The organism is Colwellia sp. M166, from assembly GCF_024585285.1.
GTDB lineage: Bacteria > Pseudomonadota > Gammaproteobacteria > Enterobacterales > Alteromonadaceae > Cognaticolwellia.
This window is the reverse complement of record NZ_CP040755.1, coordinates 1499456-1614798: the sequence shown is the minus strand read 5'-3', so window position 1 is coordinate 1614798 and position 115343 is coordinate 1499456. Positions and strand designations below refer to the sequence as shown.

The following is a 115343-nucleotide window of genomic DNA, read 5'->3' as shown; positions in this document are numbered from 1 at the left end:
CCGCTTTCTTGACAAATATTTGTTGGTGGCGTTAAAGGGGGATTTTCTTTTCTGTCGTCAGAGATCAGCTCTGGCTTCGACACTATATAAGGGTTTTTATTGGGTAGAGATAATTCAGTTAAATAGGGCGCTTGTTGCCATTGCTCAATTTTTGCTTGTTTGATATCAGTGATTGAGTAAGGTACTTGATACCATTTGCTCGTGTTTTTATGTGATTCTTCTTGAATGTTTTTACCTATAACAATAATGCGAACATTGGTTGCCACCATATAACCTAGTAAAGTGTTGAACACTGATTCATCTAACCCTTGCATAACATAATCACCAAAGATGTAATCTTGTTGGGGATAATGTTGCATATTGATAACAAGTTGGCTGACAGAATCAAGGGGTGATAGTTTTTCTTGGTAAGAAAATGATAATTCTGCTAAGGCTTTTTTTTCTTGATAATATTGTTCATGAAGCGGATCTTGCTTCAATAAGTTTAGATATGAGAACACGATACTAATAATAGCGCTAATATTTTTCTTGCCTAGTTCAGAGAGGGAAATACTAATGTTGAAGTCTTTGAAATTAGAGCCGTTTATGCCTGAACCTGCGGTCAATGCTAAAGCCCATTGCTTGCTTTTTAATAACGATAATATGCTGCCGGGGCCTTCATGCCCGATTAAATAAGCAAGGATAGACTCAGGTTTTTGACGATAGAATTTATCAATACTAGGCATGGCAAAACTAATGATCAATTGTTGATCGTTTTTTACCGGCTGTACAGATATCCACTTTTGCTGGTGCTCTGGACGATAAAGTGGTTGGCTAATGGTTGTTTTAGCCACTCCGTCTGATTTTATTTTAGAGAAGTGGTTGTTTGCTAAAGCCTCTAATTTAGCGATGGTCTGTGGTCCCTCTAAAACTAAAGTCATAAAATGAGCTTGGTAGTTATTTTGAAAAAAATTGCATACCTCATCACGCAAATTATAACCGGTTTTATCCGCTAGCGTTTCACTGCTACCGACAGAAAACTTAGCAAAAGGGTGGGCTTGGTTAATGGTTTCTTTATGGACATCATAAAGACGTCGAATATCATCTTTAAGCTTGAGTTTAAACTCAGCATCAATGTTTTTACGCTCTTTGTTAACAAACTCTTCTGAAAGCAATGGCGCAGTAAAAAACTCGCCAAAACGCTCTATGGCTAAGCCAAAATGTTGGTATCCAATATCAAAGAAGAAGCAAGTATGTTCGGTTGCGGTCCAAGCATTATTACTACCACCATGTTCATTAATAAATTTTTGATATTCGCTGCCATCTGGAAAATTTTTGGTGCCAAGAAATAGCATATGCTCTAAAAAATGAGCCAGTCCTTGTCGGTGATTAGGATCATCGAAATGACCAACGTTGACTGCTAGTGCTGCAGCAGATTTATTAGATTCCGCATTGTGCACTAATAATACTCTTAAGCCATTGGCTAATGTTATGGTTTTATATTGCTTGGTGTCATTAGGGCTTTTTTTCACTTTTTCTCTCGCAGAATCTAGCTATAGCAAGGCCTAGCTATGGTCTAAGTGTTATTTTTATTATGCTATTAAATTACTTTAAGGAATAACATGAGTCTATTTTATTCTAAACAGCTGTTATAAAAGATAAACAATTCCTTTACTATAGCCGCAATTTTTAATTTTATAGCTAAATGGCATAAAATCCTATCGTGTGGTTTGGCTATGTCGCTAAAGCGTGTTGTACTACTTAATAAATTAATGTTATTCGCTAAGAGCTAAAAGCATTATTTTATTTGATATAATTAAGGTGTTTATGCAAATTTTTATTATGCGTCATGGCCAAGCCGATATGGTTGCTCCAACTGATGCACTCAGACCGTTAACCGCCAACGGTGTCACTGAAGCTAGCATGATCGGCCAGTGGTTATTAAAAAACGCCGCTACAATTGATGCTATTTTTATCAGCCCTTATTTACGAGCGCAGCAGACAGCTGATGCTGTGCTTACTGCGCTTGGTAATGTGGCTTACAAAGAAACAGTAAACTTTATAACGCCTGAAGATAATCCTAAAGATGTACATGATTATCTTGATGCTATTTGTAGTGATAAGCAATATCAAAAAGTGTTACTGGTTTCGCATATGCCTTTAGTCAGTTATTTAGTTGCTGAGTTAACCAGTGATAACGCTATGCCGATATTTCAAACCGCCTCTGTAGCACAAATTGACTACGATACCGAGCGGATGCAAGGTGAACTTGTCACTTTAGTGTCGCCTAATGATATTAATCTCGAATAAACTTATCTTTTAATTCCACTAAAACCAGTAAGGCGCCATTGCCACCCCATTCTAATGGTGCTTGATGAAATGCCATAACATCCGGGTGCTGTACTAGCCAGTGTGGTACTTTATTTTTTAATACTCGCCCGCCTAAACCATGAACAATACAAACACATTGGGCATGCTCTTTTTCACAAGCAGCCAGTAGTGCCGCTATTTCGCGTTTTGATTGCTGTTGATCAAGTCCGTGTAAGTCTAAAATTAAATCGGGGGCATATCGTCCTCGGCGTAAATTTTTCGCTTCAAAACTATCGACACCATCACGGACATATTTGACCGGTCCGTGATTATTTAGGTCAGGTTCAAATTCGTCGGAAAAATGAAACTCAGCTAGGGCTTTTTTATCTTTTTGTTTCGTTAAAGCGGTTTTCTGCTTGCCGGTTCTTTTTACCGGGTGTACTCTGTCCTGCACCATAGGTTTTATCTTACCTATGGCATCTTTAAATAACTTTTTTTCTTCCGCATTAAGTGCGTCTTTAAATTTCATTTGCGAAGTCTAAAAACATCGACGAACAATAACAAGTGAAAGTATAATAAAAAATAATATCTATAATTGAAGTTAAGCCAGAGGAAAGCGTGGAAATAATAAATTTTGCAGAGGTAAGTGAACAATTGCATAGCGTTAATGATTATGTGCGCTTTGGTGCTAGTCAGTTTAACCAGGCTGAGTTGTATTTTGGTCATGGGACAAATAATGCGTGGGATGAAGCGCTAACTTTGGTTATGCATCAATTGGCTTTACCGCTAGCTATGTCTGCTGAGCTGATGTCATGCCGCTTAGTTTCACAAGAGCGAGTCGCTATTTTACAATTGTTTGAACGTCGCATCGTTGATGGACTGCCAGCGGCTTACTTAACTAACCAAGCAATGTTTTGTGGTTTACCGTTTTATGTTGATGAGCGTGTGTTAGTGCCACGTTCACCCATTGGCGAATTAATTGATAATCACTTTGATGGTTTAATTGCTTATTCACCGCAACGAATTTTAGATTTATGCACCGGTAGTGGCTGCATCGCTATTGCTTGCGCGGTGGCCTTTCCTGAGGCTGAAGTTGATGCTTTAGATCTTTCTATTGATGCGCTGAATGTCGCAGAAATTAATATTGAAGGTCATGATTTATCAGCACAAGTTATTCCAATTCAATCTGATGTTTTTTCTGGGGTTGTTGGGCAAAGCTATGATTTAATAGTGACAAATCCACCATATGTCGATCAAGAAGATATTGACGCCTTACCGCAAGAATTTTTACATGAACCCGAAATGGGCTTAGGTAGCGGTTTTGATGGTTTAGACATTGTACGCCAGATTCTAGCGCAAGCGGCTAATCATCTAAATGAGCATGGCGTATTAATTTGTGAAGTGGGCAACTCACAAGTGCATTTAACCGCGGCTTTTCCTCGTGTACCGTTTCAATGGTTGGAATTTGAACGCGGTGGTCATGGCGTGTTCCGTTTAACGAAAGCACAATTAGAGCAATATCAGCAGGACTTTTCCGGTCACGAATAATTCAACCGTTGATGGAACATTTGACGGTTTAGCTAAATAATATTTACAGGTCAATATCACTATGTCAGGCAATACTTTTGGTAAGTTATTTACAGTTACTTCATTTGGTGAAAGCCACGGGCTAGGTTTAGGCGCAATTATTGATGGTTGCCCTCCTGGAGTTGAACTCAATGAAGCTGATTTGCAGCATGATCTTGACCGCCGTAGACCGGGTACTTCTCGCTTTACTACGGCACGTCGAGAAGCCGATGAAGTTAAAATAATGTCGGGCGTTTTTGAAGGCAAAACTACCGGTACACCCATTGGCTTATTGATTGAAAATACCGATCAACGTTCGCAAGACTACGGTGATATTGCCCAAACATTCCGTCCAGGTCATGCCGATTATACCTACTGGCAAAAATATGGCATTCGTGATTACCGTGGTGGTGGGCGCTCATCTGCGCGCGAGACCGCGATGCGCGTTGCTGCCGGCGCGGTCGCTAAAAAATATTTAAAGCAGAAGTTTGGCATCACTATTCAAGCCTGTGTTACGCAAATTGGTGAAGTCTGTGCAGAGAATATTGATTGGAATATTGTTGAACAGAACCCATTTTTCTTTCCTGATGCTAGCAAACTTGAACAATTAGATGAGTTATTGCGTGGCATTATGCGCGAAAAAGACTCTATTGGTGCTAAATTGATGGTTGTGGCCAATAATGTCCCTGTGGGGTTAGGCGAGCCTATTTTTGATCGTCTAGATGCCGAGATTGCTCATGCTTTAATGGGGATTAATGCCGTGAAAGCTGTGGAAGTTGGTGATGGTTTTGCTGTAGTGAATCAAAAAGGCTCTGAGCACAGAGACGAATTAACACCGGAAGGTTTTGCCTCAAATCATGCCGGTGGCGTGCTAGGTGGAATTTCTTCTGGCCAACCCATTGTTGCGTCTATTGCGCTAAAACCGACGTCTAGTATTGGTGTAAGTGGTAAAACGGTTGATCTTGCTGGCCAGGCTGCTGATATTGTGACGAAAGGTCGCCATGACCCATGTGTTGGTATTCGCGCTGTGCCTATTGCAGAAGCAATGTTAGCGCTGACTTTGATGGATCATTATTTAAGACATCGAGCGCAAAATGCTGATGTTGTTTGTCAAACTCCAGATATCGAGCGCTAACGTCAACGGATTGCTAACGCGTGGTTTCAAAACAATTCTTTCGTTTATCGACAAATTATTTTTGGTATTTTGGTATCTTAGGTTTAGTTGTGCCTTTTCTATCGGTTTTTCTCGATGGCAGAGGTTTTACTTCACTTGAAATTGGTGAGATTTTAGCGGTGATCACCGCAACAAAAATTGTCGCACCGTCATTGTGGGCGCAACTTGCTGACCGAACAGGTAAACAATTAACTATCGTAAAAGTAGGGGCTTTGTTGTCTCTTCTTTGTTTTAGTTTAATTATTTGGACAGTAAGTTATTGGCCATTAATGTTTAGTCTAGCGATGTTTAGTTTATTCTGGACGGCTATTTTACCGCAAATAGAGGTGATGACGCTTAACTCTATTCGCAGAAGTGCAAAAATATATGCTCGTATTCGTTTATGGGGCAGTATTGGTTTTATTATTGCTGCTATGGTCAGTGGCGAGTTAATTGAGCGTTACTCTACGGAAGCATTCAGTTACATTGGCATGGCCATATTGGCTGGGCTGTTTATTTCCACCTTATTAAGCAAGCAACCCCGAGTAGCTAATAAAGCGTTAGTTGATCATGTTTCTATTAAAGCGAAAGTGTTTAATGGTAATTTTTTGCTGTTTTTCTTTGCTGGCTTAATGTTACAGATGAGCTTTGGTCCGTATTATGTTTTTTTTGCTTTATACCTTAAAAGCTTAACTTACTCTGGTTTTCTGATCGGTATTTTTATTGCTATTGGCGTGGTCGCCGAAATCGGTATTTTTGTTTTTGCCGCTATTTTCTTCAAAAGCTTTTCATTAAAAACCTTGTTAAGCATTAGTATTTTATTTACGGCTTTTCGTTGGTTTTTGGTCGGGCATTATGCTGAGAGTAATATTGCCTTAGCAGCCTCGCAACTGATCCATGCGTTAAGTTTTGGTTTATACCATAGTGCCAGTATTGCTTTTATTCAAAAGCATTTTAATACTAACCAACAAAGTCGTGCACAAGCGATTTATATTGGTGGTGTTTATGGTGTTGGTGGTGCGGTTGGGGCATATGTCGCTGGGATACTGTGGCAAGATGGTCTAGGCGCTGTTGCTACCTTTGATTTTGCCGCGATCACCGCCTTGGTTGGTGGTATTTTAGCTTTATTTTTGCGCACTCAGTTTATTGAGCGAAAAGCAACGAGTTCAGGTTAACTAAGTTAAGATACTTCAATCAATATGGTTTTTAAGTACCCATCAAACGTTATTGTTACTCGTTATTCGCTTGTAAACGTGACTTCTGAGCAGTCAAATTTCTTTAGCCCGAGCTCAGGTTAAGCTGATTTTCGCTAATAAAAAAGCTAGCACTTTACGCTGCTAGCTTAGTATTTTTTACTGACAAGGCGATAACGAAAAGGTAGCGTTATTTCACTTCTTCACCAGCCGCTTGTTTATCAGCATGATAACTTGAGCGTACTAATGGACCACAAGCTGCATGATCAAAGCCCATTTTATCGGCTTCACGTTTAAACATATCAAAATCGTCTGGATGAACATAACGTTCAACAGGTAAGTGATGTTTACTCGGCTGTAAATACTGACCAATAGTTAACATAGTAACGCCATGAGCACGTAAGTCACGCATCACTTGGAGAATTTCTTCGTTAGTTTCACCTAAGCCAACCATAATGCCTGATTTAGTGGGTACGCTAGGATTTGCTTGACCAAATTTTTTCAGCAAATCTAATGACCATTGATAGTTAGCACCAGGACGAGCCTTAGTATATAAGCGTGGTGCTGTTTCAAGGTTATGGTTGAAAACATGTGGAGGATTTTGATTTAAAATTTCTAAAGCGCGATCCATACGACCACGAAAATCAGGTACTAAAATTTCAACTTTGGTATGCGGAGAATGTTGAGCAATTTCAGTAATACAATCAGCAAACTGTTGAGCACCACCATCGCGTAGATCATCACGATCAACGGAGGTGATCACCACGTACTTCAACTTCATATCTTTTAGCGTTAATGCTAATTTACGAGGTTCATCTTTATCTGCTTGCAGGGGACGACCATGACCCACATCACAAAATGGACAACGGCGAGTACAAATATCGCCTAAAATCATAAAGGTTGCCGTGCCGTGATTAAAACATTCCGATAAGTTTGGACATGATGCTTCTTCACAGACTGAATGTAAGTCATGCTTACGCAATGCTGCTTTGATATTATCAATACGCTCAGAACTTTTTGGTAACTTAATGCGTAACCAATTCGGCTTTCTCAGCATAGTCTCGCGCTCAGAAGTAACCACTTTGATAGGAATATGCGCCATTTTTTCGGCGTCACGTAATTTTGTACCTGGAGTAATGCGTGATGATTTAGTGGTCATGACCTGTTTCCAATCCCGTTTGATAAGATAAATGCTCAGTGTTTAGTAGTTTGCTTAGGTGTTTAACTAGTGATTCACCCGCTTGAACTACGGTGGCGGGGCCTTGCAAATCGATTGTTTGTACCATTTCTAAGCCTTGATAACCGCAGGGGTTAATGCGTAAAAATGGTGATAAATCCATATTGACGTTTAATGCTAAGCCGTGAAAAGAGCAGCCTTTACGTACTCGTAAACCTAAAGAGGCTATTTTTTTGTCGTCAACATAAACTCCTGGAGCATCTGGCTTGGCATTAGCATTGATGCCAAAGTCTGCCATTGATGCGACGATGCCATTTTCTATTAATGTCACTAATTCTCTAACGCCCATTTTTCTACGACGTAGATTGATCATAAAATAGATCACCTGTTGGCCAGGGCCGTGATAAGTAACCTGTCCTCCACGGTCAACTTTCACCACAGGAATATCGCCAGGCATAAGGAGATGCTCATCCTTGCCTGCTTGTCCTTGAGTAAATACCGGAGGATGCTCTACCAGCCACAGTTCGTCAGCCGTATTTTCATCTCGATTATCGGTGAAGTTTTGCATGGCATGCCAAACATCGACATAGTCGATAGTATTAAGTTGCCGAATAATCAATGTGTTTTTCAAAAATATATCTCTATAAATTTCGCTTAGCTAATTGTATCCGAATAATAATTTGAATACACCATGCAAAAAGTAAGGATTAAAGAACGTAACGCACTTCTTCTATAGCATTAAGCGTTTTATAGATGGTTTCTATATGATCTTTACTGATGACGGTAACGGCTATTGAAATTGAATGATAGTTACCCTTAGAACTTGCTTTCACTTTCGGTGCGTAATCACCCGGCGTATGTTTTTGCAACTCACCAACAACTAAATCAGGTAATTCGTCGCAAGCAACGCCCATAACTTTGAAGTTTAAAACGGTTGGGAATTCCAATAATTCATCAAACTTAGTATTCATTTATTTTCTCTTGATTGGTAAAGCACTAGTATTTTAAAGGCGCTTAATAATAGGTGTATTATTCGATTTAATCGCCAATAGACCAATCCATGTGGTAAAAATTAATGCGCTGAATATGTAAATCGTCGATATTTTAACACTATTTACAGTAAATGTGATCAGTCGCCGTTAATTTGCTTGTCGATATGAGCTATTAAATGAGGGGAATTTATCTAAAATCAATGTTTAAGTGTAACTTTATTTACTTATTTATCGATCTAAAATCAAAAATAAACTCAGCCAAGGCTGAGTTTATTAATAGCATGTTTTTTTGCTTAGATTAATTAGCAAACTGCAGTTTTATATAATCCAGTAATTTATTGAACATGCCGCCTTCTTGCACGGCTTGTAGTGTTACTAATGGATACTGGGCAATATCTTCACCATCAAGCTGTAAAAATAATTTACCAACCACTTCACCTTTTTGCAGTGGCGCTGTCAGTTGTTTGTCTAATTCAAAATTAGCTTGTAAATTTTTACGTTGACCACGTGGGATAGTAATTGGGGTATCAACCATGATACCTAAATCAACTTCCTTGCTGTCACCCATCCAAACGCGGTCACTAGCAAATTTCTCGCCCGCTTTGTAAGGTGTGTAAGTTTCGAAGAAACGGAAGCCATAGTTGAGTAACTTTTTGCTCTCGACTTTACGAGCACGCTCACTGTCTGCACCCATGACGACACTAACTAGACGCATATCGCCTTTAGTGGCAGAGGTGACTAGGCTATAACCTGCTTGTGAAGTGTGACCAGTTTTTAAACCGTCCACATTCATACTTTTATCCCATAATAAGCTATTGCGGTTATATTGTTTAATATTGTTGTAAGTAAAAGATTTTTGGCTATAAAGTTTATATTCTTCTGGTACATCACGGATCAAGGCAATGGCCAGTGTTGCCATATCACGAGCGGTAGTTTTGTGTTCTTGGCTATCTAAACCATGACTATTTTCAAAGAAACTACTGTGCATGCCTAATTGTTCAGCATGGGCATTCATTAATTGTGCAAAAGCATCTTCACTGCCGGCAATATGCTCAGCCATAGCGACACAGGCATCATTACCTGAGGCGACAATAATCCCTTGATTCAGTAAGCTAACAGGCACCTCTGTACCGACTTCGATAAACATTTTTGATGAATCAGGAAAGTTTTTTGCCCAAGCTTTCTCACTAATTTTAACCACATCATCATTGTTGATGTTTCCGATCACAAGCTCTTTACCTATGATATAACTCGTCATCATTTTAGTTAAGCTTGCTGGTGCAAGTAAGATATCTGCATTGCTTTCAGCAATAACCTTACCTGTAGAGTAATCAATGAGGATGTGACCTTTAGCATTTACCTCTGGAGCAGATGGGATAATCGTTTGTGCATGAGAGAGAGAGCAAACACTTAATAAAACAGAGCTTAAAAAAGTAATAAGCTTTATTGATTTCTTAGGAGATTGAATAACCTTGATTTGGGGCATAATTGTCCTGCAGCGCATTGATTAGTGGAAATTATAAAAACGGTATAAAACTTTATGCAGTATAACATTTTTCATTTTGAATTCTATTAGGCTCGATGATGAATTTGTTACTGTTGATGAATTTTGCTTCGTATTGATATTTTTCTCTTATAAAGGCTGTTATTTACCAGCAGTAATATCCATGTAATTGAACTAAATTGAGTCTAACACAGATAATAGCTACTTATTTTCGAACAAAAGCATTGGGGTAACCATCGCGCTTAATTGCAAGTAACAACTTAGTTATATTATCACTGCGCTCTATCGGACCCACTAGAACACGAAAAATTCCATTTATTTCTTCTAATTGGGTTTTTTGTTTATACTGTGCTGATAATGCCGTTAACAGTTTAGTTGCCTGAGTCTTGCTGCTGCTAGCAAATATTTGAATGTATTGTGCTTTATTTGAGTTATCTGATAACTGTGATTCTGTATCTCCAGCGATAGCTTTTGGAGCTTTTTTATCTGTGATAATGCTAACTACAGCTTTATTCTTAGTCTTGATAATAGCTGATTTTGTGCTAGATGTTGCAGTCGTTGGCTGAGCTAAAGGTGTAACCTTTGCTTGGCTTTCAGCTAAATAGCCATGATTAGTTTTAAGCTGGGCTAATGTTTTTGCGCTAAAATCAGTAATGGCTGAAATGGTGACATTTGCGGTACCTGTTTTTAACATATCAAGCTTATAGGCGGCACTATAGGATAAATCGATAATACGGTTTTGATGAAACGGCCCGCGATCATTAACCCGAACAATAACAGAACGGCCATTGTTATTATTAACCACTTTTAAATAGGTGGGTAAAGGTAGATTTTTGTGGGCGGCACTCATAGCGTACATGTCATATATCTCACCATTAGAGGTTAAGTGACCATGAAATTTTCGACCATACCATGAGGCAGTACCCGTTTGGCTAAAGTTCTCGGCACTTTTTAATACTTGGTAATGTTTACCGCGCACTTGATAGTGTTTATTGCCACCACGACTATGTGTTTCAGCTCTAGGTGTTGCATCATGTAGTTCGCTGACGCTAGGTAAGCGACTTGGTGTACTATCATGTTTGTGTTGGTAACGTCCATAGTTAGTACTACAAGCAGAGAGCAGTATCATAAGTAAAATAAAGCCATGCATACGCTGTACTTTTAATATCGCCATAAAATATCTGTTGTCTCTGTTAAAGGTAATGATTTGAGTATTGATGCTATTGGTCGCTAAACATGGAATCGTCGATGAGTACTAATTGCCATTAGAATGCCAAATCCTGCCATTAATGTCACCATAGAGGTTCCACCATAACTGACTAAAGGTAATGGTACGCCAACCACAGGTAATAAGCCGGAAACCATGCCGATATTGACAAAAATATAAACAAAAAATGTTAATGTTAAACTACCGGCTAAAAGCTTAGTAAAAGCATGTTGAGCATGAACTGCAATCCATAGTCCGCGCATCACAATGGCTAAATATACCGTCAGTAGTAAGCCAACACCAATTAAGCCGAACTCTTCACTAAATACCGCGAAAATAAAATCAGTATGGCGTTCAGGGAGAAATTCGAGTTGTGATTGTGTGCCTTGTAACCAACCTTTGCCGTGAATACCACCCGAGCCGATAGCAATTTTAGATTGGATAATGTGGTAGCCTGAGCCAAGCGGGTCTTGCTCAGGATTTAAAAAAGTTAATACCCGTTGTTTTTGGTAGGGCTTCATCAAAAACATCCACAATACGGGAGCAAATGCTGATGCTAAGCCAAGGCAAGTGCCGATAAGCTTCCAACTAGCACCGGCAAGAAATATCACAAAAACTCCTGAACTGGCAATGAGTAGAGCTGTACCTAAATCAGGTTGTTTGGCAATCAATAAGGTTGGCATTAACACCAAAATAAAGGCGATAATTATTTTTGATATTTTTGTCGGTAAGTCATATTGGCTAACGTACCATGCGATCATCATTGGCACGACAAGCTTCATTATCTCAGAAGGTTGAAACTTTGTCACACCAAGGTCGAGCCAACGTTGGGCGCCTTTACCAACGTGACCAAATAATAATACCGCGGCTAATAACATTAGACCTAAAATAAACATAGGTACCGCCCATTTTCGGTAAGATAATGGCGGAATTTGTGCAATTAAAAGCATGACAAATAGTGCTACACCAGCGCGTTTCGCATGACGTATTAATACAGCACTTTCTTGTCCACCAGCACTATAAACAACAAATAACCCTAGTATTAACAAAGCTAAAATACCACTTAATAAGGGTAAGTCGATATGCAAACGTTGCCATAGAGAACGCTGTCTTTGTTGATCATGTCTGGTATTACGCACTAAGGTTCACCTGCTATATTGGTAATGTTTTGCTGATAAACTTCATCATGGTGAGGATGTTTTAGTTTGTCGGTACTGATAATCTCTCTGTCACCAAAATATTGATCCATTATCTGACGTGCCACAGGCCCAGCATTGGTGCCACCACCACCTTTGGCGACGTTTTCAATGGCAACAGCAACAACAATCTCTGGATTTTCGTAAGGTGCAAAAGCAATAAACATGGCGTTGTCACGTTTGCTTTCTTGTACTTTTTTTGCATCATACTCTTCATCTTGAGCGATGTTAGCTGTTTGTGCAGAGCCGGTTTTACCAGCTGCATCATACTTACTACCTTTAAAAGCGGAATAGCCGGTAGCACCGAATTTTTGCACCGTATTATGTAAACCGTCTAAGACAAGATCCCAATAGGCTTGATTTTTTAGGGTGATAGGGCGTTTTTCGTCAACTACATATTCAGTAATCAGCGGCTGTTGCTGATCGGCATCCTCATCAATAACGGTTACTTCACTGGTGGCTTTTAAAAAGTGTGGAACTTTAATTCTACCCTTATTGACTAAAATGGAGATTGCTTGTGATAATTGTAATGGTGTCACAGACCAGTAACTTTGCCCTATGCCAACGGATAAGGTTTCACCGGTATACCAAGCTTTGTTGTAACGAGCTCGCTTCCATTCGATACTGGGCATAATAGCGCGGCTTTCTTCGTGAATATCTATACCGGTGTAATCACCAAAACCAAATTTTTCCATCATCTTACTAATCCGGGTAATACCCAGTCTATAGGCTAAGTCATAATAATAAACATTACAGGATTGCTCTAATGACTTAGTTAAATTGACTTTGCCGTGGCCCCATTTTTTCCAATCGCGTCGCTTGGTTTCTATGCCGGGTAATTGATAAAACCCTGGATCATAAATCTCAGTTTCTGGGGTGATTAATTCGGCTTCAAGCCCGGTAAGTGCTAATAAAGGCTTAATGGTTGATGCTGGTGGGTAACCTTGTACTGCACGGTTAAGTAACGGTTTATTACTTTCAGGTGCTAAGAGCTTCTTATATTTTTTACTACTGATACCATGGACAAAAAGGTTGCCATCAAAGCTTGGGTTTGAATACATGGCAAGCACACCACCATCTCTAGGGTCAATGGCGACTACCGCACCACGTTTACCTGAAAGTGCGCGCTTGGCGATCATTTGTAGCTCGATATCTAACGTTAGCGTTAGATCTTTACCCGGAATAGGAGGAGTAAAGTCTAAGGTACGAATGACTCGGCCTTGGTTATTAATTTCAACTTCTTGGTGACCAATGGTGCCATGTAAGATATCTTGATAATACTTTTCTAAGCCTAGCTTACCAATGTTACGGGTAGCCGCGTAGTTTTCAGCTAGGCCTTGCTTTTCTAGCGCTAGTGAATCTTTACGATTAATACGCGCAACATAGCCTAAGGAATGTGTCGTTAAGTCAGCAAAAGGGTAATAGCGTTTTAAGCGCGCGTCGATAAAAAACCCAGGGAACTTATGCTGGTTGACGGAAAATAATGCGACTTGCTGCTCACTTAAACGTGAATAAATTTCAATAGGTTTAAAGCGACGCTTACTTTTTAATTCTTTAAATAGTTTGTCTTGTTTTTCCTGACTAATATCTAATAATTCGCTTACTTCTGATAAGCGTTTTTTAATATCATCAACTTGTTCTGGGATCACCTCTAAGCTATACACTGGGGTGTTATCAGCCAGTAAAACACCATTTCGATCGTAAATTAAGCCTCTGTTTGGCGCAACCGGTAACAGTTTAATACGATTAGAGTTAGAGCGAGTTTGGTATTTTTGGTATGAGTTAACTTCAAGATTATAAATATTACTAAATAGCACTAAGGAAAGTATCAGGACAGCAATAAAAGTTATAAAGGTACGACGGGCAAATAAGTTTGCCTCTGCGCTATGGTTTCGAATGGCAACACGTTTTTTAGGCGCCATTATTTACTCTCGATGATAAGGATGATTGTTATTGATTGACCATGCTCGATAAAGGCTTTCAGCAACGACAATACGTACCATAGGATGCGGTAAGGTGAGTGGCGATAATGACCATTTTTGTTCGGACGCTTGAATACAAGCAGGCGCTAAACCTTCAGGGCCACCAACAAGCAGTGCAACATCACGACTATCAACATGCCAACGTTCTAGTTGTTTGGCAAGCTCAGGGGTTGTCCAAGGCTTTCCTTCCACCTCTAAGGTCACAATGCGATTACCCTTAGGAATAGCCGCTAACATTTGTTCGCCTTCTTTTTCTAGAATACGGGCAATATCGGCATTTTTGCCGCGCTTTCCAGGTGAAATTTCCACTAAATGGAAACTCATATCACGAGGGAATCTACGGCAATATTCGCTAAATCCTTGGCTGACCCATGCTGGCATTTTGTTACCAACAGCGTATAAGGTAATGCGCATTATACTTTAAACTATTCCCATAGTTGTTCTAGTTGGTAACGGTCACGAGTTTCATCAGTCATCACATGGACAACTACATCACCTAAATCAACTAAAGACCATTCGCCGACATCATTACCTTCAACACCTAAGGCTTCAATGCCAGCAGCGCGACATTCAATAGTAAGTGATTGGGCAATTGAAATAACGTGACGTTTTGAGTTACCAGAGCAAACTAACATGTAGTCAGCGAAACTCGACTTTTTAGATATCTCTAGTGTGACGATATCGCGGCCTTTCATATCTTCGATTTTTTCGGTAACAAAAGTAATTAGGTCTGAACTTTGCAAAGTGGGATCTCTATAATTAACAATAATCGGCGATAATAGCATTATTTTGTTTGTCCGTTAACAGTCTAATGCCATCAATCGCATGTTTTTTGCACAACAAGCGGTTTATTTTGCTCGCTCTATCGCTAAATCAAAGAAAATGGCACTTTTAGTATATAGTTATCAAATAGAAAAGCATAAATAATAGGATTATCGATAAAGCTTATTTTGCTCGATATAATCGTAAACTGGCTTAGGTAAATATTTGCTATAACTCGCCGAGCTTTTAATACGGGCTCTAATATTTGTCGAAGATATATCTAGCGGTGTGCTTTCATGTAATAAGATTTGCCCGACTTTTTCGCGCTGTAATTGTCTCAGGTTATAAAGCAAACGCTTTGTTAATTCTGGCGCAAGTGCCGCTTCTAGATCCGTGTGTGAATAGCCAGGGCGAATATTGACCACTAGATTGCATAAGGTGAGGATTTCTTGCCAATGTCGCCATTTTGTAAAGGTGAGTAGCGAGTCCATACCCATCATAAAATATAAAGCTGCCTTTGGTTGCGCTTTTGTTATTTCACGTAAACTATCGACTGTGTATGACGGGCTATCTCGATCAAGCTCGCGGCTATCGAGCAGCACACTTTTATTACTATCACACACCAAAGCGACCATCTCAGCACGTTGTTTTGCATTGGCATGGGTACCCGTTTTATGGGGAGGGATATGAGCCGGAATTAAATATAATTGTTCTGCGCCTAACCAGCAGGCAGTTTCTTGAGCCGGTAAAATATGACCAAGGTGGATAGGGTCGAAGGTACCGCCGAGTAGAGCGATAATCTTTGGTGCTATGCGCTTAGTTGTACTCATAATCTAAACTAAAGTTTTCACTTATTTTGTTATGAAATAAACTGATCAGTACGTCACTGAGTAAGATAAAAGCATTAAAATCGCTACTGGTTTTACTCAGTAGATCAACTTGCGCTAACCTTGCTAAAGCTTGTTCAACATTGCTTAACGTAATGTTATTCAAAGCATACTGATATACGGGTTTTTTCTTGTCCCAGATACGATATTGTTTAAAAATATTGTCGATGCTCGCCCCTTGTTCTAGTTGCGCGAGCATGGCATAAAGCTGACTGAGCTCTTTATGAATAAACCAAACTAACTGCCCTAATGCGCTGCCATCATGTTGCATTTGATCTAAAATAGCTAAGCACTTTTTTAAGTCGCCGATTAGTAAGGTATCAATCAGTTGAAAAGGGTTGAATTTAGCCTGCTTAATGACAAGTTGTTCTGCTTCTTCAAAACTAATCGTTTGTTGGCCAAACAATATTGCTAACTTTTGCAGCTCTTGTGCTAATGCTGGCAGGTTGCCTTCAAATAGCACGGCCATTAAATCAATCGCATCGCTATGTAAATTGAGCTGCAGTTGCCGTGCTTGACTATTTAGCCACTGCTTTAATTGCTTGCCTTCAACATCATATAAAGGTAGAAAACAGCCAGCAGCTTCTAATGATTTGAACCACTTGCGCTTTTGTGTTGCAGCGTCAAGTTTAGGACCATGAAATATCAGCTGTATATCTTGATGCAACAAGGTCAGTAATTGTGTTATGGCTTTTGCGCCATTATCACCAATTTTGCCATTGATAAACTCTATTTCAATAATGCGTAATGAGGAGAACAAGCTCATTGATTGGTATTCTTGAAAAAGCGTATGCCAATCAAACTTGTCGTCAATACTAAAACGGATAACTTCGTCGAAACCTTGTTTTTTAGCGGTACTTTTAATTTTTTCTAAGGCGTTATTTTTTTGCCAAGCTTCATCGCCAAACACTAACCATATCGGTTTAAAGCCTTGCTTGAGTGTATTGTCGAGTTGATTATGATAAATGCGCATTCGAATTGACTTACAGCTGAATACTAGCCATGTCACGGAGGATTTTATTAGCCGCTTCTTGACGCATTTCACGTAACATTAGCGACAGTTCACGGCTTTTTGCTAAGGCAATATCAGGATCATCTTGATAATCACGATTAAGTTCAAAGCTAAAGTTTTTCACATCTTGGCCAGGAATTAAAATTTGGTAACGTACGGTATAAATAAGCTCATATTCTGCGACTTGACCATTAGGAAAAACAGATAAAGTTCTTCGATCTAGGTTATCTTGCAAGATCCGCATTTGTGGTATGGACTTATCACTTTGTTGTACTAACTTAACATCATTAACGGTTAAGTGTTGTCTGACTAAGCGAGTGAGCTCACCATATTGGTCAACTGAGCTAAACTCCATGGTTTGCAATTCAGGTGCTAATAAATAATTGCCGCGTAGCTGAAAACCACAACCGTTTAACATCATTAATATGATGCTAAAAGATAATATTTTACTGATTTGGCGAATTATTAATGGCTTCATAACGTGTTCACTTTTTATAGGTAGAAATTCAATCAGTGCATCATTAATGCGTTTTGCACGGGTTAAGCTGCTAAGCCCTAATAAAGAGCTAAGCAGCTAAGGTCATTATTAGTTGGCAACAATATTTAGCAACTTACCAGGTACATAAATCACTTTACGTATGGTTTTTCCGTCAGTAAATTTACTGACACTTTCATCAGCAAAACCCATTGCTTCAACCGCTTCTTTTGTTGCATCGGCAGACACGGTAATTTTAGCGCGTAATTTACCATTAACTTGCACAATGATAAGTTTTTCATCTTCAACTAGCGCGCTGTCATCAACAATAGGCCAAGCCGTGTTTTCAACTGGTTTACCATCGCCAATTAAGCTCCATAAATGGTGACTCAAATGTGGCACGATAGGCGTCAGCATTAACACCAGTGCACGAATAGCTTCATGCATTACTACACGGTCTTCATTACTGTCGATACTTGCTTTAGTTAAATGGTTCATTAACTCCATAATTGCAGCAATAGCGGTATTGAAAGTATTGCGACGACCAATGTCATCACTGACTTTCGCAATGGTTTTATGCAATTCACGACGTAGTGTTTTTTGCGTTGAATTAAGTGTTAAGCCAGCAATGCTTGGCGCATCTTTTGATATTTCAGCTACCTGAGTGAAATCATAAACTAGTTTCCAGACACGTTTTAAGAATCTATGTGCGCCTTCAACACCCGAATCAGACCACTCTAACGTTTGCTCTGGTGGTGAGGTGAACATGATAAATAAACGTACAGTATCGGCGCCATAAAGCTCAATAACTTCTTGTGGATCAATACCGTTGTTTTTCGATTTTGACATTTTGCTCATACCAGCAGAGATTACTGGTAGGCCATCTAGCTTACAGGTAGCTTTAGTGACCTGGCCTTTTTCGTCGCGTTCAACATCGACATCGGTCGGCGCAATCCAATCTTGTCCGCCATTATCGGCTTCACGATAATAGGTATCAGCCAATACCATGCCTTGACATAGCAAGCTTTTAAACGGTTCATTAGACTCGACTAAGCCAACGTCACGTAATAATTTATGGAAAAAGCGTGCGTATAGTAAATGTAAAATAGCATGCTCGATACCACCAATATACTGATCAACCGGCAACCAATAATTGGCCTTCTCAGGATCAAGCATTTGTGTATCATCGTTTGGCGAACAGTAACGTGCGTAATACCACGATGATTCCATGAAAGTATCGAAAGTATCGGTTTCACGAAATGCTTCCTCGCCATTGTAAGTGGTTTTTGCCCATTCTGGGTTATCTTTGATCGGTGAAGTTACACCATCCATCACCACATCTTCAGGTAATTCAACCGGTAGTTGATCTGCAGGCACGGGTACCGATTCACCATTGGCTAAATGCATCATTGGAATAGGCGTACCCCAATAACGTTGGCGCGAAACACCCCAATCGCGTAAACGATAATTTACCGTTATTTTACCTTTACTTTCGCTGACTAATTTATCTGAAATCGCTTTAAAAGCATCGTCAAAATTTAAGCCATCGAATTCACCTGAATTGACTAACGTATTCTTTTCAATAATGGCGGCAACTGTTATATCGTCATTGTCACTGCCTGCAATTACTTGTTTAATTTCTAAACCGTATTTAGTGGCGAATTCCCAATCTCGTTGGTCATGACCAGGTACTGACATGACAGCGCCTGAGCCGTAATCCATTAAAACAAAGTTGGCTGCCCATACAGGCACCAATTCACCGCTGATTGGGTGTAGTGCTTTTAAACCGGTATCAACCCCTTCTTTTTCCATCGTTGCCATATCAGCTTCGGTAGATTTATTGGTTTTACATGCTTGGATAAAGGCGGCCAATGCGGGGTTGTTTTCAGCAGCAGCTAAAGCTAACGGATGTTGTGCAGCAAGGGCAACATAAGTCACACCCATTAAGGTATCTGGGCGAGTAGTATAAATATCAAAACTTTCAGCAGAATTGGCAACTTGGAAAGTCATCTCGACGCCTTCAGAGCGACCAATCCAGTTACGTTGCATAGTTTTAACTTGCTCAGGCCAACCGGCTAATTCGTCTAAATCGTTAATTAATTCTTCGGCATAATCAGTAATTTTAATAAACCACTGTGGAATTTCTTTACGCTCAACCAGTGCGCCTGAACGCCAACCTCTACCATCAATAACTTGTTCATTAGCTAAGACTGTTTGGTCAACCGGATCCCAATTTACGGTGGCGTTTTTCTTATACACTAAGCCTTTTTCATAAAGCTGAGTAAAGAACCATTGTTCCCAACGGTAATAATCTTTTTTACAGGTTGCTAATTCACGACTCCAGTCGTAACCAAATCCGAGTGATTTTAATTGAGTACGCATGTAGTCAATATTTTCATAAGTCCATTTAGCTGGCGCTGAATTGTTTTTTATCGCGGCATTTTCTGCTGGCAGGCCGAAAGCGTCCCAACCCATAGGTTGCATAACGTTTTTGCCCTGCATGCGTTGGTAACGAGAGATCACATCACCTAAGCTGTAATTGCGTACGTGGCCCATATGGAGACGGCCACTTGGGTATGGAAACATCGCCAAGCAATAAAACTTTTCTTTTCCAGGTTGCTCTTCAGCTTTGAAGGTATTGTTATCAGTCCAAAATTTCTGAACATCGGCTTCAATTGATTGGGGATTGTAGATGGATTCCATTAAGATTTCTCAAACACGCTAAAATAGGAGCTTAAACTGACTTAAACAACGAATTTTTACTGATAAAAGTTGTTATTTAAAGACGTAAGTCGAAGCGATAAAATAATCCCGATAGGATACCTTATCTCTTGCCACTGCGACAAGTTAAAGCAAGTTTATGCCGAATATTTTTCTTGCGAACGCTATTATCCTCGTTTACGTCAATAAATGTTCTGGCAACAGACCTTAAATAGTGGTTTTTATTACGCGATCAATTATGCTAAAACTAGTGGTATTAATTAAGGAGATATTATGAAAAAAGAACAATCTGACGTGCAAGGGGTTTATCAAAAGTTGCAAGATTGGTTAGAAAATACCAAAGATAATGAAGTGCGCTCAATCATCGAAGTTGTCGAACAAGCCAAAGCAATTTTACATGCTGCAGAACAAATTCCCGAGCAACAAGTGAAGCAGTTTATTGCTAACCTCAAATATGACTTGAGTGATTTTTATCAGCAGTATCAAGCCGACGTTAAGCATTCTGTTTACTTGGATGTACTAAATGAGAGCCTCTGGGCAAATTTAGCGCAAATCACCGATAAATCACAAGTTGAGTGGACTGAATTGATGGATGATTTTCAACATCAAGATGGCTACCATGTTGGTGACTATGTTGGCTTTGGTCAATTACAATGCCAAACGTGTCAACACTGTGTGACCTATAATCACGCTAATGTTGTCACTGAATGTATTTCTTGTGGAGGCAAAGACTTCCAACGTTTGAGTTTAACTCCTTAAAATAAATTTTTGTTATATTGTTTTTGCGGTTCGGGGTAATGTCGCTGTACACTATGATTAATGAAGCCTTATTTATTCTACTTGCTATTTAATCATAATATTAAGTTGCATTCCCGAGAGATTGTCTATGACAAATGTGTCAACAAATGTACGCCTTAAACCTTGCCAACTAACCGCAGATTTAACGGTTAAACAATTTGCCAATGCCACAGCTACAGCAGAAATAGCACAAGTATTTATTGGTCATGAAAGAGCTAAAGAAGCCTTAACCTTCGGCTTGTCGATGGAAGCGCCTGGCTTCAATGTTTATGCTATGGGTGAGCATGGTACTGGCCGTCAAAGTTTAATAAAACAAATGCTAGCTGCCACAGCAAGCCAAGAGCCAACGCCACAAGAGTGGTGTTATATCAATAACTTTGATGATCCAAACACACCACACAATATATATTTAAGTCCCGGTGATGGTAAGCAATTACTTACTCGCATGAATACTTTTATTGATGAACTCATGGATTTATTTCCTGAGATTTTCGATAACCCGGGTTACCAAAGACAAAAAGCGGCTATCGATCGTGATTTCAATAAAAAATATGATGAAGCGATCAGCGAGGTCGAAGCAACGGCATTAAAGCATGAAGTTGTGCTATATGAAGACGATGGTGAAATTGGTTTTTCGCCTCTAGTTGCCGGCAAGCCGCTTAACGATAAAGAATTTGCCGATTTAAATGAGCCAAAACGTGCCGAATTTTATACTTTATTAGCCAAGTTAGAAGAATTACTGTCTGAGAAGTTAATCGAATTACCACTATGGAAACGTATTTCTTCTGATAAATTACGTAAGTTAAAGCATGAAACTGCGGCGCAAAGCATTCAACCATTTTTACATGAATTAGAGCATGAATTTGCTAGCAATACTGGTGTGTTGAAATATCTCGAAAAAGTTAAGGCACATGTTGTTGATGCGGTGTTAGAGCTACTCGTTGATGAAAGTAGCGAAGCACCTAATGACAAAGATTTACGTAAATTAATGGTCGAGCGTTTTTTACCTAATTTATTAGTGACTCGCAAAATTGATGAAGGCGCGCCGGTTATTTATGAACAAAATCCGACCTTTCAAAATTTATTCGGTCATGTTGATTTTGGTAGTTTTCAAGGCAGTAGTTACACCAGTTATCGTTTGATCAGACCTGGGGCCTTACATAAAGCGAATGGCGGTTACATATTGCTTGAAGCGGATAAGTTATTAACTCAGCCGTTAGTGTGGGCGCGATTAAAGCTGGCGCTAAAATCACAACAAATAACTATTGAAAATCCGCATTCAGAATATGCCCAACCGGGCGCATTTAGCTTACAGCCAGAAAAAATCCCCTTGAACGTTAAAGTGATTTTGTTAGGTGATCCTGAAATTTACTATACCTTGCAAGATTATGATCAAGAATTTACTGAGCTATTTCGTGTTTTAGCTGACTTTGATCGTCACTTAGAAAAAAGCCAAAGTAACTTAAATGATTACGCTAATTTAATTCGCCAACGCGCTTACCGTAATCACTATCCTGAAGTTACTGATGAGGCGATACTGGAACTGGTTAAATACGCGCTTAGGCGTGCAGAGCATCAACATAAAATTTCAGCCAATATTGTACAAGTAAATGACTTATTAGATGAGGCCTACTACTTGTGGAAACAATCTGAAGGCAAAAATGGTTTGACTGGTAAGCATGTCACTATGGCATTGGCAGCAAAGCAACGTCGTACTGGTCGTATGAGTGAAGCTTGGTTGGAAGAAATTAAAGAGCGTCAATTATTGATTGATACTGAAGGCGGTCAGATAGGTAAAATTAACGGCCTGACAGTATTAGAGATTGGCGATAGTGTTTTCGGTACGCCTGCGCGCATATCTGCCACGGTATATGCCGGTAGCTTAGGGGTTACTGATATTGAACGTGAAGTCGATTTAGGTAAATCGATTCACTCGAAAGGCGTGTTGATTTTAACCGGTTATTTAGGTCATAAGTATGGTCAAAACTTTCCCTTAACTATCTCTGCTAATATCGCTATTGAGCAGTCATATGGTCATATCGATGGTGACAGTGCTTCGATGGCGGAGCTTTGTGCCTTAATATCTGCCATCGCTAAGTTACCCATTAACCAAGGTTTTGCGATAACAGGTTCGATGAATCAGCACGGTGAAGTGCAGTCTATCGGTGGCGTTAATGAAAAAATTGAAGGCTTTTATCGTTTATGTAAAGACAAAGGCTTAACGGGTCAACAAGGTGTTATTATCCCAAGAACTAATACCATTAATTTGATGTTAGCACCTGAGATAATACAAGCGGTAGCAGATGAGCAATTCGCTATTTATGCGGTTGATAATATTGATCAGGCGATAGAAATTTTGATGGGCCAAAGTGCCGGCGAAATTAGTCGAACCGGACGCTATCCAAGAAAATCAATTCATGGCTTAGTATTAGATAAGCTCTCCGCATTTTCAGAACTGATTAATGGCGCCGAGGAATAACCGTAAAAATTGCTTTGTTGGCAATTAATTGCACTTAAAAATAAACACGGCAAGCGCCGTGTTTATTGCTTTTCACCAAAAGTAGCATTTTAAAATGTTAATAATCGCTTAAAAAATAAGCATTATTTAAATTCTTTTCTATACTCTGCTTATCAACAATATTTTTCGTTATAACATTTTGCAACGCACACTAGCAAAAGTTGATGATGCGAATATTGATTGTTAATTTATAGGTGCTATCTCAGTAGAATTAATGAAGAGAGAAAGTTAGCGAAAGCGAAATAACAATAATAAGTAAATGCAGTGAGTTGATGTTGCCAGCAGGCAATAATGAACCCCCTATAAGGTCAGGAGTTTAACCTACCTATCAGACATTTTAATGATGTGTCTCATCTACTTAGTGATTGCTTTGCGGTGATTTTAGTAACACTGAAGTCCATTTCAGCTAACTTAGGTTTATTTTAATCGTTCAATGTTATAACCAAGACTATTGAAAACAGCTTGGCTTAGCATTGCGTGCTTGTATCGATAAGTTCGCTGTCTGTCGGTTTGTAGTTGTTTAACTATAAGTGAGGGCTTTGTGGAAACATCTGATCAAATAACCCAAGTTTGGCCAATTGCGGCTTACTTTATTATTTTGGCCGGTATGCTCATTTTTATGATGCTGCTATCACATTTTCTTGGCCCCAAAGGTAAACAACGCGCTAAAAACACCCCTTATGAGTCTGGGATAATTTCAGTTTCGGATAACAAAACCCGCTTTACCAACCACTTCTTTTTGTACGCTATTTTCTTTGTCATCTTTGATTTAGAAACTATCTATCTTTTTGCTTGGGTCATTGCCTTTGATGACGTCGGCTGGCCGGGTTTTATTGAAGCGAGTATTTTCATTACCGTATTGTTGGCGGCATTAGTTTACTTAATTCGTATTGGCGCTTTAGAGTTAACGCGTCGCCATCAACCGCATAGAGAAACTCAATTGCAGCGTATACGAGAAAGTGAAATGCAAGCTTTAGGTCAACGCCCTTATGAGCAAAATAAAGGACATCAATAATGGATTGGTCATTAACAAAAGCGAAATTAGATGACGCGATGAGTGAAATGAAGAGCGTTTCTGAAGCTGAATTAAAGCGTAATGTTTTTATGGCAAAGCTTGATGACATGGTGAATTGGGGTCGTAAAAATTCAATTTGGCCATTTAATTTTGGCTTAAGTTGCTGTTATGTCGAAATGGCAACCAGTTTTACTTCACGCCATGATATTGCGCGCTTTGGTGCCGAGGTTATACGAGCAACGCCAAGGCAAGCAGACTTAATGGTCATTTCCGGCACTTGTTTTCGCAAAATGGCACCGGTAATTCAGCACCTCTATGAGCAACTTTTAGAACCGCGTTGGATTATTTCAATGGGCTCCTGTGCTAACTCCGGAGGCATGTACGACATCTACAGTGTGGTGCAAGGCGTTGATAAGTTTATTCCTGTCGATGTTTACGTGCCAGGTTGTCCGCCGCGGCCAGAAGCGTTACTTGAAGCCCTGTTATTGTTGCAAACCAAAATAGAGCATCAGCCAAGGCCGTTAAGTTGGGTTGTCGGTGAGCAAAATGTTAGTGCGATTGGTAAACCGTCATTACGAGACATTAAGCATGGCGAACGCATTCAGGTGACGAACCTTGATTCGCCGGATCATATATAACAAACAACGGTCTTATTTGGTTGCGGCTAGCTAAATCTGGCTAACGAAGTGCGAAGAGAAATTAATACTAAAAGTGGCGAAAGTGAAGGGAAATTAATGGTGACTCAGGTAAATATTAATGCGAGTAACGATTGGCAGATGCTGCAAGCTGTACCTTTGCTTGATGAAATTACGGCCCTATCACCAACGCTTAATTTACAAGCTGTGAGCGCAGTCGAAAACATTGTTGATGATATACCTTCTTATTGGTTAGATAAAAGTCAGTTAATTAAGTTGATGCAAGTACTAAAGCATGACTTAGCTCAGCCGTTTGATATGTGTTTTGATATCACTGCCATTGATGAAAGCGAACGGCAACATCAATCGTCATTATCACAAGCTTTTACGGTCAGTTACCATTTACGCTCTTATCAACGTAATCAAGATATTCGCATTAAAGTTGCCCTCACAAGTACAGATAAACGTTTAGAGAGTGTTTGCCGATTTTGGTCAAATGCTAATTGGTATGAACGAGAAGTTTGGGACATGTTCGGTATTGTTTTTCAAAATCATCCTTATTTAACGCGTATTTTAATGCCGAATACTTGGCAAGGGCATCCGTTACTTAAAACTCATCCCGCACGTGCGACTGAAATGGACCCGTTTATATTACCACCTGACCAACAAGATAAAGAGCAAGCGGCGTTGCAGTTTAACCCTGAAGCGTGGGGCATGAAGCGCCAAAGCAAAGATAGCGACTTTATGTTCTTAAATCTTGGTCCTAATCATCCGAGTGTGCATGGTGCTTTTCGTATTGTTTTACAAATGGAGGGGGAAGAAATTGTTGATTGCGTACCCGATATTGGTTACCACCATCGCGGCGCAGAAAAAATGGGTGAGCGGCAATCATGGCATAGTTACATTCCTTATACCGACCGTATTGACTACCTTGGCGGCGTGATGAATAACTTTCCGTATGTGATGGCAGTTGAAAAACTTGCTGGCATTACGGTACCCGATCGAGCAAAAGTTATTCGTATTATGACCGCTGAAATGTTTCGCATTCTGAGTCATTTGTTATTTTACGGCACTTTTGCACAAGATATTGGCGCACTTTCACCTATTTTTTACATGTTTATCGACCGAGAAAAACTCTTTGGCATTATTGAAGCGTTTACGGGCGCTCGTATGCATCCGAGTTGGTTCCGTATTGGTGGTGTGGCACAAGACTTACCGAAAGGTTGGCAAGGGTTGGTACGTGATTATGTGAACTACCTACCTAAGCGTCTTGATGAATATGAAAAAATGGTTATGCAAAACTCAATTTTAAAGCAACGGACCGTCGGCATTGGTGCTTACTCAGCACAAGAGGCTATTGATTGGGGTATAACAGGTCCTGGATTACGAGCAACTGGTTATTCATGGGATTTACGTAAGCAACGTCCTTATGGTGGTTACGACCAATTTGATTTTGAAGTACCGCTTGGTCATAACGGTGATTGCTATGATCGCTGTCGGGTGCGGGTAGAAGAAATGCGTCAGAGTATTCGTATTATTGAGCAGTGCCTCAACAATATGCCTGAAGGACCCTATAAAGCCGATCATCCACAAACAACCCCACCGGTAAAAGACCGAACCATGCGCGATATTGATACCTTAATACCGCATTTTCTTAATGTTTCATGGGGGCCTGTGATACCGGCCGGTGAAGTCTCCGTCAGTGTCGAAGCAACGAAAGGCATAATGGCATATCACTTAATTAGCGATGGCAGCACCATGAGTTATCGTACCCGCATTCGCACCCCCAGTTTTGCGCACTTACAAATGCTGCCGTTAATTAGTAAAGGCCAAATGGTGGCTGATCTTATCGCAACTTTGGGCAGTGTTGATTATGTGATGGCGGATGTAGATCGGTAGTGATAGTAGCAATTCGCAATAGCGAACAATAAGGTTTAGTAGAAGAAAACGATTAATGTCAGACAATTTATCTTAATGGCTTATAGCAAATAAAGAGATAGTTATGGAATCAATCGATATTTTGACAATGGATTATCAACAGTATCTAACTGCAACTGAAATTGCTGCGATAGAGCATGAGGCCAGTATTATGGAAACACGTGAAGCGGCTGGCATTGAAGCACTTAAAGTTGTGCAAGAGCATCGCGGTTGGGTTAGTGATGAAAGTTTATTTGCCATTAGTGACTTGTTAGCCGTGCCAGTTGCTCAGCTTGAAGGTGTAGCGACTTTCTACAACTTAATTTACCGACAACCGGTTGGTCAACATGTTATCCATTTATGCGACAGTATTGCCTGTCACCTTACCGGGCTAGATGCTGTACTTAGCGCCATTAAGCAATATTTAAATATTGATTACGGCCAGACAACTAAAGATGGCAAGTTCACCTTACTGTCAAACGCCTGTTTGGGCAGTTGTGATAAAGCACCGGCAATGATGATAGGGACAGTACATTATCAGCATTTAACACCAGAAAGCGCCGTTGAGCTTTTACAGCAACTGGCATTGAAAGGAGAGCTTGATGACTGAACAGATAGCAAATAATAGCGTCAAGCCTTTAACCCAGTGGGTAAACTTGCAACAACCATTAGCATTTGCTGATTATTGTCAAGCGGGTGGTTATCAAGGTGCAAAAGTAGCGTTGCAACATTCGCCAAACGAGGTATTGGAAATTGTTAAAAACTCCGGTTTAAAAGGCCGAGGTGGCGCTGGTTTCCCCACCGGTATGAAGTGGAGCTTTGTACCTATGTTTGATGATGGTGATGAAGATGCACCCGACAATAAGTATTTAGTTGCTAATGCCGATGAAATGGAGCCGGGCACATTTAAAGACAGGTTATTACTCGAAGGGGCACCACATCAGTTAATTGAGGCAATGATTATCGCGGCCTACACCATAGGTGCGAATAAAGCCTATATTTTCCTGCGAGGTGAATATCATTTAGCAGCAAAACGTTTACAACAGGCTATTGATCAAGCCTTCCAAAATAATTGGCTAGGTGAAAAAATACAGGGTAGTGCATTTTCAATGGATTTATATGTCCATTGCAGTGCGGGTCGATATATTTGTGGCGAGGAAACCGCGTTAATCAATGCCTTGGAAGGCAAGCGTGCAACGCCTAGAGCGAAGCCGCCATTTCCACAAGTCAGTGGTTTATTTGGCAAACCTACCATCGTCAATAATGTTGAGACTTTGTGTAATTTACCGCACATCTTAAAAAATGGTATCGCATGGTTTCAAGGCATTGCGCCAAATAGCGATGCTGGCAGTAAAATTTATGGCGCTTGTGGACGTGTAAAGAATCCGGGTTTATGGGAATTACCGATGGGAGTAACGTTACGAGAAGTGCTCTATCAACATGCCGGCGGCATGCAAGATGGTTTGCAATTTAGAGGTTTGTTACCCGGTGGCGCGTCAACCGATTTTCTTGTGGCCGAGCATTTAGATACCCCGATGGATTATGACTCTATTGCCAAAGTGGGCAGCCGTTTAGGGACCGGTGGTTTGATTGTGCTGGATGATAAAAATTGTCCGGTCGCTATGGTACTTAATTTGCTGCGCTTTTTTGCTCAAGAATCATGTGGCTGGTGCACGCCATGTCGAGACGGCACGCCTTGGGCCGTTGAGGTGCTAGCGCGTATCGAACACGGGCAAGGAAAAATCGCAGATTTAGACACCTTAGCTAAGCTGTGTGACTTTATGTGGATAGGAAAAACTCATTGTGCATTAGCACCTGGCGCAGTAGAGCCATTAAGAAGTGCTTTAAAATATTTCCATGACGACTTTTTACAGCATATTGAACACGGGTGTTGCCATTATAATCCAGCCTCTTTAGCTAAACGTACACAGGTATCTGAAAGTAAAACTAAGCAAAGTGTCGCTGCTAACCCAACTATGGCGGGGCAGTAATATGAATGAAGATCAAGTCACCATTTTTATTGATGATGTGCCTTACAAAGTGAGCACAAAAGATAACTTGTTATCTGGCGTGTTATCACAAAAATTAAATTTGCCTTATTTTTGCTGGCATCCTTCTATGGGATCAGTTGGCGCCTGTCGGCAATGTGCCGTCATGCAATTTCAAGATGAAACTGATCAACGAGGTCGCATGGTAATGGCGTGTACTACACCGGTAACCGACGGTATGCGCATTAGTATTAAACATCCTGAAGCCAGTGAATTTCGTGAGCAAGTTATTGCTGCCATGATGACAAATCATCCGCACGATTGTCCGGTTTGCGCTGAAGGGGGCGAATGTCATTTACAAGATATGACGGTCATGACCGGCCATAGCGTACGTGAATATCAGGGCAGCAAACGCACTTTTACTAATCAATATTTAGGTGAGCTAGTCGGTCACGAAATGAACCGCTGTATCACCTGTTATCGTTGTACGCGTTTTTATAATGATTATGCCGGCGGTAAAGATTTTGGCGTTTATGGCTCAAAAAACCAAGTGTATTTCGGTCGCCAATCTGATGGTGCGTTAGAGAGTGAATTCAGTGGTAACTTAGTTGAAGTGTGCCCAACAGGGGTATTTACCCATAAGGTTTTTTCATCGCACTATACCCGAAAATGGGATCTGCAATCAGCACCTTCTATTTGTAGTCATTGCTCGGTGGGTTGTAATGTCAGTATTGGCGAACGTTATGGCTCAGTACGGCGAGTAATGAATCGATATGATGCTGATATTAATGGCTATTTTCTTTGCGATAGAGGACGCTTTGGTATTGGCTTTGTTAATGGTGAACAACGTATAAAGCAAGTCAAAGGTATTACACAACAGTCGCCATTGGCATTAAGCAAGTTAGATGTTGCTAAAGCCTTGTCGCACTTTAGAAAGAAACATTTTATTGGTATTGGTTCCGCTCGTGCGTCGTTAGAAGCGAATTTTTATTTAAAGAATATTGTCGGTGCTGAGCATTTCAGCCCCGGCTACCTTGACGATGAAATGAAAACGGTGGCACAGCATGCGCAACTATTGGCATCAAATGCAGCGCCAAGTTTAACGGAAATTGAAGGCAGTGATTTTATTTTTGTGATTGGCGAAGATATCACTCAAACCGCACCAAGAATGGCGCTATCGGTACGACAAGCACTGCGTAATGCTGCTAATGCAAAAGCCGCGAAAATTGGCATCCCCTCATGGCAAGACAGTGCGGTAAGAACCGCTGGCGGAAAGTTACTTTCACCGCTTTTTTTATTGCAAAGCACCACCACTAAGCTCGACGATGTTGCCGAGCAAACTTTACTATTATCGGTGGCAGAGATATCAAATTGTTTAGCCACACTGGTCAAGCTTATTAAATCTTGTGTTATAGAAAATGCTAGTGACGTTAAGCAACAGCTAACTGATTTAGCTCAGCAAGGTCAGCTCAGCTCTGTTGAGCAAAAATTTATTTTCTCAGTTTATCAAGGTTTACATAAAGCCAAACAGCCATTAATTATTTCTGGCACGAGTTTAGTTTGTGCTGAAATGTTGAGTCAAATTGATAGTCTGATGCAGGTATTTAAACAACAAAATAAGATGAAGCCTCCCGCGTTGATTATTATACCGCCAAGTAGTAATAGCGTTGGCTTACTGTCGATTTTAGATGAAAAATCATTATCGATAGAGCAAGTATTGTCACAATTGGCTGAGCAAAATAACCGCTATCAAGGGGTGATATTACTTGAACAAGCGCTGGAAAAACTGTCCGAAAATCAAGTTAGGCAATTGCGAGATTCAAGCAAAACATTGATTGTGCTTGATCACACCCAGCATCGACTCTCAATGCTTGCCGATATAGTGCTACCGGTTGCTGCGGTGAGTGAAGGTGATGGACATTATGTTAATTACCAAGGTCGAGCACAACAATTTTTTCAAGTGCATGCACCGGTATTGCCAATACAAGAAAGTTGGCGTTGGTTAGATATTATTGCTGATATTATTGGCATAAAACCCGTCAGTGCCGCGTCCGAAAATCAGACCCTTCATACGAATATAGTTGCTATTAAAAAAAGCTCCTGTGAATCATTAATGCAGGTGCAGCAGTTTTTTTCTGACCACTTTGCTCAATGGCCTAACCTTATAAAGGCAAAAAGTATTAATCCTGACGACAAGGCGATTGCAAGAATGCCTCACCGAGCTAGCGGGCGCACGGCTCAAATGGCGAATATCAGTGTACATGAAGCAAAAACTACCCAGAAGATTGATGATGATTATACTTTTTCGATGGAAGGCCAGTCGGTTAATAAAAGTGCTGACATGCCTTTTACGTGGGCACCAGGTTGGAATTCAAATCAGTCAATTGGGCAATTTCAAAGGCAAATTAATGGTGAGTTAATAGCGCAAAAATCAGCGCTGTTTATATCTATTTCCAGTGCGATAACCAACAACCTTTGTTGGCAATTGACTGAAGCAGATAGCCGTAATGTTAAAGACAGTCAATCACTCAGCTCTCTTACTTATGTACAACTAGAAAGTATCTATTTCAGTGAGTGGCAAGCAACCCAAACGCCTGAATTTCAAATGTTGCGGTCAAGTAATCAACTATCGATTAATACTGAAACTGCTGAGAAATTTGGCGTTAAAAAAGGCCAATGGTGCAAAGTCGTTTTTTCCGCAACTAATGACAAAAAGCAATTAACCAGTCAAAGCGTGATTAGCCAAATTCGTATCGTTAATCATTTACCTAGCACATTAGCTTTCGGTAACTTCTCGCTCTGTCAGTCCTTAAATCATCAATTAGAAATGACAATTTCTTTAGCGTGTGACCAAGAAGTCACGGATTATCTTGCGCTATATAACGAGCGCTTAATCGCTGCAAAAAATAGCAAGAATAAGGTTCTCGAGAGATTAAAGCTTAACGATCAAACCATTCCTATTCGGTTGATGTCTGGAGGGTTAGATGATGGTTGAAATGCTGTGGAAATTAGTTGAAATCACCATCATTATCGCGTTACTTATTCCGATTGCGGCGATGTTGGTATGGGTTGAACGGCGAGTAATAGGTATCTGGCAAGACCGCTGCGGCCCTAATAGAGTCGGCCCTTTTGGCGTTTTACAGTCATTGGCTGATTTGCTGAAAATTCTGGGTAAAGAGGATTGGATCCCACCATTTAGTGACCGTTTAGTTTTCGTTTTAGCGCCGGTTATTGGTGCTATGTGTGTGCTGATGAGTTTTGCGGTGGTGCCATTTTCGCCCAGTATTGGCGTTTCTGATTTAAATATCGGTTTGTTATTTTTTCTTGCTATGGCGTCCTTGGCTGTTTATAGCGTTGTGCTCGCCGGTTGGGCATCAAATTCTAAATATGCCTTATTAGGGGGTATGCGTGCGGCGGCACAAACGGTGAGTTATGAAGTCTTTATGGGCTTGTCAGTGATGGGTGTCGTGCTACTGACGGGCAGCTTTAACTTACGTGAAATTGTGTTAGCACAAGCCGATGGTTGGTTAATTCAATCACAATTTATTGGCTTCTTTATTTTCTTAGTTGCCGGTATTGCTGAAAGCCATCGGCTACCTTTTGATTTGCCGGAAGCTGAAACCGAGCTTACTGCTGGCTTTCATACTGAATATTCTGGGCTGAAATTTGCCTTATTCTTTTTAGGCGAGTATTTAGGCGTAACGCTTATTTCTGCAATGTCAGTGGTGCTATTTTTTGGCGGTTGGTTGATGCCTGAACCGCTAGCATCTTGGCTACCTCCTTTACTGTGGTTTATTATTAAAATTATGTTTTTTGTGCTGTTTTTTATTCTTTTAAGAACTTCACTTCCTCGGCCACGGTTTGACCAATTATTAAAATTTGGTTGGGTGGTGATGTTGCCGTTAGCATTATTGAATCTTTTGGTTACCGCGGTACTGCGTTTAACAGGGGTGTTATAACAATGAATCATTATCCGCTAGTTATTACTGAAAAAGTTAATGCCAACGGAGGCTCTGATGCTTAGTCAACTTCGTACTATGTGGTTGGTACTTAAACATACCTTTACTAAGGCTGATACGGTTCAATATCCAGAGCAAAAGCCTTATTTAGCGCCGAGATATCGAGGACGGATTGTACTGACTCGAGATCCTGATGGTCAAGAACGCTGCGTGGCGTGTAATCTTTGTGCTGTTGCTTGTCCGGTTGATTGTATTGCGTTGCAACAGATAGTTGATGACGATGGTCGCAAGCGTGCTGATTTTTTTCGTATTAACTTTTCACGTTGTATTTTATGTGGTTTTTGTGAGGAGGCTTGTCCTACCTACGCAATTCAATTAACGCCAGATGTGGAGTTAGCCGAATACGATAGACAAAATTTAGTTTATGAAAAACAACATTTACTCATCAATGGTCCCGGTAAATATCCTGATTATAGTTTTTACCAACAATCAGGTGTCGCCATTGCAGGTAAAGGCAAAGGGCAAGGGGAGCAAGAACGCCCGCCGATTGATATTAAAGGCTTAATGCCATGAACCTCGACATGATGACTTTAGGTAAAACTTCCACCAAGGAGAGCGCGAATGCTAGCTAATTTTGCTTCGATTGATAGCTTATTTTATCTTGCTGGCCTCGTTGCCGTTATTGCCAGTTTAAAGGTCGTTACCGGCAATAACACCGTGCACGCGCTGTTATATTTAGTGGTGTCATTATTGGCGGTTGCGATTTGTTTTTATTTAATGGGCGCACCGTTCGCCGCAGGATTAGAGGTGATCGTTTACGCGGGAGCCATTTTAGTCTTGTTTGTTTTTGCGGTGTTGATGTTTGGTTTAGGTGCAGATGAAACGGCCAATGCGCCACAAAATAAAAGTATCGCAAATATGTTTGGTGCGATGTTTTTGGCCTTTGCGCTGCTAATTGAAATCGTCATTATTATCAACAATGGTGATATGCAACAAAACTTACAAGCCAATGTTATTGACTCGAGAGCTGTTGGCATCATGTTATACGGTCCCTATTTACTTGCCGTTGAAATCGCCTCTTTTTTACTTCTCGCTGGCTTGTTAGCAGGCTACCACTATGCAAAACCTGATGTGACAGGGGGACCTCTATGACCAGTATCCCGTTATTTCATGTGCTTATCTTATCGAGTTTACTCTTTGTTATTGGTTTTATTGGTGTGGTAGCAAGGAAAAACACGCTATTTATCTTGATGAGTTTGGAAGTCATGCTTAATGCCGTTGGGGTTGCTTTTATCGGTGCCGGCAGTGTTTGGCAACAAGCTGACGGCCAAGTGATGTTTATTTTAATTTTAACGCTAGCGGCTGCTGAAGTGGCCGTTGGTTTAGCGTTATTAATTCGCATGCAAAAGAAATATCGCTCTTTAGATATTGATGTACTAAATCAGATGAAGGGGTAATGAACGTGTTATTAGCCAGTTTACCTTTCTACCCTTTCGTGAGCTTTTTACTGCTAATTGTTTTTGGTAAAAAACTGTCATGGCGGCTTGCTGCCACGATTAGTGTTAGTAGTATGGCGATTTCTGCATTGGTTAGCGCGATATTACTGTTTGAATTATCAGTGACTCAAAATCAAATTATGACGGTGAACCTTTGGCATTGGTTTGAGCTAACCAATGCCATGGGGAGTAGTGACGTTAATGTGCGCTTTTACCTTGATGGCTTGTCAGCGGTTATGATCAGTGTGGTTACCGGTGTAGGTTTTCTTATTCATTTATTTGCTGCGATTTACATGAAATCTGATGCGAATTTTTCACGCTTTATGGCTTATATGAATCTCTTTATCGTTGCCATGTTGATATTAGTATTAGCGGATAATTTAGTTTTGTTATATCTCGGTTGGGAAGGTGTTGGCTTATGTAGCTTTTTATTGATTGGTTTTTGGTATCAAGAACAGAGTAATGTTTTAGCCGCACGTAAAGCCTTTATTGTCACTCGTATTGGTGATACGTCGATGGCGATCGGTTTATTGTTACTGTTTAATAGCTTTGGCCAACTCAATATCGAAGCGGTAACACTGCTTGCGCAACAAGCAGATAGCCTAAGTGTAGGAGCTAACGCCGAAAGTGCGGATAATATTTATTGGATTGCTTTGTTATTGCTCGGTGGTGCTGTTGGCAAGTCGGCGCAATTACCCTTACAAACCTGGTTGCCTGATGCAATGGCAGGGCCTACGCCAGTCAGTGCGCTAATACATGCCGCAACTATGGTCACCGCGGGGGTCTATTTAATTGCTCGCATGCATGGCATTTTCTTATTGGCACCACAAGTGATGAATTATGTTGCTTGGCTTGGCGCACTAACGCTTTTACTCGCCGGGATTGCTGCCTTAGCGCAAACCGATATTAAGCGCGTTTTGGCGTATTCAACCATGAGCCAAATTGGCTATATGATGCTCGCGTTGGGCGCCGGTGCTTGGACTGCCGGTGTATTTCATTTAATGACGCATGCGTTTTTCAAAGCGCTACTGTTCTTAACGGCAGGGGCCGTTATTTATGCGCTACATCATCAGCAAAATCTATTTAAAATGGGCGGCTTGTTGAAGAAGCTACCTTTTGAAAGTAGCTTGTTTATTATTGGTTTAATTTGTTTGATGGCGCTGCCGGGTACTTCTGGGTTCTTTTCGAAAGAAGCTATTATTGCGCAGCTCTGGTCGTCAGATACCGCAGGACCGATGTTATGGTGGTGCGCGATTCTAGGAGCACTATTAACCAGTATCTATAGTTGTCGTTTGTTCTTTCTCGGCTTTCTTGGCAAAGCGCGATTTAATGAAAATGTCCAGTTAGAAAAAAGTACCTTGCTGCGCACATCATTAATCGTTTTGGCTTTGTTATCTTTATTTGGCGGATTGATCCCGCTTGATCTTACGTTAGTCTTTTCATCCGTTATTAACTTACCGTTAGCGCAACTGACAGAGCCCACTTGGCTGCATAGCGTTGCTATTGTAACGCCCTTTATTGGCATTGTGTTTTCATGGTTTTATTTTAAGTCTTATCGGATTTATCAGGTTACGGGTAAGGAGCATATTCTGCAGCCAAATAACGGGCGGTTTGTTGTGTTTTGTAGACAAGGCTTAGGTTTTGACGGCCTTTACAAAAAGCTGTTCATTATGCCTTATCAATGGCTAGCGCAGATAAATAAAAATGATATTTTCGACCAAATCATTATGCTAAATGCTTGGTATGTTGGCTTATGGCATGATGCATTGGTGCTTGTGCAAAATGGTAGCTTGCGTTGGTATCTAGCGGCCTTTGGATTAGCAATAATGCTGCTATTAGGAGTAAGTCTCTTATGACATTAACGTGCATTATGTTGGCTTTATTATTTGCTGGGGGATTAGCGTGGCGAGCTGAAAAATACTGGCAGGGTAGTGCCAAATGGTTAGCATTAATCGCCTTGGCTTTGCTAGCAACGGTTTTTGCGGTGTTTGTTATTAGTACGAATAACGACTTTGCACAGTTACAGGTGCTAAGCCGTGTCTCTTGGATTAAAAGCTTTAATATTCAATATAGCATTGCCCTTGATCAGTTAAGTATTGTCTTAATCGCGCTGACTTGGCTGCTCGCGATTATTTGTGTGCTCGTGTCATGGCATGAAATTCAAAGCAATGTGGGTTTTTATTATTTTAATTTACTATTAACCATTGCTGGCATCATTGGCGTTTTTATTGCGGTCGATATGTTTCTTTTCTTCTTCTTTTGGGAGGTCATGCTACTGCCCATGACCGCGATTATTGCAATTTGGGGCCATGAGAATCGTCAATTTGCCGCCTTAAAATTTTTCATCTTTACCCAGGTCAGTAGTTTAATGATGTTGGTTGCGATTATCGGCACAGGCTATTTTCATCTAATGCAAACGGGGCAATTGAGTTTTTATTATCCCGATTGGCTATTGCTCGACATACCACTGTCAATTAGTCAGTACTTAATGTTCGGATTTTTTATTGCCTTTGCGGTTAAGTTGCCGTCGGTACCTGTACATAGCTGGTTACCAGATGCTCACACTCAAGCACCCACAGCGGGTAGCGTGTTACTTGCGGGGGTGTTATTAAAAACGGGGGCATACGGTTTAATTCGTTTTGTTATTTTTTTATTCCCACAAGCTAGCCTGCAGTTTGCACCGATCGCCGCGACATTGGCGGTAGTGAGTATTGTTTATGGCGCGAAAATGGCTTTTGCACAACAAGACTTTAAACGCTTAGTCGCGTACAGCAGTATTAGTCATATGGGCTTTGTAATGTTGGCGCTATTTGCGTTTAATAGCACCGCTTATCAAGGCGCTATTGTTACTTTAGTTGCGCACGGTTTAAGCAGTGCTGCGCTATTTTCATTAGCAGGTATGATTTATCAGCGTATACATAGCCGAAATTTAACCGACATGGGCGGCTTTTGGCAAAGTGCGCCTCGCATGGGGGGCTTTGCTTTGGCTTTTGCTGGCGCCGCTTTTGGTTTACCGGGCTTAGCAAACTTCATTGGTGAATTCTTTAGCCTAGTTGGTGCATTTCAAGTGATGCCGGCATTTACCATTATTGCGGCTTTAGGCCTTATCGGTTCGGCTATTTACGGTATGGTGTTATTTCAAACAAGTTTCCAAGGCGCGCCAAAACAAGAAATTATTGATTTACAGCCCAGAGAATTGATTGTTTGTGGCTCACTATTGTTGATGCTGTTAGCTATTGGTTTATATCCAACGTTATTACTTAAATTTTCATTTGGGGTCTAGGCTGATGATGTCTATAGCGAGTAACGCACAGCCTTTATTAACCATGTCGATGGTAGCAGCAATTTTACCACAACTTATTGTTGCCTTTGGCGCCACGCTAGCATTGTTATTAGTGGCTTGGCGTCGTTCTCAGCGCACTATTGTCGTATTTACCAGTGTGGTACTCATAATGTCTTTGTTGGTTAATGTTAGTTTATTAACAATGCCGGCAATGCAAGTAACGCAATTGTTGAAAGTGGATGGTTACAGCAGTTTTGCTTTTAGTTTAATCCTTATTTCAGCCTTAGCCGCTTTACGTATGAGCCATAGTTTTCTTAAAGCACATACAGAAGTACACGATGAATATTATCTCTTGTTATTATTAATGGTGCTTGGTAGCGGGATTTTAGTCACTAGTGATCATTACGCGAGTTTGTTTTTAGGTTTTGAGCTATTGAGTATCAGCTTAGTTGGCCTAGTAGGCTACCATCGAGAAAGTGCTTACAGCGTGGAAAGTGGCTTTAAGTATTTGATATTAAGCGCGACAGCGTCGAGTTTTATGTTGTTGGGGATTGCCTTTATTTATAGCGTAACGGGCAATATGAGCTTTAGTGCGGTCATACCTAATGCCATCTATCACCAACAAGGCTTAGGCGTATTTTTTCAGTTAGGGCTGCTACTATTTGTTTCAGGTATTGCCTTTAAATTGTCAATTGCCCCGTTCCATTTCTGGACGCCAGATGTTTATCAAGGCTCGCCGACCCCGGTAACCATGTTAATGGCAACCGTGTCGAAAGTTGCGATGTTTGTCGTCTTGCTTAAGTGCATTGTTGCGCAGCGCTATTTACTATTAGAAAACTTTCAATTGTTTTTATTGATTTTTGCCATTATTTCTATGTTATTAGGTAATGTCATGGCGCTAAAACAGCAGCACTTGAAACGGCTACTCGCCTATTCATCAATTGCTCATATGGGCTACCTGTTGATTGTGATCATTATCGCTTCTGAGCAAGGCTTAGCATTTACTTGGCAAAGTACTTTATTCTATCTCGCGGCATACATAGTCGCTAATCTATCCATTTTTATGGTTATTGCGCTGCTACAATTGCAGCGTAATAACTCGTTATATCAAGAAGATATATCGCGAAATGATTTAAAAGGCTTATTTTGGCGCGCCCCGAGCTATGCCTTGCTCATGATACTCGGGCTGTTGAGTTTAGCGGGTATTCCATTAACTATGGGATTTATTGGTAAATTCTATATTTTAACTCAAGCAACGGTGGCGCATGCTTGGTGGTTAATTGCCACGCTGATTATTGGTAGCGGAATAGCTTTAGGCTATTATCTACCTTTAATTTTTAATATGTTTGAAGATACGTCGAAAGCAAGCGATAAAACTAAAGTCACTTTAGGTCGTAATATAGATAACCTGCTAGTTTATAGCTTTATTCTACTTGGCTTGGCTTTGGGCATATTGCCAGACATGATCAATCAATTTATTGGTTGATCGTTCTAGCGACTAATTTCACTAAATAATTGTTTGTTTAACCAAAAACTACAGCTTTCCACGTTTTTAAATAAATATGATTGTTTAAGTTGCTGATAATAATGTCTTTTAATTTTGGCGTAATTTTTGATTGTTTTTATAAAACATAAATAAAAATAATCAATTTTTACAGGGAAAGACCAATGAAATTAGCTCAATCACTCCTTTTTATCACGGCTGCAACATTGTTAAGCGGCTGTATTGTGGTAGCCAGTCCTTCATATGCAAATTATCATAGCCAGCAAGAACTGGTTATTGATGCCGAAAACCTCGCTAAACTCGACGTTGAAGCGGGGGCGGGTTCATTAGTTATTTCCGGCTCCGATAAGGCGACAACGATTACCGTTGTTGCTGATATTTATACCGAGAAAGGAAATTCTGACAATTATCAATTTGCGTTGACCGATTCTGGTGAAAGCGCATTTTTAGTGGCAAAAATTAACAGTAGCCGTGGCTTCTGGCAGGGTGAGTCACCACATATAGATATTAAAGTTACCATGCCAAGTCGGCTGATGTTGAAAGTAGATGATGGCTCGGGTTCAGCAAGTATTAGTGATATTGATGGCGCAGTTGAAATAAAAGACGGCTCAGGTGATTTAACTATAAAGGGTATCAAAAATAATCTTGAAATTAATGATGGCTCAGGTGGTCTTTATGTCAGTGAAGTTATTGGCAATGTACGAATTGTTGACGGCTCCGGTGAAATGGAAATTAGCGAAATTGATGGTAATGTCGATATTGATGATGGTTCCGGCAGTATCTACGCAAAAGGTATTTCAGGCAATGCCCGCTTTGAAGATGGTTCTGGTGACTTGAAAGTCAGAAACGTTGATGGCGAGATAACGATTGATGATGGCTCTGGGGATATAGATGTTGAGCGAGCAGGTGGTTTAAAGATTATTGAGAGCGGCTCAGGAGGGTTACGTGTAAAACAAGTCGAAGGTGGCTTTGAAATAGACGAGTAGTTAAAATATTTCAAGTCATCCGATGAGCTATTAAAACAGCCTTAAGTTAAATTTTTAAAGGTTTTAGGCTGTTTTTGTCGTTAAACTAAGTTAATTCGTTATTTTTACTTGTATAAATTAACCGCATCTGTATAATGCGCGCCTCTGTAATAGACAATCAAAAAGTTTCTAAGTTAAACAAAGTTAAGCTTAGAGAACTACATAATTGATAACGACAGAATTTTTTAAATGAGTGGGGTATATCCGCCCAATAGACTTGCCCAGTTAACTGTTCAACGTTAACGTAATGAATGTGCCTTAAGTCTTCCTGGTGGTTTCCTCGTATATGTACGTAGGAATTTTGGCATTTTGCCGGTTTCTACCATGAGAAGACAAAAATTATATGACTGATCTTAACAATGCCTCAATAGGCTTTGACGCCCTTGGTTTGCCTGAAAACTTAGTATCTGCTGTAAAAGCACTAGGTTTTGAAACATCAACTGCAATTCAAGCGCAAACAATTCCCCCTTTACTTGCTGGTAAAGATGTTCTTGGCGAAGCACAAACAGGTACCGGTAAAACCGCAGCCTTTGGCTTACCTGCACTAGCAAAAATTGATGTTAATTTACGCAAACCACAATTGATGGTGTTAGCACCAACACGTGAATTAGCGATTCAAGTTGCTGAAGCAATTGAAACCTTCGCTAAAGACATGAAAGGTTTAAAAGTAGCGACTTTATACGGTGGCCAATCTTACCAACCACAATTTCAACAACTAGAGCGCGGTGCTCAAGTCGTTGTTGGTACACCAGGTCGTTTAATGGATCACTTACGTCGTAAGAGCCTTAAATTAGCTAACTTATCATTTTGTGTACTTGATGAAGCTGATGAAATGTTAAACATGGGCTTTTTAGAAGACATCGAGTGGATCCTTGAACATTTACCAAAAGAAACACAAATGGCCTTGTTCTCTGCAACGATGCCAGCACAAATTCGCAAAGTAGCGAATCGCTTTTTGAAAGATCCTGAGCACATTAAAATCGCTGCAGTGAAAAAAGAAAAAGCTAATATTACACAATACGCATGGAAAGTAAGCGGTATCAACAAAATGACTGCATTAGAACGTATTGCAGAAACAGTTGAATATGACGCGATGATCATTTTCGTACGTACTCGTAACGATACCATTGAAGTCGCTGAAAAATTAGAGCGTGCTGGTTATGCTTCTGTTGCATTAAACGGTGATATGAACCAAGCACAGCGTGAACGTACAGTTGATCAATTGAAATCAGGCGTATCATCAATTCTTGTTGCAACAGACGTTGTGGCACGTGGTCTTGATATTCCTCGTATTTCATTAGTGATTAACTATGACTTACCTGGTGATAACGAAGCTTATGTTCACCGCATTGGTCGTACGGGTCGTGCTGGTCGTAGTGGTACTGCAATTTCATTTGTACGTCCACGTGAGATGTATTCATTACGTCATTATGAACGTTTGACTTCTGGTACGGTTGCTATGTATGACTTACCAAATATTCAAGAAATTGGTAAAGCGCGTATTGAACGTACTCGTAATGAGCTAGCAAGTGTTATTGCTGATAAAGAACTTACCGCAATGCGTGAAATCATCGAAGCTATGGCGTCAGAGTCAGAACTTTCAATGACAGATTTAGCGGCAGCGTTACTTTATCAAAAACAGTTAAAGCAACCATTACAACCAAAAGAAGATCCAAAACCTCGTCGTGATGCACGTGAGAGAAATGATCGTGATGGTGGACGTAATGATAGTCGTGGTGCTCGTGATTCTCGCGGTGGTCGTAATGACGCTCGTGGTGGTCGTGACAGTGGTCGTAATGAAAATCGCGCTGAACGTGCTCCTCGTAAAGCGAAAGTTGCTCGCAGTGATGTTGATTGGCAGACTTACCGCCTAGAAGTAGGTAAAGAGCATGGTGCACGTCCTGGTGATATCGTTGGCGCAATCGCTAATGAAATATCATTAGACAGCAGCTACATTGGTGCGATTAACTTGCACGACAAGCATAGCTTTGTACAGTTACCTAAAGGTATGCCTGAGAAGTCTTTTACACAGTTAAAGCGTGTTCAAGTTCGTCGACAAGCACTTGCTATTACGGTTTCAGATGCGCAGCCATCAGCAGTGTCAGAGCGCCCAGCTCGTGCACGTAAAGAGCAACGCACAAACTAATCATTTGCTTTAAAGCACTTGAATAAACGCCAACACTCATGAGTGTTGGCGTTTTTTTTTACTTGAATTTTCTTATGTTTAAGCGCTGTATAACTCAACGTAAGTCGCGTACTCAGTGGATAAATTAGCCGATAACTTGTGTTGAAAAGCTACTGTAAATCTATTGTTACACCTGTGAGCTACGCTAGCTATAGGCTTGATCAGAGTCGTTCAAAATTCATCTTCTTTTTATGTAAAAATTGATTTACGCATCAAAAAATATCAGTTTTTTCATTCACTTCCTCTACGTTCAATTCACGGTAATAATCGCAGTATTGCTAGAGTGAGAGAAAATAATTATGACAGAAGTAAAAAATCCATTGAATTTACGTGGTATTGAATTTATTGAATATGCATCACCTGATTCTGATTTTATGGAAAAGGCTTTCTATGGTTTTGGTTTTTCAAAAATGAAGAAATTCAAAGGCCGCGATATTGATTACTTTAACCAAAACGATATTCACTTTTTCTTAAACAATGAGCAAGCTGGCTTTTCACGTGAATTTGCCAAAAATCATGGTCCAGCTATTTGTTCAATGGGCTGGCGTGTTGAAGATGCTGAATTTGCCTTTGAGCAAGCAGTAGCTCGCGGTGCTAAGTCAGCACAAGGTGCAGATAATAAGTTACCTTACCCTGCAATATACGGTATTGGCGACAGTCTGATTTACTTTATCGAAAAATTTGGCGCTAAAGGCTCAATTTATCAAGATGATTGTGAAGACTTGGCTGAACCCGTAATAGTAAAAGGTAAAGGCTTTAAAGCTGTTGATCATTTAACTAATAACGTTTACCAAGGCACGATGGAGCATTGGGCTGATTTTTATAAAAGCGTGTTTGGTTTTACTGATATTCGCTACTTTGACATTAAAGGCGAGAAATCAGCGTTAATTTCATATGCTTTACAATCACCGTGTGGCACTTTCTGTATTCCAATTAATGAAGGTAAAGGTAAAAAGAATAACCAAATTGATGAGTATTTAGATGAATATAATGGCCCAGGTGTACAACATTTAGCTTTCATTTCTGATGATCTATTAGGCTCTTTAGACCAACTAGATAAAGACATAATTGATACCTTAAATATTGTGCCTGAATACTATGATGATGTATTTGACCGTATTCCATGGGTGAAAGAAGACCAACAACGTATTCGTGATCACCAAGTACTGGTAGATAGCCAGAAAGAAAACTCATACTTGTTACAGATATTCACTAAAAATATTTTTGGTCCTATCTTTATCGAAATGATCCAACGTGTTGATGACCAAGGCTTTGGCGAAGGCAACTTCACCGCTTTATTCAAATCAATCGAATTGAACCAAATAGAGCGTGGTGTGCTTTAACCGCCAATTCATTTGATAAAGAACACCTAATTTACCAAGCCAGCATCTGCTGGCTTTTTTATGTTCAGAACGAACGGTATATCGCGATCACATGGATGTGAAAGATCAATATCCTTATGATTGTCTCCTTGTGATATTTTTTAAGATCTTAGGCAATTCTCAACGTCATTGTGAAAGAGTGGCTGAGTGGTATTCATTGGCAATGAGCAGCTACTAGAGAAACGCTTGGCTGCAACTAAGTTTCTTATATGTGCTGTTCAAGCATGATAATGTATAAGTAACTATTGGTGGCAGTCACTTTTGAATTATTAGCGGTCACTTTGTGTAGTGCTGACTTTAGTCTTAAAGCATTCGCCCTGTATTTTCTAATGCCTTATTTTACAAAACAGAGGCTACTGCTTATATAGAATTGTGGATTTTCCTCCCAAGTCACGAAATGAGGAAACTTTCCTCATTTTGTCCAAAACCCAAGTCATGTACTTTATCTGTAGGCAAGGAGTGGTAATAGCTGCAAAGATTTGTTATTTATAGGTTAAATAAATAAGGTGGAAACTTTCTGGTAGGAAAAGAGGAAAGTGTCCTCTGATAAAGTTGTTATATTTTTAATCGATGCTTTATACATTTCTAAATTAACAAAAGGCTTCTCATATGGATGTAAATTTACTTGGTATCTTCGTAACGGTTGCGATAGCTCATTTTCTTGCGTTGTTAAGCCCTGGGCCAGACTTCGTATTAGTTGTAAAAAGCGCAATACGTAATGAAGGTAAAAATGCTATTGGTGTTGCACTAGGTATTGCATCAGCAAACGCTTTGTATGTTGGCTTGTGTTTGATTGGTGTGGGCACTATTTTAGCTGCTTCTGTTACCATTATGATTGTGCTTAAGGTTATCGGTGGATTGTTTTTGATTTATCTTGCTGTACAGGCTTTACGCGCTAGTAAGGGTTCGTATAACAATTTAGATATGGCTGAGCATACTCATTCTAATGCTGTTAAAGCTACTTTCCTTAAGGAATTCATTACTGGGTTTATGTCTGGCATATTGAATCCAAAAAACTTATTGTTTTATCTTAGTTTATTTACTGTCGTGCTGACCCCTGAAGTAGGTTTTGCTTTCAAACTAGGTTTAGGTATTTGGATGACCGCTATCGTTTTTTTATGGGATCTATCAATTATCTTTCTTCTATCTACACCAAAAGTACGTAGTAAATTTACCAAACTAGCTTATTACATTGATAAAGTTACTGGAGCTATTTTAGGTCTTATCGGTTTTGCTATTGTAAAATCAGCTTTAACGAAACAATAAAAATATAACAAGTTTAGCCAGAGCGACAATTATGTCGCCGCTTGAAAAGCAGCAACAACAAAATTGCGCCTGCTAAAGGCGTTATACGTAAGTTAAAATTCGGAGCACGGATGATCACTCGAACAAAAACATTTAAAACTCTTGCGTTAGTTATTGGGCTATCGATGGTGATTGCTTCACTTATATCTTCTTTATCGATCTTTGCCAGCATAAAATTGAGTAACATAGACACTTTGCTCAATTTATTAATTGGAGCATTTTTCTTAAGGTTTGCCTTTAAAAAGCCAAGCCTATTTAATAAGTGAAAGCATACGTATAACACATATGAGCCTTATCCCCGTCAATAGGCAATAGGGTTTTATTTAGCTGCCGTTAGGCAGCTAAAAATTAAACAGACACTCACTCTAAATTTGCGCTGATGCCGATATCGCTAAATAAAAATTAAACAAATTAAACAGACACTCACTCTAAATTTTCGCTGATGCCGATATCGCTATTCAATAACAACTCATCTGGAGTCACGCGCAATATTGCTGTTTGATACCAGTAAGGACCAATAAAACACGCTTTTTACTCTATTTTAATAATTAAATAGACACTCACTCTAAATTAGCGTTGATGCCGATATTGCTATTTAATAACAACTCATCTCGGGTCACGCGCAATATTGCTGTTTGATACCAGTAAGGACCAATAAAACACGCTTTTTTACTCTATTTAGCCTCTAGCGCTGATACTTTGGCCCTAGTTATTCTCAGATAGCGTCTGATTAAAAGTTTAAGCTGTTTTATTAATGGTTGAGGGGAACTTTAGCCAAAGAGTTTGTTGCAATGACTCAAATTCAATAATTAAATAGACACTCACTCTAAATTAGCGTTGATGCCGATATCGCTATTTAATAACAACTTATCTAGAGTCACACGCAATATTGCTGTTTGATACCAGTAAGGACCAATAAAACACGCTTTTTACTCTATTTAGCCTCTAGCGCTGATACTTTGGCCCTAGTTATTCTCAGATAGCGTCTGATTAAAAGTTTAAGCTGTTTTATTAATGGTTGAGGGGAACTTCAGCCAAAGAGTTTGTTGCAATGACTCAAATTCTGTCGTCGTTTTAACTGTTGATGCGCGCAATAATCACTGAGGGCATCTTCATGACCAATAGCGCCATGAAACTGTGTTCTAAATTCTGTGGTGATGATTAACCAGTTGTCAGCGCTGATATTTAAGCGACTCAGTATAGGGGGTTGGTTATCGTCGATATAGCCAGGTTTATCTGCTCTAATACAGCGACCGGTCAATTCGATTAATTGCAGATAGTCGGCAAGTTCAAAGGGTAAACCTTTTGGCATATCTTTTCTTGGATTACCGATAAAAGGTAACAGGGTATTGGGTTGTTGGTTTTTCTTTGCCTGTTCACCGCGTAGCTTTACGCTAGTGTGAGCGGAGTTCTCCGGCGTTTTGGCTATCTTTGCTCTAATAGGGTTTAAATCTACATAGGCCATACAAGCCGCCAGTGCTGCTTCATCTAATAATGCTTGAGATTTAAATCGTCCTTCCCAGAATCGGCCTGTGCAGTTATCTTCTTGATTAGCCTTTCTAGCAATACCTTCATTGATGTAGCCCATAAACCAGCTGATTTTCATCAAGCGTTTTCGATAAACCTCGGCAGTCGCTTTAACGATATCAAGTAACGGTTTTGCTAAGGTATCACCATGACAATATTGTTTTGTCAGTAACGTCCCTTTGTATAAACGATGCCAGCGCTCAAGTACTTCCGCCATGCTCCATTGCTGCGCTTTTTCTTCATCAATAAAAACCACTACATGATAATGATTACTCATCACCGCATAGGCGCAAACATCAATGGCAAAGACTTGTGTGAGACAGTGCAGCTTATCTTCTACCCAGTCGCGACGGTGCTCATAGCTTTGACCTGATAATTTATCTTCACCACATAAAAAAGCCCGTCGAACACAACGTGCAGTGCAATGATAATAAGGCGTATCGGCTAGACTGATTTGTTGTTTCCTTGGCGTGGCCATAACTCACCTAAAATAAGTCGCTTGGTTAGTTGAGCGTAGTGCATAAGCTATATTTCTTCAATTTAGGGTGAGTGTCTTCTTAATTCTGTGTTCTTAATTCTAGGGTGAGTGTCTTCTTAATTCTATGGCAAAGACTTGTGTGAGACAGTGCAGCTTATCTTCTACCCAGCCGCGACGGTGCTCATAGCTTTGACCTGATAATTTATCTTCACCACATAAAAAAGCACGGCGGACACAACGTGCAACGCAATGATAATAAGGCGTATCGGCTAGACTGATTTGTTGTTTCCTTGGCGTGGCCATAAGTCACCTAAAATAAGTCGCTTGGTTAGTTGAGCGTAGTGCATAAGCTATATTTCTTCAATTTAGGGTGAGTGTCTTCTTAATTCCTCTTAATTCCTTTTGCTTGTGTAATTGATGAGGATCGGCTTTTATTTTCTGATGAACGAGTTTATTACCACGTTCATCAATTTATTACTCCCATGGAATATAAAGCTTAGCTAAGTGCTTTCCCCTGACGTTCACGTTAAATTCATATATTTCAGGCACAAAAAAAGCGCCTTCAGGCGCTTTTTAACGGTAAGTATTAAGCTTTATTTGCTTAGAGCTTCACCTAAATGAGGACGAATATCTTTCAATATTTCTTTTGCTAAGCGTGGGCTACTTGCCACAATGTTACCTGAATTGCTGTGGTTATGACCGCCAACAAAATCGGTAACTAAACCACCCGCTTCGATAACCATTAGTTCACCAGCAGCGGTATCCCAAGGTTTTAAGCCGATTTCAAAGTAACCATCAACACGGCCAGCAGCAACGTATGCTAAATCAAGTGCAGCAGAGCCAGCACGACGCATATCAGAAGTTTTACCGAACAAAGTTTTAAACATTTCTAAATAAGCATTTGTGTGTTGCTTATGTTTGAAAGGAAAGCCTGTCGCTAAAATAGAACCTTTAAGTTCTTTTGATTGTTTAACGCGAATACGAAAACCGTTTAGTTGTGCACCTTTACCACGACTTGCAGTAAATAGCTCGCCACGGATAGGATCGTAGATCACTGATTGATCTAATTTTCCTTTCACTTTTAAAGCAATTGAAACTGCAAAGTGAGGAATACCTTTAACAAAGTTAGAAGTTCCATCAAGCGGGTCAATAATCCATTGATAATCGCTGTCTTTCCCTTCAATTAATCCACACTCTTCACCAATGATCGTGTGATTAGGGTAAGATTTTTGGATTGTTTCAACAATAGCTAGTTCAGCACTTATATCAACATTAGTAACGAGATCGTTAGTACCCTTAGATTCAATTTCAATCTTATCTACTTGTTCAAAAGCGCGCAGAATTACTTTGCCCGCAGCACGCGCAGAGCGCACGGCAATATTTAGCATCGGATGCATGATCGACTACCCTATAATGTTGTAAAATGTCATAAACAGCTATGTAAAAGAACGAGGTCAACATTAAGAGTCATACTTGGATGAACCCCTAAAATTGAGCGCGCGAATTATAGCAAACTAATTATCAATTTGCGACCACCTTATTTTTCATTTAGTGATTCACATAGCTAAGTTATAACCGATGAGAGAGAACTTAGCTTATTTTTCACTGCTTAAGGGTAATTAGGGCTACTTATATATGTAAAAGAGCTAACCCATATTGATAAACACTATAAAACTAAATTAAAGTGGTGATTTTTTCTCAGTACAGGGATATGTTCTGTGTTAACATTATCGACAATTTTAGCCATCTAGATAGGTAGCATTTGAAGTTCAATTTGTTGCCATCGCATTAAGTAAGTGAAGATAATGTCAGATTCTTTATTAAATAAAGTACGTATAGTGCTCGTTAATACCTCCGATTGCCGTAATATCGGTTCAGCTGCTCGTGCCATGAAAACAATGGGTTTAACTGAGCTGGTATTAGTTGATCCCATTGAAATGCCTAATGGTCAAGCACAGGCATTAGCTGCTGGTGCAACCGATGTATTAAAAAACGCTAAAGTTGTCGCGACTCTGGAAGAAGCCATCATTGATTGCGGTTTAGTGGTTGGCACCAGTGCTCGTTCACGTACGTTACCTTGGCCGATGTTAGAGCCACGTGGTTGTGGTGAAAAGCTGATCACTGAAGCACAAGAATATCCTGTGGCGTTAGTTTTTGGTCGCGAGAGTAGTGGTTTAACCAATGAAGAATTGCAATTATGTCACTTCCACGTACAAATTCCTGCAAACCCAGAATATAGCTCACTGAATTTAGCCATGGCAGTACAAACCCTAAGTTATGAAGTTCGAACTAGCTTTTTAGCACACCAACAACAGGCTTTTACATTAAATGAAGCTGAAGAATATCCGGTGGTAGATGAAACGGAACGTTTCTATCAACATTTTGAAGAAGCATTAAAAGCAACTGGCTTTATTGTCCCGAGCCATCCTGGTTTAGTGATGACCAAACTGCGTCGTTTATTTAATCGCGCCCGACCTGATGTCAAAGAATTAAAAATGATGCGCGGTATTTTAGCTTCAGTTGAGCGCGTTGCCAAAGCATCGAGCACTGAAAAAAATACAGATTAATTATAGTCGTTAGTGATTTAGCTAATTGAATAAGCACCGACTTAAAACTGAGAATTAAGGAAAGTGGTATGTTTAGCCGCATGAAAGAAGATATCAATAGTGTATTTGATCGAGATCCAGCAGCACGTAATGTATTTGAAGTATTAACCAATTACCCAGGTTTACATGCGGTTTGGTTTCATCGTTTGAGTCATAAATTGTGGAAATGCAATTGGAAGTGGTTAGCGCGTAGTTTATCAACATTCTCGCGTTGGTTGACCGGTATTGAAATTCATCCTGGTGCTACTATCGGTCGTCGATTTTTTATTGATCACGGTATGGGCGTTGTTATTGGTGGCACAGCAGAAATTGGTGATGATGTAACTTTATACCAAGGCGTTACTTTAGGTGGCACCAGCTGGAAGGAGGGCAAACGCCATCCAACACTGATGAATAATGTTGTTATTGGCGCCGGTGCTAAAATTTTAGGACCTATTACCATTGGTCATCATGGTAAGGTTGGCTCCAATTCAGTGGTAGTTAAAGATGTACCTGATAATGCCACAGCCGTTGGTATTCCAGGTCGTATTGTTAATCCAAACAAAGATAATGGTGCGGCAGAAAATCGTGAAAAAGTGGCGAAAAAATACGGTTTTGATGCTTATGCCGTGGCTACCGATAATCCAGACCCGGTAGCAAAAGCGATAGGTCGTTTGCTTGACCATATGCACTTAATGGATAACAAAGTCTCTGATTTATGTCGAGAAGTGAACCAGCTTGGTGGTCAAGTTTGTCAAGAAGCTTTACCAGAGTTAAGTGTTGGTGAGTTTGACGAAGATGAGAAAGCTGCCGCTAAACGTCGCGAAAGCGCAACTGAGTCTTTTGATCCTTCAATTTAGCAATATTTAGAAATAATTTTTTGAAAGCACTCGCTCGCGAAAGGTGTTAATTCACTACAAAACATAAGTAGAAATATTGAAAAACACTTATGTTTTGCCTTTTTATTGACTAATTTATAAACCCGAGTAAAATACTTGAGTAAATCACTCGGGTATTTAGTTGACTATTTTATAAGGATATGTAAAATTGCGCAGCAAATTGATAGGGGTAATAAATGAAACTGACGTCTAAAGGTCGATATGCAGTAACAGCTATGCTTGATGTGGCAATTCATGCCGCAACTGGGCCTGTTCCTTTGGCAGATATTTCTGAGCGCCAAGGTATCTCATTATCATATTTAGAGCAACTTTTCTCACGTCTTAGAAAGTATGGTCTTGTTAATAGTGTTCGTGGACCAGGCGGAGGTTATCGCTTAGGTAAGTGCTCAGCGCAAATTGCCGTTGCTGATGTGATTAACGCCGTTGATGAAAGTATCAATGCCACAAAATGTGGTGGTAAAGGTAACTGCCAAGATGGTCAGCAATGCCTCACACATTATTTATGGTCTGATTTAAGCGATAGAATTGAAGATTTTTTAAAGAGTATTTCGCTTGCCGAGCTCGTCGAGCAACGAAATGTAAAAATAGTGTCACAACGACAAGATGAAATAACAGCGAAAGCTCGTAAGTCACCCTCGTTAGAGACATTAATTACCACCCGTAACATTATGAATGACTGGCACTAGTTGCCCGTTCAATTGGAGATTATTAACCAATGAAGCTTCCTATTTATTTTGATTATTCAGCGACTACACCTGTAGATAAACGTGTTGCTGAAAAAATGATGCAATATATGACCACTGATGGTTTTTACGGAAACCCAGCCTCACGTTCACACAAATTTGGCTGGCAAGCGGAAGAAGCGGTTGATATCGCTCGTAATCAAATAGCAGATTTGATTAATGCCGATCCTCGTGAAATTGTTATCACCTCAGGTGCAACTGAATCTAATAACTTAGCTATTAAAGGCGCAGCCAAGTTTTACAGTAAAAAAGGTAAGCACATTATTACCTGTAAAACTGAGCATAAAGCGGTATTAGATACTTGTCGTGAATTAGAACGTCAAGGCTTTGAGGTAACTTACCTTGATCCTGAAAAGAATGGCTTAATTGACTTAAAGAAATTAGAAGCTGCTATTCGTGAAGACACAGTACTTATTAGTATTATGCACGTGAATAACGAAATTGGTGTTATTCAAGACATCGCTGAAATTGGCGAAATGTGTCGTGCACGCAAAATTATCTTCCATGTTGATGCTGCGCAAAGTGCCGGTAAAATCAATATTGACTTACAACATTTAAAAGTTGATTTAATGTCGTTTTCTGCCCATAAAATTTATGGTCCTAAAGGCATTGGCGCACTTTACGTTTCTCGTAAGCCTCGCGTGCGTTTAGAGTCACAAATTCACGGTGGTGGCCATGAACGTGGTATGCGTTCAGGTACATTAGCAACGCACCAAATCGTTGGTATGGGCGAAGCTTTTAGAATCGCGAAAGAAGAATTAGCACAAGACGAAGCACACGTAGTGAAAATGCGTGACCGTTTATGGGCTGGCTTAAACGATATGGAACAAGTTTTCGTTAATGGCGACTTTGACAAACGTTACCCAGGTAACTTAAATGTTAGCTTCAACTTTGTTGAAGGTGAGTCATTAATTATGGCATTAAAAGACTTAGCAGTATCTTCAGGCTCAGCCTGTACATCAGCAAGTTTAGAGCCGTCATATGTCTTACGCGCTTTGGGCTTAAATGATGAAATGGCACATAGCTCAATTCGTTTTAGCTTTGGCCGTTTTACCACAGAAGAAGAAATTGACTATGCCATTGACCTGATTAAAAAGGCAATTGGCCATTTACGTGACATGTCACCGCTTTGGGAAATGTTCAAAGACGGTATCGATTTAGACTCAATAGAGTGGGCTGCTCACTAGAGCACTAGGAGAAATAACATGGCTTATAGCGAAAAAGTAATTGATCATTATGAAAATCCACGCAACGTTGGTTCTTTAGATAAAAACGATCCACAAGTTGCTACGGGTATGGTCGGCGCACCTGCATGTGGTGACGTGATGAAGTTACAACTTAAAATTTCAGCTGACGGTATTATCGAAGATGCGAAATTTAAAACTTACGGTTGTGGCTCTGCAATAGCTTCAAGCTCATTGGTTACAGAATGGGTTAAAGGTAAATCAATTGATGAAGCGGGCGAAATCAAGAACACTGCCATTGCAGAAGAGCTTGCATTACCGCCAGTGAAAATTCATTGCTCGATTTTAGCAGAAGACGCTATTAAAGCGGCAATTGAAGATTACCGTAGTAAGCACCAAGATTAAGCTGGAGGTTGGCTATGAGTGTAACGATGACGCCTGCGGCATCTGACAGGGTAAAATCGTTTATCGAAAACCGAGGCAAGGGCCTTGGTTTACGATTAGGTATTAAAACAACCGGTTGTTCTGGTTTAGCTTATGTACTTGAATTTGTTGATGAGCTAAATGAAGATGACACCATGTTTTCTATTAATGATTGTAATATTATTATTGATGGTAAAAGCTTAGTTTATCTTGATGGTATCGAACTTGATTTTGTTAAAGAAGGCTTGAACGAAGGCTTTAAATTTACCAACCCAAACGCTAAAGGCGAATGTGGTTGTGGTGAAAGTTTTAATGTTTAATGAGTGATTAGTTTCACTGGAGTTGTTGTGAATTATTTTCAATTATTTGGTTTAGAAATTCAGTTTACTATTGATTTAACTAGGCTTTCAACACTTTATCAAACATTACAGAAAAAAGTGCACCCTGATCGCTTTGCTCATGCATCAAGCCAAGAGCAAATGCTAGCGGTAAAGAAATCTACGCTAATTAATGACGCATATCAAACATTAAAAAATCCGTTAAAACGTGCGCAATATCTCTTAGAATTGCGTGGCGTTGATATGCCTAGTGAACAAGCATCATTTGGCGATGTCAGCTTTTTAATGCGTCAAATGGAGTTGCGAGAAATGCTAGCGGAAGTTAAGGATGCTGATGATATAGATTCTGCAGTGTTTGAGGTTTCTGAGGTGTTTGAAGCCGAATTCCAACAGTTATTTAGTCAGCTGCAAACTCAATTAGCTGATAACACGTCTGAATCCAATAATCTGGCTTGTGATAATCTAAGAAAACTTAAGTTTTATCAAAAACTACATGTTGAGTTGGATAAACTCGAAGAGCAGTTGCTAGACGACTAAGCTAGAAAATTAACCCGTTAACAACTGCATTTAATTATTTCGATAACGCTCATGCAGTTATTAATAAAAATTCGTAAAACTATTACCTAACGAGCTTTTACAATGGCATTATTACAAATCGCTGAACCCGGACAAAGTACCGTTCCTCATGAACATCGACTTGCTGCTGGCATCGACCTTGGCACCACAAATTCTTTAATTGCCAGCGTTAAAAGTGGCCTAGCTGAAACTATTCCTGATACGCATGGTATTGATATTTTACCGTCAGTGGTTAGTTATCAAAGTGATGAGATTTTAGTGGGGCATCAGGCAAAAAAATTCGCGGTAAGTGATCCTGAAAATACTATCGTATCGGCCAAACGTCTTATTGGTCGTTCTAAAGCCGATATCACCACCAAATATGCTTCATTGCCTTATGCCTTTTGTGGTGATGAAAACCACCCTTCAATATCGACTCGTACCGGTGATGTCAACCCAGTACAAGTGTCGGCAGAAATTCTTAAAACACTGGTAAAACGTGCTGAACTATCGTTAGGTGGAGAGCTTACTGGCGTGGTGATCACTGTGCCGGCATACTTTGATGACGCTCAGCGTCATAGTACCAAAGATGCAGCCAAATTAGCCGGTGTTAATGTACTGCGTTTGTTGAACGAGCCAACAGCCGCTGCCGTAGCTTATGGTTTAGACAGCGGCCAAGAAGGTGTTGTTGCGGTTTATGACTTAGGTGGTGGTACTTTTGATATTTCAATATTACGCCTAAATAAAGGCGTATTTGAAGTGTTAGCGACGGGTGGTGACTCAGCACTTGGCGGTGATGATTTTGACGGTGTGCTTGTTGATCACCTGATTACTAAAGCTGGCTTAGTACGTCCATTGTCAACGTCATTGGAGCGCCAATTAACCCAGCAAGCCTGTTTAGCTAAAGAGCAGCTATCAGCAAGTGAAAGTGTTGACATATCACTGACCTTGTCAGAAGGAAAAATTTGGTCTGAAAACCTCACTCGTGGTGATTTTGAACAACTGATCGCGCCACTAGTGAAGAAAACACTACGAGCTTGTCGACGCGCAGTAAAAGATGCTGAGTTAGTCATTGATGATGTTATTGAAGTTGTGATGGTAGGGGGGTCAACTCGCGTCCCTTTAGTACGTCAAGAAGTTGAAAACTTTTTCAAGCAAAAGCCATTAACCTCAATTGACCCTGATAAAGTGGTTGCCATAGGAGCAGCAATTCAAGCCGATATTTTAGCGGGCAACAAGCCTGATAGTGATATGCTGTTACTTGATGTTATTCCTTTATCTTTAGGTTTAGAAACGATGGGAGGCCTAGTTGAAAAGGTTATTACCCGTAACACCACTATTCCTGTAGCAAAAGCACAAGAATTTACCACTTTTAAAGACGGGCAAACGGCAATGGCCGTGCATGTTTTACAAGGTGAACGTGAGCTGGTCGATGATTGTCGCTCATTAGCGCGCTTTGAGCTTCGTGGTATTCCAGCCATGACCGCCGGTGCTGCCCATATTCGCGTCACTTTTAAAGTTGATGCTGATGGTTTGTTAGAAGTGTCAGCAATGGAAAAATCAACCGGTGTTGAGTCTAGTATTACCGTGAAACCAAGCTTTGGTCTAGAAGAGCAAGAAATCACTAAAATGCTAAAAGATTCAATGGAAAATGCAGAGCAAGACATGCAAGCGCGAATGTTAAAAGAGCAGCAAGTTGAAGCGTCACGCGTGATTGAATCAATTCAAGCAGCGCTTGTTGTTGATAGTGCGTTGCTTAGCGAAGCTGAAATTGGCGAAATTAATCATGCCATCACAGCACTTGCACAAATAAGCCAAACAGGTAATGCCGATGAAGTTGAAGCGGCAATAGAAACATTAAATAATAGCACCGCCTTATTTGCTGAACGTAGAATGGATTCCTCTATTAAAACAGCACTATCTGGCCATTCAGTTGACGAGGTTTAGTTAAATGCCACAAATTATATTTTTACCCAATGAAGATCTTTGCCCTGACGGTGCAGTAGTACAAGCCGAAAAAGGCGAAAGTGTTTTAGATGTAGCACTTAAAAACGACATTGGTGTTGAACACGCCTGTGAAAAAGTTTGTGCATGCACGACTTGCCATATGATCATTCGTGAAGGCTTTGATTCTATCGCTGAAAGTGACGAGTTAGAAGACGACATGCTTGATAAAGCTTGGGGCTTAGAACCCGATTCTCGCCTTGGTTGTCAAGCCTTGGTTGGCGATGAAGACCTAGTGGTAGAGATTCCTAAGTACACGGTTAACATGGTTAGTGAGCGATAGGACAAATTTTTTGAACATTAAAAAGGGTAATAACAGGTTGATGTTATTACCCTTTTTTCGTTTCTGGTGTTTTTGGCTAAAAAGCCTATCGTATGTTCATTTTGGGAAAAGTTAAAAATATCAATGAAATCAATGAAGTATAAACCCAGTTTTTAAATTACCCTCAGACCTTCATTTTTCATTGTATGATCACTTTAGGACATTCTTTGAAGGTAAGTTTGGTCAACATTGTCCCTTAAAACAGAGTGTAGTGATGATGACCAAGATTATAAGTCCTGCAATACTAGATGAACTCCAATGTTGTGAGCGTGGCGGTTTAATACTTTCACTATTTAGCATTTTAGCTATTGCCAATTGACCAAGCCCATCATTGTATAAATCAAAAATACGATTTAATAATGCGGCTCTCGTTGGGCATACTATAAACTCATTAGCTTCTTTATTGACAGTGAGCCAAGAAGGGCACATGGCGGTAAGTATTTTACTTTCGCTAATATTACGTTTATTAACCCATGCCGCTTTTAACCGCTCCTGCTTTTTACGTGATTCTTCATGAGCAAGAATAATAGCCGCTGTCATCGTATAGATGAGTCCGGGGTCACGATTCACTCGTTCCCATGAATACACCATTTCATTAGATAACGTAACAATAGTGATATCTTCTTTGAGAATCTGGCGAACAATGTCCTGAGCATCAAGCGGCTCTTGTCTACTTAAACGGTCAAAGTCTTCAATGAGTAGGGTAGAGCCACGCTGTACTTCGCCTGTTTTGATGGCTTCAAGAAAGTGACCTAAGAAACCTTCTTTAATATGCGTACCATGAAAGGCCGACAATCCAAGGTCTTTAATCGTGGTTGATTCATCAAGCTTTAAGTTGTTTTTCTCACAGTAATTCATCGACAATTCAAGCTGTCTACGCTGTGAATCACCGTCAAGTTGATCAGGTGTAGAAAAGCGAATGTATGAATAGGCGAGGGGAGTGTTTTCGATAGGTTGTGCATTGAATTGATAGCTCATGATTGACCTCAAAATAATTTGATTGCTTATGAGCTAAGGTATTGTAAACACAAAAGTCTCCTTGTAAATAGCAAAACCTCAACTTTAACAACATAGCTTAAACGAACGTTTGAATTTTTAGAATGTCTTTATATTTCAATGTGTTAATTTTTATTGATGCGGAGGTCCATGATGGAGTGAGGGGGGTTACCGAACGGACATGTGTCTGATTGATAAATTTTGAGTGATTTGGCTCTGGTTAACTCAGTAAAAATAAATTTTATACAAACTTGATTAATTAAAATGATTGTCTATTTTTACTATGTAAATATGGACGTTAATAAAAATCAAGGATGATTGTTATGAAAGCAATAAAAAAACTCCTGCTAATCAACTTTTCTTTATTGTTGTTGGTGACACCTTTAAGATCTGAGGCGAATACTTGGATTGCGTGGGATTATATTTATGGCAGTGGGGCGCAAGCCACTGCTGGTTCAGCTTTGCAGGCATGTAAAGATGTTGATCCAGGACTTGACCCTGAAGAAGTAAGCCTAGAGCAACAGGGAGACAATTATTATTGTTCTCAAGGAGGAGGGCCTTTTGCTGCTGTTTGTAGGCAAGTAGATTGGTATACAAATACACCAGAAGAATTAGAAATTATTTCTGAAGGTGATGTATTAGATCTTACTTTTAGCTCAAGCTCTCGTGTGACAGGTGATTGTGGAAGGCCAGGATTAAAAGTTGATAATATAAATGAACAGGTTTTAGATATAATATCTGGTGCTGATAGCGATTATGGTAGCTATGCTCACTTAACATCACCAACTATCCTTAAAATGCAAACCCCTCAAAATAACTACTTTAGTGGCAACAGAGAAGAGCAATTAGAGTATATCGGTGAGAGCGGATCTCCTGGGTGGGAAAATATTTTGTCAAATTACAATACAACTGTTGTAATTGAAGATGACGAAGAAATTCCTATACTATCTTTTTCTGGTTCTACAGAAGTTTTGGAAGGAGAATCATTTGAATTGACACTGTCTTTGAACATAGCTACAGATACTGGATTCGTCATTAGATATAATTTAAACGATGCAACTCATCTTACTGAAGAGGGAGTTTCCATAAGTGGTGTTGGCAGTTTCACCTCGACCATTGACGCTAGTTTATATTCTAATAAGGTTGATTTACCTCGACAATTTCTGACAGGTAATAGTGAGGATAATGAAAAATTCTCTGGTGATAAACAAATTATAATCACTGCTGAACTAGTTAAAAATGGAGTCTCATATTCATCAACACAACATAGTTTCATTATTTTAGAAGATGATCCCGTGGAGTTAGAAGAGGAACTTGGATATGAGTGTCCAATGACAGAACACCCTGTGAATATACGCTCGGGTAACAAATATCTTCGTCATGTCGATGCTGAGTTTTATAATTTTGGGAGAAGCTATCAAATTGTTCGGCATTATAATAGTTTTACAAATGAATGGTCGTTTGAGTTTGAAAAACATTTAAAATTTGATGTAGATAAGATTAAAGTTGTTCAAGGTGATGGGAAAATTATTAGTTTTACTGATAATGCAGGTGTTTATATTCCCGATATAGCAACACGAGTTGAGTTGACAAATGTAGGTGGCTTTTACTTTGTTAATTTATCAGGTGCTTCAATTGAAAAGTATGATAGTTTCGGAAAGCTGCTTTCTAAAACGCATAGAGATGGTAGTAGTCTAAATTACACATATGAACCTTTAAAAAATAGCATTTTAGATTCAGAAAGTAATTTACTGTACGTTGCTAGCTTTGATATCAATGGCAACGTATCTACTATTAGTACTTCTGATGGTGAAACGATAACCTATCAATACATAAGTGACAACTTAACATCAGTTACAAACACAAATGGTCAAAGTAAAACCTACATATACTCAACCCAAGGACTAACACAGGCTGTTGAAAACGGGTATGTAATTAATAATATTACGTATGATTCCAAAGGAAGAGTGACCCAAAGTAAAGTCGGCAACTCAGGAGATTTTGAAACGTTTAATTACGGCAGCTTACAGACAACCGTAACCAATTCTCTGGGTAAAGAAACAATATATAATTATATCAATATTAATGACCGCTTTAAAATATCTTCAGTTGATGGTGTAGCATCTACAAATTGTGTCTCATCAAATACGAGTTATGGATACAACACCAAAGGTTTCCTTATGTCACAAACTGACTCTCGTGGAATAATAACCACCTACCAAAGAGACTCAGAAGGATGGGAGGTAGGGAGAACAGAAGCCTCAGGTACAGCAAATGAACGAACTACTTCTACCTTGTGGGATAAAACCTTAGGTTTGCCACTAACAATTACTACACCTAAAACAACGGTTAACTATACTTATGACAGCAAAGGAATGGTGTTAAAGAAAGAAATTGTACCAACGAATATACAGTTTTAATTAATTATCAGGGAATTAGATATTATGAACTTTTCAAAGTTAACTTTATTTATTACATGTATAACTCTTCTGTCTAATGCATCTGCAACAGAAGAGTCCTTCACATATACAAGTGATTCGCTTATATCTACTATTAACGGAAAACGTGTCGACGTGTCAGATATTACGTCGTTTACTTATGATGTCCAAAACAACTTGAGTAAAATAACGAATGCATTGGGTCAAGAAACTACCTTTAGTAATTACACAAGCAAAGGTAAACCTCGAACTATTATTGATTCAAATAATATAACCACTGAGCTTCAATATAATAGTCGAGGACAAGTAATTTCAACAACGAGAGGAAGTCGCTCTATAACTTATCAATACAATGAGTATGGTTTGTTAACCTCTAGTACACTGCCTTTGGGGGATATTTTAACTTTTATGTATGATGATTCCCGTCGAATATCTCAGATAGTTAATAGTGCGAATGAGTCTATTAATTACACCTATAATACTAAGGGTAATATAACAAACACCCAATATCTCAACTCTGTTGGTGAGGTTGTAGGGAGTTTCAGTTCTTCTTTTGATGAGCTTGGAAGAAAGCTTACTGACACCGCGGGGTATCTAAATCGGACATATAATTATGACACAATGTCTAATTTAACTAGCTATTCTATGGGGAGTAACTCAACCACTAACGATTTTGATGAACTAAATCGTTTAATAAAGGTAACTGATGTATTATTGGGTCAAACCATTTTAACCTACGATGTTAACGACGCTCTAATTTCAGTAACAGATGCAGCTCAAAATCCTACACAATATTCTCCAGATTTTAAAGGCGATAACGAGCAATTGGTGAGTCTAGCCACAGGCACTACTCAATTTACCAATGATGAAGTTGGTAATGTACTAAGTAGAACAGATGCTCGGGGAATAATTACTCAATTTGCTTATGATGCATTAAATAGGCTTGTGTCAGTAAACAATGCAGGGAGTGAGGAAGATGTCACGTTTAATTATGATAATAGTCAATCAGGACGCTACGGCATTGGTAAATTAACATCAATTGTGCAACTTAATGATTCAATCAATTATTATTATAATGAGTTTGGTGAAACCACGAAAACAACAATAGCTATTGAAGGTCACCATTATAGTGTTTCGTACAATTATAATAATGGGTTACTAACAAAAGTAGTATACCCAAGTGGTCGGGAAATTATTTATACGTATAACACTATTGGTCAGATAGTCAAAGTCGATAGCTTTTATCAAGGAGAATCACTTACATTAGCAGATAGTATAAATTATTTACCTCAAGGGGCTGTTAAGTCATTAACATACGGTAATGGTAAACTACTCACTAATACTTTTGATATGGGGTATTTTTTAACAAGTAGACAAGTGACTGACGTGGTTGACTATACATACTCTTATGATAGTGGTGGGAATATTGATTTAATCACAAATAATTTAGAGGTAGCTAATAGCCTAACGTTAACCTATGACCTTAAGCATCGACTTACCGATGTAACAAAGAACCTAACTAATAGTCAGTTTACGTATGATGAAACAGATAATAGGGTTAGTAAACAAGTTGATGGTGAACTTGACAATTATAGTTATGAAAATACAAAACTAACGACGTTAAATAGTGAAACATTAACTTATGATAATAACGGTAATCTAGCTCAAAAAGGAAGTGACTTATTTACTTATAATTTAGCTAATCGATTGTCGTCAGTGATAACTGCTTTTGGGACATATAATTATCTTTACAATGCCTTAGGCCAGCGTATACAAAAGAAAAGTGTTGATGTTGATATTCATTATGTATATGACCATTATGGGCAGCTAATTTATGAAATCGATATTGGCACAAATATAACGACTGAATATGTATATTTAAACGGTAATCGATTGACGTTTCATCAAGGTAAGTTTTCGTCTGGTAAGATTATTATTGATGACAATGATGAAAATGTAACGGTTGATGGAGAATGGAAGTTAGTGACTAAAAGAAAAAAGAAAGGAAAAAAGAAATTTAAAGGAATTGGTTATTTAAAGTCACCTAAAGGTAATGGAGAAAACTCTGTTGTTTGGCCAATACTTAATGTAGTTCGAGGTCAATATCAAGTTTATGCTCGTTGGGTGAAGAAGCGTAAAAATGCCAGCAATGCACCTTTTTCCATCAATCATGCATTAGGTCAGGATATCATTCGTGTTGACCAATCTAAGACAGGTAGTTCTTGGCAGCTATTAGGAAGTTACACATTAGATGCAGAATCTAGTATTGCATTAAGTAATGATGCTAATGGTAATGTAATAGCTGATGCAATCAAAATTAAGCCTCTAGATGGTGAAGCTATACTTACTTCAGATGACTACTTTATTCATACTAATCATTTGGGTGCACCTGTAGCTTTAACAGATGAGAGTGCTAAAAAAGTGTGGCAGGCAAGTTATGCACCGTTTGGAAAAGCAATAGTAAATGATGACTTTGATGGTGATGGTTTGGCCGTAGTATATAATTCTCGACTTCCTGGGCAATATTGGGATGAAGAAAAAAGTTCTTATTACAACTACTTTAGGGATTACGATCCTGAATTGGGGCGCTATATTCAGTCAGATCCAATTGGTTTAGCAGGTGGGATAAATACTTATGGGTATGTTGGTGGTAATCCGATCATGAGATTTGATCCGTATGGTCTTGATTGGTTTAAGCCCTCAAATCATCCTTATTCTGTTGGAAGAAAAGGTGCAACAGGCTTTGAGCCAGGTAAAGGAATAACTGGCTTTATAGACAATTATATACCTGCTGGTCACACATTCGGGCATCGCCATGATTCAATGGTTGGTTACATGGAAAAAAATTGGACGGCATTACCAGAATGGTCAATTGACTATATTCTAAACCCTATTACGATGCCTTTAGCTTATCCTTTAGCTGTCTTTGAAGAAACTACGATATCTATCGAAAAACTTTTACAAAATGATAATTATACTCATAGCGTTCAACAGTGTGAGGCACAACAAGAATGAAGATAAATATAGTTTCAACTCTATGCATTATTTTTTTATTATCAGCTTGTTCACCTGAGAAATATAAAAAATACAGTGAAGAAGATCAATTTCAGCACTTAATTGGATCACATATTAAGGCTGTTGTTGAATTGGAGGCTTTAGGAGTTACCTTTGGTTCGCTGAGAAATAAAGTGGTAGATTATGTGTTTATTGTACCTAAACCTAACTTTTCTGGCCCTGAGGTTGTATTCAGAAATGAGATCCCCCCAAACTCTAAGTTTAAAATAATTGGGGTTTATGGAAGTGATAGTGTTCTTTTTGAAAATAGTTACTATTTTCATGTTTCAGAACTCGATCCAAATTCTCGTCAAAGTTATATTCACTTAATCGAATTTAAGGTTAATCATTTATTAGAAAACGGTGGTTTGGATATAGCAGTATTTAAATTAGAAAACACCAATATGTAATTTTAAATGTGCTTTAATATTTTTATTTGAATCCAAAGCCTCGCTAGCCGGGGCTTTTTATTGTGCAAAATCAAACCAATTAGCATTAGGTCGCGTATTGATTTACTTACGTTTTTTAAACTGATAACTTTGATATCGGATTTACAAAGGACATTATCGTTAGGTTAAGACTCTGCTGTGCAATCTGACAATTTATCAAATATAAGGGAAGATATGATCCAGTCTGAATTTCAACGTTTTCTTCAAACTTTACTTTCAACTCCATCTAGTGCATCAGTTCATAAATTCGCTAACTTGGTACTAAAACACCTTGAAGAAATTGTTCCATTAGTTACTCATCAAGGGCAACGGGTTAAACATGTCGCAAAGCTTGCTCAAAAAGAGTGGGCTAGTTTAAGCAAAGATATTCCAACTAACCTTGAAGAAGTTGAGTCAGATGTAGCCTCTTTTGCTCTACTCAAAGAGTTATCGGTTGACTCATTTAGGGGATTTAGCCGTGAAGAAACTTTTGACCTAAAAAGTCTGTTAGTGCTTATCTTTGGGCCAAACGGTACGGGGAAGTCTAGTTTCTGTGAAGCATTAGAATACGCCTTGTTAGGCTCAGTAGCAGAAGCTGAAAGTAAGCGTTTTAGAGATGTTGAAGCTTATTTAAAAAATGCACACACCAATAAATTCGCACCACCCAAATTGATCGGAATTGATGATGATGGCGCTGATGTCAGTATCAAATCTAATGATGCTCTTTATCGATTTTGCTTCGTTGAAAAAAATAGAATAGATAGCTTTTCGCGTATTGCTGCGCAAGCTCCGGCCAAACAGTCAGAACTAATATCAACACTATTTGGCCTTGATGCATTTAATGAGTTTGTAAAGAATTTCTCTCCTGAAATTGATGGGCGATATATAGATTTAGAAGGTGTAAAAGCAAAAACACTTGCTCAAAAACGGCTTAAACTCCAAGGGGCTGAACAACAAATTAAACTTAATCAAGGTATCGTTGAACAAGCAAAGGATGATGAAGCTTCATTAGCATCTCGCTATAGAGAAGGCTGTACTTTACTTACAATGATGTCTGAGCTTAATGGCACAGAAGAAAAGCAAGGGCACGTACCTTTATTAGAAGCTGAGTTGCAGAAGCCTATTCCTCAAAAAAGTAACCTAACTGTGGCTAACCTAACCGCAATTAAACAGACGTTGATAAGCAGTCTGAATGAGCATACTCAAAAAAGTGAAGAGATAGCAAAAGCAAGTCAACAAGTATCTTTCCAACAACTATTTGAAGCCGTAACTCAAGTACAGCCGAATAGCCCTGATAAATGTCCTGCATGTTTAACTCCATTAACTGAAGTAACAGTTAATCCTTTTACTTATGCCGGAGAGGAGTTAGTCAAGCTTCAACATTTAGCCCTATTGCAAGCGACCATAAAGCAACTTGAGCAAACAGTGTTTCAAAAACTACAAGAATTACATCAGGTATTATCTACTTGTTTAAACTTTTTCTCTAATAACAAGTTAGCGCCTTTTAAGTTAGCTGATATGTCACACTTAAATGTAACATGGTGGAATAGTTTACATGCCGCGCTAGAAGATGGCACGACAGCTATACAACATATAGAGACTCAAGTAACTTGTTTAGAAAAGCAGGATATTGAGAGTGTTCAAATTGAGCAAAACAAGAATGCTCAGCGGTCTGAATTGAAGCGACTAAAAGGATTTTTAAATGACGCTCAAAAGTTAGCAGCTAGCAAAAGTGCTGCGGTTAAAGCAATAGAAGATGCTCGAAAGTTGATCAGTGAGTTTGATGAAGCAAACAAATCACTTATTAAAGAAGTAGAACAGGAAAAGCCGATTGTTACGAAGAATATTGAAATACGGGAATCTTACCAACAGTTCGTCTCTTTACTTAATGCCTATCGTAAAAAGTTGCCAGCTCAGCTAGTTGAAAACTTAGGCGATGTAGTTGTTGAACTTTATAATGCTTTTAATAGAAATGACGCACCTACTGAATTAATGGCTTCTATCCAGTTACCATTAGCGCAAAATCAAAAGTTAAAAATTTCTTATCAAAATGAGCCTAAAAAATATTTTGATGCGCTTCACGTATTAAGTGAAGGGCATATTCGTTGCGTTGGTTTGGCAATACTTTTGGCAAAAAACATAAAAGAAGGTTGTCCCCTTCTTATTTTTGATGATCCTGTAAATGCCATTGATGATGATCACCGCGAATCAATAAGGCGCACACTGTTTGAAGATCATTATTTCGATGGAAAACAGATTATCTTGACATGTCATGGAGAGGAGTTTTTTAAAGATATTCAAAATCTGTTATCAGTTGAGCAAGTTAAGAGTAGCCAGAGGTTAGCATTCTTGCCTCGTATTAATGAACCGCATATTCAAGTTGACTTCAAATGCGCACCAAGGAACTATGTTGAAGGTGCGTTAGAGCATATTCGCAAAAATGAATTACGATTTGCATTGGGTAAATCTCGCCAAGCACTTGAGTCATTAGCTAAAGGGAAAATATGGCGATATGTCAGTAAGAATGGTGATGGCAATTTGAGTATCAAGTTACGTACTGCCAATTCTCCAATTGAATTGCGCCAACTGACAGAGCAACTTAAAACTAAGATTAACAAAGGTGATTTCTCTGATCCTGATAAAGACAACGTGTTGTCTCCCATTGAACAATTGTTAGGTATTAATGGTGATTCTCGTGAATGGAGGTACTTGAACAAAGGTACACATGAAGAGGTAGACCGAGCGGAATTTGATCGAAATTCAGTTCATACCATTGTAGCTGCAATAGAGTCACTGGATCAGGTGCTGTAGCTTAACTTCAAATTCTCTTTGCTCTCAAAGCCAGCGGAAGCTGGTTTTGCCTTAACTATGCACGTTCAATCAATATCGCTGGATCGCACTGAGATTCAGCATATTCAACAACATCATCATTCCAATAATTACTTCTATATGCGTAGATTAAAAAGCTATGGCAGCAATGTTGCCATAGCTTTAAATGATGTTCAGTAAGCCAACCAAAATCGATTGTCTCCTTATGCTTGAAAATATTCCTAATGCCAGTATTTAGGTATTTTTCGGCTGCGGTAGCAGATGTAATAGGCCCTCTTGCTAAGACGCTTGGACAAAGTGACAAGCCAAATAAGGTGTTAGCAATCATACAGTCGTGATGAGCCAAGTATTGCTGACTTGCTTGGCGGATCAACTCATCGTTAGTGACATAGTAAATCATTGGCCTTAGTCGAGGCCAAAGCTGAAATCTTTCGTGCGGTTTCAATTGAATGATCAATTCATATTCTTGGTCTATTTTTTCTCTCAGTTCAGTCGGCAACATGGCGAGTAAATTTAAGTGCATTTCCTACTACCTTGTGATCATGAGCCGAGTACCTATGATAAAAATTTACGGGTAATATTACCAAGAATTTGATGGCAGGATTGATATGATTTTAGCGCCTAAATAGTCTTTCACTTTCATAAGTGGTAAAGTTAACTTCTACCTTGAAAATCCCGTAACTAATTAATTTAATGTAAAATATATCTACATTGTTAGTTATGTTTTTAACTTTGTTGAGTTTTAATTTCAATAAAAGTAATGGTCCTAAACCATAGAATCATACTGGTCCGTTATTAGTAGAAAGTGTCTCTGTCAACATAGAGGCTTGTCTCAAAAAAAGCAGGATCTCTGTACAGAGATTCCAAGAGAAATAGACCAGTGATTCTAAAAATAGCAATACAGCATTCTAAAATTATTGGACCATTTGAAATAATAAATAAAATTAAAAATAAAGGTGGGTTACTTGATCAGAAAGCCTAATTCTTTTTGATTTAAATATTTCGAGTCATCAAAATTTAATAAACTCTCATCCAATACTTTTTGGTCAAATTTAAAGTCTCGTTTCAGCGTGATGTTTGTCTCACTCAGTGAACCTAATAGATGATCGAAATGTTTAACAGTTGGCGTAACGAACTCCTTTTCTTGTTCATTTGAGTGAGCTGATAAAGCTATCAATAACTGAGCAATACCAAAACCAATTTTAGGTGTATTGCTCGGACAATATTTAATGGCGAATAACTTTATAAAAAGTTCAAAGGCACACTTTTCAGCATGCGTTGGTCTTGCTTCTTGAAGCTCATTTTGTTGGTAAATGGCAATAATGAGTAATGCAGTCAAACTATCTAACGTGTAGGTATTGCAAAGTTCATCAATATGCCAAGCGTACTTGCGATTAATAATCGTTGATAGTTCATCGGCTGCTGTTGCTGGTAAATGCCAATGTTTCCTTGCCTGCTTGCTCAAAAGCATATCTTTTATATGTAATGAAAGTGCATTGATTGCAGGAGCAAGGTTTTGACTTGCTGTATTAGGCTGACTCAACAGTATAAAGAAGGCTTTATCGGTATAGATAGGCTGATAGTTTGTAAGCTGCATCAACCGGGAAAACTTAAACTTACTCACAATCGGTTTGCCTTTTAGCTTTACGCGCCAATATCGCGAGTTAATTTCACTGTCTAGATACGTCAACAACTTCAGCGGAGAGGGGCTGAATCTAGCGGTAGTAGAAATATGAGCGTCTTCAATTATTTTAATCCTTAACGCTCTGAGCCTTTGCATCAAGTTTAGCGTCTTCTCTTGCTTATCATTTAAAGAAAATAACCACTCCAACAAGAAGTGTTGCGTAGCTAATGACTGCACATATTTGGGAAGTTTTTTGTAGGCGGTAAAATTGTACATCGTATTTAATTTACTTTTTATTCATCTGTTCGTTTTTAGCAGAATCACTACTTTTCAGTGCCTTACATTATTTATTCTTGTTTCTATCATTCAAAAAACACACTGGCTGTAACCAAAGTCTAGACCAATACTTAATTATTACCTTACTGAACACGACTGAAGCAGACATGAGCGAAGAAGCACTCAATGAATTACGAGAAAAGTTAGAAGCTGATTTATTAAAGCTTTATGGCTCGCCCATTTTAAATCTTGAGCAATTGCATAAGGCACTGAACTATCGAAGTGTTGCAACAATGCGCCAAGCCCTATTAAGGGGGACGTTACCCATACCGATATTCTCACAGCCAAATCGTAGGGGCTACTTTGTCTTGGTTGCAGAGGTAGCAAGGTATATGGCGCAGTGCGCTGTTGTCGAGATGGAAAATAAGAAGATGTGACGAATTTTAACTGGCGCAGAAATAACAAAGACCCGAAGTGCTCTAACACAGTGGGCCTTTGCAGAATTGTCTTTTGAAAGCAGACAATTCAACTGTAGTACATTTGCAGGTTTTTGCAAGTGTGCGATAGGTTTTTGCGCCTCTAATGAGAGGCAAGAAAAATGATTAAAATTGATATTTGGATTGAGTTGTTAAGACTGTGGTTATTAACACAATGGTCATACCGTAAGCTTGGTGAGTATTTAGGTATTAGTCATCAAGCAGTAGGCAGAAAAATAAATGCATGGACAGAAAAAGGCATTTCTTACCATGATGTAAAAGATTTGCCCTTAAGTGATGCGACAAAAATTCTTCTCACTGGGCGACCTCCGCATCAATCAAGGTTTACGTTACCTCAATATGAGGAAGTTGCAAACCTGATATCTAGTACAAAAGGTAGAAAGGGTAAGCCCAATATTCGATTTCATTACAGAGCTTATGTAAAAGCAGTCGGTGAAGCTAATGCAGTTGCAGAGTCTACCTATTATGCAGGGGTTAAGGCTGCACTGAATAACCCTAAATTTGCACTAACTATCATAGAAAACCCTGGAGAACGTTTGTATATTGATTATGCTGGCCTTCGTTTATCTATCGGCCCTGAAAAAAATAGGCATTACGTATACTTTATTGCCGGTGTTTTAGGTTATTCAAAGAAAATATTCATTCGTGCGACCACACATCAGAAACAGAAAGATTGGCTTGATTTCATGCAATGGATATTTATTCAAATAAATGGTGTCGTTAAATTTATCATCACTGATAATGCAAAACCTTTGGTGACAACACCAAAACCCCATCTGAAGCTCACAAAAGGTTATGAGCAATTTTGTAAGCATCAAGACGCTATTGCATATCCATCTCCACCAGCAAGCCCGAATTACAACTATGCGGCTGAAATAGCAGTGAAAATTTTTAATAATGAGATTTATCCTTATTTAAGCGAAATGTCTTTTAACTCGGTAGAAGAGGTTAACGACTGTTTGGATTGGTTGGTGTCTGCGATTAATAAGCGACCATTAACGGGACGCGCTGAATCACGCGATGAGCTATTCGAAGAAGAAAAACCATCGTTTAGAGAGATAAATCCAATATCTTTTATTGTGCCTACAGGACAGCGTACAGTTACGGTTGACAAGCATTATAGAGTCAAAGTTGACCAAATATACTATTCAATTGACCACAAGCTGTTTGGTAAAAAAGTGCAGATTTATATTTACCCAGATAAGGTTGATATTAAGCATAACGGTGAACTTAGCTATAGCCATGCCAGACGAAAATCGGGTGATGCGCATGCCATGCTGATTGAGCATATGCCGCCAGAGCATAAGGTGTTGAGAAGCGAAAACAAAACTTATTTTTTGGCTTGGGCAAAAAAAGAAGAGCCGTCATTAATTCCTTTTGTCGAAGAATTTTACTCTGATGTATCTGAACGTGATTTCTATGCCAGAGAGCAATGCAATACTTTAAAACGCGTGTTAGAAAACTCGGTGAAAGAAGGGTTTGCTGAAGAATTTGTTGTGGGCTGTTTAATGTGCCAAGCCAGTAATCGATTAAGCATTAGCGCATTAGAATCAATGATTGAAGTTGCTAAGTTGGATGATGACGATATTCAAGAGTCATTTGCTTGTTATCAGCAAATGCAACAAGGTTCACAGGGAGAACATCATGCACACTAATTCCACGTTAGACTCAACAGTTAGGTCAATGTGTAAAACATTGCGATACAGTGCGTTTATTGGCGGTATGGATGGAGCTGCACTTGATAAAGAATTTGACTTAGTTGGCTTTCAGAAAAACCTAATCGTTGTTCTAGATGCTATTCACTGCAATAAGCTAGTTGATAAGACACAAAAGTATCGTAAAGCCGCTAACCTGCCATATACGAGCATTCGCTATGCTGATATTGAGCAATATCCTATCGGGCAATTTAATCATAAATATTTTGAATATTTAAGCCGTGGTGCTTGGTTAAAAGAAGGTGACTCTATCATTATCCATGGAGAGCCATCTAAAGCGCGGCTGGAGTTGGTGAGCGCTTTTGGCAATGAATTAATAGATAAGGGAATTTCCGTTCTATTTAAAGAGATGAAAGAAATGCTACAAGATTTACTGGTAGCAGACGCTAAGAGTCTTTTGCAATCAGCACTAAAGCCGCTTGAGGTCATTGATGTACTGATGCTCGATAACTTCGAGTTAAATATACTTTCCATTAAAGAAGCCTATATTCTTGCATCTTTGATCAAAACGCGTAGTGAAAAAGGTGGCTTTATCCTTATTAGCAAGAGTCCGTTAGAAGATGAAATTACAAGCGGTAATGGCATTGGGTTAGTTGGTCAAATGCTGGCCCAACACATATTGCCTTACTGTCATCATTTGAATCTTGTTGAAAGTAAGTAGGCTTTGATGTTTAACAACGAAGTCCCACATAGGGTTAACATTGGAGAGCGAATTGCCTATCCGCTTTCCAGTGATGATGCCTGTTTAAGCACGGTGTCTAGTGATGATGCCATGCTTCAGATGTCGATGAAGTTTTATCATCAAGAATTACTGCAATCTGTTGATGCGATAGAGTTTCTTAAAAATAGAGCAATATACAGCGATAACGTTATTGAGCACTTTAATTTAGGTTACTCCAATAGAAGGTTAGGGCTTGAATTACAGAAGCTATCTAAAAATGATGAGGAGATAAGCCGAGGCGCATTACAGCGTTTAGGGCTATTAAAATCTACAGGGCATGAACTGTTCTATGGTGCTGTTACTTTTCCTTTATTAAACCAACAAGGGCATGTTGTTAGCTGCTATGGAAGACGTATAACAACAGAGTCTAAACCTAGAAAAATTTACCATAGACATTGGTACTCTGATGGTATCGGCTTTTTTAATTGCACCGCTTTAAAAGATAATGAGCAACTCATTTACTGTAAAAATCCCATTGATGCACTGAGTTGGTGGGTCAATGGTTTTACTCATGCCATTTCCACTCTTGGGAGTAGTGACTTCAATGAACAACATGCAAAGTTACTTAAGGATAGCGGTATAAAAACGATTTATTTAGCAATGGGGACAACAAAGAATACGTTAATTGAGGCTAGACGTATTGCAAGATTACTTAAGAAAAAGCGCATCGCGGTAATGCTGGTGTTATACCCCAACGGCTTTGATGCGAATAGTTTCATTATTCAGGAAATTAACCCGAAAGATGAATTGCAGCAATTACTCAATTCATCACATCGATATATGGTGAACTAATATGAAAGAATTAATTAAAAAACTCAGTACATTAACTGACTGTTTAGCTTTTTACATCGAAGACTGTATGGCGAGAGGTCAAAGCAACGCGACTATCACTTCAAAGAACAATTTGATGCTTATGTTCATTTGTTGGGCAGCAACGAAACAAATAACGAAAATATCAAACGTTGACTTGTTTGTGATGGAAGAATACAGACGCTATTTATCAGCTTATCGAAAACCTAAAAATCAAGAGCCACTTTCAATTGTTACACAAGCTCAGCGTTTAATAGCTTTGAGAGTGTTTCTGGAGAGAATGTTCTATTACGATATTATCACGGATAACTTCTTCGCTAAGTTTGAACTGCCTCGTACTGGTAGACGGTTGCCTAAGTTTATTCCTGATGAGGAAGAGATTGAGCTAATAATCAACCAAACTAAAACGAAGGGAAACATTGGTATTCGAGATAAAGCTATACTCGAAATTTACTATGCATCGGGTATTAGACGTACTGAACTTGCCAATTTGGATATTCGTCATGTTGATACTAAAAACCTTACGATCACTGTAAGAAAAGGTAAAGGCGGTTACGATAGAGTTGTACCTATTGTTCAACGTACTGTAGATGCTATCAACGAGTACCTAACAAAAGTTCGCCCATTATTGGCAATATTTGCCAGCGGTGATGCGCTTTTCTTAGGTGAGACAGGCAAGCGAATATTGAGCAGTAAATTAACCGAGCTTGTCGGTGAATATATTCGCAGATCGGGTGTGGCAGAAGAAGGCGCGTGTCACCTACTTAGACATGCTACAGGGACACATATGTTGCGTAATGGTGCCGATATTCGTTATGTGCAAGAGATGTTAGGCCATGAAGATATCAGCAGTACCCAACTTTATACCCATGTGGTTATCAATGATTTACAAAAAGTGCATAAGCAAACACATCCATTTGCAAAATAATTTGTAAAATATATTGAAAACTAGCTGATTAATCCATATTTATGTCAGGAACTTTTACAAAAAACTGGACAAAAACAGAGCGAGTATATTAGAATTACTCTATGTGGAGGACATATGAACGTCACTAAATCAGTTAATCAACAAATAGATCAGATGAAACCGGGTAAGTTATTTTCTTATCAGGATATCTTTAGCTATGCAGAGCACAGTGATGCTGTTGTAAAAGCAATCAGTAGAAATTCAAAAAAGTTGGGTTTAGTGAAAATCAAAAAAGGCTTATTTTATAAGTCTGAAATTGGTCGTTTTGGTCCAATGGCTCCTAAAGATAATGATGTTATTAATTACTTCACCTCCCGTAAAAATAGAACGGTTGGTTATGTAACAGGTCCTGCATTGTATTACCGATGGGGATTAACTACTCAAATTCCAGCAGAAGTGAATATTGCAACTTCAACAAATAAACGAGAGAAGGCTGAGCTATCTGGTCTTAGGGTTTCTACGTCACCTGCACAGCACAAAGTAACTAAGAACAACATTGAAATACTTCAATTTTTAGACGTTCTTAAAAATATTGATCGCATTCCAGATGCTGATACAAAAGAAGTAACAAATAAGCTTTCAATAAAGCTTAAGGAATATTCTTCTAAATCAATCAAGGAAATGGAAAAAATAGCAATTGATAATTACCCCGAAAGAACCAAAGCAATTCTGGGCTTTATTTTAGAGACGTATATGAATCATTTTAGCGATAAATTGCGAGATTCATTGAACCCTACATCTAAATACTATTTCTCCTATGCCTATAAATGGGAAAAAGCTCAAAAGCACTGGCATCTGATCTATAACAAAAAATAAAAAGGAATATGTGTGTTATTACACGAAGACAAAAAAGCTCTAGAGGAAGCAATACGAGCGACAGCAAAACATTTATCTTTGCCAATAGAATATGTCGAAAAAGATTATTGGGTAACTTATGCATTAAAGGAACTCGCTTCATCAGATATTTGTGATGAAATTGTTTTTAAGGGCGGTACTTCTTTAAGTAAAGCTTACAGTATGATTTCTAGGTTTTCAGAAGATGTAGATATAGCTGTATTAACAGATAACTTAAGTAAAGCTCAAGCAGGTAGAAAAGTTAAGAAGGCTAGTAAAATAATTTCAGATATCTCTGATATATTTAATGAAATAGACTCTCCTGATACTTCTAAAAACTCACACTTTAGAAAAATTAGATTTCAATACCCAAGAATCGATGAATCAGCGCCAGTTGAAGGTCAAATCGAAGATAGCTTATTATTGGAGATAAACGCATTCGCTGATCCTGAACCGTACAGCAAAATGCCTCTTTCTTGTTATATAGCTGATTTTTTTATTAACAGTGGACAAGAGTCTGCCGTATCTGAATTTGGGCTTGAAACGTTTGAAATGAACGTACTTTGTACATCTCGTACTGTTTGTGAAAAAGTTATGGGATTGGTTAAAGCCTCTTACGGTGAAAATCATATTAACCAAATTAACAGTAAAATTAGACATTTATATGATGTTCACTTTTTAATAGCCGATAAATTTACCTGTGAATTTGTTGAGTCAGCCAGCTTTGGTGAAATGACAGCTAAAGTTATTGCTTGTGACCAAGAAACTTTTAAGTCAACACCGTGGTTTGATGTGCCACTAGCTAGCGCTTGTGTATTTTCTAGCTTAGCAGAAATCTGGCCTTCTCTTGAAAGTACATACAATGGTGACTTCAAAGCGATGGTTGTGGGGGAAGATATTCCTTCAAAAGAATCTCTAATAGAATCCATGGGTATAATTCATAGGCAATTAGTTAAGTTTGATAGTTAAACAACCTTAATGTGAAAACCTTTTGGAGTATTAAAATAAAGTATGGAAACACAAATAAATGAAGAGCAGTTATATCAAAAATTAGTTGTTATTCGTGAAAAAAGGGAACAGTTTTTACAAGCTCCTGAATTGCAACCTCATGACTGTGAAGAGCATAAAGAGTTGCGAGTAAGGCACTTCGGTAGAGGTAAGCACTATGTATATCAATGCCAAGAGTGTGGCTGGCAGAGGGGGCAATCACTAAAACGAGATACTGCCTTAGAAATAAATGGTGGGGTTGAGCCAAAATTATTTGATGATTCAATAGAAACAGAAAGAGACAAAATTAGACAAAAGGCGCATGAAAAACTTCAGACGACTTATTCAGAAGAAAGAACAATTACATCTCTAATTCACGGTTGGTCTCCTGAAAGCTTTGAAAGTAGTTATAGTAAAGAACAACAGCAGCTAGAAGAAGCAAACGAAAAACTATCAAATTTACTTGAGCAATTTGAAGAAGAGTTTGGTGAAGAAAAAGTTATAAAAAGCCTAATTGCGCAAACAGTAGAACGTAAGAAAAAGCTTTACTCTGAACGCAAAGAAAAAACAGATAGATTTACAAGCGAAAAAGAGCTACAGCACTGGTTTACCACTCACCTACAAGAAGATTTTCATATTTATAAAGAAGTACCAGGAGTTCATTTAGCAGAAAATACAAATGTTCGTATTGACTTCATTCTATATCCTAAAGAGCACCTTATATCTGAAGGCTTTGTTGAAGAACCGTTTGGTGTTGAGGTTAAATACTTTAAACAGGAAGAAGGTTTTACACACAAAACTAGTAGAGGCATATGGCAAACTATTAGCTACAACGACTGTCTTTTCAAAATTAAAGATAAAGAATTTAAGACAAAATTTTGTTTACTATTTTCGAATTTATCTTTTTCTTCTGAAACTGCTCTCATTAAAAATTTAGGATATGAGTGGGAGAATGATCAAATTGAATGGAGTGGTATGATTCATGTAGCTAACCATGCACGCGTTGGAACTTTATCAATCAATGGTGATAAGCAAGGATTAACTGGCTGGGGAATCAGATTTGCTGGTGGGACATACTTTGTTCGATCTGCATACAATGATGAAACAACTTATCGCTTATCTAACTCTGATACTATAAATAAAATGAGAATAGGAAATTTCTAAGGCTAAAGAACTTAAAATTGTCTTTAGTTAAGACAGCAGAAATGCAAATATAGACTAAACTAATACAAGGAAATGTACATGCTACCTCAACCGCCAAAATCCTCCCTAAACACCTGTAAATCAAAAACTTAAACCTCACGAAAATGCAGGTAAAACCACACCTAGAAGCTAAATTAGTTTACAACTACTTTAGGGATTACGACCCCGAATTGGGGCGCTATATTCAAAGTGACCCGATTGGTTTAGCGGGTGGTATTAATACTTATGGGTATGTTGGTGGGAATCCTATATCCTATTCAGATCCGAGTGGTTTGTGCCCATGGTGTGTTGTAGGAGGTGTTATTGGTGGAGGTTTGAATGCCTGGTCACAATATAATTCTGACGGTCCTTTTGATTGGGGATCGTTTGCAGCATCAACAGCAACAGGTGCTTTAGGTGGAGGTCTTGGTAACCTAACCAAGGGATTATCATGGGGGAAAAATATCGCTGCAAATGCATTTGGTAGTGGTGCTATTGGCGCAGCCGTAACTGCAAGTAAAAATGAGCTAACTGGAAGTTGTGATAGTATTGAAAACTCATTTTTAAATGGATTTGTTTTTGGTGGATTGGGATCGGGTGTAGGAAATGGTACGTCTGGTATTATTTCAAAAATGAATCAATCATACTTTAATTCACTTCCTCTATCTCAACAGTTGTTTTTAAGTTCCAATGCATTGCATGGACTTCCTAACTCTCATCTGATAACTGGTGGTGTGACTATTGGGAATACTGTTGGTGGAGTTATTAGTAACCTACCTGTCAATGTTAGTGGAAATGGAAATTAGTTATGAATAGTAAAATGATGTACGTAATCTACTTAATTTTATTTCCAATTGCGGGTATCGGGGTTGGTTATGTTTTCTATTGGGTCTATTTATTACTAGGTAATAATGCATCTGATATGGTGTTTGATATGTTTATTGTTGTTTGGTTTTCTTTTGGAGTCTTTGCCGGATTATTCGGTTGTAATTGGCTGCGAAAAATAAACAGACAGATTCACAAGAAATAATTATGACCATTTCTTACTAATATATATTGATTTGAATCCAAAGCCTCGCTAGCCGGGGCTTTTTGTTTTTGGGTAACTGAAATTTCAATAATTAAATCTGATTCAGATACTTCGTAAATTGAGGGAAGTTATATAGTGGTATTGAATTAATAAAAGGAAATAGCTATGAATAGTATAACTGAACTACCCTCACATATTGATGTGCTAAGAGAAGGCACAACAGAGTCTATTAGACGGTCTTTATCTAGTAGAAAAGCAGATAATCTCGATAAGAAAATTTGGCCTAGTGAAAACCTCCTTATTGATAAACTTTTAAGTAGATTTGATGAAATTGAATGTTTTTGTTTGCAATTAAATGAAAAGTTTAACTTTATGGAACGTTACTCGATTTTAGATTGTTTGTTAGGTATTTTGGCAATAACTAAGCCAAGTGATTTACAGAAATCTAGAGAAGATAAAAAATCGCTGCAAGAACTGAATAGAAAGATTGCAAAACAGGCATTTGATTTAGCTGAACTTATAGAAAAAAGAAGTGAGCTGAATAATTGCACACAAATGAGCAGTAACACTTATTATTCAATTTCTGATGTAATTAATGACGCTGCTCAAGATAATTATCTATTTCAATCAAACCCGAAAAAACAATTTAACCAACTGTTCTATCAATATGATTTGAAGTATTGGCCAAATATTACTCAGGTAATCGATGCGATTGGTATTGATGCGGATTGTGCCGATATTGAAGCAAGCGACTCTATTACTGAAGCAGGGACTAAATCAACACGCTCATCAGTTGTAGACACCATTAGAGCTTTTTTTACCGCTTTAAAAAATTATGAAAATAGGCATCATAATATTTCAGTAAAAGTCATGAACATGTCGAATCAATGTTTTACTTCAATATTCAATATTGGTCTTGCACTTGGGCCTGATGAAATTATTAGTGATGATCAATTTAAAACAGCAAAGCATCGAATAAAAAAAGAAATGAACATTAGATAAATTGAGAACCAAATAACATTAAAACCCTATCTGCCTCTATGGAAAAGCTAATAATAATTCAGAACGTTGGTAGCATTAACTTTCAGATTTTACTGCGTTTTAATTATTGATACATGTTGAAATATACAGTTGTTGGCTATATGTATAAGATAACTTTTGCAGCAATTCACTTCTTACTAAGATACAAGGTACAGCTCTATGGCTACGGAAAAAACTAAATTTTCACAAAAACAGTTTTTAAAAGGACGTAGGCCGGAAAAATTTTCTGACTCATTTGAAAAAGAAATAAGTTCATTAGAAAGGCCAGTACTGGAGCATTACCTTGCTACTTTAAATAAACGCAGCCAAGAATTAGAGTTTGAAGATTTTGCCAAGAGACTATGTGAAAAAATAGTATGTCCAAATCTGTTGGAACAGACAGGCCCTGTTGCTGGTGGTGATGGAAAAACTGACACTCAAACATTTCCAGTCTCAGAGCAAAATAAATTGTTATGGTTTGAAGGTATAAATGATACCTCTCACAAAGAACGGTGGGCCTTTGCCGTAAGTACTAGAGTTGATTGGGATGTTAAATGTAAGAGTGATGTTCGAAAGATTAAAGGCACAGAAAGAGGATATAAGAAAGCGTATTTCGTTAGTAACCAATATGTTAAGTCTGACCAAAGAGCAAAAATTGAAGACTTATTGGCTAAAGAAACAGGTCTTGATGTAATAATTTTAGATTTAAGTTGGATTTTAAATCAGGTTTATAAAAATAAGCTTGAGCAAATAGTTATTGATACGCTGGCTATGCCTGTAACTTTTAGTAGAGAGAAGCATATTGGTTCAAATGATTATATAAAAAGCCAAGAACTGGATGAACTTAATGAAAAAATTAACCAAGAAGTTAACCCACAAGAGATTACTAATGAACAAGTTGGTTGGTTTTTACAAATAGCAATTTTGAATGCTGAACTTGAGAATACAGAAATTGAAGTAGAGGGTTTATTTGAAAGAGCTATAAAAATTGCTAATAAATTTGGTAATAACCAGCAACTTTTGGAAGCACATTACCACTACGCTTGGAAATCTCATTTTTGGTATGAAAACTCATCTACTTTTGAAGAACATTTAATTTTGGCTTTCCAAGCGATTGAAAAATCAACTAGTTCAGCAAAGTGGGAAAAGGTAGTTACTTTACTTAATGTTGCAATTGGTCATGCTAAAATTACAGGTGTTTCATTATCAAATAACATTTTGGAAGTAAAAAACAAAGTTATAAAACTTATCACCAAGATAGCTGACGATGATACGAAACCTAGTAATTCTTTATACGCACAAACTCAACTAGCCATTTTTGAATTGCAAAGCCTAAACTGTATTGAAGATGCAGGACCTACTTTTAAGTCTCTTCACGATATTGTTCAAAAAAGTGAATCACTTGTTGGCTATCCTTTTGAACAGGTTTTCTATTTAATTTCCGCTGTTGATGATATTTTTATGGAGATTGAAGCATACGAAGATTTACTAGACTACTTAACTGAGCAGTCTTCTAAAAGAGATGGTGATGTTGCCGCTTCGTGGAATTACCTTAAAAGAGGTGCAAGAAGGTTAGAGTCAGGTAAACCATATCAAGCCATTAAGTTAATTGGAAAATCATTGGCCGGGTTATATAAAGAATAGTCATCAAGTGAAATGATCTTTGCTATGAGAATAATATCAGCGGCCTATGAGAGTGTTGGTTTACCTTGGGCATCTAGAGCTAGCATGTTATTTGCAGCATCGATGTTAACAGACAAATATTGGAAACAAGATGAACTGAGTATTGAACAAGTAAACGCTTATGTTCGATTGAGCTGGATGGAGTTGCAGCTAGGAAGATTAGGCCAGTCTTTACTCTGGTTCGAATTGGCACTGATTGTCCAGTCAGGTCTAGATGATAACGTCATTACTGAAAACGAAATCATTAACTTTGATGGGTGTATAAGTCATCTAATCCTAAATATCCCCTTTTTAGACTTACCAAATTTAACATCTCTTCCTAACCTATTGGATAAGCTTGGGTTACAGAGTTCAAGAGGAATGCTGCTTTGTACTTTAGGGTATGAAGATGATTTCTCTGATGAGTATGAGGTCACTATTGATCAAAAACATCACGACTTTTTGATTATGGTTAGAGACATTGACCTTGGAAAAGATATTAGAATATTCAATGATATAATAGGTAAGCGTGGTGATATTAAATCTTATCTTCTAGGGGGAGAAATATCCATTAACTACCCTCAGAAAACACCTTTCATTGAATTGGCCGAGTCAATTTTAGCTATGTTAGAAGGACTATTGGCTACAGCATGGGTTGATGACTTTTTCCCAATAGAGTCTTCTATTTCAATTGAAATAATTGCAGATGATGACGATGATATTTGTATTACTCATGATATTGAAGATTTAGATCAAAATTTACATATAGAGATAACGTGTTCAAACTTTAACATTGAAGAAATGAATCTTTCTGCCCAACGTGAGATTCAGCAATGGTTCACGGAGTTTTCAATAGAAATACTATCAAGATTTTTTTACATTAAAGATCCTGAAAGGCTATTAGAAGCAATGTTTAAAGATGATAGGGCTATAGAGAGATCATTATCTTTTGGCACAAGCTTTATGGCCTTACACAATATTCAAGGTCATGATTTTGTTAAAAGAGTTAAAGCTTTATTTAGTAATATTGAAGATAAACAATATACTTTAGTTCGGAAAGTAGCTTGGGATATCGGTTATCCAAAGAATAAAGAAAGCCAAAATACCAATGAAACATCAAAAAATGCTGTGAATTTCTCTAGTCAAAGAGAAAGAATTGGCCATCAAGACCTTATTATTAATGGCATTATTAAACCTCGCTTGTGGGACAAAGCTAAATGGTCTGGTGTAGGTTTTAGTCAATTCCCCACTAAAGAATTGGGCTTAGATTTGTTGTTTGGTAATGGTGATGTGGGTAAAAAAATTATTGAAGGATTAAAGGAAGAGCTTGGGAAAGAAGATCTATCGAATCGATTAAGAGTATCAATAATTAAAGGAGTCTCTGCAAAAGAACCTTGCAATTATAAGGTTGTATTGTCTGAAAACTTCACAAAAAATCATGATAGAAAATTAATAATGTCAGTTTCTAGAATTCACACTATGACCCCTAAAACATTGGATAATTTAGATCGGTTTTTATTAGAGTTTAGCTCTCAAAAATCATTTATTTTGGGCTATGGAACAATGAAAGCTGGGCAATATGTTGCTGGCTTCGACACTTTAACTAGTGGGATTAAAATTAATAACTTAGTTGTATTGGAAGCATGGCAAGTTGGAACAAATGACATTGAACAAACGGCAATAACAATAGATGATGATCCTATTATTCCTCAAGGGGTCACTAACGCTCCTATCATGGATGTTTTAAAGGCTAAGAAATAGAAATATCCAATTTGCTCTCAAAGCCAGCGGAAGCTGGTTTTGCCTATCTGCCACTTAGTGAAAATAGTCGTTTGGTGTCAAATTGAGTTGGTTGATCATCTCTGGGCTGAAGCCGTTGCGTAGTAACTCAAAATCTTTCATATCAATTTTGGCCTTTGAGCCATTACCTATTAGTTGATAAATACTGCCGCTTTCAGTGAAGATCATTTGGCTTTTTATGCTGATTGATTCGATGCTAGAAGTACATACATAATCACCTTTAAAAAAACGGCAAGTCATATCATCAACTACAGTCGCATAAATAACTTTACCAACCAATTCGTTATCGTCCATAACAGAAACAATTTTCCAGTCTGAAACTATCGTGTTCATCGTCTTATCCATCATACTTAACCAAGGTTAATGATAAAAAATCAATGTTAAAGTCGCCAATAATGGATGGATCTAAAACGTAGTATTTGAGCAAGAAAATATTATTTCACAACAAAAGCTGCTAAGGTAAAAGTGCCTTAACTTAAGCTTGTTTAGTAAATAATTAACATAATAATAAATCAATACTCTTATAAAACATGGTCCACGTTATTGTATTTTTATGGTCCAACCAATGTGGATTAACGGTCTATTGGCGGTGGATTAAAGTTCCTTGAACCCCGTATTTTACAATTCTAAAGTCCAGCGCCTAAGACCAGTCAGTTCATTTATCCTTTACCATTAATTCAGTTATCGTGGACCAATAATAACGTTATATTATTAAACTAAAAATAAATAAGAGGATAGATTTAATTTGCTAATGATTACTTGAAGTGTGGTTGTCGAAAACTTCTACAGGAATGGTTTTAATGCTGTCTTCGATCTTCGTAAAATTTTAAAAGGCTTTCTATTTTTATTTTCATTACTTCTGCTTTTGCTAATGGAAACTTTACTTCAAATAATTCATTAAACATTTTGCCAGCTAACAACTCTGCATTTGTTGGTCTAGTTTGTTGCCAAATGATTAGCTGAAAAATGACTGTTATTAATAAAGCCGTGAACCCATCGAGATTGTTTAAAAGGTAAAAAGAAATACGTTGTTGCTTGTAGGATTGTTTTACTACGGATCTTAAGTCACTAAAAGTTGAATTCTTATATATTGGTTTGGTGATAAGTTGAAGTCTGATTGATTTTGGAAGCGCGTTGATAATTTTGAAAGGCTTGGTGAGCAATAAAGAGTTTTGTTGTAGTAAAAGCCATAAGCAATGATTCAGTGTTGAGTAGCAGCGATAATTAGTGGCTTTGTTGAAGTTTCTGAAGCTAACTTTTGATAAGGCTGTGCCAGTTAACCTCTTTCTGTAATCTCCATTCCTTATTTCATTTTCTGTTGTTATTTGTTCCTGTTTTAACCTTGGATAAAGTTCCTCTAGAGAATTGATATTATTACGATTCATGTATTCCAAAAGTGCAAACTGAGATGACATAGATCTGATCTCATTTGATAACGATTTATAGCCACTGTTATTCCATGCTTTGCAAGCGAGAGTTTTTTTATTAAAAGACAAAGTATTAGATTCAGTTAAGAGAACACCTTCTTCTTGCCTCGCATAGTTAGCAATATTCGCTTGTCTTTTTAAGGAGTTATTACCCTTATTCGTGGTTTTATTATTTTCCATTACATGTAAAAAGCTTTCCGTTCGATATTTTTAATATTCAGTATAGCCTTAAATAGATGAGGATAGGTTCGGAAGGTTTTTACCATGACAGAGATAGAGCTTAAAGCGTTAACAAAGAAAATCGAGTGCGATTTACTTAAGTTATTTGGGACACCAATTCTAACCGTCAGTGATTTGAAAAAAGCCATGAACTATTCCAGCACTGCTGCTATTCATCAAGCTGTTAGTAAAGGCATATTTCCTATTCCCGTCTTTAAAATACCAAACCGCAGGGGACATTTTGCGTTAACGGTAGAAGTGGCTCGTTTTATGGCGCTACAGGCTACGGATAATATTCAAAAAGTAGAAGGTAAAGATATGAATTGACGTAATCGTTTGAGACGCAAATAAAAAGCCCCTCGTGGGTTAACACAAGAGGCTACGTTTTGATTTTGTCGTTTGAGACCCGACACCATCAATACTAGTCAAGCTATAGCTTTTGTCAAGAAATCCTCTGATTTCTTGAGGGAGATTATTGATGGATAAAAACATGATATCAGGCGAAAAAGCACGACTTTTGCTTAAGCTTAAGTATTTATCTCCATGGTCTAATCGTGCAATAGCTCGACATATAGAGGTAAGTCACCAAACGGTAAGCCGTTACTTTAAGTCTGCTTTAACGGCTGGTTTAACATGGCCTAAGGTTAAATCACTTGATAACGATGAGCTAATTACCTGCCTTTTTCCTAATTATCCATTTAGAAAATCAAACTTGATCCGTCCAAATTGTGCTGAGGTATATAAGCGGTTAAATGACAGAACACATGAAAAGGGAAATTTAAAGAAAGAAGATTATTGGCGCGAATTTTTACTTGAACATGGTGCGTTAGGCGTTGGTCGTACTACCTTTTACAACGACTTGAAATCATATCGTGATGATTCTGATCGCAGTATGACGCAATTCAAAGCACCTGGAGATTATTTCTTTTGCGATATCGCAGGCTCTAAAGTTTACATAGGGATAAACAAGGACATTCCCGTTAGTTTATTTGCAGGTGCATTTGGTGATTCAGATCTTGCGTTCATGAAAGGCTATGTTAATGAAAACCAAGAATCTTGGCTCAATTTTATAGAGCAGGTGTTTATTGATGTAAATGGTGTTCCGGTTTTTGTTGTAACAGACAATGCCGCAGCTTTACGCACAAGCAGAAAAAACACTAAAAAGATTACGGCTCAGTATCGAATGTTCTCTGAACACTATGATTTTATTCCTTTTGATATTCCAATTCGAAGTCCACGATATAACTATCGCGCTGAGCGAACTGTTAGAAAATTTGTCGATGCTATTTTAGCTTATGCACGAGAGCTTACATTTTTAGATTTAGATGATTTTAACACTTGGCTTCAAAGTAAGGTTAAAGAAATCAATAACAAAATTTCACCTAAAACGAATGATACCAGTACACAGCGCTTTTTAGTTCGTGAGCAACAAGCACTCAGAGAGTTAAACAGCAAACGCTTTCCTCTCCCGATTGAAACGCATGTTATTACGGTTCAAAAAGATTACAAATTTGTCTTTGAGGGTGGTCATTACTCGATACCAGAAAACTTAAAAGGTCAAAAAGTAACCGTTATTGTTACTAAAAATGAAGTGGAAATAAAATACAAAACCAAAACTGTTTGTATTCATACCCGCCTTAAAAAAGGTGAGAGAGATTCAATGAAACCAGAGCATATGCCCATGAATCATCGAGTGCTCGTTGAGCAAAATAAAGCGCATTTTATTGAATGGGCTAGTCAAATTGATGCATCTGTTGTCACTTTAGTTGAAGCGCAATACAAAGGCGCTGGAGAGCCTGATTATAAAGCAAGAAAGGCTTGTTTGCAGATACAAAGGTTAGCTAAGAAAGGTGAGTTTGATAAATACGTAGAAACTTGCCAGTGGGTGGTTTCACTTGGGCGTTTAACCGTAACTGCTTTCTCTGACGCTTTACAAGCCAATGTAACCTCGAACGAAGGGCTTCAAGAAGCCTATCAGTTATATCAACAGCAAACCCAAAATAACAATGGAGGAAGAAAACACCATGTACACTAATAAAGCGATAATTTCCCGTAGCAAAGATGTTCGCATGGGAGGGCTTGGGCGAGCTTATGTTCGCCTTCGTTCATCACCCTCATTTGAGCCAATGAGTAAAGATGAGTTTTTCTTCTCTATGCTCGATATTGTCAGTGAAAATCAGGATATTCAAAAGGTAGAGCGACTTAAGCGCCAAGCCAAATTGCCTTATCCGTGTGCTGAGGTTTCTGATTTTGATTTAAAGCAGCAACCCAGTATTAAGCGTAGTCAAGTTGAACATTTGCTTTCGTTAAATTGGATAGCCAAAGGACAACATCTAGTTATTCATGGCTCAGTAGGAAAAGACAAAATTAAGTTTGGTTGTGGCTTTGCCAATCATGCGATAGAACAAATGCATCCAACAGAACATCTTGAGTTTAATCAATTAATTTTCGAACTGCGCTTAGCACAGAAAAATAATGAATTAACTGAATTATTTGAAAAACTATCAAAACTAGATCTATTGATGCTTAGCAACTGGCATTTAGATGAGTTAGAGCTGGTTGATATGTACTTGTTGTTTTCACTCTTGGAAACGGTTCTGCCATCTCTTTCACTACTTATTACATCTGATCCACCTATACAAGAATGGGCGAATAGCTTAGATGAGCCGTTGCTATCAAGTCGCTTAACCGAATTGGTATGCGATAACGTGCGCGAACTCAAGTTTAGAGAAGTTACTAAAGTTTCACACTAATAAGTACAACGTTAAATGAGGAAATACTGATGAATAATTTATCTGTATCAACTGAACATTCAATACCGTTTTCAAATCCACATGTGGAAAATAGTCACTCTGTCGTTAGCAATGTTCCTGTCAGTTTTGTTGCACAATATAGTAATTGTTTAGCACATTGCCCAAGAATAAAAACCTACCTTGTAAAAATGCTGGGTATTGATGAACTGAGCCTATCTACCTATAGCATTGGTTATTGTGATACCGCAGTCTTTGAACATTCGTTATTCAAAGGCTGTATTACTTTGCCTTTGGCATATGACGATAATACGGTTGAACTATTTGGACTTAAAATAATACCAACAGAAAGTGACAGTATTGGCTCTGTATTTAATCCTATTTATCAGCCTATCTTCACGCTAGAAGCGCTTGATAATGTCGCTATCAAATGTGATTCACCACTTGATGTGATTGCTTTTAACGAACACGGCTACAAAAATACTTTTTGTGAATTCGGTAGCTGCTTGTCAGAAACGACCATTGATGAGTTAAAGCAACTGGGTACATCAACCATCGTTTATTTTACCAGTGTACTAGGTGTTAGCTTTGATATTGCTGAGGCAAGTTATATTGCTCAACGATACGGTATAACTTTATGTGAGGTGAATTTACCTTTTCTTACTCGGCATATTGGCGAATGGGATACCTTTCAATGGCAGTTGTTTGATAAACGTTTAACGTGTGCATTATCTAATGTAGGTATGCGCAATGAACGCTATCAAGCTTAATTGATGTAGAACTTTCGGTAATGCATAACTCTGAAATCACACCAAAGATTAACATTGGAGAGCGAATTGCCTATCCGCTTTCCAGTGATGATGCCTGTTTAAGCATGGTGTCTAGTGATGATGCAATGCTTCAGATGTCGATGAAGTTTTATCATCAAGAATTACTACAATCTGTTGATGCGATAGAGTTTCTTAAAAATAGAGCAATATACAGCGATAAGGTTATCGAACATTTTAATTTAGGTTTCTCCAATAGAAAGTTAGGGCTTGAATTACAAAAGTTATCTAAAAATGATGAGGAGATAAGCCGAGGCGCATTACAGCGTTTAGGGCTATTAAAATCTACAGGGCATGAACTGTTCTATGGTGCTGTTACCTTTCCTTTATTAAACCAACAAGGGCATATTGTTAGCTGCTATGGAAGGCGTATAACAACAGAGTCTAAACCTAGAAAAATTTACCATAGACATTGGTACTCTGATGGTATCGGCTTTTTTAATTGCACCGCTTTAAAAGATAATGAGCAACTCATTTACTGTAAAAACCCCATTGATGCACTGAGTTGGTGGGTCAATGGTTTTACTCATGCCATTTCTACTATTGGGAGTAGTGACTTCAATGAACAACATGCAAAGTTACTCAAGGATAACGGTATAAAAACGATTTATTTAGCAATGGGGACAACAAAAAATACGTTAATTGAAGCTAGACGTATTGCAAAATTACTTAAGAGAAAGCGCATCGCGGTAATGCTGGTGTTATACCCCAACGGCTTTGATGCGAATAGCTTCATTACCCAGGAAATTAACCCGAAAGATGAGTTGCAGCAGTTACTCAATTCATCACATCGTTATATGGTGAACTAATATGAAAGAATTAATTAAAAAACTCAGTACATTAACTGACTGTTTAGCTTTTTACATCGAAGACTGTATGGCGAGAGGTCAAAGCAATTCAACCGTTAACACGAAGAATAACCTCGTCTTAATGTTTATCCGATGGGCAGTGACTCAGGGGATTGAACGTATTCAAGACATTGACTTATATGTGATGGAAGATTATCGAAAATATGTATCGGCCTATCGAAAACCTAAAAATAACGAACCCTTGTCGATTGTTACTCAGGCACAACGTTTGATTGCCTTAACAACATTTTTAGACCGAATGTTTTACTACGATATTATCACTGATAACTACTTTTCTAAGTTTACGTTGCCCAGAACAGGAAGACGGTTACCAAAATTCGTTCCTGATGAAGAGCAAGTTGAATTAATTATTAACCAAGCATTGGTTAAGGGAAAAATTGGTATTCGAGATAGAGCTATCATTGAAGTGTTTTATGCTTCAGGCATTAGACGAAATGAATTGGCTAATTTAGATATTCGACATGTAGATGCTAAGAAGTTAACCGTCACAGTTCGAAAAGGCAAAGGAAGTTATGATAGAACGATCCCAATTGTGCAAAGAACAATTGATGCACTGAATGACTACCTTGAGAATGTAAGACCTGAATTAGCAACATTTGAAAGTGGTGATGCATTGTTTCTAGGTATGACAGGAAAACGCATTCTTAGCAGTAAGCTAACTGAATTGGTAGGAGATTACGTGCGTAGATCTGGTGTTTCAGAAGATGGAGCATGTCACATCCTGAGATATGCGACTGGAACCCACATGTTGGAGAATGGTGCTGATATTCGAGTTGTTCAAGAACAGTTGGGGCATGAAGATATAAGCAGTACTCAATTATATGCCCTTGTTAGCATTAAGCATCTGAAAAAAGTACATGAGAAGACGCATCCGTTTTCGAATAAACGTGACTCTCAATAAGTTGCTTAAGCTGATATTAATTCGCAGGAGTTTATATTTACTATCATTTCTATACTTATAGTTGATAAGTGAGTAGTAAAATAAACTCTTCTTTATTGTGATGTACTTATGACCAGAATTGATCAGTTTCCCAATTATTAGGAAATCCGGCTGAGTTAGCTTTAGCGCTAGCCGCTGGATATTTATTGAATAGGTCCGACATTAAAGTCTTAATGTCAAAGTCCATACCTAGTGACTTGGTTATTTTGTGTGATAGAGCTATGAATAGATATAATCTATTTGGGTGCGCAGGGGCAATATTTAGCATGTTAGTGATACCACTTGGCTCCCTGTAGTTTGCATTCCAAACTCTAGAATGATGGGCACAACGGTTACGAACATCTTTAATCGCACGAATCCAATCATTTATTTGTTTAAGGTTTCTTGCCCCAAATTCTCTTGCTAAAACATCTAATTTATTCGGGTTGGGCTGGTCGTTGAATATTCCCTTATCTATAGACTTATACAAACTAACAACATTGCCAAATGTTGTTAGTTCACCAATCATCCAAAATGGCGGAAGCTGCTTAAAGTTTGGGTTAGTGTCGTTGTAATAGTTTTGTTTGAAGTGAGTAGAGAAGTCATCTTTCGAATTTTGAAATTGAGAAGCTAAAATATTTCTTAAACCAAAAACTGCACCTGTATTAGCGAAGCTTGCATCATCTAAATACCAAAACGGATTTTGTGTTTGACAAGTTACTACTTGATCTAATTTAGATCTAAGCTTTATTTCTATTCTACCAATAAACGAAAATAAGATGTCTCGTAATTCATCGTCAAATCGATACAATTCAACACCATTTTCAAATGTTGTGCCTGCATGAAATTGATTATTGGCTTGATTGAAAAACGGTTTCAGGTAAATTTTGAAGCGATAATAATTGATGTCTGACAATAAGCTTTCTGCCATTGCCTTATCTTGAATGGTCAACCCTTGATTCTCTATATGAGTAACCAAGTCTCGTGGAGCACAATATGGCTTATTGTATAGTTGATATGGCATTAATTATTATTTTTCAGTCCCTAGAAATAAAAAACCCACTGACTTCCAATAAATGGAGTAGCGGGCGTTGTTAAGATCAAATATACCTATTAGGGATGTATTAGTCAACCGATTTTGGTTTATTTAATCGATAATCCGAATGTTCGCGAATATTGTCCTAAGTATAAATTATCTTTAACTTGAGTACAAAAAATGCAAATATAGACTAAACTGATACAAGGAAATGTATATGCTAACTCACCAGCCAAAACCCTCCCTAAACACCTGTAAATCAAAAAATTAAACCTCACGAAAATGCAGGAACAATCGCACCTAGAAGCTAAATTAGTTTACAACTACTTTAGGGATTACGATCCTGAATTGGGGCGCTATATTCAGTCAGATCCAATTGGTTTAGCAGGTGGGATAAATACTTATGGGTATGTTGGTGGTAATCCTATTAGTTTTGTAGACCCTCTGGGGTTAGCAAAAATTTGTACTAGACCTCTTTCATTTGCTGGTGATTTTCAAACAAGTGGGGCAACAGGAATGGACTTAGCAGTATTCCACGAACATATCTTTTCAGAAGATGGAACTGGTGATAATTGGGGTTACACTAAAGGTGGAGTTTTTGATGACAATAAAAACAAAGGGAAGTATCAATGTGACGCAGAAAGTTATGATGATGATTTAGTTCGGGATGCCGTTAAAGATGTTAAGAAAAACTATCCAAATGATGGATATAATTTTGTAACAAACAACTGCCAAGATTTCGTTACTGACGTTATCAAAAGATACAACCAACTTGAAATGCTTCAAAATACAATGGGTAAAAGGGGTAATCCTTAATGTCAAAAAGTTCTCTGCTTCATATATTGAAGCTTTTAGCGATAGCCATAACTTACTTGTTTTTGCTATGCGTATTAGATTTGTTTTTTGTCTTTGGAGCTGACCAAGTAAAAGGTTGGTACAACACCTTAAGTATACTCGTATTAACTTTGCCAATTGTTTATAGTCTCTATGTATATAAATTTGTTAAAAAGTCTATTCTTTTAATGGTTTTAGCCTTTATTGCAGGGGTAGTTTTAAGCTATTTGGAGTTTATGTGGGTTGCTATTGAGTTCCATACAATGATTGGCGGAGAGATTTAATTTTTTAAAGTTAATATTGAATCCAAAGCCTCGCTAGCCGGGGCTTTTTGTTGCGTCACATCAAAAACAACTTACTTTGAGTAACATCATGTTTTACAGAAGAATAAATAATTGTTAGTTTGATTTTTAGAATAGCAATTATGCTTTTGTTGGGAATTGAATATTAAAAGGACGCAGTATTTTGGCATTATCATTAAAAGAAGTAGTGCTAGATTCAAAGCTAAAAGATGATTTCGAAAAACTGTATGGAAAAGGGAAGAATATTCGCTTAAGTAAAGCTGATGCATTGAAATATTTAAATTTAATTCGATCTAAGTATTCAAAATATTATTCTACGCCAAATTCATTCCTTCAGAAGTCAATAAATGAAGGCAAAGATAATTGGTGGAACCAGTTGAATAGCGGAGGCTAAAAATTTTTAAAAAAATTATAATCATAGCTGTATTTTGCTTAATCGCTTCAAGCATTTGGTTACACTATGAAAATCAAGAATTAGCAGTCCAAGTTTATGATCTGCAAAAAAAGATGAACTTAGAGAGTTAACAAAAGAAGATATGCTTATGAAAGCAATTTCAGATAGTGATATTGCTGCTTTCAGTGAGCTAATCCCTTTAATTAACGCTAATTATAGCACCAATGAAGGGATGACTTTCCTTCATACGGCTGTAGGGGGAAATCAACTTGAAATGGCAAGAAAACTGATTAAAGCTGGAGCCGATGTGAATGCTGTTGCATCTGAAGGTTTATCAATTTTCCATGTCGCTGCTTACTTGGGCGATGAGTTAATGATGAAGTTACTTTTAAAAGCATCTAACAAGCCAAATATTAATGTAAAGGATATTAACGGCGTTACCCCACTTCAACTGGCTAAAAATGATAATAATGACGTTATAACTCAATTACTAATTGACTCAGGTGCTAGTGAATAATATGTGGTACTTTTTAAAGCCTCATGTACGAGGCTTTAATTGTCCGGTATTAAAGCTTTATTCACGGTAAGCGTTACTAAATATATGTTGAATGATTTAAGGTAAACAAGTTTGGCTATTTGATAGAAAGTGATGGTATTAATTTTATAGAGCGAAAACCAAATAGAGCTGTGAACGGCCAATATGTTCGTTCGGCTGTTATTTGAAAAATTTGTCCTAAAGTGAATGTACCATCAATATGCTCTCTGAAAACCACTAGTTGTTTACAATGCAATCACTTATAAAGGGTAATAACAGCGATGTTATTACCCTTTTTTAATTAAATTTTAGTTAATTTTTAGTTAGTAATGGTGTTAATACCTTTCGATTATGTTCTCTCAAGTGATCTAGCGCACTTTTTCCTGTGCTATCTTTTAAATCAATTTTTGCACCGTACTTTAAAAACAAAGCTGCTAGCTCGCGGTTCCCAACACTCGCTATGTACATTAAAGGGGTGTAATTTTCTAAATCACCAATGTTAGGATCCGCATTTTTCTCAAGCAATAACTGCACTCGTTGCAAATTATTATCGCGATTAGTTAAATAGGTGGCTAAAGCTAAGGCGGTATTTCCTCGTTCATCTCTGGCGTTAATATCTAAGTTATTTTCTAATAGTTTATCGAGTAATGGAGATAATGCTAACGCTTGAGGGTATGGCATTAACAATTGCGTTAAAAAGGATTCACCATAAATATTCTTCTCATGAATATTGATGCCTAGATCTATTAAAGCTTCAAATAACGGCCAATTTCCTTGCTCAATAACGTAACTGGGTAAACTGATATTATTAAGGGTTAAAGTCGCTAACTCAGGTACAGCATTGATGACTTTTTGTGATCTTTCAGAAGGTAATTGATAAATAAGTTGAATAAGCAGTTCTCTGGTTAAATTGGTGTTATTTTTCCATGTGAGATGTTGAGAGAATTGTTTTGTTAGCGTGTCGGCTGAAGCTGTTTTAATCGCTACTAATAATGCGTGCTGCATAGCAGGAGTGGCCTTATATTTTTGCAATATATTTTTAATCCACTGCTGTTGGGGTGACACTCTGGCATAATATTCCGTTACGCCATAAATACCCTCTATACCTTGATTATCTTGCCAAGAGCTAACACCAGCAATATAAAGCTTGCCATCCTGTTCAATAAACGCCGGTCCGCCACTATCGTGAGGACCACTTATACCTTCTAATCTCAGAGCATGCTCAGGCTTGTCAAATGTGAAGGATAATTGGCTTGGGCTAGCCCCTGTTATGATATTTGTCGCGGCTCTGAGTATAGCTTTAGTACTTATGATCCCTTTAATACCGTTGCCAAAATTACCATTACCAACGAAAGTGACTTGCTTACCCTGTTCATCAGACAAAGGATAAAGTATGGCTGGTCGCGAGTTATTCATTGGCCACTTTAACCGTAATAATGCCATATCATAAGCATTTGTTTCGGTGTTGTTTTTTGGATGTACTTTGATCAATTCAACGGGGTATTTTTTTCCTAAGTGTTCGATAAAAAGAGGGCGTTGCTCTTTAGGAGTAACACAGTGCGCTGCGGTGAGTACCCATGAGGGATCTATAACTGTACCAACGCAGCCATCATTATATGTTATTGAGTCTTTATATCTTTCTGCTAGTTTTTGATAATCCTTATCGTCAATGTCGTGTCGAATCACAATAGCTTCAGCCATAGTTGCTGTGAAGAATACTATGATGAGCAGTGTTACTTTAATATGATATTTAAGCATCGTTTTATTAGCCTTATTATTGTATTGGTAATCTGTATTTTTAGGTCAAATTTATTGAAAAATTAAATAGTTTTTGTACGAACTTTTACCTGATAAAATGCAAAAAATTATTGCCATTACTTATACCTTAATAAAAAATATAGGCGATGATGACGATGATATTTTTTTATGATTAAAATATGATGTTCAATTAAATCAATAGGATATGTTCTGTTCTTTTCGCTGAAAAAAGGAAGTAAGTGTTGGAGAAATTTAAAATTGGTGAATTTCATGTTGATGTGAAACGTAATCAACTGGATATTTTGGGTCGTACAATATTATTAGAACCCAAAGTTATGGATGTTCTTCATCATTTAGCTCTACATCAAGGTGAGGTCGTGAGCCAACAAGAACTATTTGAAGCGCTTTGGCCAAATAGCTTATTTAGTTCCGGTTCAGTTCTTCGTTGTATTGCGCAATTAAGAAAAGCATTAGGCGATGATGCAAAAAAACAGTCTATTATTCATACTCACCCAAAGCGTGGTTATAGCCTAAAGCTTGAAGTTGAACAACTTACGGATCCGTCTTTAAAAAAATTGCAATCAAGTGATTCAGACAACCGTTTAGCGATTACGAACATCTTTTCAAAAGATAAGCGAGTTGTTAATAAAAGCGCAAAAAGCAGGTTTTATCAATGCATCTATTCTATCAGCTTTGTTTTGCTAAGCTGTATTTTGTGGAAAGCATATAGCCCCTCAGCTGTTAAAACGCAATTTAGTGAGCTGACTCCTATCACTTCAACACAATCTTTTGAGTATCAGCCTGAACTTTCTCCTGTGAGCGATACTGTTGTATTTATTCGAACAGACAATGGACATCAAACGCACTTGTGGATAAAGCATTTAACCACAAAAAAGGAATATCGACTGAGTAAGGATAGCCAAGAATTTTTATCGTTAACTTGGTCAAGCGATGGCAAGGCAATAGCATATATTAGTAAAGTAAACAGTGGCTTTGAACTAGGGTATTTTGATCTGCCAAAGTCGCTATCTAGGCCATTATTCCCAAACGTTATCTATCGTTTTCAAAGTAATAAGCATATAGGTTCAATACAATGGGGGAAGAACAATCACCTGTATTATCTGTCTTATCCAAATGAAGATTTAGTCTCAACACAAGCTACAATACACTCTGTTGATCTGATGACAAAGACTGCTCATTTGATTTGGCAACAAAATAATAGTTTTATGCCTTATGATATGAGCTTATCCCCTGATAACAATACCCTGGCATTATCAGGGTACGGACAAAGCTTTCAAACTGATATTAAGTTACTTGATCTTGAAGATAAGTCACTGATGCCCTTAATAGCTAATTTGCCCGTTTATACACAAATAAACTGGCACCCATTAGGCGAATACCTCTTGCTTACCGATATAAGAGAGCTAAAACTTCTTAGTTTGAAAGGTGATGTACAAGTCATTGATTGGTTATACTTTAGAGACATAGAAAGTCCAAGTTTTAACACTCAAGGAGATAAAATAGCCCTAGTTTTATCGATGACAGATGTTGATCTGTTACTTCAGTCGGTCAATGACAATAACGAGGTAACAACAGTAGCAAACTCAAATGCAATAGACTCAAGTGCAGATATTTCGCCTGACGGGACTGGCATTGTTTATTTATCTGAGAATGCTGGGTATCAACAGGTCTATCTCTATCAAGCAGGAACAACTGAATTACTTTTTGCTAATAAAGATCGGCAAAGCATAGATAGCGCACCACTGTGGTCAAATGATGGCAAAACCGTTTTAATAAATTTAGGCTCGGAATTATTGTTTATTGACCCATTGACTAAAAAAAATCACTTCCTAGAGAAATCAATAGATATTTCATATGTTTATGCTTGGTATCAAAAGGAGAATGCCTTGTTAGTTGATTATAGAAGTGACACAGGAATTACTATTACTAAATATAATTTAGACACTAATAAGTTAACGCCAATAACAAGTGGGAATATCAACTATGCTCATTTAGTAGAAGACGAACTTGTTATTATTAAAGATAACAGCATTGTAAAAGTCATAAAAGAAAACGAGCTTGTTCTTTATAAAGCAAGTGATGATCAGAAGATTGTTGCCTCAGCCGCTATTGGTGATGGAGTGCTATTTCAACTAAATGATGAAGCTGATAACGGAACAAAGTGCAAAGAATTATGGCAGGTTGATATGAAAGGAAAGCAGGCAACATACCTCAGTATATTGCCGACCATATTTGATAAAATAATTGATGTTAGTGCTGATGGTAGCCAACGTTTATTTACGACTCCTAGCCAACAAGAAAAAGATATTGTTGTATTGGAATAAATCCTTTATTTTTAATGTCAACATACCATCTATATAGTCTCTAAAAATCACGAATCGATTCAATTAATTGCTGTTACATAAGGGCAATAACAGCGATGTTATTCCCCTTTTTATGCCGCATAAAACAGCACTCAGTTGGCTCTGAATATTTTTCGTTATTTAGGATAAACAAAGCCATAATTTATATGGCGAGAATGACTTTATCTAACTATGGTTAGTTATGTTTATGATATATAGCTATAATACTTTATAACGTGTTTCAGCGTTATTTAATATAACTCGTTCAAGACGTATTTTTAGGAATGCAGTGTGGCTTTCAAACTAATACAAAGGTTATATGTTCCCAACATAATATAAGTACTTAAATCCATTAAGATAACGCAGAGCTTAACGCCTTTTTCACGAAGGACTGGAATAAAAACGAAGTACAAGATGCTATGGATTTTAATAAGCTAATCTATATCGTTTTTTAAGCTAAATTCTACATATTGAAGTGTCATGGTCTGTTTACTAAGACCTGATCTTATTTGAGGTTAATAAATGTTATTACAAAAGAAAAGCTTATCCCTGAAGTTACTGCTAGTGGTTGGAGGCTTGTTGATTTTAATGTCGCTAAGTTTTATTTTAGTGAGTTCAATATCCTTAAATGATGCTGAAAAAGATATTGTTTCAGGGGTAAGTACTGAAGTTAGAGCTCAAATTGAGCAAACAGTCGCTGCTAAATCTAGTGCAATTGCTGCTGATATTTCGAGTGTTTTCAATGAAAATTACGTTTACCCGCATAAGTTAGCGAACCAGCTTGCTGCGAGTATTGAAGGTAAATTGCCAGAGCCTTATAGTCGCGGGCAGGTTGAAGCTATGGTGAAAAATAGCTTGTCGTATAGCAAAGTTTCTTCAATGTATGCACAGTTTGATGCTGATAAGTTTGACGGTGAGGATGCAAATTTCACTTCAGGTTATAGTCACTCTGTTACTAACTCAGGTAGTTTAGAAGTTTATTTTTTTCGAGAGCAAGATAATAAAATATCTCAGCAAATCGTTGACGACTCAGCAGAAAAATACGATGAAACGTTAGATGAGTTTGGCAACCGCGCAGCACAATGGTATATATGCTCAAAAGAAAGTTTAAAGCCTTGTATTAGTAACCCTTATAAATATGAAATTAGGCCTGGGTATACTGAACTTATGACGAGTTTAGTTGTACCTGTAATTGCTAATGGAGAATTTAGGGGGGTTGTTGGATCCGATCTTAATTTACCGATATTACAAGAAAAAGCACAACAATTAAAAGCGTCACTTTATGGTGGTAAATCAAGTGTATTAATTGTCAGTCAGGACGGGTTTTTGGCGGCAGCTACAGAACAAGAAGATAGCTTGGCACGTCCAATTAAAGAAGCGCTCGACAGCAGTACTGAGTTGCTGAGTATTTCTGGACAAAATAAATCGATAGTTATTGATGGTTTATTGTACGTTGTTCGGCCTATTAAAATTAATCTTGCAGATAATGAATGGCATTTAATTGTTGGTATTGATATTAATATTGCTATGTCACCCGTAGCTAAAATCTCTAATGATATTACTGAAATTATTAATAAAATATTGATCAGCTTTCTTGTGCTAGCCTTAGTTTCTACTATTTTTGCTTTAATTTTAGTTAACTTCTTTACTCGAAGTATTGTTAAACCAGTGAAAGCTGTAGCAGATAAAATGGCTGAGCTTGCTGGTCAAGGTGGTGACTTAACGCAAGAGCTTCAGGTGCATTCACATGCTGAGTTAATTAGCTTGAGTGTCGCCTTTAACCAGTTTAGAGAAACCGTTAGAGATTTATTAGAGCAAGCAAAAAAATCAGGGCAAATGGTGCTTGAGCAAAGTGAAGAAAGTAAGCACAACGCTGAACAAACCCATGCACAAATATCTCTTCAAGAGATGGAAGTTAATAGCATTGTTACGGCCATTACTGAGATGTCAGCAACAGCATCTGAAGTTGCCACTACTGCCTCTAATGCTGCAACCAATGCTGACGCCGCAAGTCACTCAATTAAAGGCACAGAATCTGACGTTTCCTTGGCTACCACTGAAATTACCACGTTGTCGAACGAGATGGCAACTGCTACAGATGCAGTAAAAGCAGTGTCAATGCGTAGTGAAGATATCAGAAAAATATTAGACGTTATTAGTGCGATTGCTGATCAAACCAACTTACTGGCTTTAAATGCTGCCATTGAAGCCGCTAGAGCTGGTGAACATGGTCGAGGTTTCAGTGTCGTTGCAGATGAAGTAAGAGCCCTAGCATCTAAAACGGCGGATTCTGTTGATGAAATATCACAAGTTATTTCTTCATTACAGGAAGAAGTGACCACGACAGTAAATCTTATTGAGCAAGGTACTGAAAAGGCTCAAGCCGCCGCATCTAAATCTAATGCCGCCTTTGTTAAAATGAAAGAAACTGTGCTTCAAATTGGCGAAGTTACTCAGCATATCATTCAAATAGCGGCAGCGGCAGAGGAACAAAGCCAAGTGTCTGAAGAGTTAAATAGAAATATGGTGATTGTCGGAGATGCCACTAAGGAAGTGCTGATTTTATCCGAAGCGTCTAAGCAAAGTGCGATGATTATTAATACTGATATTATTGAGCTAGAAAATGTGCTGAGTAAACTTAAAACCAGTAAAAACTAACGAGAGTGTTGAATAACATACCACGCAGTTTTTAGTTTGTTTTAGTTTGTTTTAGTTAGGTTAGAGGCAATAACATTTTATGTTATTGCCTTTTTTTGCTGTATTTTAATAAAGACAGTTAAGAAAATCCTCCGTACTTTTCTACTATAAAAAATTAAGAGTACCAATATTTTTACGTTAATCATCTGAAAGCCTTATCAAAATTTGAGCTAAAATAGACACTGTGCTAAAAATTTGTTCTACTTAAAGTAAACGCTTCGCGTTGAAATGGCTTAACGACCGAAGCACTGTATTTTTGCCATAACTTTTGTAGGCAGTAAATTTTGTCTGAACTCTCTAAATCACAAACGATAAAAAGCTTAACGATTACCAATCAGTTTGCTACCGATATTCTATTGCTCAATACCCCTAATGAGGTTTGGCAATATTTGGCACAGAATATTGTTGAAAAACTTGGCTTTGATGATGCAGTTATCTACACCTTAGATACAGGGGGCGAAACCTTAAGTCGCATGTCGGGCTTTGATAAAAAAACATCAGTCGGCGAAGCTAAGTTTAGCAATACTCAAATAAGAGATACCTCATCAAATTCGATGATTATTCCTTTCAATCAAGGTGTTATTGGTAAAGTAGCCGCCACTAAAAAAGCCATTTTAGTAAAAGACACGCGTGAATTTGAAAGCTATATTGTTGACGACGAAACCACGCTTTCCGAGTTGGCTGTGCCTATTTTATTCAAAGAGCAATTATTAGGTGTTATTGATTCCGAACATACCCAAGTTGACTTTTACACTGAATATCACTTGAGAACACTGACCGCATTAGCCTCGATTACCGCAATAAAAATATCTCAAATCATTAAGGTCGACGGTTTAGAAGAAATCATTGATAATTTAGAATATTCCAATAAAATTCAAGATGCTTTATTTGAGATTGCTGAGCTTACTTTTAAAACTAAAACTATTGGTGAGTTTTATCGTCATTTACATCAATGTATTGGTCGTTTAACTTTTGCTAAAAATTTTTTTGTCGCTTTGCTTAAAGATAATGGCAAAACTATTGAGTTTCCTTATGCTGTTGATGAGTTAGACCAAGATGCTTTTGATGAGTTTGATCAAGGAAAGATATTTGAAAAGGTCGCTATTGATCCCAATAATTTAAGTATTACCGGTTATACCTTATCAAAAGACAAGCCTTTTTTGTTATATGAAAAAGACATTCAAAGAATGCTCGATAACAAGGAACTCTATATTTTAGGGAGTATTCCTAAAGCTTGGCTCGGTGTGCCTTTCGGTAAAGGTGATAATAAAGGTATTGTGGTGGTACAAAGTTACAGCACTGATTTTTTATTCCAAGAAAAAGACAAGCAACTGTTATCTTTTGTCGCTAAGCATATCAATAATGCGATTGAAAGAATGGAAGCCCAACAGAAACTGCAGTTTTTAGCATTACATGATCCTTTAACGTGCTTGCCTAATCGTTCATTATTTCAAGACCGCATTCAACATGCTTTTCTACATTGCCAGAATAATCGTCTCGACAACATAGCGATACTGTTTATTGATGTCGATAGGTTTAAACAAATTAATGACAGCTATGGCCATCATGTTGGCGATAAATTACTTATTGCTATCGTAAACGCGATTACGACTACGTTAAGAAACACCGATACCTTGGCTAGATTAGGTGGTGATGAATTTGCCATATTGCTTGATGGAAAAATTGACCATGAGGCTATTTGTCGAATTACTGAAAATATTATTGTCGCTATGACGGGAGCTTTTAATATTGATGGTTTGACCATCTTCAGTAGTGTCAGTATCGGGATCGCAACTTATAGTGAGAGCCGTGATAGTGCGGAACAATTATTGATTGATGCCGATCATGCGATGTATCAAGCTAAGCTAAAAGGGCGTAACCAGTATGTTTTTTTTGAAACGCTTGAAGAACAAAAGAAATCAAGTAATGTGAAACTTGAGTATGATTTTGATAAGGCGATTAAAAATCAAGAATTTATTGGTAGCTATCAACCCTTAATTGACTTTGAGAGCGATGCCGTTATTGGCGCCGAAATTTTAGTGCGCTGGCAACATCCTAAATTAGGGCTGTTATTTCCAGATGTTTTTATTCCAACTTTAGAAAAGTCAGGACAAATTATTCAACTCGATCTTTATATGCTTAAGCTGGCGCTAAATAACCTCAGCCACTGGAATACTTGGCTACCAGAACAATTTAAACTCAATGTTAATGTCTCCACATCAGGGTTTGCATCGCAAGACTTTATTACTTATTTACAAGCTGAGCATCAGCAAGTCGCCGCTTTCACCAGTCACTTATGTATAGAAATTACCGAAGAAAGTTTGATCTTAAATATTGATGCGGTGAAGAAAAATTTAGCGATTTTGAAAAGTATTAATATTCCTGTAGCGCTGGATGATTTCGGCACCGGTTTCTCATCGCTTAGCTATTTACATCAATTTTCTTTAGATTACTTGAAAATAGATAAAAGCTTTGTTGATGATTTGAACGAAGTGGGCAATAAAGTATTGATATTAGATGCTGTGGTTAATTTAGCGAAAACATTAAAAATAAAAACCACAGCTGAAGGTATTGAAACAGAAGAACAATATCAAAAGCTAAAAGAAATTGGCTGTGATGTTGGTCAAGGCTATCATATTGCAAAGCCTATGTTTGCTAGCGACTTTAAAGATTTTATTTTAAATAAAGTGAAGCAATAAAAACCAAAACAAATAAGTTCAATCGCTTGGTTTATATCATCAGTATTTAGCTGTGCAAGCTGTTAATCGTGTTACAGAAGAGCAATATTACCTTGAACGAGACGAATATTGCCATTTTAGCTTACTTTCACCACTTGTTTACCGGTAAAACCTCCAGCCAGTTGTTTATTCAATGCGGCAGAAATATGTTCAGCATTAAATTCAACTAGGCTCACTTCCGGCACGGTTAAGTCACCTTTTGCTAAGTCTTCAAGCAACAACTTACTCATAAAACTCATGCGTTGTTGTGCGCATAAGCTGTTGGCAAGCCAAGCACCAGCAAGTGAGACAATACTAATGTTAGGTGCTTTTCTAAAAAGTAATTCTTGTTCAAAATTTGGCAATGGCTTTAAACAAGCAATATGACCACAAAAACGCATTAATTCAATATTGCGTCGCGTCGCATCACCACCAATAGCATCAAGTACCGCATCAAACCCTTGTGGTCCTAATTCATGGCGTATTTTTTGACAAAGTTTTTTGTCTTGATAATCAAAAACGACATCGGCGCCTAATGATTTGACTAATTTATGGTTACGTTTGGCTGCTGTGGTAAAAACATCAGCACCACGCTGTTTAGCAAATTGAATGGCAATTTGACCAACAGCACCAGCGCCACCGTCGATCAATAAGGTATCACCTTCGGTAATTTGTAACTTGTCGAGTGAAATTAGCGCCGTCATACCCGCGCAAGGTAAAGCTGCAGCATGCTCTGAACTAATGCCCTCAGGCACGACAGAGACCGCATAGTTTGGCACTTTAGCGTATTCACTGAGTACACCTTGCTCACCCATACTGGCATGCCACATAACACGAGTACCCATAGTGGGATAAATGCCTTTGGCTGCATCAACAACAACACCAACGGCATCTAAGCCAAGTATATGTGGGTACTGCCAATGGCAAAAACCTGTTTTTGCATATTCTGCATCTAACGGGTTAAGGCCAACATACTCTATCTTGATCAATAATTCATTATCACGGCATTGCGGTACATTCAGTTGAACATTTTCTAATCGAATCTGTTCATTGGCTTCGGGTAAAACAATGGCGCGCATAGTTTTAGCGATAATGTCATTAGGTAAAATATCAGTATCTAGCATCAAAATATCTCTATCTGTTAGGTGTGCTTAACGCATAGCTCCATTGCCCGTTAAATGACTGGTAAGCATTTACTTTAGCAAGCAAAGAAGAAATCGTTGAATCAACAGCATTTTCTTGTGCTATTAAAACATCCTGACGGGCATCTAACAACTCTAAGTAAGGTATTTGACCTTCTTCGTACATGGCATTTGCTTGGAGAAATGCTTTATTAGCAAAGTGATAACGCTGTTCTGAAAACTCTTGCTTCTGCGCTTGATTGAGCAAAAACTGTAAAGCAAGTTCACTTTCACTCAGGGCACTTAACACCACTTGTTGATAATCACTATAGGCTGCTTGCGTTAAAAACTGTTGGGCATCTCGTTGTGCTAACAAGGCAGGGTAACTCAGTAGTGACCACTGTAATTGTGGTGCAACTTGCCATTGTTGCTGAGTATCGCTAAAACCATTGCTACCTATGCTGACGACACCAGCAAAGCTGGTTAAACTAATATCAGGCAATAATGCTTTGCTGGCTGAAACACTTAAGCTATTGGCTTGGCTAAAGTCATAAAGTGCGCGGCTAATATCTGGCCTTAGCGCAATGGCTTTATTTGGCTCGCTTAAGGAAACACTAAACTCATGCTGTAAAATAGCTTGCTCGTTGGTTAATTTCAGCTCTTGTGCTAAACGACCGGTTAATACCGCCAATGTTGATAAATCTCGGTACTTAGCGTATTCAATTGCTGGCATTAAGGCTTGTTGTTGTCTAAGTTGCGCCATGGTTCGATTTAAGTCGAGATCGTTGGCAACACCTTCGTCAACACGCGCTTGTAGCACCTCAATACTTTGTCTTAAGGCTTCTATTTGCAAAGTAAGGATATGTTGTTTTTCAACATTACCTTGATAACTTACAAAGCCTTTAACCACTGATGAAACCACTTCAATTTGTAATAAACGCACTTTTTCGGCTTGGCTCATGGCTGAAGCATTGGCGGCATCAACTAAGGCGGTAATACGACCAAATAAATCCAACTGCCAATTGAGCGCTAAATTAGCACTTGACTGGCGAGCGTTTGTTGCACCTAAGCCACTACGCTGAGCACCAATTTCAACACCACCTTGCGGTAGGTATTGCGCTTGTTGTTCACCTAACCGCGCTAAAGCACTTTTCAGGGTTAATTGACTGGTGTGTAAGTTGTGATTATTCGCTAATGCATCAGTAACTAATTGATTAAGTTGGCTTGAATCAAGCTTTTGCCACCAGTTCGTTTCATTTTTACCGCTTAGCTCTCCGGCAATATTTGCTTTAGCGACAAAGTCACTCACTAAGTTTTGTTCATTTGCCGTATCAATTTTACTTGCACAGCCAGATAACAATATCGTTATTATCACCGCACGGGCAGCGAGGCTGGATTTAAGCTTTTTCTGTAGCAAGTTAATCATCAGACAACTCCTGTGTTTTTGCTTTCTTACGGGTTACTAGCATGTAAAAAACGGGGGTGAACAATAAGCCAAATACCGTGACACCAATCATGCCCGAAAATACGGCGTTACCCATGGCGTGACGCATTTCTGCCCCGGCACCTGTTGCTAATACCAGTGGCACAACACCGGCAGTAAAGGCAATTGAGGTCATTAAAATTGGGCGTAAACGCATACGACAAGCCTCAAGTATTGCTGCTAAATGTGATAAACCTGAGTCGTGTCTATCTTTGGCAAATTCGACCATCAATATCGCATTTTTCGAGGCTAAGGCGACCAGTACTATCAAAGCAATTTGGGTAAATATATTATTATCTGAACCGACAAACCAAACGCCAAGTAAGGCAGAGAAAATAGTCATAGGGACAATTAAAATAATTGCCAGTGGTAAGCGCAAGCTCTCATATTGAGCGGCGAGTACCATAAAGACTAGTAGCACCACTAATGGGAAGATATAAACCATGGTATTACCCGCCAGTACTTGTTGGTAGGTGACTTCGGTCCACTCATATTCAATGCCAGCAGGCAATACTTCTGCTAGTACTTTTTCAATAGCCAGTTGTGCTTGGTCTGAACTGTAACCCGGTGCTGGGCTACCATTAAGCTCAGCACTTGGATAACCGTTATAATGCATCACACGGTCTGGACCAATCGTCGGTGTGACGGTTAATACCGAGCCGAGTGGCACCATGTTACCTGCGCGATTGCGTACTTTTAGGTTCAGAATTTGCGCAGGGTCTTGACGATAATCTGCATCGGCCTGGGCGTTAACTTGGTAAGTTCGGCCAAATATGTTGAAATCGTTGACATAAACAGAGCCTAAGTAAATCTGTAAAGCGTCAAATACTTCATTTAATGGGATGCCTTGAATAAGCGCTTGCTCACGATCAATATCAATATCCATTTGTGGTACTTGAATACGAAAACTTGAGTAAAGCCCCATTAAAGCAGGATCTTGTTGTGCTTTACCAATAACCGCTTGTAAGCTATTGAACAAGGTTTCAAAGCCTTTGTTTGCTCTATCTTCAATTTGTAGTTTAAAACCACCGGTTGTACCTAAGCCTTGAATTGGCGGCGGCGGAAATACTGCAACGAAGGCTTCATCAATAGCGGCAAAACGTTGATTTAACTGCGCGGCAATCGCCATGGCAGACTGGCTGGGATCTGTTCTATCGGCAAAAGCATCTAATGGCGTAAAAACAATACCGCTGTTCGGACTATTGGTAAAACCATTCACGGATAAGCCTGGAAAGGCAACCGTGTGGGCAACCCCTGGCACTTCTAAGGCAATTTTTTGCATTTGTGCCAGTACATCTTGCGTACGATCAAGACTGGCAGCATCAGGTAATTGGGCAATAGATACTAAATATTGTTTATCTTGTTGTGGAATAAAGCCACCAGGCACAGCATCAAATAATTTAATTGTACCGCCCACTAAAGCGATATAAGCCACCATCACAACAACGGTCATACGGATAAGTTTCTGTACGAGTTTTTCATAGCCATTTGCACCGCGATTAAATACTCGGTTGAAGGGTTCAAATAACCAACGACCAAACAATTTATTCAACAAACGCGTAAAGGCGTCTGGTTTTGCGTCATGCGGTTTTAATAACAAAGCTGCTAACGCTGGCGACAAGGTCAGTGAATTAAAGGCTGAAATAATCGTTGAAATCGTGATAGTTAAAGCAAATTGCTTATAAAACTGTCCTGATAAACCGGTAATAAAAGCGGTTGGAATAAATACCGCACTTAATACTAAGGCAATGGCAATAATAGGGCCGGTTACTTCGCTCATCGCAACACGCGTTGCTTCTAGTGGCGATAAACCTTTTTCGATATTACGTTCAACATTCTCCACCACCACAATGGCATCATCGACCACGATACCGATCGCTAAAACTAAGCCAAATAGCGATAGGGTATTAATCGACACCCCTAACCATTGCATCACGGCAAAGGTACCAATCAGTGAAATAGGCACGGCAATTAATGGAATGATCGATGCCCGCCAGGTTTGTAAGAATACGATAACAACAATAACAACTAAGGCAATTGCTTCTAATAAAGTGGTAATAACCGCATCAATAGAGCCGCGAACGAAAACTGTTGGGTCGTACACTATGTCGTATTCAACACCGGCTGGAAAATCATTTGCTAAGCGTGCCATGGTTTCACGTACTTGATCAGAAAGCTCAATTGCGTTTGAACCCGGACGTTGGAAAATAGGCATAGCGAGTGCTGGTTGGTTATCAAGTTCAGCTCGAAGTGAATATGAGTCTTGCCCTAATTCAACACGAGCAATATCAGATAAACGCGTTAATTGGCCTTGGTCTCCCACTTTGATAATAACTTGTTCAAATTCTTCGATATTGTTTAAACGGCCTTTAACGTTTAACAATATTTGAAATTGGCTATCGTTAGAGATAGGTTGTGCGCCTAAACTACCTGCAGCAACTTGTTGGTTTTGAGCACGTAATGCGGCTACTACATCTGTTGCTGTTAATTCACGTGATGCCAAGGCATCTGGGTTTAGCCATACGCGCATGGCGTATTTACCGCCACCAAATAAACGAATATCGCCAACGCCAGATAAACGGGCAATTTCATCTTTAATGTTTAGATCGGCATAGTTAGATAAGTACGCCGTATCATGGGTTTTTTCGGGTGAGTATAAATGCACTACCATAGTTAAATCAGGTGATGATTTTTCAGCAACCACACCTAAGCGTTGTACTTCTTCAGGTAAACGCGGCAAGGCACTGTTAACACGGTTTTGTACTTGCACTTGTGCTCGGTCTAAATCAGTACCTAGGGCAAAGGTAACTGTTAATGTCATACGGCCATCGCTGGTCGCTTGTGAAAACATATAAAGCATGTTTTCAGTGCCGTTAATTTCTTGCTCGAGCGGTGTTGCCACCGTTTGTGCAATAACCGTTGGGTTGGCACCTGGATAACTGGCAGTGACAACAACGGTCGGCGGGACAACTTCTGGGTATTCGCTAACCGGTAATTGAAATAATGAAATACCACCACCGATCAAGATGATCAGTGACAATACCGCCGCAAAAATCGGGCGTTGAATAAAAAAGTGAGAAAAATTCATGTTCAGCTCTTAGTACTTAGCAACAAGGCTAGCATCGTCAAATGTAGATAAAGTAAATGCGATATCCGTGCTATCAATGGTGACGGTATTCGGGTTAACAGGCATGCCAGGACCAACACGCGCTGGACCGTTAACAGCAATAATATCGCCTTCGCTTAAACCTGATGTAATAGCACGGAGTTTTCCGTAACGCTCGCCGATTTCAACTAACTTGTAGGCAAGCACATTGTTTTTATCCAAAGTTAGTACGAAACGATTCTTTAAATCTGTACCTATGGCACGCTCCGGCACAATAATTTGCTCAGTAATGGCATTAGCCGCCAGTTTAATACGAGCAAAAGAACCGGCTCGTAACTGGTCGTTTATTTGCTCATGTTCGCCTTCAAAAATTGCCCGTACACGCAATGTGCCGGTTGACGCGTTAATGCGGTTATCAATGAAATTAATATAACCTTCATGAGCAAAGCTTTGCTCACCTACTTTTTGCATAACTACTTGTTGCTTGCTAGTAGCAGTGACATTAGCAAATGAACTATTCCAAGTGCGTTCATCAATATCAAAATAGGCATACATTTCATTATTAGAAACAATTGACGTGAGTACGCTTTGGCCAGCAAGCACGTTATTACCACGGGTGATGTTAGCGCGTGAAATTACGCCATCAATAGGTGAACGAATGGCAGTAAACTCTAGGTCAAGTTGTGCAGAAGTTAGCTGGGCTTGTAATGCGGCTAATTGTGCTTCACGTTGATGTAAAGTTGAGGTGCGAGCTTGCGCTTGTTCTGTTGATATGGCATTTCGCTCTGTTAAGCGTATAGCACGTTTTGCTTCACTTTTTGCTTGATTTAAGGCCGCTTTAGCACTGAGAATTTGTGCTTCTAAGCTAGCGACTACTGCGGCAAAAGGGCGGTCATCAAGTTGAAATAATAAATCGCCTTGTTTTACATCATCGCCTTCTTTAAAAGTTATCTGATCAATAACGCCTGATACGCGTGGCATCAGTGCCACTTCTTCAGGTGACTCTAAACGTGTTGTATAGGTGTGCCAGCTTTGTACTGGTTTCACTAATACCTGTGCAACATCAATCGGTTGTAGTGGTTGTTGTGCAGATTTTTGCGCTGACTCATCAGTACAACCGGTAATAGCTAAACTGATAGTGAGAATGGCGACAATAATTAATGTTTTATTCATAGTGGTGCTCTTTTGCCCATATTGATATTACTTAAATTCATGACGTGCATGATACGGAACTAATATGTGCAAAAAAAGCATAGATTTTTAAATTCATTAGTGCCAATATTGCACCAATTGAAATTTACTGAAAATAAATTATGGATATCACCAGTCGATTACTCATGCTGTTAGATGTTGTTGAACACGGCTCGTTTGCTGGTGCAGCAACAAGTCGTAATATTGACCGTTCAGTGATCTCAAAACAAATCAGCCGACTTGAAGATGACTTAGGCGTAAGGCTGTTGAATAGAACAACTCGGTCTTTTTCGCTCACCGCTGCAGGTGCGGAAATGATAAAAAAATCCCGAGAGCTGCGTGAGTTATTAGGACAAACGGTTAGATTAGCTGAAAACTACCATCAAGAGCCGCGTGGGGTTTTAAAAATAACGTCATCGACAATTATTGCTAAGCGTTATTTACAGCCCGTGATCAATGACTTTCAAAAACGTTTTCCGCAAGTTGAAGTTGAATTGCGCTTAGATGATCGTGTGATGGATATTGTTGCAGAAGGCTTTGATTTAGCGTTTCGTGTCGGTGAACCGAAAGATTCGACACTGATCGCGCGCAAACTCGCCCGTAATCGCATGATTATTCTAGCGTCACCTGAGTTTATTGATACTTATGGTATGCCGAAAAATATAGACGAATTAGCGTTATTGCCGGTGGCGAACTATACCAGTACGTCTTTACGTGTTACCACAATTAAGTACCTTGATGAGCACGGTGAGAGAGTTGAAAAAAACATGAAAAGTGTTTTTCGCGCGAACGATGGTGAAATATTGTTATTAAAAGCACTTTCAGGCACCGCATTCGTTGTTATGCCTGCATTTATTGTTGGTAGTGAAGTGGCCGATGGTCATTTAGTACCGATCCTTCCAGACTTAAAGTTGTTAGATTACAGTGCTATGTATGCGATTTACCCGCATCGCGATTTACCGGTAAGAACGCGATTATTTCTGGATGCCGTTCGTGAATATATTGGTAAAGATATTCCTATTTGGGAGTCTAATATTCCTAACTTTGAGCGTTTATATCAAGGTGGTTGACCCAAAAAACCGTGATTATTGCTCGGTATTTAATATTCTAAGGGTATACACGATACTAGGGGTTGTTGCTCTTTCATTTTATCGCTCTGTTGTGTTTGAAAAAGTTGGCAATCTAGGCGCTTGATATAATGTTTGCTTACTCCAAAGGCATATTAAGCACAGCTTACCGCGTCCTGCTCACGCTAAGTACCTAGATCCTGTAACCCACAAATATTGACGCTTTTTCAAGACAAGCCAAGAGGCTATGTGTAATCACCAAAATTAGCTAATACCAATTTTACTAAGCTCTGATTGGGAACCAACTTAATAAACTTGGTATTATATCGCTTTGTAGGTTGATTTTTCTTATTGGTCTGCATATGAACTGGGCATAAATCGCTTGCTAGCGTTGTGACTTTTTCAAATAAATGAGTGTTTGTGGTTGGTTGATTATTATGCAACTATTGTTGTTATACTCAGTTCTAGGGCTGTAAAAATAAAATAATAATCGTTAAATGACAGGGAGTTTATTTTGACATATTCATTTCAATACTTACGTACACCATTAGCAATGTTCAGTTTAGCTTGTTTGCTCGCCGCCTGTGGTGGAGAACATACTTATATTGGCACGCCAGCGCCTACTGTTCCAGAGCCAACACTACCCCCTACGGTGGTTACTCCAGTACCTTCATTTGATAACGACGGTATTCTAACAGCCAATATTCGCTGGACAGATTATGGTGTGCCTCACGTTACGGCAGATAACCTTGAAAGCATGTCTTATGGGGTTGGTTATGCATTCGCAAAGGATAATATCTGTATCTTGGCTGATCAAATTGTTAAATATAACTCTCAGCGCGCAAAATACTTAGGTCCGGACTTAATTGCCGCTTCAGGGGATTCAGAACATTTAATTAATGATTTTGGCTTCTTAACCTTGGGTATTAGAAAGCACGCAGAGCAAAATATTAACGCCTTATCCGCTAATAGTCAGGCATTATTGTCTGGTTATGCTCAAGGCTATAATAAATACTTGGCCGATACCGGTGTTAGCAATATCGATAGTGCCTGCGCTAATATGCCTTGGGTGCAACCGATAACTGATATTGATGTGTTAACGTATTCTCTGGGAATTGCTTTGTTACCCGGTGCAGCAAACTTTCTTGGACCGATGTTTCTCGCTGCTCCTCCTGGAGAAAATTATATACCGTACCAACAAAGTGTTAATGCTAGTGGCTACCAAGTTAACGCCAAACCAATAGTGAAACTACCAGCAATAAATCCAGGTGATTTAGGTTCAAATGGTTGGGGCTTAGGCAAAGATAAAACTGAAAATGGCAAGGGTATGGTGCTGGCTAACCCGCATTTCCCCCATACTGGTAATTTACGTTTTTGGCAGTTTCATATCACTATTCCTGAGCACTTAAATGTCATGGGGGGCTCATTAACAGGTATGCCAGGCGTTGTTAATATTGGTTTTAATGAACATGTTGCTTGGACACATACTTTCTCTTCAGCAGAGCATTTTGTGGTTTATCAACTAACATTGAATCCCAATGACCCCGCACAAATGTCGCAAGTAATTGATGGTGTTAATCGTGTTATTACGCAAAAAGAATTTGTTATTGATGTTGCTGTAGCGCCAGGGCAAACCATTAAATTAGCCAAAAAAAGTTATTCAACACATCATGGCCCTATGATTATTATCCCCGGTAGCTTTGAATGGGGACCTGGTGGCAGTGCTTTTGCGATTAAAGATGTGAACTTAGGCAATGTGGATATTATTGATCATTGGTTGGCGATGAATTTAGCCGGTAATATTGCCGAATTTGAACAAGCTTTCCAAGATTATGATGGTGTCATTTTTAATAACACGATGTCAGCAGATAGCGAGGGAAATGTTTATTATGTTGATGACTCTCCCGTGCCTTATTTAACTGATATTGCGCTCAAGGAAATGACTACCAATCCTTTACTTATTGGTGCTAAGCAAGCCGCCGGCTTTACAATATTACCCGGTTTCTTATCGGCATTCGATTTTGAACGTGCTGTGCCTTATGCAAATGCACCTAAGTATTCAGGTACTGATTATGTACAAAACTCTAATGATAGTTTCTGGTTAACTAATCTTAATGCACCAATAACCGGTATTTCACCGCTATATGGAAAAGTTGAAAATGAGCAATCGTTACGATCACGCATGGCACATAAACTACTAGCTGATAGTGCCGGCAGTGATGGCTTATTTAATCTGCAAGAGCTTGAACTAGCTTTACTAAATAATCGTAGTTATTTAGCTGAAGATATTCTCGCTGAGTTATTGTCTATTTGCCAAGCACAAGGAAGTACAGCTGTTGTTCTTGGAGCAGGCAATATAGATATTAGTAGTGGTTGTTCAGCGCTGGCGCTTTGGGATGGCACAATGAATAAAAACAGTAGCTCTGCACATTTATTTAGAGAGTTTGCTTTTTTGTTTGCTCAAAACCCTCAATGGCAACAAGGCTTTGCTGTTGACAGTGCGACAACAACACCAAAAGGCTTAGTGAATAATACGACTACCCTTGAACAGTTTACTCAAGCTATTGTTAATGTTGAATCTGCTGGCTTTGCCTTGGATGCCACACTGGGTAGCGTGCAATTTGTTGAACGAAGCTTACCAGATGGTAGTGCTTCAGGCGTGAAAATTCCATGGGCCGGGGCGCATAATATTGAAGGTGGCTTTAATGTTTTTAGCCCCATGACTATCAATGACGGCACGCTATTGCGTCGACATAATTACTCAGCACAAAATATGGATTCGCCTTTGAGCGCAGACTCTGCAGGCTATCATATTAATAGCGGTAGTAGTTGGATGACTGTTGTTAACTTTACTGATGATGGTCCAGTTGCTCGTGGTTTACTGACTTACTCTCAATCTAGTGAATATGGTAGTGATCATAACTTAGATCAAACTTTATTATATTCACAGCAACCTCAACTTAGACCTTTACGTTTTACTGAGGCCGATATAGAAGCAAATAAAGTGTCAGAAATGACGATTACTTCGACAGTATCGAGTAATTAGTTAGCAGCTATAAACAAAGAGGCCAGCATTTATGCTGGCCTCTTTGTTTACAGATAATTTATTTAGTAATTGATGCAAGTTCGATAGTTACTTGATCTAAGCCTAAATCTGATATTTTGCGATTAAACTCTGATTGTTTAGTGCTAATTAAAGATATTCCTTCAACAATCATGTCATAGGCTTTCCATTGCTGTGTCTTGCTATCTTTGCGCATTTGAAATGTTAGTTTGATATCTGGCTTACCAGTATCGACTATTTTGACATCAACCGAAGCAGATCTGGCGTTTGCTTTTAAATTAGTTTCAGGTTCAAACAAGACCTTTTGATTTTTATATTGGGTTAATGCGTTAGCATAAGTACGCACTAAATATGCACGCATTGCCGTAATAAACTTTACCCTTTGCTCAGGGGTGGTTTTTCTCAAATGTTTACCTAAAATTTTAAATGCTGCATATTGATAATCTACTGACGGCATTAACTCTTCTTCGACAATATCTCGCATTAGCTCAGGAAACTTATTTAAAGCCTCTTGATTATTGGCAATTCTAGTAAACAAACTATTACCTGTTACTTCGATAACTTGATAGGGAGAAACTGATGGCGTAGCCTCAGTTGCAATACTATTTTGAATAAAGCCAGTAAGTAATACCAGAAGTATTAGGAGCTGTTTCATGACGATCCTTGCGAAATAACGTTAAAGTGTGATGGTATTTATATTGCTAGCTATTATACATACCGACCGCACGGTCTGTAAATGACTTTTAGGATTAAGATAGAAGATAAAGTGTTAAGAAGTGTTAACTCAAGACGTAATTAATGGTTATTAAGCTTTGAGCTGTTGAAGATAGCGACAAAGTTCTTTGATGACTTTGTCAAAAAGCTCTTTATTTAATGTACTCTTACTTAAACTTGAAGAGCCATGAAAGGTTGAAACAATAAAGTAGGCGACTTGACTAAAATCTAGATCAGGTTTTAGCTGCTTGCTAACTCGTGACAAATTAGTGGCGATTAATAAGTTTAACTGTTGTTGCATCGCTAATATACGAATACGAAAGCCTTCATTAACGCCAGACATTTCTTGGCAGAGGTTGTTTAGCGGGCAGCCACAAATGATTTCATCGCAAGTCATCTCTTTAGACATTGAACTGAAAAAGTCGCATAAACCTTGAATTGGATCTTCAGACTCTACTGGTGGTTGCCAAAGTGCAATAAAAGCAGGCGCATATACTTCTTCAAATACCGCATAGCCAAGCTCCATCTTATTAGAAAAGTGATGATACAGCGCACCTTTAGATATTTCACAACGCGCTAAAATACAAGATAAGCTCGTGGCAGTGAAACCCTTTTTATGAATTTCATCAGCACTTATCTCAAGTATTTTGTTACGGGTTTGTTCAGCATCTCTCATGAATTTATCTTAAAGCAGCGAAAATGATAATAGTGTTAGTTTAACCGACCGGTAGGTCGGTTGTAAAGTTTATACCAAGTTTATTAAGTTTGTTCCTGATCATTCCAATATAGAACTAGAAGGTTTCTAATGAAGCTGGATCGGATTTTTGGCGGGATATTGAGCTGAAAGATACGGCTTAAGCTCATTGTTGCTTATGGAAGTTCATTTCAGCACGCTAACTTTTACCAGACTTTAGACATTAAGCTTTAAAAGTGCACAATCACGCCAACAAAAGCACCTTTAAATTCAAGATCAGTATCTAAATTATGTAAATCTTCAAACTCGATTTTCATGACTCGATACCCTAAGGCCAGATTAAAATCCATCTTGCTGATATAAGCTAGGTTGTAATTTAGACCAACTTGATAGTCAAAAAGTGAATGGTCATCTATCAATGAAAAATCCCCTTGAGCAAATAAACTTAGCCCTGTTAATGGCAAGCTAATGTTGGTAGCTGCATACAGCATAGGTACAATTTCGTCGGTTTTTATTTTACCTGTAGGAGTAACTGAACTTGATGTTGATGTTGATGGACAAGGGTTGCCTTGCGATGTTTGTAGGCAATCATCATAATCAATAATTGTTTGCCCTGTAATAATAACAGCACCATTAAAATCTCTCGCGCTTAAACCCAAATCAAATGAAAATAAGTCGTTATCAAATAACCCATAATATAAGGTGTAGTCCAAATAACTGACGTTAAAATTGGCATTAGCATCAGTATCAATTAGAAAAGTTTCATCGCCGAAGCTAAATACTTGCGTTAAATTAGCTCTACCTGTGGTAGCAATTGTAGTACTTGAGATACGAACATTAGGGAGTAAAGGATAAGGATGTACAATGGCAACAAAGAAGTTATTTTGCTGTTCTTTTTTTAGATTGAAATCAATTAGTGTATTTTTTTCACCCAAAATACCACTGGCTTCACTTTGCCAAGTTTGGCCGCCCAAATATAAACCAACCTTATTATTTGCTTTTGGGGTAAAAGTAAAAGCTGCTTGTACGTTAGCCGTAAAAAGCATAGCAAGCGTTGCTGCCAAAGCCGTTTTTTTCATCGAGTTACTCTCCTTATTTACCAATGGCTATATTCCATGTTTTAACTATTTAGCATCACTTTTATAATCACAAGTGCTCATAAAAGAGCGATTTATATGATGTTCGATTGTAGTTCATATGACGATTAAAGTTAATAAAAGCTTATTAATTAAGTGTTTATATCGAATAGTTAGGGTATTTAATCCCACAATCTAATAAGCTTGAATGGCAATCATCGTCTAGTCCTGCCATTTTTTCACGCCATCTAGCTGACTTGCTTGTCGCTTAGTTTAAATAGTGCCATCGCTATCCTTCGCATTATATTAAACATTAAGTGATCCCTGCTTTTACAGTGCTCAATGCAAGAGTCAGTTATTAATTAAAATTTTTCAGAAAAGTAGCGCTCATATTGAGTTACCAATATGCTCATTATGCCTTGCTCTGATCGCTACTTGTTCTATAAATTCAGTTTATAATGATCTTGCGTAAGTTATTAATAAAAAGCTTATTTATTGTTGATAATAGGTTCAGTATATGAATTTATTTCTTTTTCAGAGCGCATCAAGTGCTAATTAATCATCACTTCTAGTCATCGTTGTAATTGACTGTGTAGATTTACACAGAGATACCTAATTATATATTTCAAGCACAGGCAATTAGTTGATAGTCAACGTGCCACTTTTAAATACTTCTAGCCTAAAATAACATGTTTATTTAGTGTCTAAAATCTAGATTTTATTAAAGTGTAATAATGTCTACTCTGTAGGAAGACTAGTCGGGTTGATTAAGATTTTTAATAATCGTTTGGGTGGCTAAACCGTCCTTAAAATATACAGATTGTTCATTAAAAAAATGCTCCTTATGGTTAAGACTATTCGTCAGACCTCAATTTCACTTGGTGATTGGCAATCTCAAAAATTATGTACAGCCGCATACCGGCGCCGCAAAAAATGTAAATTAAATGCTGATTTTTCTTATCACGTGACGCGTTTATCATTATTTATAACCTTCCAGCGTTTAGTCAATTTTGGGCTTAGTAGATTACTATGAAAAATGACTATTATTTTCATCATCACTTTTTCTTACTTCACCAATAGTTAGTTAAATTTACCATTTCTTTCTATTTCTTGAGTTGCAGTGCTT

At 38.4% G+C, this 115343-nt stretch carries 97 protein-coding genes (1 of these 97 cut by a window edge); 64 read left to right on the top strand and 33 right to left on the bottom strand.

Features of this window, described 5'->3' with window-relative positions:
* Positions 1 to 1511: the 5' portion of an insulinase family protein gene (locus tag FGD67_RS07320; RefSeq protein WP_257174386.1), read on the bottom strand. It extends 1285 nt beyond the left edge of the window; 1511 of the gene's 2796 nt are visible here — the first part of the coding sequence; its start codon is at positions 1509 to 1511; the stop codon falls past the left edge of the window.
* A 295-nt stretch (positions 1512 to 1806) separates the two neighbouring features.
* On the opposite strand from FGD67_RS07320, the gene sixA reads away from it, so the two are divergent.
* The gene (sixA, locus tag FGD67_RS07315) at positions 1807 to 2289 is read left to right on the top strand and encodes a phosphohistidine phosphatase SixA (protein ID WP_257174385.1); all 483 of its coding nucleotides are present in this window, start codon (positions 1807 to 1809) and stop codon (positions 2287 to 2289) included.
* Here the strand turns inward: sixA and smrB are convergent.
* Positions 2276 to 2818, bottom strand: a complete 543-nt coding sequence (gene smrB, locus FGD67_RS07310; protein ID WP_257174384.1) for an endonuclease SmrB — start codon at positions 2816 to 2818, stop codon at positions 2276 to 2278. The genes sixA and smrB overlap by 14 nt on opposite strands.
* Positions 2819 to 2907: 89 nt before the next feature.
* On the opposite strand from smrB, the gene prmB reads away from it, so the two are divergent.
* From prmB to FGD67_RS07295, 3 genes are all read left to right on the top strand, one after another.
* Positions 2908 to 3837: a 50S ribosomal protein L3 N(5)-glutamine methyltransferase gene (prmB, locus tag FGD67_RS07305; protein ID WP_257174383.1), complete on the top strand. Its 930-nt coding sequence runs from the start codon at positions 2908 to 2910 to the stop codon at positions 3835 to 3837.
* A gap of 61 nt (positions 3838 to 3898) precedes the next feature.
* Positions 3899 to 4990 (top strand): chorismate synthase, encoded by a 1092-nt coding sequence (gene aroC, locus FGD67_RS07300; RefSeq protein ID WP_257174382.1) that lies wholly within the window; start codon positions 3899 to 3901, stop codon positions 4988 to 4990.
* A 20-nt stretch (positions 4991 to 5010) separates the two neighbouring features.
* Entirely contained in the window at positions 5011 to 6183 is a 1173-nt protein-coding gene (locus tag FGD67_RS07295; protein WP_257174381.1) for an MFS transporter, read from the top strand.
* Between the two features lie 208 nt (positions 6184 to 6391).
* On the opposite strand, the gene lipA is transcribed toward FGD67_RS07295, so the two are convergent.
* From lipA to leuS, 13 genes are all read right to left on the bottom strand, one after another.
* On the bottom strand, positions 6392 to 7360 hold the full coding sequence (gene lipA / locus FGD67_RS07290) for a lipoyl synthase (RefSeq protein WP_257174380.1): 969 nt from the start codon (positions 7358 to 7360) through the stop codon (positions 6392 to 6394).
* Positions 7350 to 8009, bottom strand: coding sequence for a lipoyl(octanoyl) transferase LipB (gene lipB, locus FGD67_RS07285; protein ID WP_257174379.1), 660 nt, complete (start codon positions 8007 to 8009; stop codon positions 7350 to 7352). The genes lipA and lipB overlap by 11 nt, the downstream gene beginning before the upstream one ends.
* A gap of 76 nt (positions 8010 to 8085) precedes the next feature.
* On the bottom strand, positions 8086 to 8349 hold the full coding sequence (gene ybeD, locus FGD67_RS07280; protein WP_257174378.1) for a DUF493 family protein YbeD: 264 nt from the start codon (positions 8347 to 8349) through the stop codon (positions 8086 to 8088).
* Between the two features lie 319 nt (positions 8350 to 8668).
* Positions 8669 to 9856, bottom strand: a complete 1188-nt coding sequence (locus FGD67_RS07275) for a serine hydrolase (RefSeq protein ID WP_257174377.1) — start codon at positions 9854 to 9856, stop codon at positions 8669 to 8671.
* Positions 9857 to 10079: 223 nt separating this feature from the next.
* Positions 10080 to 11048, bottom strand: coding sequence for a septal ring lytic transglycosylase RlpA family protein (locus tag FGD67_RS07270; RefSeq protein ID WP_257174376.1), 969 nt, complete (start codon positions 11046 to 11048; stop codon positions 10080 to 10082).
* A 56-nt stretch (positions 11049 to 11104) separates the two neighbouring features.
* The gene (gene rodA, locus FGD67_RS07265; protein WP_257174375.1) at positions 11105 to 12220 is read right to left on the bottom strand and encodes a rod shape-determining protein RodA; all 1116 of its coding nucleotides are present in this window, start codon (positions 12218 to 12220) and stop codon (positions 11105 to 11107) included.
* Positions 12220 to 14199: a penicillin-binding protein 2 gene (gene mrdA, locus FGD67_RS07260; protein ID WP_257174374.1), complete on the bottom strand. Its 1980-nt coding sequence runs from the start codon at positions 14197 to 14199 to the stop codon at positions 12220 to 12222. The genes rodA and mrdA overlap by 1 nt, the downstream gene beginning before the upstream one ends.
* A 3-nt stretch (positions 14200 to 14202) precedes the next feature.
* Entirely contained in the window at positions 14203 to 14673 is a 471-nt protein-coding gene (rlmH, locus tag FGD67_RS07255) for a 23S rRNA (pseudouridine(1915)-N(3))-methyltransferase RlmH (protein WP_077285809.1), read from the bottom strand.
* 11 nt (positions 14674 to 14684) lie between these two features.
* A complete protein-coding gene (rsfS, locus tag FGD67_RS07250; protein ID WP_257175084.1) occupies positions 14685 to 15002 on the bottom strand; it encodes a ribosome silencing factor in 318 nt (105 codons plus the stop codon).
* A 189-nt stretch (positions 15003 to 15191) separates the two neighbouring features.
* The gene (gene nadD, locus FGD67_RS07245; protein WP_257174373.1) at positions 15192 to 15851 is read right to left on the bottom strand and encodes a nicotinate-nucleotide adenylyltransferase; all 660 of its coding nucleotides are present in this window, start codon (positions 15849 to 15851) and stop codon (positions 15192 to 15194) included.
* The gene (gene holA / locus FGD67_RS07240) at positions 15838 to 16881 is read right to left on the bottom strand and encodes a DNA polymerase III subunit delta (RefSeq protein ID WP_257174372.1); all 1044 of its coding nucleotides are present in this window, start codon (positions 16879 to 16881) and stop codon (positions 15838 to 15840) included. Before holA ends, nadD begins: the two co-directional genes overlap by 14 nt.
* A 10-nt stretch (positions 16882 to 16891) precedes the next feature.
* Positions 16892 to 17398 (bottom strand): LPS assembly lipoprotein LptE, encoded by a 507-nt coding sequence (lptE, locus tag FGD67_RS07235; RefSeq protein ID WP_257174371.1) that lies wholly within the window; start codon positions 17396 to 17398, stop codon positions 16892 to 16894.
* Between the two features lie 108 nt (positions 17399 to 17506).
* Positions 17507 to 20098: a leucine--tRNA ligase gene (gene leuS / locus FGD67_RS07230; protein WP_257174370.1), complete on the bottom strand. Its 2592-nt coding sequence runs from the start codon at positions 20096 to 20098 to the stop codon at positions 17507 to 17509.
* A 291-nt stretch (positions 20099 to 20389) separates the two neighbouring features.
* Here leuS and FGD67_RS07225 point away from each other — a divergent pair, with 291 nt between their 5' ends.
* From FGD67_RS07225 to FGD67_RS07135, 19 genes are all read left to right on the top strand, one after another.
* Positions 20390 to 20875, top strand: a complete 486-nt coding sequence (locus tag FGD67_RS07225; protein WP_257174369.1) for a zinc ribbon-containing protein — start codon at positions 20390 to 20392, stop codon at positions 20873 to 20875.
* Between the two features lie 127 nt (positions 20876 to 21002).
* On the top strand, positions 21003 to 23393 hold the full coding sequence (locus tag FGD67_RS07220) for a Lon protease family protein (RefSeq protein ID WP_257174368.1): 2391 nt from the start codon (positions 21003 to 21005) through the stop codon (positions 23391 to 23393).
* Positions 23394 to 23973: 580 nt separating this feature from the next.
* Positions 23974 to 24447: an NADH-quinone oxidoreductase subunit A gene (gene ndhC, locus FGD67_RS07215; RefSeq protein WP_257174367.1), complete on the top strand. Its 474-nt coding sequence runs from the start codon at positions 23974 to 23976 to the stop codon at positions 24445 to 24447.
* Positions 24448 to 24494: 47 nt separating this feature from the next.
* Entirely contained in the window at positions 24495 to 25085 is a 591-nt protein-coding gene (locus FGD67_RS07210; protein ID WP_373567881.1) for an NADH-quinone oxidoreductase subunit B family protein, read from the top strand.
* Positions 25086 to 25223: 138 nt separating this feature from the next.
* Positions 25224 to 26981, top strand: a complete 1758-nt coding sequence (gene nuoC / locus FGD67_RS07205; RefSeq protein ID WP_373567880.1) for an NADH-quinone oxidoreductase subunit C/D — start codon at positions 25224 to 25226, stop codon at positions 26979 to 26981.
* 103 nt (positions 26982 to 27084) lie between these two features.
* On the top strand, positions 27085 to 27609 hold the full coding sequence (gene nuoE / locus FGD67_RS07200; protein WP_257174364.1) for an NADH-quinone oxidoreductase subunit NuoE: 525 nt from the start codon (positions 27085 to 27087) through the stop codon (positions 27607 to 27609).
* Positions 27602 to 28990: an NADH-quinone oxidoreductase subunit NuoF gene (gene nuoF, locus FGD67_RS07195; RefSeq protein ID WP_257174363.1), complete on the top strand. Its 1389-nt coding sequence runs from the start codon at positions 27602 to 27604 to the stop codon at positions 28988 to 28990. The genes nuoE and nuoF overlap by 8 nt, the downstream gene beginning before the upstream one ends.
* 1 nt (position 28991) lies before the next feature.
* Entirely contained in the window at positions 28992 to 31982 is a 2991-nt protein-coding gene (gene nuoG / locus FGD67_RS07190) for an NADH-quinone oxidoreductase subunit NuoG (RefSeq protein WP_257174362.1), read from the top strand.
* On the top strand, positions 31975 to 32946 hold the full coding sequence (gene nuoH / locus FGD67_RS07185) for an NADH-quinone oxidoreductase subunit NuoH (RefSeq protein ID WP_257175083.1): 972 nt from the start codon (positions 31975 to 31977) through the stop codon (positions 32944 to 32946). The genes nuoG and nuoH overlap by 8 nt, the downstream gene beginning before the upstream one ends.
* 57 nt (positions 32947 to 33003) lie before the next feature.
* A complete protein-coding gene (nuoI, locus tag FGD67_RS07180) occupies positions 33004 to 33519 on the top strand; it encodes an NADH-quinone oxidoreductase subunit NuoI (RefSeq protein WP_373567859.1) in 516 nt (171 codons plus the stop codon).
* Positions 33520 to 33567: 48 nt separating this feature from the next.
* Entirely contained in the window at positions 33568 to 34098 is a 531-nt protein-coding gene (gene nuoJ / locus FGD67_RS07175) for an NADH-quinone oxidoreductase subunit J (protein ID WP_257174360.1), read from the top strand.
* Positions 34095 to 34403, top strand: coding sequence for an NADH-quinone oxidoreductase subunit NuoK (nuoK, locus tag FGD67_RS07170; RefSeq protein WP_257174359.1), 309 nt, complete (start codon positions 34095 to 34097; stop codon positions 34401 to 34403). The genes nuoJ and nuoK overlap by 4 nt, the downstream gene beginning before the upstream one ends.
* The gene (gene nuoL / locus FGD67_RS07165) at positions 34403 to 36298 is read left to right on the top strand and encodes an NADH-quinone oxidoreductase subunit L (protein ID WP_257174358.1); all 1896 of its coding nucleotides are present in this window, start codon (positions 34403 to 34405) and stop codon (positions 36296 to 36298) included. The genes nuoK and nuoL overlap by 1 nt, the downstream gene beginning before the upstream one ends.
* Entirely contained in the window at positions 36295 to 37725 is a 1431-nt protein-coding gene (locus FGD67_RS07160; RefSeq protein ID WP_257174357.1) for a NuoM family protein, read from the top strand. The genes nuoL and FGD67_RS07160 overlap by 4 nt, the downstream gene beginning before the upstream one ends.
* 4 nt (positions 37726 to 37729) lie before the next feature.
* Complete coding sequence (locus FGD67_RS07155) at positions 37730 to 39211, top strand: NADH-quinone oxidoreductase subunit N (protein ID WP_257174356.1); 1482 nt, start codon at positions 37730 to 37732, stop codon at positions 39209 to 39211.
* A 182-nt stretch (positions 39212 to 39393) separates the two neighbouring features.
* Positions 39394 to 40215: a DUF4097 domain-containing protein gene (locus FGD67_RS07150; protein WP_257174355.1), complete on the top strand. Its 822-nt coding sequence runs from the start codon at positions 39394 to 39396 to the stop codon at positions 40213 to 40215.
* A gap of 382 nt (positions 40216 to 40597) precedes the next feature.
* Positions 40598 to 42400 (top strand): DEAD/DEAH box helicase, encoded by a 1803-nt coding sequence (locus FGD67_RS07145; protein ID WP_257174354.1) that lies wholly within the window; start codon positions 40598 to 40600, stop codon positions 42398 to 42400.
* Positions 42401 to 42738: 338 nt separating this feature from the next.
* Positions 42739 to 43782, top strand: a complete 1044-nt coding sequence (hppD, locus tag FGD67_RS07140; protein ID WP_257174353.1) for a 4-hydroxyphenylpyruvate dioxygenase — start codon at positions 42739 to 42741, stop codon at positions 43780 to 43782.
* A 648-nt stretch (positions 43783 to 44430) separates the two neighbouring features.
* On the top strand, positions 44431 to 45087 hold the full coding sequence (locus FGD67_RS07135) for a LysE family translocator (protein WP_257174352.1): 657 nt from the start codon (positions 44431 to 44433) through the stop codon (positions 45085 to 45087).
* A gap of 13 nt (positions 45088 to 45100) precedes the next feature.
* On the opposite strand, the gene FGD67_RS07130 is transcribed toward FGD67_RS07135, so the two are convergent.
* The 4 genes from FGD67_RS07130 to suhB all read right to left on the bottom strand — a co-directional run bounded on the left by FGD67_RS07130 (position 45101) and on the right by suhB (position 48528).
* Positions 45101 to 45313 carry a hypothetical protein gene (locus FGD67_RS07130; protein WP_257174351.1) on the bottom strand — a complete coding sequence of 71 codons (213 nt, stop codon included), beginning with the start codon at positions 45311 to 45313 and terminating at the stop codon, positions 45101 to 45103.
* A gap of 843 nt (positions 45314 to 46156) precedes the next feature.
* Positions 46157 to 47131, bottom strand: coding sequence for a transposase (locus tag FGD67_RS07125; protein WP_257174350.1), 975 nt, complete (start codon positions 47129 to 47131; stop codon positions 46157 to 46159).
* A gap of 99 nt (positions 47132 to 47230) precedes the next feature.
* The gene (locus FGD67_RS07120; RefSeq protein WP_373567858.1) at positions 47231 to 47434 is read right to left on the bottom strand and encodes a Type I secretion system protein TolC; all 204 of its coding nucleotides are present in this window, start codon (positions 47432 to 47434) and stop codon (positions 47231 to 47233) included.
* 290 nt (positions 47435 to 47724) lie between these two features.
* Positions 47725 to 48528, bottom strand: a complete 804-nt coding sequence (gene suhB, locus FGD67_RS07115; protein ID WP_257174349.1) for an inositol-1-monophosphatase — start codon at positions 48526 to 48528, stop codon at positions 47725 to 47727.
* A 408-nt stretch (positions 48529 to 48936) separates the two neighbouring features.
* Between suhB and trmJ the strand changes: the two genes are divergently transcribed.
* From trmJ to fdx, 9 genes are all read left to right on the top strand, one after another.
* Positions 48937 to 49698 (top strand): tRNA (cytosine(32)/uridine(32)-2'-O)-methyltransferase TrmJ, encoded by a 762-nt coding sequence (trmJ, locus tag FGD67_RS07110; RefSeq protein WP_257174348.1) that lies wholly within the window; start codon positions 48937 to 48939, stop codon positions 49696 to 49698.
* Positions 49699 to 49766: 68 nt separating this feature from the next.
* On the top strand, positions 49767 to 50576 hold the full coding sequence (gene cysE, locus FGD67_RS07105; protein WP_257174347.1) for a serine O-acetyltransferase: 810 nt from the start codon (positions 49767 to 49769) through the stop codon (positions 50574 to 50576).
* 215 nt (positions 50577 to 50791) lie between these two features.
* On the top strand, positions 50792 to 51301 hold the full coding sequence (iscR, locus tag FGD67_RS07100; RefSeq protein WP_257174346.1) for a Fe-S cluster assembly transcriptional regulator IscR: 510 nt from the start codon (positions 50792 to 50794) through the stop codon (positions 51299 to 51301).
* A 29-nt stretch (positions 51302 to 51330) separates the two neighbouring features.
* Positions 51331 to 52545, top strand: a complete 1215-nt coding sequence (locus FGD67_RS07095) for an IscS subfamily cysteine desulfurase (RefSeq protein ID WP_257174345.1) — start codon at positions 51331 to 51333, stop codon at positions 52543 to 52545.
* 18 nt (positions 52546 to 52563) lie between these two features.
* Positions 52564 to 52947: a Fe-S cluster assembly scaffold IscU gene (gene iscU / locus FGD67_RS07090; protein ID WP_077285794.1), complete on the top strand. Its 384-nt coding sequence runs from the start codon at positions 52564 to 52566 to the stop codon at positions 52945 to 52947.
* A 14-nt stretch (positions 52948 to 52961) separates the two neighbouring features.
* Entirely contained in the window at positions 52962 to 53285 is a 324-nt protein-coding gene (iscA, locus tag FGD67_RS07085; RefSeq protein WP_077285793.1) for an iron-sulfur cluster assembly protein IscA, read from the top strand.
* Positions 53286 to 53312: 27 nt separating this feature from the next.
* On the top strand, positions 53313 to 53840 hold the full coding sequence (gene hscB / locus FGD67_RS07080) for a co-chaperone HscB (protein WP_257174344.1): 528 nt from the start codon (positions 53313 to 53315) through the stop codon (positions 53838 to 53840).
* A 102-nt stretch (positions 53841 to 53942) separates the two neighbouring features.
* Positions 53943 to 55805 carry a Fe-S protein assembly chaperone HscA gene (gene hscA / locus FGD67_RS07075; protein WP_257174343.1) on the top strand — a complete coding sequence of 621 codons (1863 nt, stop codon included), beginning with the start codon at positions 53943 to 53945 and terminating at the stop codon, positions 55803 to 55805.
* A gap of 4 nt (positions 55806 to 55809) precedes the next feature.
* Positions 55810 to 56145, top strand: coding sequence for an ISC system 2Fe-2S type ferredoxin (fdx, locus tag FGD67_RS07070; RefSeq protein WP_257174342.1), 336 nt, complete (start codon positions 55810 to 55812; stop codon positions 56143 to 56145).
* Positions 56146 to 56367: 222 nt separating this feature from the next.
* Here the strand turns inward: fdx and FGD67_RS07065 are convergent, their stop codons facing one another.
* The gene (locus tag FGD67_RS07065; protein ID WP_257174341.1) at positions 56368 to 57162 is read right to left on the bottom strand and encodes a recombinase family protein; all 795 of its coding nucleotides are present in this window, start codon (positions 57160 to 57162) and stop codon (positions 56368 to 56370) included.
* A gap of 341 nt (positions 57163 to 57503) precedes the next feature.
* Between FGD67_RS07065 and FGD67_RS07060 the strand changes: the two genes are divergently transcribed.
* The 4 genes from FGD67_RS07060 (at position 57504) to FGD67_RS07040 (ending at position 65911) form a co-directional block, all read left to right on the top strand.
* A complete protein-coding gene (locus FGD67_RS07060; protein WP_257174340.1) occupies positions 57504 to 59600 on the top strand; it encodes a DUF6531 domain-containing protein in 2097 nt (698 codons plus the stop codon).
* Positions 59601 to 59753: 153 nt separating this feature from the next.
* Positions 59754 to 62633: an RHS repeat-associated core domain-containing protein gene (locus tag FGD67_RS21780; protein ID WP_306556790.1), complete on the top strand. Its 2880-nt coding sequence runs from the start codon at positions 59754 to 59756 to the stop codon at positions 62631 to 62633.
* On the top strand, positions 62630 to 63082 hold the full coding sequence (locus tag FGD67_RS07045; protein ID WP_257174339.1) for a hypothetical protein: 453 nt from the start codon (positions 62630 to 62632) through the stop codon (positions 63080 to 63082). Before FGD67_RS21780 ends, FGD67_RS07045 begins: the two co-directional genes overlap by 4 nt.
* A gap of 213 nt (positions 63083 to 63295) precedes the next feature.
* Complete coding sequence (locus FGD67_RS07040) at positions 63296 to 65911, top strand: AAA family ATPase (protein ID WP_257174338.1); 2616 nt, start codon at positions 63296 to 63298, stop codon at positions 65909 to 65911.
* 55 nt (positions 65912 to 65966) lie between these two features.
* On the opposite strand, the gene FGD67_RS07035 is transcribed toward FGD67_RS07040, so the two are convergent.
* Positions 65967 to 66452 carry a hypothetical protein gene (locus FGD67_RS07035; RefSeq protein WP_257174337.1) on the bottom strand — a complete coding sequence of 162 codons (486 nt, stop codon included), beginning with the start codon at positions 66450 to 66452 and terminating at the stop codon, positions 65967 to 65969.
* A gap of 438 nt (positions 66453 to 66890) precedes the next feature.
* Positions 66891 to 67760, bottom strand: coding sequence for a hypothetical protein (locus FGD67_RS07030; protein ID WP_257174336.1), 870 nt, complete (start codon positions 67758 to 67760; stop codon positions 66891 to 66893).
* Between the two features lie 236 nt (positions 67761 to 67996).
* On the opposite strand from FGD67_RS07030, the gene FGD67_RS07025 reads away from it, so the two are divergent.
* The 13 genes from FGD67_RS07025 (at position 67997) to FGD67_RS06965 (ending at position 81015) form a co-directional block, all read left to right on the top strand.
* Positions 67997 to 68266 (top strand): hypothetical protein, encoded by a 270-nt coding sequence (locus FGD67_RS07025; protein ID WP_257174335.1) that lies wholly within the window; start codon positions 67997 to 67999, stop codon positions 68264 to 68266.
* A 161-nt stretch (positions 68267 to 68427) separates the two neighbouring features.
* Positions 68428 to 69981, top strand: coding sequence for a hypothetical protein (locus FGD67_RS07020; protein ID WP_257174334.1), 1554 nt, complete (start codon positions 68428 to 68430; stop codon positions 69979 to 69981).
* Entirely contained in the window at positions 69971 to 70702 is a 732-nt protein-coding gene (locus FGD67_RS07015) for an ATP-binding protein (protein WP_257174333.1), read from the top strand. The genes FGD67_RS07020 and FGD67_RS07015 overlap by 11 nt, the downstream gene beginning before the upstream one ends.
* Positions 70703 to 70708: 6 nt before the next feature.
* A complete protein-coding gene (locus FGD67_RS07010) occupies positions 70709 to 71554 on the top strand; it encodes a toprim domain-containing protein (RefSeq protein WP_257174332.1) in 846 nt (281 codons plus the stop codon).
* A 1-nt stretch (position 71555) separates the two neighbouring features.
* The gene (locus FGD67_RS07005) at positions 71556 to 72500 is read left to right on the top strand and encodes a tyrosine-type recombinase/integrase (RefSeq protein ID WP_257174331.1); all 945 of its coding nucleotides are present in this window, start codon (positions 71556 to 71558) and stop codon (positions 72498 to 72500) included.
* A gap of 114 nt (positions 72501 to 72614) precedes the next feature.
* On the top strand, positions 72615 to 73355 hold the full coding sequence (locus tag FGD67_RS07000; protein ID WP_257174330.1) for a DUF6088 family protein: 741 nt from the start codon (positions 72615 to 72617) through the stop codon (positions 73353 to 73355).
* 12 nt (positions 73356 to 73367) lie between these two features.
* The gene (locus FGD67_RS06995; protein WP_257174329.1) at positions 73368 to 74342 is read left to right on the top strand and encodes a nucleotidyl transferase AbiEii/AbiGii toxin family protein; all 975 of its coding nucleotides are present in this window, start codon (positions 73368 to 73370) and stop codon (positions 74340 to 74342) included.
* Between the two features lie 42 nt (positions 74343 to 74384).
* Positions 74385 to 75524 (top strand): hypothetical protein, encoded by a 1140-nt coding sequence (locus tag FGD67_RS06990; protein ID WP_257174328.1) that lies wholly within the window; start codon positions 74385 to 74387, stop codon positions 75522 to 75524.
* A 143-nt stretch (positions 75525 to 75667) separates the two neighbouring features.
* Positions 75668 to 76348: an RHS repeat-associated core domain-containing protein gene (locus FGD67_RS21775; protein WP_306556789.1), complete on the top strand. Its 681-nt coding sequence runs from the start codon at positions 75668 to 75670 to the stop codon at positions 76346 to 76348.
* A gap of 2 nt (positions 76349 to 76350) precedes the next feature.
* Positions 76351 to 76572, top strand: a complete 222-nt coding sequence (locus tag FGD67_RS06980) for a hypothetical protein (protein WP_257174327.1) — start codon at positions 76351 to 76353, stop codon at positions 76570 to 76572.
* A 165-nt stretch (positions 76573 to 76737) separates the two neighbouring features.
* Complete coding sequence (locus tag FGD67_RS06975; protein ID WP_257174326.1) at positions 76738 to 77574, top strand: hypothetical protein; 837 nt, start codon at positions 76738 to 76740, stop codon at positions 77572 to 77574.
* Between the two features lie 198 nt (positions 77575 to 77772).
* On the top strand, positions 77773 to 79236 hold the full coding sequence (locus FGD67_RS06970; RefSeq protein WP_257174325.1) for a hypothetical protein: 1464 nt from the start codon (positions 77773 to 77775) through the stop codon (positions 79234 to 79236).
* 24 nt (positions 79237 to 79260) lie between these two features.
* Positions 79261 to 81015, top strand: coding sequence for a hypothetical protein (locus FGD67_RS06965; RefSeq protein WP_257174324.1), 1755 nt, complete (start codon positions 79261 to 79263; stop codon positions 81013 to 81015).
* Positions 81016 to 81069: 54 nt separating this feature from the next.
* Here the strand turns inward: FGD67_RS06965 and FGD67_RS06960 are convergent, their stop codons facing one another.
* Entirely contained in the window at positions 81070 to 81387 is a 318-nt protein-coding gene (locus FGD67_RS06960) for a hypothetical protein (protein WP_257174323.1), read from the bottom strand.
* Between the two features lie 464 nt (positions 81388 to 81851).
* On the bottom strand, positions 81852 to 82661 hold the full coding sequence (locus tag FGD67_RS06955; protein ID WP_257174322.1) for a hypothetical protein: 810 nt from the start codon (positions 82659 to 82661) through the stop codon (positions 81852 to 81854).
* 84 nt (positions 82662 to 82745) lie between these two features.
* On the opposite strand from FGD67_RS06955, the gene FGD67_RS06950 reads away from it, so the two are divergent.
* The 6 genes from FGD67_RS06950 (at position 82746) to FGD67_RS06925 (ending at position 88047) form a co-directional block, all read left to right on the top strand.
* Positions 82746 to 83027 (top strand): hypothetical protein, encoded by a 282-nt coding sequence (locus FGD67_RS06950; RefSeq protein WP_257174321.1) that lies wholly within the window; start codon positions 82746 to 82748, stop codon positions 83025 to 83027.
* A gap of 151 nt (positions 83028 to 83178) precedes the next feature.
* A complete protein-coding gene (locus FGD67_RS06945; RefSeq protein ID WP_257174320.1) occupies positions 83179 to 84735 on the top strand; it encodes a hypothetical protein in 1557 nt (518 codons plus the stop codon).
* Positions 84725 to 85453 carry an ATP-binding protein gene (locus tag FGD67_RS06940; protein ID WP_257174319.1) on the top strand — a complete coding sequence of 243 codons (729 nt, stop codon included), beginning with the start codon at positions 84725 to 84727 and terminating at the stop codon, positions 85451 to 85453. Before FGD67_RS06945 ends, FGD67_RS06940 begins: the two co-directional genes overlap by 11 nt.
* A 29-nt stretch (positions 85454 to 85482) precedes the next feature.
* Positions 85483 to 86220, top strand: coding sequence for a hypothetical protein (locus tag FGD67_RS06935; RefSeq protein WP_257174318.1), 738 nt, complete (start codon positions 85483 to 85485; stop codon positions 86218 to 86220).
* 20 nt (positions 86221 to 86240) lie between these two features.
* Positions 86241 to 87086: a toprim domain-containing protein gene (locus FGD67_RS06930; protein WP_257174317.1), complete on the top strand. Its 846-nt coding sequence runs from the start codon at positions 86241 to 86243 to the stop codon at positions 87084 to 87086.
* A 67-nt stretch (positions 87087 to 87153) separates the two neighbouring features.
* Positions 87154 to 88047: a tyrosine-type recombinase/integrase gene (locus FGD67_RS06925; RefSeq protein ID WP_373567856.1), complete on the top strand. Its 894-nt coding sequence runs from the start codon at positions 87154 to 87156 to the stop codon at positions 88045 to 88047.
* 106 nt (positions 88048 to 88153) lie between these two features.
* On the opposite strand, the gene FGD67_RS06920 is transcribed toward FGD67_RS06925, so the two are convergent.
* Positions 88154 to 89017, bottom strand: coding sequence for an Abi family protein (locus FGD67_RS06920; RefSeq protein WP_257174315.1), 864 nt, complete (start codon positions 89015 to 89017; stop codon positions 88154 to 88156).
* 366 nt (positions 89018 to 89383) lie between these two features.
* On the opposite strand from FGD67_RS06920, the gene FGD67_RS06915 reads away from it, so the two are divergent.
* The 4 genes from FGD67_RS06915 to FGD67_RS06900 all read left to right on the top strand — a co-directional run bounded on the left by FGD67_RS06915 (position 89384) and on the right by FGD67_RS06900 (position 91148).
* Positions 89384 to 89917 (top strand): RHS repeat-associated core domain-containing protein, encoded by a 534-nt coding sequence (locus FGD67_RS06915; protein WP_257174314.1) that lies wholly within the window; start codon positions 89384 to 89386, stop codon positions 89915 to 89917.
* Entirely contained in the window at positions 89917 to 90219 is a 303-nt protein-coding gene (locus FGD67_RS06910; protein WP_257174313.1) for a hypothetical protein, read from the top strand. Before FGD67_RS06915 ends, FGD67_RS06910 begins: the two co-directional genes overlap by 1 nt.
* Positions 90220 to 90400: 181 nt before the next feature.
* Positions 90401 to 90631: a hypothetical protein gene (locus tag FGD67_RS06905; protein WP_257174312.1), complete on the top strand. Its 231-nt coding sequence runs from the start codon at positions 90401 to 90403 to the stop codon at positions 90629 to 90631.
* Positions 90632 to 90773: 142 nt separating this feature from the next.
* Complete coding sequence (locus FGD67_RS06900) at positions 90774 to 91148, top strand: ankyrin repeat domain-containing protein (protein ID WP_373567854.1); 375 nt, start codon at positions 90774 to 90776, stop codon at positions 91146 to 91148.
* A gap of 330 nt (positions 91149 to 91478) precedes the next feature.
* On the opposite strand, the gene FGD67_RS06895 is transcribed toward FGD67_RS06900, so the two are convergent.
* The gene (locus FGD67_RS06895) at positions 91479 to 92924 is read right to left on the bottom strand and encodes an ankyrin repeat domain-containing protein (RefSeq protein WP_257174310.1); all 1446 of its coding nucleotides are present in this window, start codon (positions 92922 to 92924) and stop codon (positions 91479 to 91481) included.
* Between the two features lie 242 nt (positions 92925 to 93166).
* Here FGD67_RS06895 and FGD67_RS06890 point away from each other — a divergent pair, with 242 nt between their 5' ends.
* The 3 genes from FGD67_RS06890 (at position 93167) to FGD67_RS06880 (ending at position 100683) form a co-directional block, all read left to right on the top strand.
* The gene (locus tag FGD67_RS06890) at positions 93167 to 95269 is read left to right on the top strand and encodes a winged helix-turn-helix domain-containing protein (protein WP_257174309.1); all 2103 of its coding nucleotides are present in this window, start codon (positions 93167 to 93169) and stop codon (positions 95267 to 95269) included.
* 540 nt (positions 95270 to 95809) lie between these two features.
* The gene (locus FGD67_RS06885; RefSeq protein WP_257174308.1) at positions 95810 to 97945 is read left to right on the top strand and encodes a methyl-accepting chemotaxis protein; all 2136 of its coding nucleotides are present in this window, start codon (positions 95810 to 95812) and stop codon (positions 97943 to 97945) included.
* A gap of 323 nt (positions 97946 to 98268) precedes the next feature.
* Entirely contained in the window at positions 98269 to 100683 is a 2415-nt protein-coding gene (locus FGD67_RS06880; protein WP_257174307.1) for an EAL domain-containing protein, read from the top strand.
* A gap of 116 nt (positions 100684 to 100799) precedes the next feature.
* Here FGD67_RS06880 and FGD67_RS06875 read toward each other — a convergent pair whose 3' ends face one another.
* Genes FGD67_RS06875 through FGD67_RS06860 form a run of 4 tightly spaced genes read right to left on the bottom strand, consistent with a single transcriptional unit; the run spans position 100800 to position 107584 of the window.
* Positions 100800 to 101825: a zinc-binding dehydrogenase gene (locus FGD67_RS06875; protein WP_257174306.1), complete on the bottom strand. Its 1026-nt coding sequence runs from the start codon at positions 101823 to 101825 to the stop codon at positions 100800 to 100802.
* A 10-nt stretch (positions 101826 to 101835) separates the two neighbouring features.
* On the bottom strand, positions 101836 to 103248 hold the full coding sequence (locus FGD67_RS06870; RefSeq protein WP_257174305.1) for a TolC family protein: 1413 nt from the start codon (positions 103246 to 103248) through the stop codon (positions 101836 to 101838).
* A complete protein-coding gene (locus tag FGD67_RS06865) occupies positions 103241 to 106393 on the bottom strand; it encodes an efflux RND transporter permease subunit (RefSeq protein WP_257174304.1) in 3153 nt (1050 codons plus the stop codon). Before FGD67_RS06865 ends, FGD67_RS06870 begins: the two co-directional genes overlap by 8 nt.
* Positions 106394 to 106402: 9 nt before the next feature.
* On the bottom strand, positions 106403 to 107584 hold the full coding sequence (locus FGD67_RS06860) for an efflux RND transporter periplasmic adaptor subunit (protein WP_257174303.1): 1182 nt from the start codon (positions 107582 to 107584) through the stop codon (positions 106403 to 106405).
* A 140-nt stretch (positions 107585 to 107724) separates the two neighbouring features.
* On the opposite strand from FGD67_RS06860, the gene FGD67_RS06855 reads away from it, so the two are divergent.
* Together FGD67_RS06855 and FGD67_RS06850 are read left to right on the top strand one after the other, a co-directional pair.
* Positions 107725 to 108672, top strand: coding sequence for a LysR family transcriptional regulator (locus tag FGD67_RS06855; protein WP_257174302.1), 948 nt, complete (start codon positions 107725 to 107727; stop codon positions 108670 to 108672).
* Between the two features lie 550 nt (positions 108673 to 109222).
* The gene (locus FGD67_RS06850) at positions 109223 to 111715 is read left to right on the top strand and encodes an acylase (protein WP_257175082.1); all 2493 of its coding nucleotides are present in this window, start codon (positions 109223 to 109225) and stop codon (positions 111713 to 111715) included.
* Between the two features lie 58 nt (positions 111716 to 111773).
* On the opposite strand, the gene FGD67_RS06845 is transcribed toward FGD67_RS06850, so the two are convergent.
* The 3 genes from FGD67_RS06845 to FGD67_RS06835 all read right to left on the bottom strand — a co-directional run bounded on the left by FGD67_RS06845 (position 111774) and on the right by FGD67_RS06835 (position 114220).
* A complete protein-coding gene (locus FGD67_RS06845) occupies positions 111774 to 112388 on the bottom strand; it encodes a phospholipid-binding protein MlaC (protein WP_257174301.1) in 615 nt (204 codons plus the stop codon).
* Positions 112389 to 112538: 150 nt separating this feature from the next.
* Complete coding sequence (locus FGD67_RS06840; RefSeq protein WP_257174300.1) at positions 112539 to 113123, bottom strand: TetR/AcrR family transcriptional regulator; 585 nt, start codon at positions 113121 to 113123, stop codon at positions 112539 to 112541.
* A 248-nt stretch (positions 113124 to 113371) separates the two neighbouring features.
* Entirely contained in the window at positions 113372 to 114220 is an 849-nt protein-coding gene (locus FGD67_RS06835) for a TIGR04219 family outer membrane beta-barrel protein (protein WP_257174299.1), read from the bottom strand.
* Positions 114221 to 115343 lie beyond the last annotated feature (1123 nt).

Coding starts and splice junctions, on each gene's coding strand:
- sixA (WP_257174385.1), top strand. CDS start 1,807: ATGCAAATTTTTATTATGCGTCATGGCCAAGCCGATATGGTTGCTCCA.
- smrB (WP_257174384.1), bottom strand. CDS start 2,818: ATGAAATTTAAAGACGCACTTAATGCGGAAGAAAAAAAGTTATTTAAA.
- aroC (WP_257174382.1), top strand. CDS start 3,899: ATGTCAGGCAATACTTTTGGTAAGTTATTTACAGTTACTTCATTTGGT.
- lipA (WP_257174380.1), bottom strand. CDS start 7,360: ATGACCACTAAATCATCACGCATTACTCCAGGTACAAAATTACGTGAC.
- ybeD (WP_257174378.1), bottom strand. CDS start 8,349: ATGAATACTAAGTTTGATGAATTATTGGAATTCCCAACCGTTTTAAAC.
- FGD67_RS07275 (WP_257174377.1), bottom strand. CDS start 9,856: ATGCCCCAAATCAAGGTTATTCAATCTCCTAAGAAATCAATAAAGCTT.
- FGD67_RS07270 (WP_257174376.1), bottom strand. CDS start 11,048: ATGGCGATATTAAAAGTACAGCGTATGCATGGCTTTATTTTACTTATG.
- mrdA (WP_257174374.1), bottom strand. CDS start 14,199: ATGGCGCCTAAAAAACGTGTTGCCATTCGAAACCATAGCGCAGAGGCA.
- rlmH (WP_077285809.1), bottom strand. CDS start 14,673: ATGCGCATTACCTTATACGCTGTTGGTAACAAAATGCCAGCATGGGTC.
- nadD (WP_257174373.1), bottom strand. CDS start 15,851: ATGAGTACAACTAAGCGCATAGCACCAAAGATTATCGCTCTACTCGGC.
- holA (WP_257174372.1), bottom strand. CDS start 16,881: ATGCGCATTTATCATAATCAACTCGACAATACACTCAAGCAAGGCTTT.
- lptE (WP_257174371.1), bottom strand. CDS start 17,398: ATGAAGCCATTAATAATTCGCCAAATCAGTAAAATATTATCTTTTAGC.
- leuS (WP_257174370.1), bottom strand. CDS start 20,098: ATGGAATCCATCTACAATCCCCAATCAATTGAAGCCGATGTTCAGAAA.
- FGD67_RS07225 (WP_257174369.1), top strand. CDS start 20,390: ATGAAAAAAGAACAATCTGACGTGCAAGGGGTTTATCAAAAGTTGCAA.
- FGD67_RS07220 (WP_257174368.1), top strand. CDS start 21,003: ATGACAAATGTGTCAACAAATGTACGCCTTAAACCTTGCCAACTAACC.
- FGD67_RS07210 (WP_373567881.1), top strand. CDS start 24,495: ATGAAGAGCGTTTCTGAAGCTGAATTAAAGCGTAATGTTTTTATGGCA.
- nuoC (WP_373567880.1), top strand. CDS start 25,224: ATGCTGCAAGCTGTACCTTTGCTTGATGAAATTACGGCCCTATCACCA.
- nuoE (WP_257174364.1), top strand. CDS start 27,085: ATGGAATCAATCGATATTTTGACAATGGATTATCAACAGTATCTAACT.
- nuoF (WP_257174363.1), top strand. CDS start 27,602: ATGACTGAACAGATAGCAAATAATAGCGTCAAGCCTTTAACCCAGTGG.
- nuoG (WP_257174362.1), top strand. CDS start 28,992: ATGAATGAAGATCAAGTCACCATTTTTATTGATGATGTGCCTTACAAA.
- nuoH (WP_257175083.1), top strand. CDS start 31,975: ATGGTTGAAATGCTGTGGAAATTAGTTGAAATCACCATCATTATCGCG.
- nuoI (WP_373567859.1), top strand. CDS start 33,004: ATGCTTAGTCAACTTCGTACTATGTGGTTGGTACTTAAACATACCTTT.
- nuoJ (WP_257174360.1), top strand. CDS start 33,568: ATGCTAGCTAATTTTGCTTCGATTGATAGCTTATTTTATCTTGCTGGC.
- nuoK (WP_257174359.1), top strand. CDS start 34,095: ATGACCAGTATCCCGTTATTTCATGTGCTTATCTTATCGAGTTTACTC.
- nuoL (WP_257174358.1), top strand. CDS start 34,403: ATGAACGTGTTATTAGCCAGTTTACCTTTCTACCCTTTCGTGAGCTTT.
- FGD67_RS07160 (WP_257174357.1), top strand. CDS start 36,295: ATGACATTAACGTGCATTATGTTGGCTTTATTATTTGCTGGGGGATTA.
- FGD67_RS07155 (WP_257174356.1), top strand. CDS start 37,730: ATGATGTCTATAGCGAGTAACGCACAGCCTTTATTAACCATGTCGATG.
- FGD67_RS07150 (WP_257174355.1), top strand. CDS start 39,394: ATGAAATTAGCTCAATCACTCCTTTTTATCACGGCTGCAACATTGTTA.
- FGD67_RS07145 (WP_257174354.1), top strand. CDS start 40,598: ATGACTGATCTTAACAATGCCTCAATAGGCTTTGACGCCCTTGGTTTG.
- hppD (WP_257174353.1), top strand. CDS start 42,739: ATGACAGAAGTAAAAAATCCATTGAATTTACGTGGTATTGAATTTATT.
- FGD67_RS07135 (WP_257174352.1), top strand. CDS start 44,431: ATGGATGTAAATTTACTTGGTATCTTCGTAACGGTTGCGATAGCTCAT.
- FGD67_RS07130 (WP_257174351.1), bottom strand. CDS start 45,313: ATGTTACTCAATTTTATGCTGGCAAAGATCGATAAAGAAGATATAAGT.
- FGD67_RS07125 (WP_257174350.1), bottom strand. CDS start 47,131: ATGGCCACGCCAAGGAAACAACAAATCAGTCTAGCCGATACGCCTTAT.
- FGD67_RS07120 (WP_373567858.1), bottom strand. CDS start 47,434: ATGGCCACGCCAAGGAAACAACAAATCAGTCTAGCCGATACGCCTTAT.
- suhB (WP_257174349.1), bottom strand. CDS start 48,528: ATGCATCCGATGCTAAATATTGCCGTGCGCTCTGCGCGTGCTGCGGGC.
- trmJ (WP_257174348.1), top strand. CDS start 48,937: ATGTCAGATTCTTTATTAAATAAAGTACGTATAGTGCTCGTTAATACC.
- cysE (WP_257174347.1), top strand. CDS start 49,767: ATGTTTAGCCGCATGAAAGAAGATATCAATAGTGTATTTGATCGAGAT.
- iscR (WP_257174346.1), top strand. CDS start 50,792: ATGAAACTGACGTCTAAAGGTCGATATGCAGTAACAGCTATGCTTGAT.
- FGD67_RS07095 (WP_257174345.1), top strand. CDS start 51,331: ATGAAGCTTCCTATTTATTTTGATTATTCAGCGACTACACCTGTAGAT.
- iscU (WP_077285794.1), top strand. CDS start 52,564: ATGGCTTATAGCGAAAAAGTAATTGATCATTATGAAAATCCACGCAAC.
- iscA (WP_077285793.1), top strand. CDS start 52,962: ATGAGTGTAACGATGACGCCTGCGGCATCTGACAGGGTAAAATCGTTT.
- hscA (WP_257174343.1), top strand. CDS start 53,943: ATGGCATTATTACAAATCGCTGAACCCGGACAAAGTACCGTTCCTCAT.
- fdx (WP_257174342.1), top strand. CDS start 55,810: ATGCCACAAATTATATTTTTACCCAATGAAGATCTTTGCCCTGACGGT.
- FGD67_RS07065 (WP_257174341.1), bottom strand. CDS start 57,162: ATGAGCTATCAATTCAATGCACAACCTATCGAAAACACTCCCCTCGCC.
- FGD67_RS07060 (WP_257174340.1), top strand. CDS start 57,504: ATGAAAGCAATAAAAAAACTCCTGCTAATCAACTTTTCTTTATTGTTG.
- FGD67_RS07045 (WP_257174339.1), top strand. CDS start 62,630: ATGAAGATAAATATAGTTTCAACTCTATGCATTATTTTTTTATTATCA.
- FGD67_RS07040 (WP_257174338.1), top strand. CDS start 63,296: ATGATCCAGTCTGAATTTCAACGTTTTCTTCAAACTTTACTTTCAACT.
- FGD67_RS07035 (WP_257174337.1), bottom strand. CDS start 66,452: ATGCACTTAAATTTACTCGCCATGTTGCCGACTGAACTGAGAGAAAAA.
- FGD67_RS07025 (WP_257174335.1), top strand. CDS start 67,997: ATGAGCGAAGAAGCACTCAATGAATTACGAGAAAAGTTAGAAGCTGAT.
- FGD67_RS07020 (WP_257174334.1), top strand. CDS start 68,428: ATGATTAAAATTGATATTTGGATTGAGTTGTTAAGACTGTGGTTATTA.
- FGD67_RS07015 (WP_257174333.1), top strand. CDS start 69,971: ATGCACACTAATTCCACGTTAGACTCAACAGTTAGGTCAATGTGTAAA.
- FGD67_RS07010 (WP_257174332.1), top strand. CDS start 70,709: ATGTTTAACAACGAAGTCCCACATAGGGTTAACATTGGAGAGCGAATT.
- FGD67_RS07005 (WP_257174331.1), top strand. CDS start 71,556: ATGAAAGAATTAATTAAAAAACTCAGTACATTAACTGACTGTTTAGCT.
- FGD67_RS07000 (WP_257174330.1), top strand. CDS start 72,615: ATGAACGTCACTAAATCAGTTAATCAACAAATAGATCAGATGAAACCG.
- FGD67_RS06990 (WP_257174328.1), top strand. CDS start 74,385: ATGGAAACACAAATAAATGAAGAGCAGTTATATCAAAAATTAGTTGTT.
- FGD67_RS21775 (WP_306556789.1), top strand. CDS start 75,668: ATGCAGGTAAAACCACACCTAGAAGCTAAATTAGTTTACAACTACTTT.
- FGD67_RS06980 (WP_257174327.1), top strand. CDS start 76,351: ATGAATAGTAAAATGATGTACGTAATCTACTTAATTTTATTTCCAATT.
- FGD67_RS06975 (WP_257174326.1), top strand. CDS start 76,738: ATGAATAGTATAACTGAACTACCCTCACATATTGATGTGCTAAGAGAA.
- FGD67_RS06970 (WP_257174325.1), top strand. CDS start 77,773: ATGGCTACGGAAAAAACTAAATTTTCACAAAAACAGTTTTTAAAAGGA.
- FGD67_RS06965 (WP_257174324.1), top strand. CDS start 79,261: ATGAGAATAATATCAGCGGCCTATGAGAGTGTTGGTTTACCTTGGGCA.
- FGD67_RS06960 (WP_257174323.1), bottom strand. CDS start 81,387: ATGAACACGATAGTTTCAGACTGGAAAATTGTTTCTGTTATGGACGAT.
- FGD67_RS06955 (WP_257174322.1), bottom strand. CDS start 82,661: ATGGAAAATAATAAAACCACGAATAAGGGTAATAACTCCTTAAAAAGA.
- FGD67_RS06950 (WP_257174321.1), top strand. CDS start 82,746: ATGACAGAGATAGAGCTTAAAGCGTTAACAAAGAAAATCGAGTGCGAT.
- FGD67_RS06945 (WP_257174320.1), top strand. CDS start 83,179: ATGGATAAAAACATGATATCAGGCGAAAAAGCACGACTTTTGCTTAAG.
- FGD67_RS06940 (WP_257174319.1), top strand. CDS start 84,725: ATGTACACTAATAAAGCGATAATTTCCCGTAGCAAAGATGTTCGCATG.
- FGD67_RS06935 (WP_257174318.1), top strand. CDS start 85,483: ATGAATAATTTATCTGTATCAACTGAACATTCAATACCGTTTTCAAAT.
- FGD67_RS06930 (WP_257174317.1), top strand. CDS start 86,241: ATGCATAACTCTGAAATCACACCAAAGATTAACATTGGAGAGCGAATT.
- FGD67_RS06925 (WP_373567856.1), top strand. CDS start 87,154: ATGGCGAGAGGTCAAAGCAATTCAACCGTTAACACGAAGAATAACCTC.
- FGD67_RS06915 (WP_257174314.1), top strand. CDS start 89,384: ATGCAGGAACAATCGCACCTAGAAGCTAAATTAGTTTACAACTACTTT.
- FGD67_RS06910 (WP_257174313.1), top strand. CDS start 89,917: ATGTCAAAAAGTTCTCTGCTTCATATATTGAAGCTTTTAGCGATAGCC.
- FGD67_RS06900 (WP_373567854.1), top strand. CDS start 90,774: ATGCTTATGAAAGCAATTTCAGATAGTGATATTGCTGCTTTCAGTGAG.
- FGD67_RS06895 (WP_257174310.1), bottom strand. CDS start 92,924: ATGCTTAAATATCATATTAAAGTAACACTGCTCATCATAGTATTCTTC.
- FGD67_RS06885 (WP_257174308.1), top strand. CDS start 95,810: ATGTTATTACAAAAGAAAAGCTTATCCCTGAAGTTACTGCTAGTGGTT.
- FGD67_RS06875 (WP_257174306.1), bottom strand. CDS start 101,825: ATGCTAGATACTGATATTTTACCTAATGACATTATCGCTAAAACTATG.
- FGD67_RS06870 (WP_257174305.1), bottom strand. CDS start 103,248: ATGATTAACTTGCTACAGAAAAAGCTTAAATCCAGCCTCGCTGCCCGT.
- FGD67_RS06865 (WP_257174304.1), bottom strand. CDS start 106,393: ATGAATTTTTCTCACTTTTTTATTCAACGCCCGATTTTTGCGGCGGTA.
- FGD67_RS06860 (WP_257174303.1), bottom strand. CDS start 107,584: ATGAATAAAACATTAATTATTGTCGCCATTCTCACTATCAGTTTAGCT.
- FGD67_RS06855 (WP_257174302.1), top strand. CDS start 107,725: ATGGATATCACCAGTCGATTACTCATGCTGTTAGATGTTGTTGAACAC.
- FGD67_RS06850 (WP_257175082.1), top strand. CDS start 109,223: ATGTTCAGTTTAGCTTGTTTGCTCGCCGCCTGTGGTGGAGAACATACT.
- FGD67_RS06845 (WP_257174301.1), bottom strand. CDS start 112,388: ATGAAACAGCTCCTAATACTTCTGGTATTACTTACTGGCTTTATTCAA.
- FGD67_RS06840 (WP_257174300.1), bottom strand. CDS start 113,123: ATGAGAGATGCTGAACAAACCCGTAACAAAATACTTGAGATAAGTGCT.
- FGD67_RS06835 (WP_257174299.1), bottom strand. CDS start 114,220: ATGAAAAAAACGGCTTTGGCAGCAACGCTTGCTATGCTTTTTACGGCT.